Here is a 115343-nt window from a genome sequence, read left to right on the forward strand (position 1 = left end):
ACCTCGACGTCGAGGGCGTGGCTTGGCTTGCCCGGCACCTGAAGAGCCGCTGGCGGGCTAACCAGGGCGCCTTCCTGGTGGTGACCCACGACCGCTGGTTCCTCGATGAAGTGTGCACCAAGACGTGGGAAGTGCATGACGGTATCGTGGACCCCTTTGAGGGCGGCTACGCGGCCTACGTCCTTGCCCGCGCGGAGCGGGACCGGATGGCCGCCGTCGTGGAGAGCAAGCGCCAGCAGCTGGTCAAGAAGGAGCTGGCCTGGCTCCGGCGCGGTGCGCCGGCCCGGACGTCCAAGCCGAAATTCCGGATCGAAGCGGCAAACACCCTGATCGAGGACGTCCCGGAGCCGCGGGACTCCACGGCGCTGAACAAGATGGCCACGGCGCGGCTGGGCAAGGATGTGCTGGACCTTGAGCACGTCTCCCTCAACTTCCGCGGCGGCGACGACGGCCGGAAGCTTTTCGACAACATCACCCTGCGCCTGGCACCGGGTGAGCGCCTGGGACTGGTGGGCGTCAACGGCGCCGGCAAGACCACCCTCCTCAAGCTGCTCAACGGCGAGATCACGCCCGACGCCGGCAAGCTGAAGCGGGGCAAAACCGTGGTCACGGCCGTGCTCACGCAGGAAGTCAAGGAACTCGACGACGTCTCCGATCTCCGCGTCATCGAGGTTATCGAGCGGGAAAAGCGGTCCTTCAACGTGGGCGGCCGGGAATTCACGGCCGGCCAGCTCGTGGAGCAGCTGGGCTTCACCAACCAGAAGCAGTGGACCCCGGTGAAGGACCTGTCCGGTGGCGAACGCCGGCGCCTGCAGCTCCTGCGGCTCCTGGTGGGGGAGCCCAACGTCCTGATGCTCGACGAGCCCACCAACGACCTGGACACCGACACCCTCGCCGCCGTTGAGGACGTGCTGGACGGCTGGCCCGGCACCCTGGTGGTGGTCAGCCACGACCGCTACCTCCTGGAACGCGTCACCGACCACCAGATGGCCCTGCTCGGCGACGGCAAGCTCCGTGGCCTGCCCGGCGGCGTGGACCAGTACCTCGAGCTCCGTGAGGCCGCCCTGGCCGGTTCCACAGTGACCGGCGGCGGCAACCCGGTCACGAGCGCCGGCGGTGCCGTCCCGGCCGCCGCCCAGTCCGGCCCCTCCGAGGCCGAAAAGCGCGAGGCCCGCAAGGCCCTCAACCGGATCGAGCGGCAGCTCAAGAAGCTGGACCAGCAGGAGAAGAAGCTCCACGACGACATGGTCAAGAGCACGGAGAAGTCCGACTTCGACGCCCTCGCCGAATTGAACAAACAGCTCAAGGACCTCACGGACGAAAAGGACGCCCTCGAACTCGAGTGGCTGGAGTCCTCCGAACTCCTCGGCGACTAGGTCACTTTGGTGCCGGAGGCGGCCCTTCGCCGTCGCTTAGACACGACGCATAGGGGCACCTGCGGTCGCTGAGCGACCTCCGGCACCCGATGCGCCGCGATGCGCTCCTTTCCGAAGGACCGCCTCCGGCGTTGGCGACGCGGGCACACGGGAGCGGGGCGGCTGTCCGGCAGCGTGCGTCAAAGCGACGAAGGAGCAGCACGCAGAGGACAGGTGCCCCGCTCACGAAGGTGACAACTCACACCTCAGACTGCAGCTCCGGATCCTTCTTGAGTCCGGTGAGCCCGTTCCAGGCCAGGTTGACCAGGTGTGCCGCGACGGTGTGCTTGTCGGGCTGGCGGCTGTCCTGCCACCACTGGCCGGTCATCGCCACCATGCCCACGAGCATCTGGGCGTACATGGCGCCGTCTTCGCCGCTGAAGCCGCGGCGGGAAAACTCGTCGGAGAGGATGTGCTCCACCCGGGCGGTAACGTGCGAGAGCAGGGTGGAGAAGGCGCCTTCCGGCTGGGAGGGCGGGGCGTCGCGCATCAGGATCCGGAAGCCCTCCGTGCGGTCTTCGATATAGGTCAGCAGCGCCAGCGCGGCGCGTTCCACGAGGACCCGCGGCTTTGCCTCCTCGGCCAGGGCGGCGCTGATGGCATCCAGGAGGATGTGAAACTCGCAGTCCACCACTTCGGTGTAGAGCCCCTCTTTCGAACCGAAGTGTTCATAGATGACCGGCTTGGACACGCCTGCGCAGGCGGCGATCTCCTCGATGGTGGTCCCGTCCAGGCCGCGGGCGGCAAAGAGGCCGCGTCCGACGCCGATCAGCTGGCTCCGGCGCTGGAGTGCGGTCATTCGCGTCCGCGGGGGGTTGTTGCTCACATTTCCATCATGCCCTACGGCCCTGGCCCGGCTTTCCGGGGCTCCGGGGCGGGCACGGCGGGCCCGTGTCGCGCGGCGCCCCGAACCCGTGGCAAAATAGGGACTTGTGCCCGGGCCTTGCGCCTGGGGCATGGTCCGCTCTGGTGTAACGGCAGCACCCCGGCCTTTGGAGCCGTGGAGTATAGGTTCGAATCCTATGGGCGGAACTGCTGTGCGAGGAGTTCAGTAGCATGACACCCGGTTCCGTGCCGACAGGCCGCCCGGACACCGCAAACGCCAGCGTAACCCAGGCAAGGAGAGCCCGTACGTGATCCCCGAGAAAACCGGCCCGGCCGCCGTCATCGTTCTGGCAGCAGGCGCCGGTACGCGGATGAAGTCACGTACCCCCAAAATCCTCCACGAAATCGGTGGCCGGTCCATGGTGGGGCATGCGCTGCTGGCGGCCCGCAGCATCAACCCGCAGCAGCTCGCCATCGTGGTTCGCCACGAACGTGACCTGGTGGCGGAGCACGTCGCCCAGCTGGATCCTTCGGCCCTGATCGTCGACCAGGACGACATCCCCGGCACGGGCCGCGCCGTCGAAGTGGCACTCCAGGCCCTTGACGCGGAGCAGCAGCTCACTGGCACCGTGGTGGTGACTTACGGCGACGTCCCGCTGCTGTCCGGCGGGCTCCTGGCCGAACTCGTTGCCACCCATGAGAGTGAAGCCAACGCCGTGACCGTCCTGACCGCGGTGTTGGACGACGCCACCGGCTACGGGCGGATCCTGCGCGGTGAGGACGGCACGGTCATCGGGATCAGGGAGCACAAGGACTCCAGCGAGGCTGAGCAGCTCATCCGCGAGGTCAACTCGGGCATCTACGCCTTTGACGCCGCGGTGCTGCGGAAAGCCCTGGGCAAGGTCACCACCGAGAACGCGCAGGGGGAGAAGTACCTCACCGACGTCCTCGCACTGGCGCGGGAGGCAGGGGGCCGCGTGGCCGCCGTCGTCACCGCGGACCGCTGGCAGGTGGAAGGCGCCAATGACCGCGTCCAGCTCGCGGCGCTCGGTGCGGAACTGAACCGGCGCACCGTGGAAGCCTGGATGCGTGCCGGCGTCACCGTCGTTGACCCCTCCACCACCTGGATCGACGCATCCGTCACGCTCGACGAGGACGTCCGGCTCCTGCCGAACATCCAGCTGCATGGAGCCACCACCGTGGCCCGGGACGCCGTCGTCGGCCCGGACACCACGCTGACGGACGTTACCGTCGGCGAAGGCGCCAAGGTGGTCCGCACCCATGGTTCCGGCGCCGTGATCGGTGCGGGCGCCGCCGTCGGGCCCTTCACGTACCTCCGCCCGGGCACGGTCCTGGGCGAAAGCGGCAAGATCGGCGCGTTCTACGAAACCAAGAACGTAACCATTGGCCGCGGCTCCAAGCTGTCCCACCTCGGCTACGCCGGCGACGCCGAAATCGGCGAGGACACCAACATCGGCTGCGGGAACATCACCGCCAATTACGACGGCGAAAAGAAGCACCGGACGGTCATCGGCTCCGGTGTGCGGACAGGTTCCAATACAGTCTTTGTTGCCCCGGTCACCGTGGGGGACGGTGCCTACAGCGGCGCCGGTGCGGTGATTCGCAAAGACGTACCCGCAGGTGCCCTTGCCTTGAGCATCGCTGCCCAGCGCAACACCGAAGGCTGGGTTCCGGCACACAGGCCCGGAACCCGTTCGGCCGAACTGGCCCAGGCGGCCACCAAAGACTCCTCAAGTACCCCGGCATCTACAGAAGAGGGCAAGTAACAATGAGCGAAATTACGGCGCACGGCGAGAAGAAGCTGGTGCTCGCCACCGGGCGGGCACACCCGGAGCTTGCCCGGGAAATCGCCAAGGAGCTTGGAACCGACCTCCTCCCGGTGGACGCCTACGATTTCGCCAACGGTGAGATCTACGTCCGCGCGGGCGAAAGCGTCCGCGGCACTGACGCCTTCGTCATCCAGGCGCACCCGGCCCCGCTGAACAACCACCTGATGGAACAGCTGATCATGATCGATTCGCTGAAGCGTGCCTCCGCCAAGCGGATCACGGTGGTGTCGCCCTTCTATCCGTACTCCCGGCAGGACAAGAAGGGCCGCGGCCGCGAGCCCATCTCCGCCCGCCTGGTGGCCGACATGTACAAGACCGCCGGCGCCGACCGCATCATGAGCGTTGACCTGCACACCGCCCAGATCCAAGGCTTCTTCGACGGTCCGGTGGACCACCTGATGGCCATCCCGCTGCTCGCCGACTACATCCGCACCCGGGTGGACGCTGACAACATCACGGTCGTTTCGCCGGACACCGGACGCGTCCGGGTGGCGGAGCAGTGGGCCGAGCGCCTGGGCGGCGCGCCCCTCGCGTTCGTGCACAAGAGCCGCGACCTGACCGTTCCCAACCAGGCCGTGTCCAAGACCGTTGTGGGCCAGATCGAAGGACGCACCTGCGTCCTTATCGACGACATGATCGACACCGGCGGAACCATCTCCGGCGCCGTCCAGGTGCTGAAGAACGCCGGCGCCAAGGACGTTATCATCGCCGCCACGCACGCTGTCTTCTCCGAGCCGGCCGCCCAGCGGCTTTCCGATTCCGGCGCCCGCGAAGTGGTGGTCACCAATACGCTTCCGCTCTCGGCGTCCCAGCGGTTCCCGCAGTTGACCGTGCTGTCCATCGCACCGCTGATTGCGCGCGCAGTCCGCGAAGTGTTCGACGACGGTTCCGTCACCAGCCTGTTCGACGGCAACGCCTAAAGCCCTTTGCCGCGGCGGTCCCGGTTTAAGGAAACCGGCCCGCCGCTGGTAGGCTTATCCCCGATACCTTGGCGAGGGAGAGCAGCCGGTTGGGTGTATGCCTGACAACGGCCTGCAGTCTCCGTTATCGACTGGGTCTGATCTGCCCTTCCAATGAAGGGCGCCTTCTTGAAGGGCCGGCTTCCGGCCGCCCGGCGTTGAAGGTCGCACCAGACCTCCGCCCTTGCTGAACACCGTTTAGTCTTCAAGGAGATATCCATGTCTGAGCAGAAGCTCGCAGCAGAACTGCGCACCGAATTCGGCAAGGGCTACGCCCGCCGCGCCCGGATGGCCAACCTGATCCCCGCCGTCATCTACGGCCACGGCGCAGAGCCCCTCCACATCACCCTGCCCGCCAAGGCCACCACCCTGGCCGTCCGCACCCCGAACGCCCTGCTGTCCCTGGACGTCAACGGCGAAGGCCACCTGGCCCTGGTCAAGGACATCCAGCGCGACCCGATCAAGCAGATCATCGAGCACATCGACCTCCTGACCGTCCGCCAGGGCGAGAAGGTCACCGTGGACGTTCCGGTCCACGTCACCGGCGAAACCGCCCCGGGCACGGTCCACAACCTCGAACTGACCGTGGTGTCCCTCGAGGCCGAGGCGACCCACCTGCCCGACGCCGTCGAGGTCTCCATCGAAGGCCGCGGCGCTGGCGAGCACATCCACGCTTCCGATCTGGTCCTGCCCAAGGGTTCCGCCCTGCTGACTGACGCCGAGGCGCTCGTCGTGAACATCTCTGAGGCCGTGGCAACCGAGGAAGAGACCGCCACCGAAGGCGGCGAGGCTGTTTCCGGCGAAGCTTCCGAAGCCGCCGAAGCAGCAGCCGAGTAATCACCCGGCATGCCCTTGCCAGTGGCCGGATCCCTGTGGGGTCCGGCCACTGCCATGTCCACCGCCGCTGGCCTGCGGCTTGTCCCAATTAGCCCACCCTAGGATTGACCCATGACTGACACCTGGCTGATCGTCGGCCTCGGAAACCCCGGAGTCCAGTACCAAGGCAACAGGCACAACGTCGGCCAGATGGTGCTCGATGAACTGGCAGGCCGGATCGGTGCCGGGTTCAAGACGCACAAGGCGCGAGCCCAGGTGCTGGAGGGGCGGCTGGGGATTGGCGGACCCCGGGTTGTCCTGGCAAAACCGCTGACCTACATGAATGTTTCCGGCGGCCCGGTGTCGGCGCTGGCCAATTTCTACGGCGTCACGCCTGACCACGTGGTGGCCGTCCACGACGAAATCGACATCCCTTTTAATACGGTAAAGCTCAAGATCGGCGGCGGCGAAGGCGGACACAACGGGCTGCGCGACATCTCGAAAGCGCTGGCCACGAAGGATTACCTGAGGGTCCGCGTGGGAGTGGGGCGGCCTCCCGGCAGGATGGACACCGCCGACTACGTGTTGCGGGACTTCGGCTCCGCCGAACTCAAGGAACTGCCGTTCCTGCTCGATGAAGCGGCGGATGCCGTGGAGGCGTTGCTGCGCGAGGGGCTTACGGCAGCGCAGCAGAAGTTCCATCCCGCGAAGACCGGGCAGTAGCAACTTAGAAACTTAAACCCGTTTCAACCTGTTTCCCTGTGGGTGCCACAGGGTACTCTTCTTGCTATGCGGGGGAGCAATGGGGCTACAACCCGCTATCGGGGATGTAGGGGATAAGTTCATGTCAATCGAGCCACTCAGCTGGGGACGTGGGTCAACACCTCACGACGCAGTGCACACCCATGCCCCAGTAACGCCGGAACAGCAATGGTCCGCGCCTGCCCGGAGCGCCAATCTCGAAACCATCCACACGGCTCTGACCAGCGAAAACTCCCTGGGAGCCGTCATCACCGGCAGTCGGGGTGTGGGTAAGTCCTCCCTCGCCCGCGCGGCAGTGGCCGACCTTGGCCCGGACGTCTGGTCATTGCAGCTCCGCAATGGCCCCGCCGGATCCGCCACCCCCTACGGGTGTCTGTCCTTCCTGCTGGCGCGGCTCCCGCAGGCCTACATGGGGTCGCCCACAGCCATCCTCCGCGGCATCACGTCACTGATCCGCAGCGACGCCGCAGGCAGGCCCTGCATCATCACGCTCGACACCGCCGGCAGCATCGACGATATGAGCGCCGGAGTGCTGTTGAACGTGCTCCTGACCGGTACCGCCAAAATCATCGCTGTGGCACCCGGCATCAGCGACCTTCCGGCCGACTTCCACTGGCTGCTCACGGACCACCGGCTGACGGAGGTGCGGCTCAGCAACCTCAACGAGCTGCAAACCCGCCAGGTCCTGCTGTCCCTGCTGGGCCACCGGGTGTCTGCCTCCCTGGTCAACACCTACCACCGTATGGTGGGCGGCAACCCGCTCCTGCTCAAGGCCCTGGTCACGGAGCAGCAGCTGTCCGGAAACCTGGTCCTGTCCGATTCCGTCTGGACCCTGCGCGACAAGGTGGTGCTCGACGGCGCCGCCAGCCTCGATGACATCGTAAGGTCCCGCTGGTCACGGGAAACCCCGGAAACCCGGGAAGTCATTGAGATGCTCTCTTGCGCACGGCGGGTGGAACTGTCCCGCCTGACCTCCATCTACAGTGCCGACGTGGTGGCCGACATGGAAGACGGCGGCCTACTCGAGATTGACGACTCCGACCACCGCTGGGTGTCGCTGCGCGAAAAGTACATTGGCGACGTCGTGCGGACCTGGTTGAGCATCGCCCGGCGCCGGGAACTGCGCAGCGTCCTGATTGGCGGCGAGGAACCCGATCCCGCAGGCATGACGGTCGATGAGCTGATGGCCTTCGCGGCCTGGACGCACGAGTGCGAGGCTGAGCTGAGTCCAGCCTTCGCCCTCGCGGCCGCGGAAGCAGCGGTCCAGCTGTTCGATCCCAAGTTTGCCCTCACGTACGCTGACATGCTGAAGCGGACGGACCCCCAGTGGGTAGCGGCCCAGCGGCAGAAAGCTGCCGCATACCTCCAGCTGGATATGCCGGTACAGGCCTTGTCAGCGCTGGACGAGATGACCCGGCCGGAAATCGATGCACTGGACGACGTCGAGGAATACGCCCATCTGGTGGCGGCCAAGGCCCAGGTGATGATGCGGCTTCCGGACCAGGCAGGAAAGGTGCCCACCCTCCTCGCGGAGGCACGGGAACGGCTGGCGCCTGCCGGAAACGGTGCATTCTGGCCTGAACCGGGCGCGGCGGCGCTAAACCGCGTTGCCCTGACGGAGTTCGAATACCGGGCGTTCGTGGGCGACTACGCGGCGTTGATTCCCGAACTTGAGTCCGCCGCGGACCAGGCAACGAATCCCGACGCCGAATACCGCATGAATGCCGCCATCATCCTGATGACGGCCCTGGCTTTGACCGGGCGGGAGATGGATGCCCTGAGCCTGATGCGGCAGCTCGGCGGGCAGATCAGCGATGCCTCCCATGTTGTGGGCCTGCGCGAGCGGTATAACCGGGAGGCCTACCTGGTGCTGCTGATGGCAGGGCAGTGGCGGCGGTGCATCGATCTTCTGGGCACGCAAAACGCCGAGGAACCATCCCGGCTGCCGTACGGCAGCGCCGCAGCCGAACTGGCCGCCGGAATCGCCTACGTCTATTCCGGCCGTGGCGCGGCCGCCCTCGATCCCCTGATGTCCGCGGCCGCGCAGCTGGAACTGCAGCCTGTGCAGACTGCGCTCCGGTTCGCATACTCGGCCACAGCCCTGGCCCATGCGCAGATCGGCAACGTGGTCCAGGCCAGGAAGTACCTCGCCAAGCTGCAACGGGTCTCGGGCGTATCCGGTTTCGCCACCGACAGCCTTATCGATTTCTGTGCCCTGGTGACGGGGCGCTGGCTGAACGACCCCGACGCCGTCAGCAAGCTCAAGCAATCGGCCCGCCGGAACATGGATGCAGGGCGGTACACGGTTGCAGGGGTGGAGCTCCTTGCGGCTACCGTGAACGGGAGCGACGCCGACTTCCGGCTTCTGGAGGAGATCGCAGACCACCGGCAGGGACCGCTGGCAGAGGTGTCGCGGCTGATAGCGCTGGGCAGTCGCACCAAGGACGCCAAGGTACTCCTCGCCGGCGGAGAGCTCGCCGCCACCTTGGAACTGGACGCCGTCGAGGCCCGGTGCATGGCCCTCGCCGTGGACTTCGCACGGCAGGACGGCGACTCGATGTCCGCCCGGACCGCCCAGGCCCGCCTGGACATCCTGGCCGCCACAGTGACCAACCTGCCGATCGTGCCCAGCAGCGGCAGCCCGCTGCTCACCAGCAGGGAGCGCCAGATCGCGCGACTGGCCGGCCGGGGTGCGTCGAACCGCGACATCGCCCTGGAGATGGGCGTGTCAGTCCGGACTGTTGAGGGGCACCTCTACCAGGTGTTCACGAAGCTCGGCGTAACTTCCAGGGGTGATCTGACTGGACTCGTCTAATGGACATAAGCCCGGCGCGGCGCAGCGGGCACTTACCGGCCGCCGCGAGCCGCTGGACAGGATCTGCAACATTGTCCGGAACCGCACCAGCCAGGCCGTCTTCGTCATGGCCGGTCCAGGCATCGGCAAGTCCTCGCTCACAGAGACGGTCGCAGAGCGGTTCAGGGGGGAGCTGAACATCCTGCAGATCCATGGCAGCTCGGCGCTGGCAGCGGTGCCATTTGGTGTGCTGACCCCCTATACGACTGACCTGACCGCAGAGGAGTCGGTTTCGCCCGTATCGGTCCTGCGGTCCATGTGGACGTATTTCGAGAAGCTGCAAGCCGGAAACGGCAATGCTGTCCTGCTGCTGGTGGACGATGCCCACCAGCTGGATGAGGCCTCTGCGGGCGTGCTGGCGGACCTGATTTCTGCCGGCTGGGCGACAGTGGTGGCAGCGGCCAGGCCGCGGCCCGGACTCCCGCAGCCGCTGGACCAGTTATGGTACGACGGCCTTGCGGAGCGCGTGGACCTGCGGCCCCTGAACCGGGAACAGATCGAGGAGGTCCTGGAGCACCTCCTCGCGGGAACAGTTCCTGCGGCCACCATTGACGCGGCCTGGAAAGCATCCGGCGGCAATCCCCGCCTCCTGGATGCACTGCTGCACGATGCCGCCGAAGCAGGGATCCTCTCCAAGCGGAACGGCATCTGGGTCCTGCTGGGCGCCCTGCCCTCTGATGGTGCCCGGCTGACGGCGGTGGTGGCCAAGGACCACCTCCGGCGGCGGCCCGAAGAACAGGAAGCACTCAAACTTATCGCCCTCGCCGGACCCGTTGGCAGGAAGGTCATTGAGGATATCTGCGGGGCACCGGTGGTCCGTGCCCTGCTGGACCAGCAGATGGTGGTGGAATCGTCCGGTGTCCCGGCTGAACTTTCCCTGTGGAACAGCCTTTTCGCCGAGGCCATCAGGAACACCATCTCCGTGTCGCGCAGCCTGCAGCTGCAGGAAAAAATCCGAGCCCACCAGGACGGCACCGTACTCCGTGGCGAAGGCCGGCTGCGGTCTGTGGAATGGGCTTTGGAATGCGGACTGCGCGTGCCTGACGCCGACATGCTCGAATCCGCCATCGAGGCGTTGTCCCGGTACCGCAACCCCAGCGCGCGATCCATCGCGGCCAGGGTGCATGCCCCGGACCTCGTGCCGCTGGCGCAGGCGGTCCAGGCCCGAGCCCTGTACAACGAGGGGTCCTACGCTGATGCGGCCGCCCTGCTCGACCAATGCTGGCTCCAGCTCACCGACCATCCCCAGGGCCCGGCGGTCCTGCTGCTGCGGATATCGGCACACCAGGCGGCGGGGCACCAGCTGACCGCCGTCGCGGAGGACGTGCGGGAACAAACGGGCTCACCGGGGGAGGGGACCGGGACCTGGCAGGAGGATCTTCTCCGGTTGCTGAAGGCAGGGTCGGAGGTGGATTATCGTGCGCTGGCAGCGGCCGTGGAAACCGTCAGGGACCGTCCGTTGGGTGGCGGCCACCAGCCCGTGGCGGCCGTTGGTGAAGCGCTGCTGGCACATGCGCTTACGGCCGCCGGCCGCCCTGCCGAGGGCCTGGATGCCGCACTCCTGGCCGCATCCGAACTGCCGCCCCTGGACGGCAGCCTGTTTTTCTTTCCCGAATTCGTGCTGGGCCGCCTGGTGGTCAACTACTTGACCATGGGCGAATGGGAATCAGCGGAACGCGAGCTGAACAGCTACGCCGCCCACCACGACGCCGGTGCGGCAACCTTCGACGGCAGCCTGCAGTTGCTCAGGGGCTACTCGCTGCTGCGTCAGGGCCGGATGGAGCGTGCGTACCAGTTGCTGCTGCCGGCCGTGGAGGCACTGAGGCTCAATGACCCGCTCCACCTGTTCCGCTTTGGGTCTTCCCTTGGTTTCTACGTCGCGGCGCGGCTGGGGGATGCGGCCCAGGCCAAGCGCCTGGAACAGGACTATAAGGATGCTGTTACGGGTGGGCCGCAGCATGACCTCCTGGCCGGCGCATATGCCGCCGCGGCCGGCGAATACCTGGCCCACGACGGCAAGGGCCTCGCCTCGCTGCATACCATGATGACTGCCGCGGAAGCAGCCGGGCGGACGGGCCACCTGCTGGAGCTTCTGGCCGTGTGCTGGGATTTGGGGGATCCTTCGGTAATCCCCATGGTGAAGGACACTGCAGGTGCCGTGCAGGGACGCTGGGCTGCTGCCATGCTGACCCTGGCCACCGGCTGGGAAGCTGCCGACGGCGATGCCCTGATGGCAACCGCCACATCGCTGGAGGAGTCCGGCTTCGTCAACCTTGCCCGCGAGGCGTACGCCCGTGCCAGCACAGTACTGGAGCAGGCCGGGGAACGCCGCCGGTCCCGGCAGGCGGTGGCCCAGCGGGAGAAGTGCGACCACGAACTGGGAGAACGGTTCCGCGAAGGACGCTTTATCGCCGCAGCCCCCGCGGTGCACCTGACCCGCCGGGAACAGGACATCGTGGAGCTTGCGGTCCAGGGCCTCACCGACCGTGAGATAGCCCAGCGCCTCATGGTTTCGGTCCGGACCGTGGAAGGACACCTGTACCGTACCTACGTCAAGCTGGGTGTGCGGAGCAGGGACGAACTGGAGTCCGCGCTGCCCAAGTAGGCATTGCTACCTGCTTTTCTCCGTGCAGCCTGTACCGCGACGCCGTCACTCGGGACACCCTCTGCCGTCCGGCAGGTGCTCCCACAAGTTCCTCCGATGCAGGACACGAAGCCCTCCCGGGGGCTTGCTGGCCGGCACGGCTGCCCAAGTAGTTCCTTGCCGCGGAAAACGAGTACACCCTACTCGTGTGCAGAGGGCTACTGCACGATTTACTTAAGGAGGCAAAGGAGCGGCGGGAGGGAAGCCGCAGAGATTGCCTGCAGGACATCAAAGCCTCTATCGACTTCCGGCTCCCAGGGGCCGGGCCGAGACGGGGCCGGCGGCGTCAGAGTCTTCTGAGACCGAGACTCTCCCCCCAGCCGTCGCCGGCCCTCCGCTCCGCGGGCGAAGCCCGGAGCGGCTGTGGCGGCTGCCCCCGTGGGCGGCCGCCACAGCCGTGCTGTGGGACAATTGAGTGTCATCCGTTGGCATCTCAAGGAGATCGTTTTGGCCGTAGTAGCAACGCCAGCCACGCTGGAGCAGGCCCTGCCGGTGATGGATAACGCCGAAGTGATGCGCATCCGGAACGACTTTCCGGTCCTCCACCAGCTCGTCAACGGACGCCCCCTGGTCTACCTGGATTCGGGAGCCACCTCGCAGAACCCCGTGAGCGTCATGGAAGCCGAGCAGGAGTTCTATGAGCAGCGGAACGCCGCGGTCCACCGGGGCGCCCACCATCTTGCTGTGGAGGCCACAGAGGCCTTTGAAGACGCCCGGCAGACCGTGGCCGACTTTGTTGGTGCCGACTACTCCGAGACCATTTGGACGTCCAACGCCACCGAGGGCCTCAACCTCATCTCCTACGCGCTGTCCAACGCCGGGCTCTGGGCTTCGCAGGGCCGGGGCGATGCCGGACTGAAGGATCTCGCGCTGGTTCCCGGGGACGAGATCGTGGTCACCGAGATGGAGCACCACGCAAACCTCATACCGTGGCAGGAACTGGCTTTCCGTACCGGCGCCACGCTCCGCTACATCCCCATCGATGATGCCGGCAGCCTCAGGATGGACCAGGCTGCGGAGATCATCGGCAGCCGGACCACGGTGCTTGCCTTCACCCACGCCTCCAACGTCCTGGGGACCATCAACCCGGTCCGCGAACTCGTGGCACTTGCCCGGGCAGCCGGCGCACTGGTGGTCCTGGACGCGTGCCAGTCGGCACCCCACCTTCCGTTGAAGGTCAAGGACCTGGACGTGGACTTCGCCGTCTTCTCCGGGCACAAGATGCTGGCCCCCACGGGCATCGGCGTCCTCTACGGCAAGCAGGAACTGCTGGACATCCTGCCGCCCTTCCTCACTGGCGGTTCGATGATCACCACCGTGACCATGGAGCGGGCAGAGTACCTGCCTGCGCCCCAGCGTTTTGAGGCCGGTACGCAGCGGATCTCCCAGGCGGTGGCCCTGGCCGCCGCCGCCAACTACCTCACAGAAACCGGGCTGGACCGGATCCACCGCTGGGAGGCCGAACTCGGTGCACGGATGGTGGCAGGCCTGGAATCGCTCCCCGGGATCAGGGTCCTGGGGCCCGAAGCCGGGAAGGAGCGGATCGGACTGGCCGCGTTCGACGTCGAGGGCGTTCACGCTCACGATGTAGGGCAGTTCCTGGATTCGCGCGGAATCGCGGTGCGCGTTGGCCACCACTGTGCCCAGCCGTTGCACCGCAGGCTGGGCCTGACGGCCACCACCCGGGCAAGCACCTACCTGTACAACACCACGGACGACGTGGACCAGTTCCTGGATGCCGTGTCCGGCGTGCGGGCCTACTTCGGCGCCTAGCCCGAGGATAGAAGGTAAACCCATGAGTCTTGACCAGCTGTACCAGCAGATCATCCTCGACCACTCCAAGGCGCGGCACGGCAGCGGCCTGGCCGCGACCGAGGCCCCGGCGGGGGCATCCACCGGCCAATCCCACCAGCTCAACCCGGTCTGCGGGGATGAAGTGACGCTGCGCCTGGCCGTGGAGGATGGACGGATCGCCCAGGTTTCCTGGGACGGCGCCGGCTGCTCAATTTCGATGGCTTCGGCGTCGGTGCTCACTGAACTGGCCGAGGGCATGACCGTGGCGGAACTGCATGAAGTCATCGACAGCTTCCGGGAGGTTTTGCGCTCTCGTGGGAAGGTCCATGCGGATCCGGAACTGTTGGGGGACGCCGCCGCGTTCGAGGGTGTGGCCCGCTATGCAGCCCGCGTGAAATGCGCGATGATCTCCTGGGTGGCCGCCGAGGATGCCCTCAACCAGGCAGCCTGACCTACCGTAAACGCGAAAAGGCTCTCCTCCCGCCGGGAGGAGAGCCTTTTGGTATGCAGGGTCAGCCGAACAGTGCCATGATGCCGATGAGTGCCGTTGCGGCACCGAGCACCATGGAGACGCTCACCAGCACCACGTGGACGGTGAGGAACTTGGTGGCCTTGCCGGCCGCGTCCCGTGCCCGGGGATCCTTCATGACCCGCCGCAGGAACTGCGGCCAGACCACCAGGGACCAGACGCCGGCCACAATCAGGACCAGGGCCGCGAAAACGGGCAGTTCCACCGGGTTAGTGGCTTTCCAGCCAGGCCTGCGCCTGCTGTGCCTGCAGGTTCAGTGCCTTGGCCACCATGGGCTCGGCAGCGTCGGCGATCTTGCCGCCCAGGAAAGGCACGGAGGACTTGACCTCGCCCTCGAGCTCAACGCGGGTTCCGCTGGCCTCGGCCACCAGGCGCTGGACGGCGGTGACGTCCACGGGTGCGCCGGCGATCTTGACGGTGATGTTGCTCTGGCGGGAGCCGTCTTCCGCCGGGGCGTTCCAGCTTTCCACCTGGGTCACTTTCAGGTGCTCACCCACGAACTTGCGGGCAAATTCGGGCAGGCGGGTGGTGGGAAGGGTGCGCACCGAGGTGGCGTTGAACGCGCCGGCTACGTCACCGTCCACGGTGAAAGATTCCAGGTTTCCGCCCACCAGCTGGCTGACGTGGCGCTGGAAGTCCTCGTTCACCAGGACAGCTGCGACGCTGTCGACGGAGTGCGGAAGGGAAGTGGTTGCGCTCAGGGCCATGGGTCCTCCTGGGACATTGGGGAACGGATTTAACTCAAGACATCCTACGGGGTCCCGGCCGGCCGCTCCGCATCGATGAGCTTTTGTGCCGCCCCGGTGATGTTCCGGGCCATCGCCGGGAAGATCAGGCCGTGGAACGGCAGGACAGCCAGCCAGTAGAGCCGGCCGCTGAGTCCCTTGGGGAAGAAGATGGCCCGCTGCCGGTACAGGCTGCCGGCGCCGTCGGGTTCCACGGACAGTTCCAGCCATGCCCGGCCGGGCGCCCGCATCTCGGCCCGCAGCCGGAGCAGCCTGCCGCGGTCGATCCGTTCCACGCGCCACCAGTCCACCACCTCCCCGGCGGCCAGCATCTTGGGGTGCCGGCGCCCGCGCAGGAGCCCGGCCCCGCCGGTCAGCTTGTCCAGCCAGCCGCGCACCTGCCATGCAAGCGGGAGCGAGTACCAGCCGTTCCGGCCGCCGATTCCCTCGATAATCGTCCACAGGTGTTCCGGGTCCACGTCCCCGTGGAAGGTGCGTTCGTCGATGTAGACCGTGTGGCCGGACCAGTCGGGATCGCTCGGCAGGGGATCGGACGCCACTCCGGCATTTGCCCAGGTGGTTTCCACCTGGCCGTCCCGTTCCTTGCCCAGAGCCAGCGCGACGGCGGTGCGGTACGGCGTCAACCCGCCGTCGGGCTGGGGGATGTACCTGTCGATGCCATGCTCGCCGGATATGGCGTCGTGCTGCAGGGACTGGACCAGGGGGAAAGCCATGGACAGCGGGATGGGCGTGGTGAGCGCCACCCACATCCCGGCGAGCTTGGGGGCCGGGACCGGCAGGGCCAGCACAACCCGGTAGGGCAGGCCGGCTTCGGCGGCGTACTCCTTCATCATTGCCGCATACGTGAGCACCTGGCGGCAGCCGATATCGAAGGTCCGGTTGATGGGCCCGTCCAGGGATGCCGCGGCCACCAGGTAGTACAGAACATCCCGGACGGCGATCGCTTCGATCCGGTTCCGGACCCAGCTGGGCGCCGGCATCAGGGGCAGCGTCTCGGACAGGTGCCGGATCATCTCGAAGGACGCCGAGCCGGAGCCGATCACCACGCCCGCCTGGAAGACAATGGCGTCCACCTGGCCGTCCAGGAACACCTGGCCCACTGCCTCCCTGGACCGCATGTGGGTGGATAATTCCACGCCCTGCGGATGCAGGCCGCCGAGGTACACGATCCTGCCCACCCCCGCATCAGCCGCCGCCTGGGCCGCGATGCCGGCCATCGCCTTCTCCTTGGCTTCGAAACCCGCCCCGGCAGCCATGGAGTGCACCAGGTAGTAGAAGACGTCGACGCCGTCCAGCGCCTTCCGCAGCGCGTCGCCGTCGTCCAGGCTGCTTTCCACCACCTCCACCTTGCCCCGCCACGGCACCCCGGCAATCTTGTCCGGGGACCGGACCAGCGCCTTGACGGTGTGGCCTGCCTCAAGGAGCCGGGGCACCAGCCGGCCGCCGATGTAGCCGGTGGCTCCCGTCACCAGGACTGTCTTGGGAATGTGGGGTGCATTGGTTCCGGTCATGCTCGCTCCTGTTCGTCCTCAGCAGTTCGGAGCGGCGGCCTGTCCGGACGGCCGCCCCGGTAAATGAGTGGGCCCTGCCAGCCTAAGCGCAGGATCCGCTGCCGTGACTGCCGGGGCCCGGAATGTCGCCGGTGCGCGGTAGGCTGGAGGTTACCCGGGATTCGCAGCGAATTTCGGGTTTTCGCGTTGCCTGCGATCCCCTTGAACACCACAGGAGCTTCTGCCATGAGCCTTCCCGGCCCGTCCGCCGCCGGCCAATCAACTGCAGGCCCGTCGCTGGATGGCCTGCGGCGCGTCCTCGCCGAGGACCAGACGTTCGCGCGCGTCCGGGCGGAAGCCGCCAGGGGATTCAGCGTCCGGGGCCAGGATTACCAGATCAGCGCGCCCGCCGGGCTGCGTCCCGTGCTGCTCGCCGAGATGTCCGACGGCCTCAGGGCCTCCGGGCCAGAAGAGTCCGACGGCGGCGGGCCGGGCGTGGTCCTCGCCGTCACCGCCACCGGCCGGGAGGCGGAGGACCTGGCGGCGGCACTTCGCGCCTACCTGCCCGCGGGTGCCGTGGCCGAGTTCCCCAGCTGGGAAACGCTGCCGCACGAGCGCCTCTCGCCGCGTTCGGACACGGTGGGACGGCGGCTGGCCGTCCTGCGCCGGCTGGCCCATCCGGAGAGTTCGGCGGCGGGCCGGCTCCGGGTGGTGGTGGCGCCCGTCCGGGCCGTGGTCCAGCCCGTGGTGGCCGGACTCGGTGACCTGGTGCCGGTCACGTTGAAGGTGGGCCAGGACATCCCGTTCACGGACGTGGTGCGGAGCCTCGCCGATGCCGCCTACGCCCGGGTGGACATGGTGACGCACCGGGGCGAGTTCGCCGTCCGCGGCGGCATCATCGACGTGTTCCCGCCCACCGAGGACCACCCCATCCGCGTGGAGTTCTTTGGCGATGAGGTGGACCAGATGCGCTGGTTCGCCGTGGCCGACCAGCGCTCGCTGTCAGCCCCCGGGATCCACCACCCCACCGAACTGCATGCGCCGCCCTGCCGGGAAATCCTCATCACCCCGTCCGTGATGTCCCGCGCCGCGACGCTCAAGTCCCAGCTCCCGGCCGCCGCCGACATGCTGGAGAAGATCGCCGGCGGCATCGCCGTGGAGGGCATGGAATCGCTGGCGCCGGTGCTGGTGGACGCCATGGTCCCGTTCGTGGACCAGCTTCCTGCCGACTCCATTGCCGTTGTCATCGAGCCCGAGAAGGTCCGCACCCGCGCCCACGACCTCGCCGCCACCAACGAGGAATTCCTGGAGGCGGCCTGGTCCACGGCGTCCGACGGCGGGACGGCGCCTTTGGACCTCAGCTCGCAGGCGTCGGCGGCCCTGCACTCGGCGAGCTTCCGCTCGCTGGGCGAGACCCGTACGTCCGCGCTGGAGCACGGCGTCTCCTGGTGGTCCATCACCTCGCTGGCCCAGGACGCGGAACTGCTCCCGGAGATCGACGTCCTGAACCTGCACGCACGGGAGCCCCGCGGCTACCAGGGCGACGTGGCGGAAATGATGGACTTCATCGGTTCGCACGTGCGCGACCAGTGGCGGATCGTCGTGGCCACTGAAGGTCCCGGTCCCGCCCAGCGCCTGGCGGAACTGTTCCACGACGCCGATATCCCCTGCGCCCGGGTGGACAGCCTGGACCACGAGCCCCAGCCGGGGATCATCGAGGTGACCACCGCCGCCGTCGGACGCGGTTTTGTCCTCGACGGCCTGAAGCTGGGACTGCTCACGGAAGCCGACCTGCTGGGCCGGACCTCCGCAGCCTCCACCAAGGACATGCGGCGGATGCCGTCCAAGCGGCGCAACGCCGTCGACCCCCTGCAGCTGGTGGCGGGGGACCATGTGGTCCACGAACAGCACGGTATCGGCCGGTTCGTCGAGCTGATCCAGCGCAAGGTGGCGGGCGGAGCCGACGGCGTACGCGAGTACCTGGTGCTGGAGTACGCGCCGTCCAAGCGGGGCGCACCGGGGGACCGGCTGTTCGTGCCCACTGACCAGCTGGACCAGGTGACCCGCTACGTGGGCGGGGACACCCCGGTCCTGAGCAAGATGGGCGGCGCGGACTGGGCGAGCACCAAGTCCAAGGCCCGCAAGGCCGTCAAGGAGATCGCCGGGGAGCTGATCCGGCTGTACTCGGCGCGGATGGCCTCGCGCGGGCACGCCTTCGGCCCGGATACCCCGTGGCAGCGGGAACTGGAGGAAGCCTTCCCGTACGTGGAGACGCCGGACCAGTTGACCACCATCAACGAGGTCAAGGCGGACATGGAGCGGGAGATCCCGATGGACCGCCTGGTGTCCGGGGACGTGGGCTACGGCAAGACCGAGATCGCGGTGAGGGCGGCCTTCAAGGCGGTCCAGGACGGCAAGCAGGTGGCCGTGCTGGTGCCCACCACCCTCCTGGCCCAGCAGCACTACGAAACCTTTACCGAACGGTTCTCCGGCTTCCCGCTGCGCGTCAAGCCGCTGTCCCGGTTCCAGGGTTCCAAGGAAGCGAAGGAGACGGCGGAAGGCGTCAAGAACGGCTCGGTGGACGTTGTGATCGGCACGCACCGGCTGCTGTCCAAGGACTTCGAGTTCAAGGACCTCGGACTGGTAATCGTGGACGAGGAGCAGCGGTTCGGCGTCGAGCATAAAGAGGCGCTGAAGAAGATGCGCACCAATGTGGACGTGCTTGCCATGAGCGCCACCCCGATTCCCCGGACACTGGAGATGTCGCTCACCGGCATCCGGGAGACCTCCACCCTGGCCACGCCGCCGGAGGAACGCCACCCCGTGCTGACCTATGTGGGCCCCTACACGGACAAGCAGACCTCCGCCGCGATCCGCAGGGAGCTGATGCGCGAAGGCCAGGTGTTCCTGGTCCACAACCGGGTGTCCACCATTGAACGGACGGCGGCGAAGATCCGCGAGCTGGTTCCGGAAGCCCGGGTGGAGGTGGCGCACGGCAAGATGTCCGAGAGCCGCCTGGAACAGATCATCGTGGACTTCTGGGAGCGGCGCTTCGACGTCCTGGTGTGTACCACCATCATCGAGACGGGCCTGGATATCTCGAACGCGAACACCCTGATCGTGGACGGTGCGGACAAGTACGGCCTATCCCAGCTCCACCAGCTCCGCGGGCGCGTGGGCCGTGGCCGCGAGCGTGCCTACGCCTATTTCCTGTACCCGTCCGAGAAGCCGCTGGGGGAGGTGGCACTGGAACGCCTCAAGGCAGTGGCAACGCACAACGAGCTCGGCGCGGGCATGCAGCTGGCCATGAAGGACCTGGAAATCCGCGGTGCCGGCAACCTGCTGGGTGGCGAACAGTCCGGCCACATCCAGGGTGTCGGCTTCGACCTCTACATCCGGCTGGTGGGCGAGGCCGTGGCGGACTTCCGCGGCGAGGCCGAGGAGAAGGCTGCCGAGATGAAGATCGAGCTGCCGGTCAATGCCCACCTTCCGCACGACTACGTTCCGGGCGAACGGCTGCGCCTTGAGGCCTACCGCAAGCTGGCGGCAGCGCAGACCAACGAGGCGATCGACGAGGTCTTCGCCGAACTGGTGGACCGCTACGGTGAGCTTCCGCTGCCGGCCCAGAACCTGGTGGCCGTGGCCCGGTTCCGGGTGGCTGCCCGCGAGGCAGGGTTGTCCGACGTGGCGCTGCAGGGCAACTTCATCAGGTTCTCGCCCGCGCAGTTGCCGGAGTCCAAGGTCATGCGCCTGAACCGGATGTACCCGGGATCGCAGTCCAAGCCCGCACTGGACGCGGTGCTGATCCCCAAACCAAAGACCGCTCGCATCGGCGGCCGGGACCTGCAGGACGCGGAAATCCTGGGATGGGCCGACGGCGTCATCCGCAACATCTTCTCCGACCAGCCCGTTCCCGTCGCTCAGACAGGGGCCTGACGGATGATGGGAGGACACCACGCCGCGTCGGGAGCCGCGGCGTGGGTAGCTGTTGCCTCCACGGGCCCCTACACGCTGGGCTGGTACCCGTTGGATCCAACCGGCATCCTGATTGGCGGCCTGGCCACTGCAGGAACGGCACTGGTCTGCGACTGGGACCACCGCTCCAGCACGGTGGCCCAGTCCCTGCCGCCGCTCTCCAACGCGATTGCCCGCGGGATTGAGAACGCCAGCGGCGGGCACCGGCAGGGAACGCATTCCATCCTGGGCGCGGGGGTCTTCGTCCTGCTGGCCGCGCTGGCGTCCCGGTTCCAGCTGGAGACCCCCTGGGGGCTCCTGTCCGTCGGTGCCGGCCTGCTGTGCATGTGCCTGATCAACATCGCGGCGAAGGCCCTGAAGCTTTTTCCCAAGAGCGGGTTCCTGACCAACTGGGCTTTCGCACTGGCGATGGCCGGACTGGTCACGGTGTATGCCCCGGAACAGTGGACCTGGCTGCCCGTGTCCATGCTCATCGGTGTGGTGGTGCACATCGTGGGCGACCTCATCACCACCGGGGGAGTCCCGCTCCTGTGGCCGCTGGTGGTCCGGCCCCCGAAGGCGCTGCGCAGGGTCCCGCTGCTGCGGTACGTGTGGCGGCCCAACGGGGCACTGTCCTTGCCGCTGCTGGGACGGGCCGGCTCCAAGCGCGAGTGGCTGGTGCTGATCCCGGTGAGCGCGTACGCCATGGTGGGCATGACGGTGGCCGGCTGGTCCATTGCGCACAGCCAGTGGACGCGGATGGCCGATGCCGCCGTGGCCTGGACCAGGCTCTGGTTCTAGCGCACGAAAAGGACCCCCGGACGGGCGTCCGGGGGTCCTTTTCGTACAAGAAGCTTCTTAGTGTTCGCCCGCTGAGTCCGAGCGGCCCCAAATGGTCTGCGGGATCCAGAACGCCAGGGCGAACAGCACCAGGCAGACGGCCATCGGCCAGGGGTTGCCGAGCGTGAGGAAGGACAGCGAGTAGATCGCCCCGAAGAACAGCGCCATGATGATCACGAACAGCACAATGCTGCCGGAGAGCTTGTTCTCGTTCTGCGGGGTCCGGACCGTGCGCTGGTCCGATGTGTCCTGGCCGGACGCGTTAATCTTGCTGGACAATTTCGTTCCTCCTCGGCCCCGCAGGGCTCAATCTGTGGCGGCGTCCGGCCTGCCGTCAGTAGGCGGCTGAACCCTGTTCACCCTTGACGATGGCAATACCGGAGCTGGCACCAATACGTGTTGCACCAGCAGCAATCATAGCCTGAGCGTCGGCCAGGGAGCGCACGCCGCCGGAGGCCTTGACGCCCAGGTCCGGGCCCACGGTCCTGCGCATGAGGGCGATATCCTCGGCCGTTGCACCTCCACCGTTGAACCCTGTGGAAGTCTTGACGAAGTCCGCGCCGGCTTCCACGGCTGCCTGGCAGGCGAGGACCTTCTGGTCCTCCGTGAGAAGGGCGGTCTCAATGATCACCTTCAGGATGGCGCCGCTGGCATGCACCGCCTCCGCCACAGCGCTGATGTCCTCGATGAGTGCACCCTTGTCGCCGGCACGGGCGGCGGCAATGTTGATAACCATGTCCACCTCGTCGGCGCCGTCAAGCACGGCGCCGCGGGCTTCGAAGGCCTTGACGTCGGTGGGTGTGGCCCCCAGCGGGAAACCGACCACGGAGCAGGTGAGGACGCCGGAGCCTTTCAGGGCATTCTTGACGGTCTTGACCCAGATGGGGTTCACGCACACGGACTTGAAGCCGTATTCGGCAGCCTCGGCGCACACTTTCAGGACGTCGGCCTCGGAGGCTTCGGGCTTCAACAGCGTGTGGTCGATGTAGGAGGCGATGCTCCCGGCATCAGCGGGGGCTGGCTGAACGGAAGGGGTGGCTTCGTTGCTCATGATGGTCCTTTCCGGGGGCCTTATGGGCCCCGGCACGTCCTGGAACTCGGTTCGGCACCATCTTGTCACAGCCGGGCAACAGCAAGATGCGGCCGGTCAGGCGGCTGCCTGCAGGTCCGGCCCGGTTGAGGCCGCGGCCAGAAGCTGCGTGGCGCAGGCTCCCGCGGCGGAAGCTGCCGCCACGAGCAGGCCCAGCCGGACGCCGTCGTACGCTGCGGCGTCCCCGATGGCCCAAATGCCGGGGACGGACGTCCGGAAGTCCTGGCTGATGACAATTCCTCCGCTCGCCGCGGTCCGCAGTCCCGCGCTGGCAGCGAGGCCGTCCCGTGCCACCCGCTCTTCAGCCAGGACCACCAGGTCGCCGCTCATGCTGCTGCCGTCCTCGAAGACCACCGCGGAGGCAGTCAGCCCGGACACGGACTGCCCGGGGACGACGGCGGCCGGGCGGGCGGTGGTGCGGATGGGCCGCACGCCGCGGGCACGCAGGACGGCCTCAGCCTGGCCTGCGGCGGCCCCGTTACCCACCAGGATCCCCAGCGGCCGTCTGCCAAGCTCCCGGGTCACCTGTCCCACGGCCTCGGCAATGCGTGCGGCGTCGTCGATGGTGGAGTAGCTCAGGCACTGCGCCGCTCCCTCCACGGGGTTGGCGCCGGGGGATGATCCGGTAGCTATCACCAGGTTGTCGTAGGAGAATTCCAGGCCGTCGGCCGTTGCCACGGTCCGGTTCACGGCGTCGATGTGGCTGGCCGGCTGGCCGAACCGCACCGACACCTGGGGGAGCAGTGCCAGCTCCAGCAGTTCCTCCGGCGTGTCGTCCCGGCTGCTGAGGACCGTGATGGTGCCGGCGAAGCTTGCCCGGTCCAGCTGCCTGACCAAGGCCTGTGCGGCCGGGCCGGCTCCGGCGATGACGATGCGGGTGGGCGCGGAGGTGGACGGGGTGGGTGCCGGAGCGGACATGTGCTGGCCCTTTCGCTGGCGGCCTGGACGGCCGGAAGTTCGTGATGGAACCCAGCGTAGGGGGACGCTTTTACCGTTGTGTTTCCCCTCGGTTGCCGTTGTAAGGGGGCCCGTTCGCCAGTTTTTACCGGCCGGTAACAGAACCGGTGACGCGGCTCTCATTCGGCCGCCACCGGACACACGGGCCCCTCGAACGGGAGCAGCGGGATGCTAGACGCGGATCCGGTACCCCCGTTTGACCACGGTTTCCACCAGGCGTCCGTCCGGCAGCGAGGACCGCAGCCGGCTCACGGTCATGTCCAGGGCGTGGACGGATCCCCGCAGTTCCAGCAGTTCGGAGAGCGACTCGCGGGAGAGGACCGCGCCGCCGGCGCCCAGCAGCGCCCGGAGCAGCAGCAGCGGGGCAGGCGCCAGTTCCACCGGCTGGCCGTCGATGCGCAGGCTCCGCCCCCGCAGTTCGATGTTGCCGGACCTTGTTTCCAGGCGGCGGACGTGGTTCAGCGCCAGGTGCTCGCAGACCAGCCGGATGAGCGCCCCCATGCGGAAGCGTTCCGGGACCAAGGGTGCCACCCCGGCATCTATCAGCGGCTGGGCGGTCACGGGGCCCACCACCGCGGTGGTGACGTTGGTCTTCAGGCTGTCGATCAGCTGCTTGTAGACGCCCATCTCGTGCGCCGTGCTCCACATGGCATCGACGGCGGGGGCGCTGGTGAAGGTGAGGACGTCCAGGTTCCCGCTGCAGGCGGCCTCGATGAGGCGCGGAAGCTTGTCTTCGCCGTCGGGCTTCACCCAGCGGTAGGGGGTGACGGTCAGGACGGTGGCGCCGGACATGCGCAGGCGCTCCAGCTGGCGGACATCCGTGTAGCCGTGCAGCTGCACGGCTACCGTCTTGCCGCGGACGCCTTCGGTCAGCAGCATGTCCACCAGCGTGGCGGTGGTCTCGTCGCTGCTGATTCCGACGTCGGCGAGTCCGGCCGCGCGCACGGCGCCGCGGGCCTTCGGTCCCCGCACGAACATCCGGCACGCGCCCAGGGTCTCCAGGAGTTCATCGCCGATGCCGAAGGAATCCGCGGCCTCGCACCAGCGCCGCATGCCGTAGGCGGTGGTGGCGATGCACAGGTCCGGCTTGGCCGCGATGATGGCCCGGGTGTCCTCGATGAGGCGCATGTCCTCCTGGACGGGGGCGATTTTCAGGGCAGGGGCGTGCAGCACCTCAGCGCCGCGGCGTTCAAGGGCCTCAATGAGGTCCCGGGAACGCCGGTGGGAGGTCACGCCGATCCGGAAACCCTCCAGCGGGGCTTCTGCGGCATCGGGTGTTTCTTCGACCTGCGGTGTTTCGGCCGGTGCGAGTGCATTCATGGGGGTCAATCCTTTCACGAGCCCAGCAGCGAGGCCGCCAGCCTGTCCAGGTCGGCGGCGGCCTCAGCATGCCCGCGGTTGGCTTCCGCCACCCGAACCACCTCGCCGATGACCAGCACGGCCGGGTTGCTGCACCCGGCAGCGGCGGAGGCAATGGTGCCCAGGTCCGCGATGGTGGTCCGCTGGCCCGGGCGGTACCCCCGCTCGACGACGGCCATCGGCATGTCGGGGCGCATGCCTGCCCGCCGGAGTCCGGCGGCCAGTTGGTGCAGGGTGCCGATGCCCATCAGCACCACGATGGTGCCGCCGAGGCCGGCCAGGTGCTGGTGCTCCTTCTCGGTCAGCGGTGCGTGGCCGGAAACCACGGTGAACATGTGGCTGACTTCGCGGTGCGTGACCGGGATGCCGGCAGCTGCCGGGACGGAGATGGCGCTGGTGACGCCGGACACCACGTGGACCTTGACGCCGGCGGCCACACAGGCGGCAACTTCCTCGCCGCCGCGGCCGAAGACGTACGGGTCGCCGCCCTTGAGGCGGACCACGTTGTTGCCGGCGAGGGCGCTTTCCACCATGAGCTTTTCGATGTCCGCCTGGCTGACCTTGTGGTGGCCCGGCTTCTTGCCCACATCCACCAGTTCGGCGGAGGTGAGGGACGGCAGCTCCTGGTACGGGGCCAGGCGGTCGTAGAACACCACGTCCGCGTCCCGCAGGGCCTTGACCGCGGCGACGGTCAGGAGTTCGGTGGTGCCGGGTCCGCCGCCCACCAGGGTGACGTGGCCGGCGGCGCCGGCAGCGGGTTCGCCGGCCACGGGGATCCCGGTTTGCCGGCAGCGGTCCAGGAGGGCGTCCCAGCCGGGCTGGCCGTCGTCGACTGCCGCCACCAGGAACGGGCGCTCGGGCAGCGGCCCGTCATGGCCCGCGCCCTGCGGGGTGCTCAGGCGGTAGACGACGGCGCCCGCGGCTTCGTAGCGGCGGACCGCCTGCCGCGCGGCAGTGTCGGAGCCCGTGACCAGGACGTCGCGTCCGGTGAGGTCGATGCTGAGCTGCATGGCTATGCCTCGTTCTCGTTGCCGGCACGTACCGGGATGGAGGCCCCGATCAGGACCTTGCCCTTCTCTTCCGGCGTGGCGGGGCGCATCTGGCCGCGCTCGTCCGGGACGAAGGTGATGGAGTCGTCCTTCTGGTCCGGGGCGTTGACGAAGGAACGGAACCGGCGCAGGCGCTCGGGGTCCTTGAGGGTGTCGGCCCACTCGTCGATGTAGGTGTCCACGTGCTTGGCCATGGCCGCTTCGAGGTCCTCGGCGATGCCCAGGGTGTCCTTGACCACCACGTCCTCAACGTGCTTGATGCCGCCGTCGAGCTCTTCCTGCCAGCGGGCCGTGCGCTGCAGGCGGTCCGCGGTGCGGATGTAATACATGAAGTAGCGGTCGATGTACTTGATCAGCGTTTCGTCGTCGAGGTCCTTGGCGAGCAGCTGCGCGTGCGCAGGGGTTGCACCGCCGTTGCCGCCCACGTACAGGTTCCAGCCGTCTGCCGTGGCGATCACGCCCACGTCCTTGCCGCGGGCCTCGGCGCACTCGCGGGCACAGCCGGAGACGCCCATCTTGAGCTTGTGCGGGCTCCGCAGGCCGCGGTAGCGCAGCTCCAGCTTGATGGCCATGGCCACCGAATCCTGGACACCGAACCGGCACCAGGTGGAACCGACGCAGGACTTCACCGTGCGCAGGCTCTTGCCGTAGGCCTGGCCGGATTCGAAGCCGGCGTCCACCAGTTCCTTCCAGATCTCGGGGAGCTGTTCCAGCCGGGCGCCGAACATGTCGATCCGCTGGCCGCCGGTGATCTTGGTGTACAGGTTGTACTTCTCGGCCACTGCGGCGATGACGCCGAGCTTCTTGGGCGTGATCTCGCCGCCGGCGATGCGCGGGACCACCGAGTAGGTGCCGTCCTTCTGCATGTTGGCCAGGGCGCGGTCGTTGGTGTCCTGGAGGGTGCCGCGGCCGGCGTCCAGCACGTAGGCGCTGTTCTGGCTGGCCAGGATGTTGGCGATGGTTGGCTTGCAGATGTCGCAGCCTGCGCCCTTGCCGTACTTGGCCATGATCTCTTCGAAGGAGGTCAGTTCCAGGACGCGGATGGCGTCGAAGAGTTCCTGGCGGGACAGTTCGATGTGCTCGCAGAGGGCCTTGGAGACCTCAACGCCGGACTTGGTGAGTTCGGTTTCCAGCAGCTTCTTGAGCATCGGAACGCAGGAGCCGCACTGGGTGCCGGCACGGGTGCAGCCCTTGAGCTCGCCGAGTTCCTGGACGGGTGCGTTGCCCTCGCAGGCGCCGCAGCCGTTGATGGCGTCGCGGATGCTTCCCGCGGTGACGTTGTTGCAGGAACACAGGGTTGCGTCGTCCGGCAGCTCTGTTTCGGGGGCGTCGCCGCCGCCGGCGGCACTGAGGAACGCTCCGGGTTCGGCGGGAAGTTCGCGGCCGAGGAGCGGGCGGAGGCTCATGTACGGTGAGGCGTCGCCGACGAAGATGCCGCCCAGCAGGGTCTTGGCATCGTCGGTGGTGACGATCTTCTGGTAGACGCCGCGGGCGGGGTCGGCGTAGACAATCTCGAGGGCGTGCTCGGTCTTGGCAAAGGCGTCACCGAAGCTTGCCACGTCCACACCGGAGAGCTTCAGCTTGGTGGCGGTGTCGAATCCGGGGAACGTGGCGTCACCGCCATGGAGGCGGTCGGCCACGATCTCGGCCATGGTGTTGGCGGGAGCCACCAGGCCCAGGCACATGCCGCCGTAGTTGGCCACCTCGCCAATGGCCCAGATGCCGGGTACTTCGGTTTCGCAGTAGTCGTTGATCACCACGCCGCCGCGGGGACCAAGGCTGAAGACCTGTTCCTCGCCTTCGGCGGCGCGGAAGAGTTCGTCGCGGGGCCGGACGCCGATGGCCACAATGACCATGTCCGCTTCGATGATGCGGCCGTCCGCCATGAGGACGCCGGTGACCTGGCCGTCGTCGTCGGAGAGCACCTCGGACGGGAAGACGCCGCCGTGGACTTCGAAGCCCTTGGCCTTGATGAGCCGGCCCATTGCCTGCCCTGCGCCCTCGTCCAGCTGGGTGGCCATCAGCCACTGCGAGCCGTCAATGACGATGGGGTTTGCGCCCAGCTGTTCCGTGCCGGCGGCCGATTCGAGGCCGAGCAGGCCGCCACCGATGGTGACTGCATTGACCTTCCGGCCGAGCTTCTCAGTGAGTTCGGCAATTTTTTGGTTGATGGTCCAGACGTCTTCGAGCGTGCGGTAGACGTGGGTGAGCTCGTTGCCGGGGATGGGCAGGCGGGCGGCGTTTGAGCCGGTGGCCACCACCAGTTCGTCATAGGGGTAGGTGTTGCCGGTGGACGTCTCCACGGTCTTCGCGCCGGCGTTGATCTTCACAACGCGCTCGCCGGTCTTCAGCTCCAGCGAAGGGTGGTCCCACATGGAAGCGGATCCCAGGGTCAGGTCCACGCCGGTATCGGTGAGGGCCTTGGACAGCGCGACGCGGTCGTAGGGGAGGTGGGCTTCCTCGGTGAGGACCGTGACATGCCAGCCATCGAGGCCACGGGCATGCATTGCGTCCGCAAAACGGTGGGCCGCGGGGCCGCCGCCGGCGACGACAATGCGGCGCGTTGTCTCGGTGTTTGAAGTCTGTTCGGTCACTGTGGGCCTTTCGCATGGGCCGCAGCGGTGCTCCGGCCTTCTCTGACGAGTGTCCATCCAGACTAGGGAGAGGCAGTTTCGCCTCAGTTTCCCCTTTGTTTCGCGAACTTAACTTCTGCATCACGAACGCATTTCGGGCCGGGTTAGGTGTCTTTTACGCGCCGGACACATTTGCTGCATCCCCACGAAACACCCCGCGCCTAGCGTGGAACCCGGCCGCACAGGCAGCCACAACCCACGGACAACAAGCACAGGGAAAGGAGCCGGACATGACGGCAACACTGGAACTTGGGGCGCTCGACACCGCAACCGCCGAAGCCGGAGCGGCCGCCGCAGGGTGGCACCGCGTCTGCCACCTGAACGACCTGGAACCCTCCTGGGGTGAAGCGGCCCTGGTTGCCGGGCGCCAGATCGCCCTCTTCCGCACCGGGCCCGGTGAAGTCTTTGCGGTGGCCCACGAGGATCCGGCCACAGGCGCGCATGTCATGGCGCGCGGAATCCTTGGCTCCAAGGGGGCCCGGCCCACCATCGCCTCGCCCCTGCACAAAGAGGTCTACGACCTCGAAACCGGGGAGTGCTTCAGCGCTCCCGGCCTAAAGCTTGCCGCCTTCAGCAGCCGGATCGTCGACGGTTTCGTCGAAGTGGAGCTGTAAACAACAGCACATCAATCCCGCACCACCCAGGAAAAGGGGCGCCCCGGCAGGCGCCCCTTTCACGGCTTAAAGTCCCAGCGCCTCGCTGACGTCGCGGAGCACAGCATCCAGCGATGCCCGGGCTGCCTGCCGGGCGGCGGGCAGTTCCGCGGCGGAGGCAGCCTGGTGGATCACTTCCACGTAGCACTTGAGCTTGGGCTCCGTGCCGCTGGGCCGGATGATCACGCGCGTCAGGTCCCGGGTCACGTACAGCAGGCCGTCGGTGGGCGGCAGCTGGTCCGTGCCCTGGGCAAGGTCCGTGAAGACTTCCACCGTGGACGATCCGAAGGATTCCGGCGGTGACACCCGGAGCCGGTTCATCATCGCGTCAAGGAGCCCCAGGTCGGCGACCCTGATGCTGAGCTGGTCGCTGGCGTGCAGGCCGTGCTTCAGGTACAGCTCATCGAGGGTGTCGAAGATGGTTTTCCCCTCGGCCTTGGCTGTCGCCGCAAGCTCGGCGATGAGGACCGCGGCGGAGATGCCGTCCTTGTCCTTCACCACGTCCGGTGCCACGCAGTAGCCGAGGGCTTCCTCGTAACCGTAAACCAGCCCGGGTACCCGGGAAATCCATTTGAATCCGGTGAGCGTTTCCTCGTGGGCGTAGCCGGCGGCCGTGGCGATCCTGGCCAGCAGCCGCGAGGACACGATGGAATTGGCGAAAACGCCGCTCACGCCCTGGGCCTCACCGCCGGGGGCAGTGGCAGCCAGCCGGGCCACCACGTGGGCGCCCAGCAGTGCCCCCACTTCATCTCCCCGCAGCATCCGCCAGGCCCCCGTGTCCGGGTCCTTTGCGGCCACCGCGGCCCGGTCCGCATCGGGGTCGTTGGCGATCACGATGTCGGCATCCAGCCGCGCTGCAGTTTCCACGGCGAGGTCCAGTGCCCCGGGTTCCTCCGGGTTGGGGAAACTGACGGTGGGAAAGCCGGGGTCCGGCTCTGCCTGTTCGGCCACCAGGGTGACATCGCTGAAGCCCGCGGCCTGAAGCACGGCCCGTGCTGTTCCGCCGCCCACGCCGTGCAGGGGAGTGAGGACGACGCGCAGGTCCCGGGAGGGAAAGTGGTCCCGCAGGGCGAGGGAGGCCGTGGCGCGCTGGTACTCCGCGGCGATGGAGCCGTCCAGGACGGTCCAACCCTCCGGTGCCAGCAGGATCGACTCCAGCGGCCCCACCGCGCTGATCCGGGCCGCGATCTCTATGTCATAGGGGGTGACGATCTGGGCGCCATTTCCGCTGTCAGGTACGGCGTGGCGGCCCAGGTACACCTTGTAGCCGTTGTCCTGCGGGGGGTTGTGGCTGGCGGTGACCATCACGCCGCCGTCGCAGCCCAACGCCCGCACGGCGTAGGCCAGCACGGGGGTTGGCAGGGCCGAGGGCATCAGGAAGGTTTCGATACCGGCAGCAGTGAAGATGGCCGCGGTTTCCGCCGCGAAAATGTCCGAGTTGTAGCGGGCGTCGTACCCGACGACGGCGCGAGGCCGGGTTCCCCGGGAGGCCCGGCCCACTGCGTCCGCCAGGAACGCTGCCAGGCCCGCCGCGGCACGCCGGACCACCACGCGGTTCATGCGGTTGGGCCCGGGGCCGAGCGCGGCCCGCAGGCCGGCCGTGCCGAACTGGAGGGTGCCGCGGAAGCTGTCTTCGAGTTCCTGCCGGGCGGCAGGATCACCCTCTTCCACCAGCCTGACCAAGTCAAGGAGGGACGCCGACGTTGCGGGATCCGGGTCTTGGGAGGCCCAGGTGCGGGCTTCGTCGAGCAGGCGGAAATCGGCATCGGAAGACGTCATGGGCATAACGCTATCGTCATTGTCCGCTTACTCCGCGCAACGCGGAGCCCGTTTGGGCGCCGCCGCTTTCAGAGCTTGGCGATGATATCGGCGAGGAGCCTGGAGATCCGCGGGCCTGCTGCCTCTCCCGATTCGATGACCTCCTGGTGGCTGAGCGGCTGCGGGCTGATGCCGGCGGCAAGGTTGGTGACCAGCGAAATCCCGAACACCTCCATGCCGGCATGCCGGCCTGCGATGGCCTCCAGCGCCGTCGACATGCCTACCAGGTCGGCGCCAATCCGCTTGGCATACTGCACTTCCGCCGGCGTTTCGTAATGGGGCCCGCTGAACTGGGCGTAGACCCCCTCGTCGAGGGTGGGGTCCACCTCCCGGGCAAGGTTGCGGACCCGGGAGGAGTAGAGATCTGTCAGATCCACGAAGGTGGCCCCCTCCAGCGGGGACGCCGCGGTGAGGTTAATGTGATCTTTGATGAGTACCGGCGTGCCAGGAGCCCAGTCCTCGTTGAGTCCGCCGCAGCCGTTGGTGAGGACCAGCGTGCGGCAGCCTGCGGCGGCTGCGGTGCGGATGCCGTGCACAACGGCGCGTACCCCTTTGCCTTCGTAGTAATGCGTCCTGGCGCCAAGGACCAGGGCGCGCTTGCCGTCCCTGGCCAGCACCGAGCGGATGGTGCCAACATGCCCTTCCACGGCGGGGGCGTGGAAACCGGGGACTTCTTCGGCGGAAAGGGTGGCGGTGGTTTCACCGATCAGGTCGGCTGCGGCGCCCCAGCCGGAGCCAAGCACCAGCGCCACGTCGTGGCGGTCCACTCCTGTTTCTTCGGCGATGTAATCGGCAGCGGCCCGGGCCGAGGCGAAGGGATCCGTGTTCAGGAAGTCTGTTGTACTCACCAGTACAAGTTATCCTGCCGCTCCTGTTGCGCCCACCACAGGCGGCCGCGGCGGAGCGTGGAATTCTTGGTGCTGCGGCGGTGATGGGCGAGAATGATTGATTGTGACTACGCATCCAGATTTCAGTTCACCCCGGATCGCAATCCTGGGAGGTGGTCCGGGCGGATACGAGGCCGCCATGGTGGCCGCCTCGCTGGGAGCGCAGGTCACCATCATCGAGCGCGCAGGCCTGGGCGGATCCGCCGTCCTGACGGACGTTGTGCCGTCCAAGACGCTGATCGCCACCGCGGACCTGATGACGCGCGTTGCCGAGGCAGGCGAGCTGGGCGTGAAGTTCGACGTCGACGGCGGCGACTTCGTCCCGGTGATGCGCGCGGACCTGAAGCACATCAATGACCGCCTGCTGAACCTGGCCCGCAGCCAGTCAATGGACATCCACGACGGACTCGAGGGCCAGGGCGTGCGCATCCTGACCGGTTCCGGCCGGCTGCTGGATAACCACACCATCGAGGTCATCACCCTGGACGGCACCGAGATCGTGGAGGCAGACACCATCCTGCTGGCCGTCGGCGCGCATCCGCGTGAGCTGCCCACCGCCCGGCCGGACGGTGAACGCATCCTCAACTGGACCCAGATCTATAACCTGGACGAGCTGCCCGAGGACCTGATCGTGGTGGGCTCCGGTGTCACCGGCGCGGAATTCGCCTCGGCCTACAACGGCCTTGGCTCAAAGGTCACGCTGGTTTCCAGCCGCGACCGCGTGCTGCCCGGGTCCGATGTGGATGCCGCTGTGGTGCTGGAGGAAGTGTTCGAACGCCGCGGCGTCCGCGTCATGTCGCGTTCACGCGCGGAATCCGTGGAACGCACGGAGGACGGCGTGGTGGTCACCCTCAGCGACGGCTCCAAGGTGGCCGGCAGCCACTGCCTGCTCTGCCTGGGCTCCATCCCCAACACAGCCGGCATCGGACTGGAAGAGGCGGGCGTGGCGTTGAGCGAGAGCGGCCATATCAAGGTCGACGGCGTCTCCCGGACCAGTGCGCCGAACATCTACGCCGCCGGGGACTGCACCGGCGTCCTGCCGCTGGCCTCCGTGGCAGCCATGCAGGGCCGGATCGCCGTCGCCCACTTCATGGGTGACGTCGTTACTCCGCTGAAGCTGCACCAGGTGGCTTCCAACATCTTCACTTCCCCCGAGATCGCCAACGTGGGGGTCTCCGAAGCGGAGATCGATTCGGGCAAGTACCAGGGCGATGTGGTGAAGCTTTCGCTGCGCAGCAACGCCCGGGCCAAGATGCGCAACGCCCGGGACGGGTTCGTGAAGATCTTCGCCCGCAAGGGATCCGGCACGGTGATCGGCGGCGTCGTGGTGGGGCCCAACGCCTCGGAGCTGATCTTCCCCATTTCCATCGCCGTGAAGCAGAAGCTGCATGTGGACGATGTGGCCAGCACCTTCACCGTCTACCCGTCGCTGACCGGGTCCATTTCCGAGGCGGCGCGGCGCCTGCACGTGCACCTGTAACAGCGGGGTACCGGCAGGGGGCGGGAAAGTCTGGACCCTGCTGCGGCCGCCTGCATAGACTCCTTCAAGGACCGGCCGGGAATTCCGATTACGAATTTCCGGCCGTCCCTGCATCAGCCGACGACGCGAGGAGAATCCCATGGAACTGCAGGACGTCAAGTGGAACGAGCAGGCACGCGAGAAAATCCTGCTGGACGCCGACAGGGCGCTGCAGGAAGCGGTCCGTGAAGCAGCATCGTCACTGTCGGACGCCGGCAAGGACGAGGTGTACAAGTTCCTGTACGAGAAGCTGAAGCCGCAGTTCGTCGACTTCCAGCCGGGGCCGGACCTCACCGAGTTCGCGGAAGCAGTGGCCGGCGGAGAACTCTCCGCCGCTGCCGAGGCCGGGGCTGAAGGGTAGGCGGGATCATGGCAATGGCTCTTGAACGGCCCCGCCGCGGCAAGATGATCGGCGGCGTCTGCGCAGCGCTCTCGGCCCGGTTCGGCCTTCCAAAGTTCCTGGTGCGGTTGGGTTTCGTGATCTTCGGCCTGGTGGGGATCGGCGAACTGGTTTACATCGCGCTGTGGATCATCATCCCGAAGGCGCCGGCGTAGCAAACAAAGCAATGGGTTGGCCCCGGAAGTTCCGGGGCCAACCCATCTGCGGGCCGGGCGATTCACTCAGGAGACGGCTGGGGAGAAATGTTTTTCGATCAGCCCCTTGATGTCCTCATGGCAGCCGCCGCAGCCGGTTCCGGCGCGGGTCGCCTTGGAGACCTCAGCCACGGTGGAGCAGCCCTCCGAGACGGCGTCCTGGATGGCAGAGCCGCTGACGCCCGCGCAGCGGCACACGGTGCCCGCAGGATCGGCGGTACCGGCTCCGGGCAGCTGGTCCGGCCCGTCCAGCCGCAGCAGCAGCGACCGGTCCGCCGGCAGCTCGGCCGAACGCTCAAACAACCCCACCAGTTCGGCGGCGGTCCGTGGCATGCCCACGGCCACCAGCCCTTCCAGGACGCCACCCCGGGTGGTCATCTTCACGTAGCGGCCGTGTTCCGGATCCGCCCACTGGGCCACCTGGAGCCGGGGACGCCCGTTCGCAGCGCCGGCGTTCAGGGCTTCCTCGTCCCAGGGATCTGCGCTGTTGTTGCCGGCCACAGCCATGCTCAGGCCGCGCGCCTTCAGGACAATAACGCCGGGCTGCTCCGCCGGCAGTTCCGCCAGGACTTCGGCGTCATCGACCGCGCCGGTGGCGAGCAGGGCCAGGTACGCCGCCAGCCATTCGGCCTGGCGCCAGCCGGGACCCACCAGGCCGGACGGACCCTTGGCGTTGCGGCAGGCAGCACAGTCCGGGTCCGGGCAGCGCACCTCCGCGCAATCGCCGATGGCAAAGATGTGCGGTTCATGGTGGGCGCGGAGCCGGTGGTCCACCAGGATGCCGGCTGCGGTGGAGAGCCCGCAGCCTTCGGCCAGTTCGGTGCGGGGACGGACGCCGCACGAGATGACCAGGAGGTCCCCGTCAATCGCCGAACCGTCGTCGAGCAGCAGCGCCGAGAAACCGCCGTCGGGAGCGTTGTGCTCAACCCCGGTGGAGCGCGCGTTTCCAGCCATCCGCACGCCGCAGTGGCGCAGACCCGCGGCCAGGACGGCGCCGCCGCTGCGGTCGATGTTGCGTCCCAGCGGGTGCGGGCCATTGTGGACCACCGTCACGGTGGCGCCTTCCTCGGCCGCGGCAAGGGCTGTTTCCAAGCCCAAAACGCCGCCGCCCAGGACCACCACACGCTTGCCGCCGTCCACCGCCCGGCGGAGCACGTCAGCGTCGCGAAGGTCGCGCAGGGCAGTCACACCGGCCGGCAGGACGGGTGAGGCGGGGTCCGGGTTGATGCCCGTCAGGTTGGGGATGACCGGCCGTGAACCGGTGGCGAACACCAGCCGGTCGTAGTGGATGGAGTCCCCACCGGAAAGGAGGACCTGCTGCCGGGCGCGGTCCACGCGCCGGACACGGACACCCAGGCGGACGTCAACGCCTTCGGCCACCAATGCGGCGGCGTCGGAGAGGGCGAGGGCATCGGCTGTGGTGCGGCCAACGCCCAGGTCCGCCACCAGGACGCGGTTGTAGGCGGCTTCAGCTTCCTCGCCCACCACGGTCAGCCCCACGTGCCCCGCACGTACGGCGGGGAGGAGTTCGTCAACCAGCCGGGCAGCCACCGGGCCGAATCCAACAATGACAACCTGCTCGCTCATGAGGCCTCCGTCGTTTGAAGCATCTTGCTGGAAAGGGGTGCAGCCACGGCCCGCACCCAAACCTTGTTGAACTTGAACTCAGGCATCCCGGACGTGGGGTCCGTGGCCGCCTCGGTCAGGCGGTTTGCGCTGCCCAGTCCGGGGAAGTGGAACGGCAGGAAGACCGTGTCCGGCCGGATGTCGTTGCTGAGCTCGGCCCTGCACACCACCTCGCCGCGCTCGTTGGCCACGGACACGAGGGAATCGGCCGTGATGCCCATGGCCTCGGCGGCAGCGGGGTGGACCTGGACCTTCGCCTCGGGCCGGGATGCCAGCAGCTCGGTGACACGCCGTGTCTGCGCACCGGACTGGTAGTGCTCCAGCAGCCGGCCCGTGATGAGGGTCATGGTTCTCGCTGCGGGGTCAGGGTTGGGGGCAGGCGTACGACGGCGGCGGGGCACCACGGGGGTCATCACGGCTTTGCCGTCGGGGTGGGCGAAGCGGTCCCGGAACAACCGGGGCGTGCCGGTGCTGCCGGCAGGGTAGGGCCAGTAGGCAGCTTCCCCGCGGTCCAGCATCGCGTAATCGATGCCTGAGTAGTCGGCCAGGCCACCGGCGGAGGCGAGCCGCAGTTCCTCGAAGACGGTTTCGGGGTCCTCGCTGTAGGTGGACGGGGCGTCCAGCCGCTCCGCCAGACGTGCCATGATCCACAGTTCGCTGCGGGCGCCGGCGGGCGGGGCCAGGGCGCGGCGGCGGCGGAGGACCCGTCCCTCGAGGTTGGTGAGGGTGCCTTCCTCCTCCGCCCACTGGAGCACCGGGAGGATGAGATCGGCCTCCGCGGCGGTCTCCGACATGAAGAAGTCACAGACCACCAGGAAGTCCAGGCTCCGCAGGCCGGCGGTCACGGCGTTCGCGTCGGGGGAGGCAACCACCACGTTGGAGGCGTGGATGAAAAGGCACCGGACGCCGTCGGGCTGTCCCAGCGACTTCAGGAGCTGGACCGCAGGCAGGCCGGGACCGGGAATGGTTTCCTCCGGAACGCCCCAGACGCGGGCCATATGGGCGCGGGCGGCGGGGTCGGTGATCTTGCGGTAGCCGGGCAGCTGGTCGGCCTTCTGGCCGTGCTCGCGGCCGCCCTGGCCGTTCCCCTGGCCGGTCAGCGTGCCGTAGCCGCTGCGTGCGGAACCGGGCAGGCCCAGCAGGAGGCTGAGGTTGATGGCGGCGGTGGCGGTGTCGGTGCCGTCGGTGTGCTGTTCCACGCCGCGGCCGGTAAGGATGTAGCTGCCGCCCTGGCGGGCGCCGGCGGCAAGCCTGCGGGCGGTCTCCCGGACCAGGTCGGCGGGGACGCCCGTAAGGGACTGGACGCGTTCGGGCCAGAAGGAGTTGACGCTGCGGACCACGGCGCTGTAGCCCGAGGTGCGTTCCTCGATGAAGGCGGTGTCCACCAGGCCTTCGTGGATGACCACGTGGGAGATGCCCAGCAGGAGGGTGAGGTCGGTGCCCGGCAGGGGCTGGAGGTGGAGGCCGCCGCCGTCGGCCGTGAACGCGGCTGTGGCGGAGCGCCGCGGATCCACCACAATCAGCCCGCCGGCGTCGCGCGCTCCCTTAAGGTGCTGGACGAAGGGCGGCATGGTTTCGGCCACGTTGGAGCCAAGCATGAGGATGGTGCTGGCCGTGTCCAGGGCTTCCAGCGGGAAGGGCAGGCCGCGGTCCACCCCGAAGGCGCGCATTCCCGCGGCCGCCGCGGAGGACATGCAAAATCGGCCGTTGTAGTCGATGCGCGAGGTGCGCAGGGCCAGCCGGGCGAATTTGCCCAGCATGTACGCCTTTTCGTTGGTGAGGCCGCCGCCGCCGAACACGCCGACGGCGTCGGCACCGTAGCGTGCGCGTGCGTCCCTGACGGCGGACGCGGCGAGGTCCAGGGCATGGTCCCAGCTGATGGGCCGGTGCACGCCGTCGGCACCTTTGAGGAGGGGCTCGGTGATCCGGCCCGGGTGGTTCAGGAGCGTTGCGGAGGTCCAGCCCTTGCGGCACAGGCCGCCCCGGTTCGTGGGGAAATCGCGTCCGCTGACCTCAAGGGCAGCCGTTGCCGCAGCTGCCGGGGCGGAGGACTGCAGGGTGGGCAGGAGCGGCACGGGGACTGGCCCCGGCTGGGGAGCCGGGGCCAGTTCCGCTGGAGACGTGAGCGTCATGGCGCACTGCAGGGCACAGTAAGGGCAGTGCGTGTCGGCGCTGTTGGTCATGTTAGACGTGTCCCATCGCATTTCGGTTGGCGTTGCGGATGTAGCAGAACCAGCAGACGGCGAGCATCAGGGCGTAGGCCGCGACGAAGCCGTAGAAGGCCGGGGTGTAGGAGCCGCTGGCCGCATTCGATGCGTTCAGCACCTGCGGGATGACGAAGCCTCCGTAGGCGCCGATCGCGGAGATCAGGCCCAGTGCCGAGGATGCCAGTCGCTGGGTGGCCACCGAGCTTGCCCCGGATTTGGCTGCCCGGCTGGAGGTGGCGAAGATGACCGGGATCATGCGGTAGGTGGCCCCGTTTCCGAAGCCGCTGGCGGTGAAGAGCATCAGGAACAGGGCCAGGAAGAGCCAGAAGTTCTTCAGCGGCAGGGTCCAGATCATGGTCAGCGTGATGACGCCCATCGCGGCGAAGGCCGTAACGGTCATCCGCGCCCCACCCATGCGGTCGGCCATGCGTCCGCCGTAGGGGCGTGCTAAGGAGCCCACCAGGGGCCCGAGGAATGCGAGCGACAGGGCGACGGTACCGACGGCGATCGAGGAGAACTCCGGGAAGTAGTCCTTGATCAGCTTGGGGAACACGCCGGCGAAGCCGATGAAGGAGCCGAAGGTGCCGATGTACAGCAGCGCCATGATCCACAGGTGCGGTTCCTTGAGCGCCGCGACGGAGCCGGCCACGTCACCCTTGGCGCTGGTGAGGTTGTCCATGTACTTCCAGGCGCCGAAGGCGGCGAGCAGGATGAGCGGAACCCACATCAAGCCTGCTATGGGCAGGTTGACGGTGCCGGCGGCCAGGAGCGTGATTGCGATCGGGACGGCGAGCTGCGCGACGGCGGCACCCATGTTGCCGCCGGCTGCGTTCAGTCCCAACGCCCAGCCCTTTTCACGGGCCGGGTAGAAGAAGGTGATGTTCGCCATGGAGCTGGCGAAGTTACCCCCGCCGAAACCGGCCAGGGCGGCGATCAGCAGCATGACACCGAACGGCGTTTCCGGGTTGGAGACGCACAGGGCCAGGCCGATGGAGGGGATCAGGAGCAGCAGGGCGGAGACGATGGTCCAGTTGCGGCCGCCGAAGCGGGGGACCATGAAGGTGTAGGGGATGCGGAGCGTGGCGCCCACCAGGCTGGGCATGGAGATGAGCCAGAAGATTTCCGACGTGGAGAAGGCGAATCCGGCGGAGGGGAGCTGGACCACCACGATGGACCACAGCTGCCACACGACGAAGCCGAGGAACTCGGCGAAGATGGACCAGTTCAGGTTGCGGCGGGCGATGGAGCGGCCTGCCGTTTCCCACTGCTCCTTGTTTTCGGCATCCCAGTTGGCGATCCAGCGGCCGGGACGGAATTCAAGGGCGGGAGCGTCGGTGGTGCGGGTAGTGCCGGGCTGTGCGCTGGCGGATGCGGCTGCTGGCCCTTGTGCATCGTCAAGGTCCAGGGAATTGCCAGTGCCGGCATCTGCGGTGCGGTCGACAGTCACGGGTTACCTCCTTCGGGGGGATGTTGTCCTTCCAAGGTAGGGACGGCGCGTTTCACAGACCGACGCCGGATGTTAACGCGTTGTGACATTTGCCTATCGGCCCGCTGGGGCCATCGTTAGGATGTCCCGCGGCTCCACACAATGAGACGGACGACACGCGTCCGCATCCTGGACCTTTCGTCCATTGACTGGACCACGGGAACTAAGATCGAACTCTAACTATTTCGAGCCGGGGGCTATCCCTGCGTCCGGCGGGTTCTCACGAAAGCGTTCGCATATGTCATCCACCGCAGCCTCAACGGTGCCCGGTTCCAAGAAGCCGGTGAACTCCAAAGGCAAAGTCATCTTCGCCAGCCTTATCGGCACCACCATCGAGTTCTACGACTTCTACATCTACGCAACGGCGTCCGTGCTGGTCTTTCCGCGGCTCTTCTTTCCGCAGGCCACGGACATCAATGCCCTGCTGAGTTCCTTCGCCATCTTCGGTGTCGCCTTTATCGCGCGCCCGGTCGGCTCGGTTCTCTTCGGCCACTTCGGTGACAAGTTCGGCCGCAAAGGCACGCTGGTAGCCTCGCTGCTGACGATGGGTATCGCCACCTTCCTGATCGGGCTGCTGCCCACGGCCTCGGTGCCCGGCTGGGCAATTCTGGCTCCGCTCATGCTGGTGGTCCTCCGCTTTGCACAGGGCCTGGCGTTGGGCGGCGAATGGTCCGGCGCCGCCCTGCTGGCCACCGAGAATGCCCCGGAAGGCAAGCGGGCTGTCTACGGAACGTTCCCGCAGCTCGGTGCCCCCATCGGCTTCATCCTCGCCAACCTCCTTTTCATCTGGCTCAACTTCGCGCTCTCCGCCGAGGACTTCCTGGCCTGGGGCTGGCGCGTACCGTTCCTGTTGAGCGCCGTGCTGGTCATTGTGGGGCTCTACGTCCGGCTGAAGCTCGTGGAGAGCCTCTCCTTCCAGAAGGTCCTGACCGAGGAGAAGGTGGCCAAGCTTCCGTTCGCAGCCACCTTCAAGAACCACTGGCGTCCGGTGCTGGCCGGAACGTTCATCATGCTGGCCACCTACGTGCTGTTCTACGTGATGACCTCCTTCACCCTGACCTACGGCACCAAGCCGGCTTCGGTAGAGGCCGCCCAGGCCGCAGCAGAGAAGGCAGGCAAGCCGATGTCCGCAGCAGAGGTTGCCAACTTCGTCCCCGGCCTGGGCATCGCCCGCGGTGACTTCCTCTGGATGCTGATCCTCGGCGTCGTGTTCTTCGGGATCTTCACCCTTGTATCAGGCCCGCTGGCCGAAAAGTGGGGACGCCGGAAGTTCCTGCTCGGCGTGACCGCAGGCATTTTTGTCTTCGGGCTGCTGTGGTTCACGATGTTCGGCCCGGGTGCCGCTGCCGCCATCATCGGACTGATCGTGGGCTTCACCCTGATGGGCCTGACCTTCGGACCCATGGCAGCGATCCTGCCGGAACTGTTCCCTGCGAACGTCCGGTACACCGGCTCGGCAATCGCCTACAACCTGTCCAGCGTGATCGGGGCAGCTCCGGCGTCGTTCATTGCCATTGCCCTCTGGCAGGCCGCCGGCGGAAGCACCTGGCTGGTGGGTGTTTACATGGCCGCCGCCGCGGTGCTGACCTTCATCGCCTTGTGGATCACCCGCGAGACCAAGGACACCGACTACGAGAACAACGTGGCCTGACATCCGGTCCCGTGCGTTCCGGCCCGGTTAGTGGCTGAAGTGCCCGGCGCATTCCCCGTCAACAGGGGAGTGCGCCGGGCACTTCGTTGTCCGGGGCGCAGTAACCGGGCGGGAAGGCACGACGGCGGGAAGGCACGGCGGATAGTGCAGGTCACCGGGCGTAGCGGGCCACGAAGTTCCGCAGGATCTTCATGGGTTCCGTCACGGTGTACTGCCGGGCCTTGTCCATCAGCTCCTCAGCCGATTCAGGCGGAAAGTAGCCCGCATACCGGTAGATGTCGATCCGGGTGATGAGGCCCTCCACATCCAGCTCAGGGTGGAACTGGGTGGCATACAGGTTTTTCCGGATGCGGAACATGTGGACCGGGCAGGCCGCGGACCGCGCCAGCAGCACGGCGTGCGGCGGCAGGACAGTGCAGGCCTCCTTGTGCCCAGTGAACGCCGGAAAGCTTCGCGGCATCCCCTCGAGCAGCGGGTCCGCCAGGCCGGCGTCGGTAAGTTCAATCTCGACGCCGCCCAGCGGTTCGCCGTAGGTCCGGTCGATCACGGCGCCCTGATGCCTGCCGAGGGTCCCCACGCCGTAGCAGGCCCCGAGGAAGGGGAAGTCCCGTGCCACCAGCTCATCCAGCAGCCCGGAAAGCTCACGCTCCACCCGGTGCTGCACAGCAGTCTTCTCCGCCGGCGGGTCACTGGACGTGAACGGGCTGCCGCCCACAATCACGCCGGAGTAACGCGAGAGGTCAAGGCCGGGCATCGGCGCCGCCTCCAGCCGGATCCGGTGGAGTTCCTGCGGCTCCAGGCGGCCGTACCGGAGATACGCGTCGTACTCGTCCTCCGCCGCGGCATCTTCGGCCCTGGACGCGAGCAGCAGGAATGGCAGCATCTGCTAAGTGTGCCCTGCTGCGCGGCCGCCTGTCAGCTGTTGGCCGGCTGGCTCAGGGAACGGCGTGACTGCGGCCTGGCAGCCGGATCGGCATGCCGGTGCACCAGCTTCCAGTAGCCTTCCTCGCGGCGGAACACGCTGGTAACCCGGAGCGCAAACTCCTCGGCGACGCCGGCACCGTCAAGGCGGGCACGGAAGTGTTCGGTTTCCACCAGGAACGCCGTGTTGCTGGCCTTGTAGGACGTGATGGTGTCGAAACCGAGCATCTCGCCGTCCTGGAACTGCCGCGCGGCCTGGTCAAGCCGGGCCTCCACCTGGGCCCAGCCCCGGGCGACGCCGCCGAAGGGGTTGGCCAGGGTGACGTCGTCGAGCCGCGAGTACAGCTCTTTGATGGGTTCCGGGTTGCCCCGGGTGATCTCGGGAACCGCAGCGTGGTAGCGGTCCACTTCTTCCTGAAAGCTGGGTGCGAGCATGATTGCCTCCGGCGGCTAGTCTTCGATGATGGCGATGACGGCGCCGGCACTGACCGTTTCGCCGGCTGCTGCGGTGAGGCCCGTGATGGTGCCGGAGCGGTGCGCGGTCAGGGGCTGTTCCATCTTCATGGCCTCCAGGACCACCACCAGGTCACCCTCGGCCACGATGTCGCCGTCGGCCACCGCCACCTTCACAATGGTGCCCTGCATGGGAGAGGTGAGGGCGTTGCCGGTCGCGGCGGCCGGGCCGCCGGAGCGGGACCGCTTCTTGGACTTGGCGGGCTTGGCCGCCACCGCCGATCCCGTGCCTGCCGAAGCCAGCGACGCGGGCAGCACTACTTCGAGGCGCTTGCCGCCCACCTCGACCACCACGCGCTGGCGGTCCTCGGCAGCTTCGCTTTCGGCGATGCCGTCAGGGGTCCAAGCCGGCAGGTTGTTGGTGAATTCCGTCTCGATCCAGCGGGTGTGGACCTTGAACGGGCCCTCTGCCGGGGCGAACGCGGGATCGGAAACCACTGCCAGATCGAACGGGATGACGGTGGGGATACCCTCCACCACCATTTCCTCCAGGGCGCGGCGGGCGCGCTGCAGGGCCTGCGGCCGGCTGGCACCGGTGACAATCAGCTTGGACAGCATGGAGTCGAAGTTGCCACTGATCACGTCACCCTGCTCAATGCCGGAATCGATGCGGACGCCGGGGCCGGTGGGGTTCTTCAAAACCCGGATTGTTCCCGGGGCGGGCATGAAGTTCCGGCCCGGGTCTTCCCCGGTGATGCGGAACTCGAACGAGTGGCCGCGGACCTCGGGGTCGCCGTAGCCGAGCTTCTCGCCGCGGGCCAGCCGGAACTGCTCGCGGACCAGGTCGATGCCGGTGACTTCTTCGGAGACGCAGTGCTCCACCTGGAGCCGGGTGTTCACTTCGAGGAAGGAGATGGTGCCGTCCTGGCCGACCAGGAACTCGCAGGTGCCGGCGCCGAGGTAGCCGGCTTCCTTGAGGATCGCCTTGGAGGATTCGTAGAGCCGCCGGTTCTGCTCCTCCGTCAGGAACGGGGCAGGCGCTTCCTCCACGAGTTTCTGGTTGCGGCGCTGCAGCGAGCAGTCACGCGTGGAAACCACCACCACGTTGCCGTAGGCGTCGGCAAGGCACTGCGTTTCAACGTGGCGGGGTGCGTCCAGGAAGCGCTCAATGAAGCACTCGCCGCGGCCGAAGGACGCAGTGGCTTCACGGACGGCGGAATCGTAGAGCTCGGGGATCTCCTCGCGGGTCCGTGCCACCTTGATGCCGCGGCCGCCACCGCCGAAGGCCGCCTTGATGGCCACCGGAAGGCCGTGCTGGTCCACGAAAGCCAGGATCTCTTCGGCGGATTCCACGGGATCCGCCGTGCCGGGAACCAGGGGAGCGCCCACCTTTTCGGCGATGTGCCGGGCCTGGACTTTGTCGCCGAGGGCGGAGATGGCCTCCGGGGACGGCCCGATCCAGGTGATGCCCGCCTCGATCACGCGCGCGGCGAACTGGGCGTTTTCGGCCAGGAAGCCGTAGCCGGGGTGGATCGCGTCCGCGCCGGACTGCCGGGCAGCGTCAATGATCTTGTCCATCAGCAGGTAGGACTCGGCTGCGGTGTTGCCACCCAAGGCGTAAGCCTCGTCAGCGAGGCGGACGTGCAGGGCGTCGCGGTCCGGGTCGGCGTAGACGGCCACGGATGCGATGCCTTCATCGCGGGCGGCGCGGATGATACGCACGGCGATTTCACCGCGGTTTGCGATCAGCACCTTTGTGAGGGTCGACTGCGTGGTTCCTGCGGACTGCTCCAAAATTGCTGACAAGGCGTCTCCTTCTTTCCTTGAGGGAGCCTAGCGCGCTTTTGGAGGTTTCGCCGATATTACTTGCGGAATCCGCGTGTAAACCGGGAAGGCTTTGTAGGGAAGCTACAAGATGCCTCGAAATGGTGATGATTTACGGCGCGGGCCAGAGGTCGGTGATGCGGACATTAGCGGAGGCGAGCAGGCCCCGGAGGGTGGAGACGGAAAGGCCGACGACGGCGTGCGGGTCCCCGTCCACCTTCCGGATGAACGCCCCGCCGAGGCCATCTATCGTGAAGGAGCCGGCGCAGTGCAGGGGCTCGCCGGTGGCGATGTACGCGTCGATCTCCTCAGGTTCCATTTCCATGAACGCCACCTCGGCGGAGGCGACCGCTCCAAGCGTGGCGCCCGAGCCGGGCTCCCCGCCGTCGTCGTCCCCGTCCGTGTCCCGGCAGTCCACCAGCCAATGCCCGGTGTGCAGGACTCCCGCGTTGCCGCTCATCCGGAGCATCCGCTCGCGCGCAATGTCCGTGGTGTACGGCTTGCCGTGTGCCTCGCCGTCAAACTCGAAAACCGAATCGCAACCAAGAACCAGCGCGCCGTCGGCTTCGGGCAGTGCCGCCACGGCTTCGGCCTTGGCCCGGGCAAGGAGCAGCGCGGTGTCGTGCGGGTCGGTGACGCCGTAGTGTGCCTGGACGGCGGCCTCGTCCACGTCCGAGACCAGGACCGAATGTTGGATGCCGGCCTCGGCCAAGAGCTTGGTGCGGGCGGGGGACTGGGAGGCAAGTATCAGGCGGACCACGCCTCCAGCCTAGTCCGTCCCGCCCGCGCGCACCGGAGCCGGAGTCAGTGGACCAGCTCGCCCGATGCCTCCGCAGCCTCCGGCCGGCGAAGCCGGGCCCCCTCCACGTCCACGTCGGGCAGGATCCGGTCCAGCCAGCGGGGCAGCCACCAGGACTTTTCGCCCAGCAGGTACATGACCGCCGGGACGATGGTCATGCGGACCACGAAGGCGTCGAGGAGGACACCGAAGGCCATCGCAAAGCCGAGCGGCCGCACCATGGTGAGGTGGCTGAAGATGAAGCCGGCGAACACGCTCACCATGATGATCGCGGCGGCTGTGACCACCGCTGCGGCGTGCCGGAAGCCCACCCGTACTGCTTCCTTGGCGGACGAGCCGTGCATGTAGGCCTCGCGCATGCCGGAGGCGATGAACACCTGGTAGTCCATGGCCAGCCCGAACAGGACTCCGATCAGGATGATGGGCAGGAAGCTCAGGACGGCCCCGGGGTTGGCGACGTCGAACACGCCTCCCAGCCACCCCCACTGGTAGACGGCCACCACGGCGCCGAAGGCCGCGGCGAGGGAGAGCAGGAAACCGCCGGTGGCGAGCAGCGGAACCACGATGGAGCGGAACACGAGCAGCAGCAGGATCAGGGAAAGGCCGACGACGATCGCCAGGTAGGGCGGCAGGGCCTCGCCGAGCTTGGTGGAGACGTCGATGTTGCCGGCGGTCTGGCCGGTGAGGCCCATGGACACGTTGTGTTCTGCCTGGATCTCATCGTTCAGGCCGCGCAGTTCGGAGACCACCTGGACGGTGCTTGCGCTGGCCGGGCCTTCCTTAGGGATGACCTGGAAGACGGCCGTCCGGCGGTCCTCGCTGAGCGCGACGGGCACGGCGGCTACCACGTTATCGACAGAGCGCAGTTTGTCCGCGACGTCGTACTGGAGGGCCTGCGCCTGGGCCTCGTCAAGGTTGGCGGGGAACTCGCCCACAGCCACGACGGGGCCGGTGACGCCTTCGCCGAAGCTCCGGGCCGTCAGGTCGTAGGCCTGGTAGGCCTCGGATTCCACGGGTTCCGAACCGCCGTCAGGCAGGGCGAGCTGCAGCTGGGCGGCGGGCAGGGCAAGGGCCCCCAGCAGGGCCACTCCGGCGAGCAGTGCCAGCACCGGATGCCGGGTGACCAGGCCGCCCCAGCCACGCGTGCTGCCTTCACGGTCGGCCGCCTCGTCCGCTGCCTCGTGCCCGGGCTCGGCATTGTGCGCCTCCGCCTTGGCCCAGGCCCGCCGGGAAATGATCCGGCGGCCAATCAGCGACAGCATGGCCGGGGTGAGGGTGATGGCCACGAGGACCGCCACGGCAACGGTGCCGGCGGCCGCGAGGCCCATGACCGCGAGGAACGGCAGCCCGGGAACCACCAGGGCTGCGAGGGCGATGATGACCGTAAGGCCGGCAAACACCACGGCATTGCCGGACGTGCCGGTGGCGCGCGCAACGGACTCCTCAGGGTCCATCCCGGCCAGGAGCTGGGTGCGGTGCCGGTTCACGATGAACAGCGAGTAGTCGATGCCCACGGCCAGGCCAAGCATGAGGGCCAGCATGGGCGAGATGGAGCTCATGTCGAAGAGGCCGGACAGCGCGAAGGTGGTCCCGACGCCCACGCCTACGCCCACCACCGCCATGAGCAGGGGCAGGCCGGCCGCCACCAGCGTTCCGAGCATGATGATCAGCACCAGGGCCGCCACGGCGATGCCGATGATCTCGGCGGCGCCGAAGAGTTCGGAGATGTCCTCGGTGATTTCCTTGCTGGCCAGTGCGGTGACGCCAGCGGAGGAGGTTCCGTGCGCGATGTCCTGCACCTGCTGCCGGGTTTCGGGGCTCAGCCCGTTGATGGAGGCGTTGAACTGCACCTGCGCGACGGCGGCCCGGCCGTCCTCGGACACGAACCGGATGGCGGACGATGCTTCTGCCTGGCGCTTGCCCAGTTCCAGCTTCGCCTTGTTTGCCTCGAGCTCCTGCTGGCCGGCCTGGAGCCTGGCCTGGCCTGCCGCCAGCTCCGCTTTCTGCTGTCCCAGCTGGGCTTCCACCAGGGCAGCCGGGGCGCCGGCCGCGGCCAGCTGCTGTTCGGCCGCCTCCAGCTGAGCCTTGCCGGCCTCAAGTGCGGCGCGGGAGGCGTCAAGCTGTGCCTGGCCGGCCGCAAGCTGTTGCAGGCCCTCGGTGACCGCCTGTCCTGCCTGGTCCACCTGCGCCTGGGTGGCGAAGGGGTCCACGGTTCCGCGCACGTCCGGCAGGGTCTCGAGCTCCTGCAGCGCGCCGGTGACGGCGGCCCGGCCCTCGTCCGTGAAGCCGCCCTCCGGGGCTTCGAAAACAATGGTGGCGGTGCCGCCGGAGGCCGAGGGCAGGTCCTCTTTCAGCTTGTCCGCGATCCGCTGGGTTTCGGTGCCCGGGATCTGGAAGTTGTTGGAAAGGGTGCCGTGGAAGGCCGCGGCGGAACCGCCGACAGCCACCAGGGCGGCCAGCCACAGTGCGATGACCAGCCAGCGCCGGCGGTAGGAGAACTTGCCAAGGCGGTAAAGGAACAGTGCCATGAGGGAACCGATCTGATCAGGAGGAACGGGAGTCTGACGGGGAAGCGTTGAAGCCGGCGCCCAGCAGGGCCATGGCGTCGATGAGCAGCTGGCGCAGTTCTGCGAGGGAGGCAGGGGAGAGGTCCCGGCCGCGGCGGCCGAACCAAACTTCCAGGGCCGCCTTGCCGCCGGAGATGACGGAGCCCGCAAGGGCGTGGATGTACAGTTCGTCCTGCCCGCCGCGCCGGCCCGCCACCCGCTCGCGGGCGATGGCGAAAACCTGTGCCCTGCAGTGGTCCCAGGCTTCAAGCTCGGTATGCGACATGAGCGGGGTCTGTTGGGTCAGCGTGAACAGCTCGGCAAGGGGTGCGATGGCTTCCGGATCCGCGAGGGCCATCAGCGCGGCCTGGGCTGAATCCAGGACAGCTTCGTCCGCGGGCCGGAGCCTCAGTTGCTGGATGGCGTTGTCCAGGAAAGCATGCGTGATGGAGGCCAGGGCGGCGTCCGTGCTGCTGAAGTAGTTGAAGAACGTGCGCCGCGAGATTCCGGCGGCCTCGGCAATGTCTTCGGCCGTGAAGTTGCCGGGACCGTTGGTCCGCAGAAGGCCAAGCGCGGCGTCGGTGATCGCCTTGCGGGTGGCGGCCTTGTTGAGCTCGCGCCGGGAGGGAGGCGCGGCCGGGTCAGGGGGGACAGGAGAGGCAGTGGTCACGTTCTTACACTATGTGCAACTTTGCACTCCGGGCAACTTATTTTCACAGCAGGAATAAAGGTTGCTGACAGCATGCACAGAACCTGGATCGGCGGCGGCAGGCACTGCCCGGAAACCCGGCACGCAGAAACAGGGCTTAACAAAAGGAAGTCCCCGGGATGTTCTTCCCGGGGACTTCCTCCGATCACACTCGGCCCGGCTTAGGCCTTCGCATCCTGCAGTTCGCGGGGTGCGGTGTCCGTGCTGGTTCCGTCAGACGGAGTGCCGGCGGACTGTGCGGCAGCGGCGTCACTGTCATCAACGAACGGGGTGCCGTTGCGCGGCGCGTTGTACAGCGACTCGTCCAGGATGCCCTGGCGCTTGGCCACGATGGTGGGGACCAGCGCCTGGCCTGCCACGTTCACCGCGGTGCGGCCCATGTCCAGGATGGGGTCGATGGCCAGCAGGAGGCCGACGCCGGCCAGCGGCAGTCCCAGCGTGGAAAGGGTCAGCGTCAGCATCACCACCGCACCGGTGGTTCCGGCGGTGGCGGCCGAGCCCAGGACGGAAACCAGGGCGATCAGCAGGTACTGGCTGAAATCGAGCTGGATGCCGAAGAACTGTGCCACGAAGATGGCGGCGATGGCCGGGTAGATGGCTGCGCAGCCGTCCATCTTGGTGGTGGCGCCCAGCGGCACGGCGAAGGAGGCGTAGCCGCGGGGAACGCCTAGGCTGCGTTCGGTGACCCGCTGCGTGAGCGGCAGGGTGCCCACCGAGGAGCGGGACACGAAGGCGAGCTGGACTGCCGGCCAGACGCCCGAGAAGTACTGCTTGATGGAGAGCCCGTGGGTGCGGACCAGGACGGGGTACACCACGAAGAGCACCAGGGCCAGGCCCAGGTAGATGGCCGCCGTGAACTTGCCCAGCGAGCCGATGGTGTCCCAGCCGTAAACGGCCACCGCGTTGCCGATGAGCCCGACGGTGCCCAGGGGAGCGATGCGGATGATCCACCACAGCACCTTCTGGATGACGGCCAGGGCCGAGGCGTTCAGGTTCAGGAAAGGTTCTGCCGCCTTGCCCACCTTCAGCGCGGCCACGCCGACGGCGATGGCGATCACCAGGATCTGCAGGACGTTGAAGCTTACGGACGTGGTGACGGCGCCGGATTCAGCCACCGTGGAGGTGGCACCCAGGCCCAGGAAGTTCTTGGGGAACAGCCCGATGAGGAAGGACCACCAGTCACCTGACTTGCCGGAGTACTTCGCCTCCTCGGTGATCCCGGTGTTGGCGCCGGGCTGCAGGAGCACGCCCAGGCCGATGCCGATCAGCACGGCAATCAACGAGGTGATGGCGAACCAGAGCAGGGTGTTCCAGGCGAGCTTCGCAGCGTTGGACAGCTGGCGCAGGTTGGAGATGGAGCTGACAACTGCGGTGAAGATCAGGGGAACGACGGCGGTCTGCAGCAGGGAGACGTAGCTCGAGCCGATGGTCTGCAGCGTGGCGCCGAGGCCGTTGGGAGCAGCCTTGGTGCTGCCGGTGTACTTGGCCAGCAGGCCGAGTCCGAGACCGACGACGAGGGCGGCGATGATCTGGAAGCCGAATGAACCAGCCCACTTGGGGAGCTGGAAGCCGGTCTTTCCTGCGGTATCTGAGGGACGGGTCGATGTGCTCACCCGATTACGCTAGGACCACTCCGCATATCACGCCGAAAGCATGTTGAGAAATATTACGCGCCTTCTTTTGCTCTTCCGTGTCAGGTTCCGCGGAAAACCGGGGAATTCGCCACCCATTGTTACTTATTCCCGGCCGGGGTGTGCTTAATGTCTCCCGAGCAGAGCTCGCCGCAGGGTGTCCAGCCCGACGGAACCTACGTTGAGGGCGCGGGTGTGGAAGTCCTTGAGGTTGAATCCGGGCCGGGCCTCGAGTTCGGCACGGATCTGTTCCCAAAGCCGCTGCCCCACCTTGTAGGAGGGGGCCTGGCCCGGCCAGCCGAGGTACCGTGCGAACTCGAAGTCGAGCTGTCCCTCGCTGATGGCCAGGTTCTGCTTCAGGAATGCGTACCCCTTTTCCGGTGTCCAGGTCCCCGAGCCCCAGCGCGGGGGCACGGCCAGTTCCAGGTGGACGCCGATGTCGAACACCACGCGCGCCGCGCGCATCCGCTGCATGTCCAGCATGCCCATGTGGTCGCCGGGGTCGTTGAGGTAGCCCAGTTCCTGCATCAGCCGTTCCGCATACAGGGCCCATCCTTCGCCATGGCCCGAGGTCCAGCAGATGTTGCGGCGCCATTTGTTCAGCAGTTCACGCCGGTAGGTGGCAGTGGCCACCTGGAGGTGGTGGCCCGGGACGCCTTCGTGGTAGACGGTGGTGGTTTCCGCCCAGGTGGTGAAGGAGTCCTCGCCGGCCGGCACGGACCACCACATCCGGCCGGGCCTGCTGAAGTCATCGGAAGGGCCCGTGTAGTAGATGCCACCCTCGTCCGTGGGTGCGATCAGGCACTCCAGCTTCTTCATGACGTCCGGAATGTCAAAGTGCACGCCGGCGAGTTCGGCCACGGCCTTGTCCGAAAGTTCCTGCATCCATTCCCGCAGCGCCTCGGTGCCTTTGAGCCGGCGGGCAGGGTCGCTGTTGAGGATCTCCTTCGCCTCGGCAATGCCCGCACCCGGCTTGATGGCGGCGGCCACTTCCTCCTGCTCGGCGATGATGCGGTCCAGCTCCTGAACGCCCCAGGCATACGTTTCGTCCAGGTCCACGACGGCGCCGAGGAAAGCCCGGGAGGCGAGGGCGTAGCGTGCCCGGCCCACGGCGTCTTTTGCCGGGGCGGCAGGAAGCAGTTCGTCGCGGAGGAATTCGGCGAGCCGGGTGTAGGCACCGCGGGCGGCGACCGAACCGGCGTCGAGCTTTTGCTGCACGTCCGCCCCCAGCGGCCCTTCGACCGTGGCAGCACCGGCGGCAAGCTTGGCGAAGAAGCCGTCAGCAGCCGCGTACCTGGTGGCCTGGTCAATGACGATCTTCACCTGGCGGGCGGCGGCGACCCGGCCTGCGTCGCGGGCGGACCGCAGGGATTCGATGTAGCCGGCGATGGCGCCGGGCACGTTGTGCGCGCGGCCGGCGATGTTCGCCCAGTCCTGTTCGGTGGCGGTGGGCATCAGGTCGAAAATCGACCGGATGTCCTGTGCGGGCGAGGCGATGTTGTTGAGGTCGGCGTAGTCCCAGCCGGAGGCGTGGATCAGCAGCTGCAGGCCGAGCCGCTCCTGCATGGCATCCAGCGTGACGGTGTCCACCTCGTCCCGGGGCTCCAGGCCTTCCAGGTCGGACAGGGCCTTCCGCGCGGCCTCGGCGAACCCCGCGATGCCTGCGGGGGAGAAGTCCTGGAATTCGGTCTCGTGTCCCGGCACGCCCAGTGTTGTGGCCAGCGACGGGTTCAGGCTGACGAGCGTGTCGGTGTACGCGTCCGCCACGGCGTCAATGCGGGTGTGAGGGCGGGCGGCAGGAGCGGTCTCGGTAGTCACCTCCCGAGACTAACGGGGGTCCGGAGGTAAGCAAAGCACCCGGGTGGCTTTGCGGTGGGCCGGTCAGCCCCGGCTGCGCTTCCAGGCGCCAGGTCCCGGTGTGGGGGCGAGCCGCAGCTGCTGCCGCCGCACCCAGTGGCGGACGGTGGGCGTGCGCGCCGGAGCACGTGCCGAACCGCCCAGGGAGAGTACGACGGCGGTCAGCGCCGCCAGTTCCTCGGCGTCCGGCTGCCCCTTGACCACCGAGAACAGGGGCGCCGCAGTTTCAGGGGTTTCCCTCCCCAGCCGCTCCCTAACCTCGCGGGCTCGGTCAGGGAACCCGGCGGCGGTGGGCCCAGGCTCAGCCAACGGCTGCTCTTCGATGCTCACAGCGGGATGTTCCCATGCTTCTTGGCGGGGAGGCTGGCGCGTTTGTCACGCAGCGCGCGGAGCCCCTTGATAATTTGCACCCGCGTATCGGAGGGTGCGATGACGGCGTCGACGTAGCCGAGCTCGGCCGCCTGGTAGGGATTGAGGAGTTCCTCCTCGTACTGCCGGATGACCTCGGCGCGCCGCGCCTCCACGTCTCCGCCGGCCTCCGCAACCGCGGTGAGGTCGCGGCGGTAAAGGATATTGACGGCGCCCTGCGCGCCCATGACACCAATCTGGGCGGTAGGCCAGGCAAGGTTCAGGTCGGCGCCGAGCTTCTTGGAGCCCATCACGATGTAGGCGCCGCCGTAGGCCTTGCGGGTGATGATGGTGAGCTTGGGAACGGTGGCCTCGGCATAGGCGTACAGCAGTTTGGCGCCGCGCCGGATGATGCCCTGGAACTCCTGGTCCTTGCCGGGGAGGAAGCCCGGCACGTCCACGAGGGTGATGATGGGGATGTTGAAGGCGTCGCAGTGGCGGACGAAGCGGGCCGCCTTCTCCGAGGCAGCGATGTCCAGGGTTCCGGCGAACTGCAGCGGCTGGTTGGCTACGATGCCCACCGTGTGGCCTTCCACGCGGCCGTAGCCGATCATGACGTTGGGTGCGTAGAGGGCCTGCATTTCCAGGAAGTGGCCGTCATCCACGATCTGCTCGACCACCACGCGCATGTCGTAGGGCTGGTTGGCCGAATCCGGGACCAGCGTGTCCAGGGCGAGGTCGTCGTCGTCGATCTCCAGTTCCTGCTGGTGGTCCACCACCGGGGCCTCGGAGAGGTTGTTGGAGGGGAGGAAGTCCAGGAGTTCACGGACGAACTCGATTGCATCGCCTTCGTCCGGGGCCAGGTAGGTGGAGGTACCGGTGGTGGCGTTGTGCTGGCGGGCGCCGCCCAGGGTCTCCATGTCCACGTCCTCGCCCGTGACGGTCTTGATGACGTCGGGGCCGGTAATGAACATGTGCGAGGTCTTGTCCACCATCACCACGTAGTCGGTGAGGGCGGGGGAGTAGGCCGCTCCGCCGGCGGACGGGCCCATGATCATGGAAATCTGCGGGACAACACCCGAGGCGTGGACGTTGTTGCGGAAGATGTCCGCGAACATGGCCAGCGAAGCGACGCCTTCCTGGATGCGGGCGCCGCCGCCGTCCAGGATGCCCACCACGGGGCAGCCGTTCCGCAGGGCGAACTCCTGCACCTTGACGATCTTTTCGCCGTTGACCTGGCTCAGGGAACCGCCGTAGACGGAGAAATCCTGGCTGTATACGGCCACGAGGCGGCCGTCCACCGTCCCGTAGCCGGACACCAGGCCGTCGCCCAGGGGCTTTTTCTTCTCCATGCCGAATGCTGTGGAGCGGTGCACTGCCAGTGCGTCGAACTCCACGAACGAGTCCTCGTCCAGCAGCAGGCCAATGCGTTCGCGGGCCGTGTTCTTGCCGCGTGCGTGCTGCTTTTCGATGGCTTCGGGGCCGGAGGGCTGCTCGGCACGGGCCTGCCGGTCGCGGAAATCGGCAATCTTTCCCGCTGTCGTGGTCAGATCGTGGCTCATCAGGTATCTCCGGCTCTGTTGCAGATTGTGTTTCGTGGCGCTCTGGTTGCTGGCGGGTTACGCCGGGGCGGAGCTTAAGTAGCATCCACACAAAGGTCGAACCCTGCAGGCAAGTCTAGTAACGCTTTGGGCGCCCGCAGCTGTAGGGAACCTACAATTTTCTGCCGTGCCTCCAGCCGCACCACTATGTTACTCGCCGGTAACTTTACTGGGTTACAGTAGGCAGATGACTTCGAGCAATGACGCTGCGCAGACCACCGGAAGCCCCTACCGCGCTTCGGGTTCGCTTTCCGGACAGACCCTCCTCATCTCCGGCGGAAGCCGCGGCATCGGCCTGGCCATCGCCCTCCGCGCCGCCAGGGACGGCGCCAATATCGTCCTGATGGCAAAGACGGGGGAGCCGCACCCCAAGCTCGCCGGCACGGTCCACACAGCGGCCGGGGAATTGGAGGAAGCCGGCGGCCAGGCCCTGCCCCTCGTGGGCGACGTGCGCCGCGACGAGGACGTCGCGCGCGCGGTTGAAGCCGCGGTTGAGCGGTTTGGTGGTATCGACGTCGTTATTAACAACGCCTCGGCCATCGACCTTTCGCGGACCGGTGACGTGGACATGAAGAAGTACGATCTCATGCAGGACATCAATGTCCGCGGCACGTTCCTGCTCTCCAAGCTCGCGCTGCCCGCGCTGCGCGCGTCCGGGCAGGGCCAGATCCTCACCCTTTCGCCGCCCCTGAACCTCGACCCCTTCTGGGCGGGCAAACACCTGGCCTACACCATGGCCAAGTACGGCATGAGCCTCACCACCCTGGGGCTTGCGGAAGAGCTGAAGGCCGACGGGATCAGGGTGAACTCGCTCTGGCCCTGCACGCTCATAGACACAGCCGCCATCCGGAACATGCCCCACGGCGACGTGATGGTCCGGGCCGCCCGGGGACCGGCCATCATGGCCGACGCCGCCCATGCTGTCCTTACCGGCAGCAACCTGGGCGCGGGCGGCATGACGAGCGGCAACTTTTACACGGATGAAGAGGTCCTGGCGGCCGCGGGGGTCGGTGATTTCAGTGCGTACAGCCTCGGGGCGCCCGAAGACCAGCTGGTTCCGGACATCTTCCTCTAACAGCCGCATTGTCTACCGGACGTGGCACGCGCCGCGTCCGGTTTGGGCGGCCGCTCCTCCCGGGCGCGTTTGGCTCGCTAGGATTTAGGCATGGATGACGCGCATAACCCGGGCACCCCCCTCAACCGCTGGGACCTGGATGACCAGCGCTTCCTGTCCGCCGCCGGGATTCCCCGGATGGAGGTGGTTGACTCCACGGGATCCACCAACGCGGATCTCCTCCGCGCAGTCACTGTCGAACCCCAGGCGTGGCCGGATATGTCCGTCCTGACCGCGGAATACCAGACAGCAGCCAGGGGGCGCCTTGACCGGCACTGGGAAGCGCCGCCGCTGAGTTCCATCTCCGTGTCGGTGGTCCTGCGGCCCGTCAACGCCGACGGCAGGCCGCTGCCCACCCACAGCTATTCCTGGCTCTCGCTGATCGCCGCGCTGGCCCTGCGGGAGACCCTCCTGGAAACCGCCGGCCTTCCCGCAGAACTCAAGTGGCCCAACGACGTCCTGGTCCGCGGCCGGAAGATTGCCGGCATCCTGGCCCAGCTTGGCCCCATGGGGGACGGGACCGTGCCGCCGGTCATCCTCGGGACGGGCCTGAACGTCACCCTGCGTGAGGGCGAGCTGCCCGTTCCAACTGCCACTTCCGTTGCCCTGGAAGGTGCCCGCACCACCGACAGGACGCTGCTCCTGAAAAGCTACCTGTCGCATTTCGCCGTTCTTTACCGCAGTTTCTGCAACGCCGACGGCGATCCCGCGGCGGGGATGGCCGGCGGGCCGTCCCTGCACAAGCGCGTGGAAGCCGTGATGGCCACCCTGGGCAAGCAGGTCAGGGCGCAACTGCCCGGTGACCACGAGATCATTGGGCATGCCTCGCGGCTGGACGACTATGGCTCGTTGCTGGTGGTGGATAAGGATTCCCGGGAGCACGTGGTGACCGCCGGGGACGTGGTGCACCTGCGCCCCTGGACGTCCCCTGACGACGCCGGCCAAGGCGGCTATGCGTAAAGACCTCGCGCCGGGCGAACAGGTGATTGTCACTACACGCCCGCAGCCGAGGAAGCTGGCAGGAGCCGCCCTCGCCTTTGTGGTGTCACCCGCGCTTGCCGCCTTCGCCTCCGCCTGGATCGTCCGGGGCGAGGCCCGCCGTTATGTGCCCTTCCTCACTCCCCAGTGGACCCCCTGGCTGGTGGCTGCCTGCGCCGGTGCCGTGGCCTGGGTGTGGCTGGGCTATTGCCTGCCCCGCCTGCTGCGTTGGCACAGCACGCGCTACACCCTGACCAGCCGCAGGATGGTGGCAAGGTACGGCCGGCTCAAACGGCGGGACCAGCAGGTGGACCTGGCCTGGATCCGCAACCTGACTGTCCACGAAACGGTGCTGCAACGCCTCCTGCGCTCAGGGAATATATCCTTGGAAACCGGGTACCAGGGCGTGGTCATATTTCAGGACGTGCCGGAGGTGGCCCGGTTCAGGGAATTCATCCTCGATGCCATCGGGGAATTGCCGGACGAAGGTGATGCCCAGCCGGGCGGCGCAACGCACTACCCCGCCGAAGCTTTGCCGTGGGACATGAGAGAAGGTGGACGGGATGACCGATGAGGACCAGCAGGAACGCGTCGACCCCGTAGCGCCGCCGCCCGCCACGGACCCTAACCCGGCCACCGGCACCATGTCCGCGGAGCGGCTGGCCATGAAGGCTCTGGAAGCCCGGCTCCTGGGCGGGGAACGCAAGCTCCGCCGTCGTGAAGTGGCTGCCGGGGCCGGACTGTCCCTGCTGTCCGCACGCAAGCTTTGGCGCGCCCTCGGCTTCCCGAACTTCGGCGACGAGGACGTCGCCTTCACCGAACGGGACCAGGCCGCCCTGTCCACCGTGGTGGACCTGGTCCGCACCGGAAAGCTCACCGAGGAAGCCGCCATTTCCGTCACCCGGGCCATCGGCCAGATGACGGACCGGATGGTGGTGTGGCAGATCGAGGCCCTCGTGGAGGACATGGTCCACGAACAGGGCGTCACCGACGCCGTGGCACGTAAACGCCTGGTTAACGAACTTCCCACCCTGGTGGACGCGCTTGAGGAAGTGCTGGTCTACTCCTGGCGGCGCCAGCTCAACGCCGGCGTGCAGCGGCTCGCCGTGCGCGCCGAGGCCGGCCTGCAGGCCAGCGAAGAGGGCCGGGAGGGTGACGAGGATGACGCGCCGCTGCCGCTGGCCCGCGCCGTGGGCTTCGCCGACCTGGTGTCCTATACCAGCCTGTCCCGCCGCATGAACGAGAAAACGCTGGCGCGGTTGGTCCAGCGGTTTGAAAACAAGTGCGCCGAGATCATCTCCGTGGGCGGCGGCCGGCTGGTGAAGACCGTGGGGGACGAAGTCCTCTACATCGCGGAAACCCCTGCTGCCGGCGCCGAGATTTCGCTGGCCCTCGCCCAGGCCTTCACGGAAGACGAAATCCTTCCCGAGGCCCGGGTTGCGATGGTCTGGGGACGGATCCTGTCCCGGCTTGGGGACATCTATGGGCCCACCGTCAACCTCGCCGCGCGCCTGACCACGCTGGCCGATCCGGGCACGGTGCTGGTGGACTCCATGACCGCCTCTGCGCTGGAGCATGACGAGCGTTTCGTGATGGTTCCCCAGCCGCCGGAGAACGTTCGCGGCTTCGGCGAAATCCGGCCGGTGCGCCTCACCCGCGGGCTGGGCAAGGGGCTGGTGCTCGACTGACTGCCGGGTTCACCGGGAGTTTATCCATTTGTTGGCCTTAGGGGCTATATTGGTGGTGCCCTGCTGCCGCATAGCCGGAAGCCGACGGGCGCTGGACTCAACCTGGGGGAAGTCTTTCCATGAAATTCCGCGGACACGCGCGCGCCAAAACTGCGCCCTCCGCCGTGCCCTTCAGCAGCCGCCTGATCCGTTCCCGCCTCGTTACCGGCACCGTCTTCAGCCTCGTCCTCACCCTCCTGGTCGTAGGGGCTGTCCTCTATCCGGGGTTTAAGACCACTGAGGTGGAGTTGAATGACGGTGGTGTGTGGGTGGTGTCGAAGTCGAAGAACGCGGTGGGGCGGTTGAATTATCCGTCGCGGGTTTTGGATGGTGCGGTGACGCCGGCGTCGACGACGTTTGACATTCTTCAGGATGCGGGGGATGTGTTTGTTGATGATGAGTCTGGTTCGACGTTGAACCAGGTTTCGCCGGCGAACATGCGCCTGGGTGGGGATAAGCAGTTGCCGGGGGCTGCGGATGTGAGTTTTGGTTCCGAGGTTATTTCGGTGACGGATGCGGCGTCGGGCAAGGTGTGGGCGGTGTCGCCGTCCACGATTAATGGTTTTGATGAGGAAGCGTCCGAGCCGGTTTTGGTGGGTTCGGAGGGCACGGTGTCCGCGGTGGGTGCCGATGACCGGATTTATTCGGCGGACCCGGAGGCCGGGACGGTGACGGTGACCGGGGTGGACGCGAACGGGGTTGTGACGTCTTCGGAGTCCGAGACGTGGGGTGCGTTGAAGGGTGCGGGGGATCTGCAGATCACGGTGGTGGGGGACCGGCCGGTGGTGTTGGATGCGGCGGCGGGGAGCCTGTTTTTGCCGGGTGGTAAGCGGTTGCAGTTGGAGAACGCGCGGGATGCGAAGTTGCAGCAGGCGGGTCCGGGCAGTGATTTTGTTGCTGTTGCCACGCCGAAGGCGTTGTTGAAGCAGCCGTTGGATGGCGGGACCGCGAAGACGGTGGGGTTCGGTGGTGAGGGTGTTCCGGCTGCCCCGGTGCAGTTGGGCGGGTGCGTGCATGCGGCGTGGTCGGGGGCGAACAAGTATGTCCGTGACTGTGTCAATGATGGTGATGACAAGAATGTGGATGTGCCCAGGGCGAGTGCGTCGCCGTCGTATGTGTTCCGGGTGAACCGGGACCTGGTGGTCCTCAATGACGTGAACTCCGGCAATGTGTGGCTGGTCAACCAGAACATGCAGCTGGTCAACAACTGGGACGACGTCATCCCGCCCAAGGAAACGTCTGACGACGCCGACAAGGACTCAGCCGACGAGGTCCAGCAAACCGTCCTTCCCGACCGCACCAAACCCAACAGCCCGCCCACGGCCAAGCCTGACTCCTTCGGTGTCAGGGCCGGCAAAACAACCATCCTGCCGGTCCTGGACAACGATTCGGACCCCGACGGCGACATCCTCACCCTCCGCCCGCCGGCCGAGGTGAAATCGGGAACCCTGTCCGGCATCTATGGCGATACCGGATTCCAGATCTCCGTACCCGCCGACAAGACGGGCGCCGACTCCTTCCAGTACACCGTGGACGACGGCCGCGGGCTGTCCGCCACTGCCGACGTGCAGCTGCGCGTGGTGCCCGCGGGCGAAAATTCGGCACCTCAGCAGAAACCGAACCGCGAGACCACCCTGGTGCTCCAGCAGGGCAGGACCCTTACCCAAAACATCCTGACCAACTGGATCGACCCCGACGGCGACGACCTCTTCGCGGAAGCCGTGTCCAGCCCCGACCCGCTGGACCAGGTACGGATTAGGCCGGACGGCCAGCTCACCTTCCAGGACTCCGGCACGGCGCCCGGCCGCAAGACCCTTACCGTCCGGATCTCCGACGGCACGGCCACCGCCGAGGGACGGATCATCGTTGACGTCCGCCCACCCGGAGCCCTGCCGCCCGTAGCCAACGCCGACCACGTCGTCGCCGTTGCCGGTACTGACACAGTGATCGCTCCCCTGAAGAACGACACCGACCCCCAGGGCGGGTCCCTGCGCCTTGCCCAGGCCGGCACCGATGAGCAGTCAACCGCCACGCTCGGGGCGGACCAGCAAACCTTCACCTTCAACTCCGCGGTCCTGGGCGCACACTACGTCTCTTACCTGGTGACCAACGGCCCCGCCAGCGCCCAGCAGCTGGTTCGCGTCGACGTCGTTCCCGGCAACAATGAGGGCGCGCCCGTAGCTGTGCGCGATATCGCCCTGCTGCCCACCGGCGGGAGCGTGCTGGTGGACGTGCTGGGCAACGATTCCGATCCTTCCGGCGGCGTCCTGGTGGTCCAGTCCGTCACGGCGGATTCGGGCCTTCCCGTTAGCGTTTCGGTCCTGGACCATTCGGTGATCCGCGTGACGGACATCCGTGCCGAGGGCCAGCTCACCCTGAAGTACACCATCTCCAACGGGCGCTCTTCGGCCAGTGGCGAGATCGCCGTCCTGCTGGTCCCTGCGCCGGCCAAACTCCAACCCCCGCAGGCCAAGCCGGACGAAGCCACAGTGCGGGCCGGCGACGTGGTGACCATTCCCGTCCTGGACAACGACACAGACCCCAACGGGGGAGAACTGGCCCTGGTGCCGGAACTGGCCCAGGAACCCGAGGCCGCGGATGGACGGATGTTCGTTTCCGGAGACGCGCTCCGCTTTATCGCGGGTGAAGCGCCCAAGACGGTCTACGCCATCTATAAGGTCCGCAACGATACGGGGCAGGTGGACTCCCAGCAGGTCACCATCCGGATCCAGGCCCGGGACGACGAACACAACTCGCGCCCGGAGCCGAAGAACCTGACGGCCCGCGTCGTGTCCGGGATGTCCGTGAAGATCCCGGTACCGCTGGATGGCATTGATGCCAATGGCGATTCCGTCCAGCTGACCGGCATTGACAAGGCCGCGGCCTTGGGCACTGCCACCGTTAGGGATGGTTACCTTGAGTTCACCGCCGCGGGTGACGCCAAAGGCACCGATACCTTCACGTACCGGGTACGGGACCGGATCGGCGCCGAAAACACGGGAACCGTCATCGTGGGCATCGCGCCCCCGGAGGCGAACAACCAGAACCCCATCGCGGTGGAGGATTTCATCGACGTCAGGCCGGGGCGCAAGGTCGCAGTGGATGTCCTCGCCAACGATTCGGACCCCGACGGCGACCCGATCGCCCTGCGCTCCAACGCGTTCGAGGCACTGCCCGGGCTGCAGGTGGAAGCCACCGAGGACTCCAAGGTGCTTTTCACGGCCCCGCCGGAGGCAGGCAACGCCAGCATCGGCTACGGCATCCAGGACGACAAGAAGGCCGAGGCGGGCGCCGCCGTCCGGATCCGCGTCAGTCCCGACGCCGAGCTGAAGCGGCCCGCAGCGAAGGACGACAGGGTCACCCCGGCCGAAACCCTGGGCAAGACCGCCGTGGATGTGCCGGTGCTGAAGAACGATTCCGATGCCGACGGCGTGGCAGCAGACCTCAAGATCAGCCTTCCCGACGGCAACCCCAATGCCCGGGACGGCGGGTCTGGAAACGTCGTGGTGGCCCTGTCTCCGCAGGACCAGCTCATTCCCTACACTGTCACCGACGTGGACGGCCTCAGTTCAACAGCAATCATGTGGATCCCCGGGCAGGGAGCCCAGTACCCCAGCCTGGCCAAGACTGAGACCGTGGAAGTGATGGCGGGGAAGGAGGTCACCCTCCAGCTCAACGAGTACGTCCGGGTACGGGAAGGAAAGCGGCCCCGCATCACGGTGGCGGATTCCGTGCAGGTCCAGGGGGCTTCACCTGAGAACATCATCGCCGGGGACGGAACTGCGCTCCGCTATGCGGCGAAGCCGGACTACGTTGGTCCTGGCTCGCTGACCTTCGAAGTCACCGACGGCAACGGCCCTGACGATCCCGACGGGCTGAAATCCACCCTGGTGGTCATGACGAAGGTAATCCCGGATCCCAACGCCAACCACGCGCCCACCTTCAGTGGAGCAACCCTGGACGTGCCCAAGGCAGAAACGGCACGGCTGGACCTTGGCCCGCTGGCAACGGACGTTGATGAGCAGGATAAGGGCAACCTGAAATTCGAGCTCGACGGCGGGCTCCCGGCTGGCTTCTCGGCCACAGTTAATGGCTCGGTCCTGGAAGTCCGGGCCGAAACCTCGGTGGCTGCCGGGTTCACCGGCAACATTCCCGTCCGGGTCAGCGATGGCAGGTCCCCGGCCGCCAGAGCGAACATTGCGGCGCGCCACGTCGCCTCCACCCGGCCGATGCCCGTCGCGAACGATGACGCGGTGGAGAAGGCCAATGCCGGCAAGGCTGAAACGGTCAATGTCCTCGGCAACGACGGAAATCCCTTCCCTGACGCGCCACTGAAAATCGTGGCCGCGGGCGTGGAAACCGGGTCCGCCGCGGGCCAGGCAACGTTCGACGGCGACAACGTCACCGTGACGCCGGCCCAGGGCTTCAAGGGCGTGCTGGTGGTCCGCTACACGGTGGTGGACAAGACCGGTGACGTGTCCAGGCAGGCCACCGGCCGCCTCCGCCTCACCGTCCGCGACGTGCCCGACGCGCCGTCGGCGCCCACCGCCACCGACGTCCGCAGCCGGACGGCCGTGCTCAAGTGGGCCCCGCCGTCGGACAATGGCGCCGCCATCACCGGCTACCGGGTTGAATCAAACAGCGGCTTTACACAGTCCTGCCCCACCACCACCTGCACGCTGTCCGGCCTGACAAACGACGTCAAGTACGTCTTCACGGTCATCGCCGAAAATGAGGTGGGCAAGTCCCAGCCGTCCGCAGCCTCGAACGAGATCCGGCCGGATGAGAAGCCCTCGCCCCCGGAAGCGCCCTCCGTGAAGGCCGGCGACGAGGACATGGTCATCACCTGGCCCGCCGCCAGGACCGAAGGCTCCGCGGTCAAGCACTACAACCTGGAGATCTCTCCGCCCCCGGCCAACGGCGTGGCAGTCAGGAACGAAGTGGCAGGCCTGAACTACACCTGGACCGGCCTGACCAACGGCGTGAAGTACCGGGTCCGGGCCCAGGCGGTCAATGAACTCGGTGCCTCTGACTGGGGCATCTACTCTGTGGAGGACAATCCCGCCGGACTTCCCGCTGCACCCGCTGCCCCCACCACGGCAGTGGCCTCCGCAGTGGGCAGCGAAAACCAGATCCGGGTGGACTGGGCTGAACCTGACACCAACGGGGATCCCATCCGGAACTACTACGTCACCATGAGCGGGGGCGGTGCTGCCCCCCAGACCCAGGTGGTGGCAGGAACAACGCGCACCGCCGTATTCCGTGCGCAAAACTCGGAGACGGGCTACACCTTCACGGTCCAGGCGGAAAACAAAGCCGGCAAGGGCGCCGACAGCCCGCCCTCCGCGCCCCGACGGGCCACCGGGAAGCTCGCCCAGGTGACCGGCGTCAGCGCCACGCCCGCGAACACGGAAGGGGCGGGCCGGCACATCACTATCCAGTTCAACCGGCTCACCGACGCCCAGCGCAATGGTTCCCGGGCCGAGGAAGTCAGCTACCGGTACTCCGCCGGCGGACAAAGCGGGCCCATCAGCCCCGGCCAGACCGTGGGCGGCTTCACCAACGGGCAGGCCCTGTCCGTCACCGTCACGGCGGTCTCCACGGTTGCCCCCAGTTCCGACGCCAGTGCGCCCGCCCGGGTGACGCCTTATGGTTCACCCGGCACACCGTCAGCCAGCGGCACCAATGGACGGTTGAACGACCAGACCGTCACGCTCAGCTGGTCCTCACCCTCAACGTCCACCAACGACGTCGCCGAAACCAGGATCCAGATCAGCGGAGGCGGCTGGGAAACGGTAGCGCCATCCGGCAGCCGCACGATCAACACCGGCGGTTGGGAGCAGTCCCGCACCATCACCGTGCAGACCTTCAACTCCCTCGGCACCGGAAGCCCGCAGGTCAGTGCGACCGCCACGTCGGGCAAGAGGGGTGAGTGGACCACCCGGCTCAGCTCGGCGGATCCGAAGTTCGTGAGGGATTGCACCTACACCCTGGGCGGCGCCAACTACCGGCCCGCGCCGTACTACGACTGTGACGGCATCAACGCGCACCAGCCGCCCTGGCTTTATGTCGCCGACCAGCACACCCTGGTGGTCCGCTGCTACATCATCCAAAGCGACCACTGGACCCCCAACCCGATCCGCACCTGGTATCGGATTGAGGCAGGCTCGGCCAGCAACGTGGGGCGCTATGTCAAGGCAGGTTCCACCACCCTCGGCGAACCCGGGAACGTAGGGGTGCCGCCATGCTGACACGCCAAGCTCTTGGAGCGGCAGGCCAGGCGGTGGGGGAGGCCTCCCCATCGCGTCCCGCCAGGCCCTTGGGTAGGCTTTCCCGGGAAACGGGGAGCCCAATACCAGGCTTTCCGCTGTGCAGGCCTGGGGGCCACCGCAACAATCTGAGGAACATAACGCTGTGACAAGTCTGCTGGGGAAACTTGGGCTCAAACGGCGCCACAAGAGAATCGTCAACGGTACCGCTTTTGGTGCCGCCGTGGCTGTCGTGGTGACCGGCGCCGTGCTCTATCCGGGGTTTAAGACCACTGAGGTGGAGTTGAATGACGGTGGTGTGTGGGTGGTGTCGAAGTCGAAGAACGCGGTGGGGCGGTTGAATTATCCGTCGCGGGTTTTGGATGGTGCGGTGACGCCGGCGTCGACGACGTTTGACATTCTTCAGGATGCGGGGGATGTGTTTGTTGATGATGAGTCTGGTTCGACGTTGAACCAGGTTTCGCCGGCGAACATGCGCCTGGGTGGGGATAAGCAGTTGCCGGGGGCTGCGGATGTGAGTTTTGGTTCCGAGGTTATTTCGGTGACGGATGCGGCGTCGGGCAAGGTGTGGGCGGTGTCGCCGTCCACGATTAATGGTTTTGATGAGGAAGCGTCCGAGCCGGTTTTGGTGGGTTCGGAGGGCACGGTGTCCGCGGTGGGTGCCGATGACCGGATTTATTCGGCGGACCCGGAGGCCGGGACGGTGACGGTGACCGGGGTGGACGCGAACGGGGTTGTGACGTCTTCGGAGTCCGAGACGTGGGGTGCGTTGAAGGGTGCGGGGGATCTGCAGATCACGGTGGTGGGGGACCGGCCGGTGGTGTTGGATGCGGCGGCGGGGAGCCTGTTTTTGCCGGGTGGTAAGCGGTTGCAGTTGGAGAACGCGCGGGATGCGAAGTTGCAGCAGGCGGGTCCGGGCAGTGATTTTGTTGCTGTTGCCACGCCGAAGGCGTTGTTGAAGCAGCCGTTGGATGGCGGGACCGCGAAGACGGTGGGGTTCGGTGGTGAGGGTGTTCCGGCTGCCCCGGTGCAGTTGGGCGGGTGCGTGCATGCGGCGTGGTCGGGGGCGAACAAGTATGTCCGTGACTGTGTCAATGATGGTGATGACAAGAATGTGGATGTGCCCAGGGCGAGTGCGTCGCCGTCGTATGTGTTCCGGGTGAACCGGGACCTGGTGGTCCTCAATGACGTGAACTCCGGCAATGTGTGGCTGGTCAACCAGAACATGCAGCTGGTCAACAACTGGGACGACGTCATCCCGCCCAAGAACGAATCCGACGAACAGGACCAGGAGTCCGCGGACAACAACACCATCAACGTCCTGCCGGACCGCACCAAACCGAACCGTCCGCCGGAAACCAAACCAGACGCCGTCGGCGTGCGCCCCGGGCGCACCACCATCCTCAGCGTCCTGGACAACGATTCGGACCCCGACGGCGACGTGCTCACCGCGGCCCTGGCTGACTCAGGCCCGCAGGCGGGCACCCTCGAAAACATCTACGGCGGCACCGCGTTCCAGATATCGGTGCCTGCTGACGCCAAGCCGGGTACTGAGACGTTCAACTACAACGCCTCCGATGGACGCGGCCTCTCCGCCGGCGGCCAGGTCACGCTGAACGTGGTAGGCGCGGACGAGAACAAGCCTCCGCAGTTCAAACGCGGGGACGACACCACCATGCTGGTTGAACAGGGCAAGACCGTCAGCCAGAACATCCTCACGGACTGGCTCGACCCCGACGGCGACGACCTGGTCCTCCTGGACGCCAGGGCGGACAATGACCAGGACCAGGTCAAAGTCCGCCGCGACGGCCTGCTCACGTTCCAGGACTCGGGTGCCACAGCCGGCAAGAAGACGGTGGAGGTCACCATCTGGGACGGCCGTGCGACGGTGACCGGCAAAGTCATCATCAACGTGCAGCCGCCGGGCGCCCTGGCCCCGGTGGTCAACGCAGACTACGTCACGGCAGTAGTCGGACAGGACCTGGTGGTTTCCCCGCTGAAGAACGACGTCGACCCCAACGGCGGCGCCCTCCGGCTCGCCCAGGTTGAGGCAAACGGCCCGGCGGACCTGGGACCCGTCACCGACGGCGGCACCTTCACTTTCCGCAGCACCACACCCGGGCCCGTCTACCTGACCTACATCGCCAGCAACGGGCCGCAGAGCAGCCAGGGGCTGATCCGCGTGGACGTGGAATCCGGGGACGAGGCCGGCAACCCGGTTGCAGTCCACGACGTCGCCCTGATGCCCACCGGCGGCAGCGTGCTGCTGGACCCGCTCGCCAACGACTCCGATCCCTCCGGCGGCGTCCTGGTGCTGCAGTCGGTGAAGCTGCCCGAAAACTCCACAGCGTCGGTCAGCGTGATCAACCACAGCGTCCTGCGCATCACGGACATCCTGGGGACCAAGGACCCGATTCTCTTCGAATACACCATGTCCAACGGCAAGAAGTCCGCCACAGGCAGTGTGTCCGTGGTCCCCGTCCCGGCCCCGGCCGTCGTGGAGGCTCCGCAGCCCAAGCCGGACGAAGTTAACGTCCGGGTCAACGACGTCGTCACCATCCCGGTGCTCGAAAATGACACCCACCCGCAAGGCCAGGAACTCACTGTAGACCCGGTCCTGCCGCAGGGCGTGGATCCCCTCGACGGTAAGAGCTTCGTCTCGGAAAACACCCTCCGCTTCATCGCCGGCAGCCAGCCCAAGACAGTCCGTGCCATCTACAACGCCGTGGACCCGCAGGGCCAGAAGAGCGCCGCCGCGGTCACCGTCCACATCCTTCCGCTGGAAGGTGCTGAAAACACCCGGCCCCAGCCGCGCAACCTCACCGCCCGCGTGGTGGCATCCGGTACCGTGCGCATCCCCGTCCCCTTGGACGGCATCGATCCCGACGGCGACTCCGTCCAGCTCACGGGCATCGACAGCACGCCTGCCATGGGCACCGCCACGGTGGGCAGCAACTTCATTGATTTCACGGCAGCCGGTGACGGCGCCGGAACCGACACCTTCCGGTACAAGGTGGTGGACCGCCAAGGAGCCGTCAACACCGGCACAGTCACGGTTGGCATCGCCCCCCGTGGCGAGGTCAACCAGAAACCCACCCCCGTGGACGACGAGGTGCGCGTCCGCCCCGGCCGGCAGATCGCCGTCGACGCCACCGGCAACGACACCGACCCCGACGGCGACCTGATCCGCATCCTCATTGACGGCATCGGGGCGGACCCGGCCCTGCAGGCCAGCGTCAGCAAGGCCAGCGGCCGGATCCTGCTCATGGCCCCGGGCGAGGCCGGAACGGTTAACGTCCGCTACACCATCGCCGACGACAGGGACGCCTCCGCCCAGGCCACCATCCGCGTGGTGGTGGATCCCGAAGTGCCGCTCAAGGCCCCCATCGCCCGCGACGACCGCGTAACCTCCGCCCAGACCATGGGGAAGACCGCCGTCGACGTTCCCGTCCTGAAGAACGACGAAGACCCTGACGGCGTCGGTGAAAACCTCAAAGTCAGCACCGAAGCCACCACCGCCCGGCCGGGCGCTGACGGCAACATGGTTGTGGACCTGACGGAACAGCCGCAGCTCATCCCCTACACGGTTGAGGACGTGGACGGCCAGCAGTCCACAGCCGTCATCTGGGTCCCCGGCCTCGGCCAGCAGGTGCCTACCCTGGCCAAGGACGAAGTCCTGGAGGTCATCGCCGGCCAGTCCGTGGACGTCGACCTGGACGAATGGGTGAAGGTCCGGGAGGGCCGCTCACCCCGCCTGACCCAGGCCGACAGGATCAAGCTGATCGGCTCCGACGGCAGCAACCCCATGATCGGCGACGGCGACGGGCTGAAGTACACGGCCGGAACCGACTACATTGGCCCGGGTTCCCTGACCTTCGAAGTAACCGACGGGTCAGGGCCGGACGATCCTGCGGGCTTGAAGTCCACCCTCAGCATCCGCACCAAGGTGCTGCCCGACCCCAACCGCAACAACCCGCCCGAGCTTCTCGGCGCTTCCCTGGACGTTCCCAAGGGTGACTCCGCCAGCGCCGACCTGGGCAAGCTGACCTCGGATCCCGACCGGGACGACGTCGAGAAGATGAAGTATGAGCTGGTGGGCGGAGCTCCCGCGGGCTTCAGTGCCAGCATCGAGGGCCGGACATTGAAGGTGTCCGCAGCCGATTCCAGCGGCACCGGCACCAGCGGCGCCCTGCAGGTCAAGGCAAGGGACCCCCGCGGCCTGGAAGCAACGGCCACGTACCAGCTCGCGGTCACGGCCTCCAACCGGCCCAAGCCGGTGGCCAACGACGACCTGGAGCCGAACGCGGCAGCAGGGAAGCCGGTCAAGGTCAACGTGCTCGCGAACGATGCCAATCCGTTCCCGGAAACGCCGCTGAAGATCATCGCCGCCGGCACGGAAACCGGCAGCGGCAACGTGGACGTCGACGGCGACTCCGTGGTGGTGACCCCCGCCCCGGGCTTCACCGGAACCATGGTGGTCTCCTACACGGTCGCGGACAAGACGGGGGACACGTCCCGGCAGGCAACTGCCCGGGTCAGGCTCACGGTGAAGGACAAACCGCAGGCCCCCTCCACGCCGCAGGCACAAAGCGTGGGGGACCAGACCGCTCTCCTGACCTGGACGGCGCCTGCAGACCGCGGTTCGGCTATCACCAGGTACACGGTCTACGGCGAGGGCGGCTTCCAGCAGGACTGCCCCGCCAACACCTGCACGCTCAACGGACTGACCAACAACACGAAGTACCACTTCCAGGTCACGGCCACGAACGAGTTCGGCGAGTCGGACCGCTCTCCGGCCTCCGCGGAAGTACGCCCGGACGTCAAGCCCGATACTCCGCTCGCGCCGCAGCTGAAGTTTGGCGACAGGGAACTGGCCATCAACTGGACGGTGCCCGCCAGCAAAGGCTCCCCGGTCAAGTCCTATGACCTGGAGATATCACCGCCGCCCGCCGGCCAGAACGCCCAGGTCCAGAACCTGACCGCCGTGAGCTACGTGTGGAAGGGCCTGCAGAACGGCGTTTCCTACAAGGTCCGGGTCCTGGCCCGCAACGACGCCAAGGAACCATCAGAATGGAGCCCCTATTCGGCAGCAGAGGTGCCGGCGGGAGTGCCGGCCACGCCGGCGGCACCCACCGCCGTGCAGGTTCAGCCGGTGGGCAGCCAAAGCCAAATGAGGGTTTCCTGGACGGCACCCAACAACAATGGTGACGCGGTCAGCGCGTACACGCTGACCACCCTCCGCGGCGGTGCCGTGGTAGCCACCCAGCAGGTGGCGGACACCACCCAGAACGTCACGGTGGACAACTCGGAGACCAACTACACCTTCACGGTCTCCGCCACCAACAAAGCCGGGACCAGCGGAACCAGCGCGCCGTCCGCGGCTGTCCGGGCTGCGGGTAAACCCGGCCAGGTTAACGGCGGAACCGTGAAGGCCACGGGTACCAGCGGACAGCTGGAGGTATCCTTCACTCCTCTGACGGATGCCCAGCGCAACGGTTCCACCGCAGCTGAAATCACGTACTCCTACAACGCCGACGGCCGGAGCGGACCGATCAATGCCGGGGGAGGAACCATCGGCAGCCTGACCAACGGCAGGGACATCACGGTCACCATCATCGCCACGTCCACCAAGAACAGTATGTCCGGTGACGCGAAGGCCATTGGTACCGGCAACCCCTACGGACCGGCGAACGCCCCCAACATCGACGGCGGCACGTCGGCCAAGGGCGACGGCGACGTCCACTGGACCTGGAACAACCCCAATACCAACGGCCGGCCGCTGAGCCACTACGAGGTCAGCTACGAGGGCGGCGGCTGGATCAACGTGGGCAAGGTGAACCGCTACGACCGTTCAGCCGGCGGCTGGGACCAGGCCCGCCAGCTCCGCGTGCGCGCGGTGACCATTGTGAACGGTGCCATTGGCGGACCGGTGACATCCAGGTCCGGCGCCGACCCCACCCCTCCGCCGCCCACGTCGTGGAACATCACGGCGACACCAGTCCGCAGCTGCACCGAACCGCGCAAGGGAACCGACAGCTACGTGGCCGGAAACCCGTCCCAGTGCAACGGCGAAGGCAAATGGCTGGACGCCGGCGCCGCCGTGCAGACTGACCGCTACCAGGTCTGGTACAAGACCTCGAACAATCCCAGTGGCATCTGGTACCACCTGACCTCCGGGATGGCGGCCGGCAACTGGATCCGCTGCGATACCTCCAGCCTTGGCTGCAACCCGCCGGCCGGGATGCCCAACCGCTAGGCGCGCGCCACCACCACAGCAGCGGAGCCGGTCCGGCCCCGCAAAGACCTTGATCCAGGAAGAGGAAGAGCTACCCATGACCATGACCACCGAGCAGGCCGCCTGGTTTGCCGACACGTTTGAAAAACTCGTTGCCAATGTGGGCCAGGCCGTCCTCGGCAAGGAGCACGTCATCAGGCTGACCTTCACGGCGATGCTCGCCGAGGGGCACGTCCTGTTCGAGGACGCCCCCGGCACGGGCAAGACCTCCCTGGCCCGCGCCCTCGCCGCCACTGTGCAGGGCTCAAACAACCGCATCCAGTTCACCCCCGACCTGCTGCCCTCCGACGTCACCGGCGTGACCATCTACGACCAGAAGACGCAGAAGTTCGAGTTCCACAAGGGCCCGATCTTCAACAACATCGTCCTGGCCGACGAAATCAACCGGGCTTCGCCCAAGACCCAGTCCGCGCTGCTTGAAGTCATGGAGGAATCCCGGGTCACCGTGGACGGCGTCACCTACTCGGCCGGACGGCCGTTCATGGTGATGGCGACGCAGAACCCCATCGAGCAGGCAGGAACCTACCGCCTGCCCGAGGCCCAGCTGGACCGCTTCCTGATCAAGACCTCCATCGGCTACCCGGACCACGCCTCCACCGTGCGCCTGCTGGCCGGATCCAATGTCAAGGACCGGTCCAAGGAACTGCCGGCCGTGATCACCACCCAGGCTGTCGCCGACATGGCAGACCTCGCCGCCACCGCGCACGTGGACACGGCCGTGCTGGAATACATCTCACGACTCTGCGAGGAGACCCGCAGCGCGCCTGAAACCCGGCTGGGTGTCTCAGTGCGCGGTGCGCTCGCCATGGTGCGGGCCGCCAAGGTCTGGGCCGCATCCCAGGGCCGGAACTTCGTGCTTCCGGATGACATCAAGGAACTGGCCCCGGTGGTCTGGACCCACCGTTTCGTCATGGACCCCGAGGCGGAATTCTCCGGCGCGACGGCCGAAGCAGTCCTCACGCGGATCCTCGCAGACGTCGCCGCTCCGCAGCAGCGCACCAACGCCTGACGGCCGCCGCACACCCTGCAGCACCCTTGAACCAGCGCAACATAACGAAGGCACACATATGTCCAGCGGCACCCCGTTGATCCGGCTCGCGGAGCGTCTGAAGCAACCCCTCGCCAGGAACGCCCGCCTCCACCCGTCCGCTGTCTGGGCGGAGGCCAGCAGCACTGCCGCAATGGCCCTTGCCCCGGCCTGGCGGACGGCACGCGGCACCTGGCTGAAATACGCCTGGCCGGTCCTCTCGGTGGTCAGCATCCTGGGCTGGTCGGTTCTGTCCGCCGCTGTCCTGCTGTGGGTGACCGGGCAGGCCTTCGGCTGGCAGGAGGCCAAGGCGGCGGCCATCGCGGCGTTCGTCATGTTCCTGGTTGCCGTGGGCTTCATCCTTGGCCGCTCTTCCTACGGAGTGGTACTGGACCTTGCCCGTACCCGCGTGGCGGTAGGGGACAGCGCCGTGGGCAGCATCGCCGTGTCCAACACCTCCACCCGCCCCCTGCTGCCGGCTGCCCTGGAACTGCCCGTGGGCAATGCCACTGCGGTGTTCCACCTGCCCCGGATGAAGCCCGGACAGGTCCATGAGGACCTGTTCACCATTCCCACGGCCCGCCGCGCCGTGATCGTCGTCGGGCCCGTGCGGTCGGTCCGGGCAGACCCCCTGCACCTGTTGCGCCGGCAGGTCCTGTGGACGGAACCCGAGGACCTCTTTGTCCATCCCCGCACGGTGGCGCTGGCCGGTTCGGCAGCGGGCTTCATCCGCGACCTGGAGGGCATGCCCACCACTGACCTGTCCAGCGCGGACGTGTCCTTCCATGCCCTGCGCGACTACGTGCCCGGGGATGACCGGCGGCATATCCACTGGAAGACCACGGCCCGCACCAACAAGCTCATGGTGCGCCAGTTCGAGGAGACCCGGAGGGCCCACCTCGCCATTTCGCTGTCCATCAACACGGACGAATACGCTTCCGAAGCCGAGTTCGAAATGGCGATTTCCGCGGCCGCCTCCATCGGCCGCCAGGCCATCCGCGAACAGCGGGAGCTGGACATCATCACCCAAAAAGGCCCGCTCCGCTGCGAAACGGGCCGCAACATGCTGGACGACATGACCAGGATCGTGGGCGCACCCATGCGCCGCACCGCCGTTGACCTGGCCAGGACCCTCGCCGACACCGTGCCCAACGCTTCCGTGACGTTCTTCGTGGTGGGCAGCAACGTGACCGCCACGCAGCTCCGCTCCGCGGCCGTATCGGTTCCGCCGGGCGTGCGCAGCCTCGCTGTCCGGGTGGATGCAGGCGCCGCTCCCACCAGGGCCAACATCGCGGACCTGACCGTGCTGACGCTTGGCGACCTGGCCGACCTTGCCATCGTGCTGAGAAAGGCGGCAGCATGAGCTCCGCACCGGGCAGAACCGCACCGAACAAGCCCTCATCGGTCCCCGGGCCCCGCAGGACATCCCGCCGCGCGGCGACGCCGAACCGGCAGGAGTCCGCCTTCGCCGGCGGCCAGCCCCGCTGGCATTTCGTGCTCGACGCCGGTGCCCTCACCGTCCTGCTGGGGCTGGGCCTGCTCGGTTTCGGGCTCAGCTTCGGCGGCGACCCCTACTACCTGCTGTCGGGATTTGGCGGCATCGTCCTGGGCCTCGCCATCGGCGCCGCCAACGCACACCTGCGGCTCGGGCTGCTGATCACCACGGCCCTCGCACTCGGCGCATACCTCTTGTTCGGTACGCTGCTGGCTGTTCCCGATTCCGCCATTGCCGGGTTCGTCCCCACCCTGGATTCGCTGCGGATCCTGCTGCTCGGCATCGTCTTCGCCTGGAAGGACATGCTCACGGTCGGCGTTCCGGTGGGAACTGCCGGCGGGGTGCTCATCGTCCCCTTCCTCAGCTCGCTGATCACCGCCCTGGTGGCCGGGGTCCTGACCTGGCGCGTGCGGAGCCCCTACTTCCCGCTCCTGCCCGTCCTGGTCCTCTTCGTCACCGGCATCGCGTTCAGCACCAACGCCGCCTTCCTCACCCTCGAGCGCGGCATCGGCCTCACGGTCCTAGGCATCGCGTGGGCAACCTTCCGGCGGGACGCCCTCCGGAGGAACAGCACCCGCAGGGTTGCGGTCAACAACCCGCAGGCCGATTCCTCCGCCACGCGGCGCGCCAGGATCCGCCGGCTGGGCATGGCCGCGGGCGTCATCGCGGTCAGCGTCGCCGTCACCGCGCTGTCCGCGCCGCTGGTATCCGCCGGTAATGAACGGAAAGTGCTCCGGAACGTTGTGGTGCCGCCGTTCGACCCCAAGGACTACATCACGCCGCTGGCGAGCTTCCGGACCTACGTCAAGGACAAGAAGGACGACACGCTCTTCGTGGTCAAGGGCCTGCCGCGTGACGGCAGGGTACGGCTGGGGGCGCTGGATGCCTTCAACGGCACCAACTACACCATGGATCCGAACGGCTCCGGCAACTTCAGCAAGGTAGGCGACACCGAGTCCATCAACACCCTCGCGGACACCTCCGGCACCGTTCCCACCAGGGACTATGCCATTGACATCACCATCGAGGACTACCAGGGCTTCTTTGTCCCCGGCGGCCGGAAAACCACCGGTTTGAGCTTCGATGAGGGTGCTTCGGCGGCCGCGTCCGGACTGTACTTCAACTCCGGCACGGACACCGCCGTCACCACGAACGGCCTGACCCGCGGCGATTCCTACAGTGTCCAGGTGTCCGATCCCGTCAAGCTGGAACACGGACAGCTGACGCAGTACGACTTCGCCAAGATGTCCCTGCCCGACGCCCTCGAAGTCCCCCCGGTGGTTGCATCCCAGGCCAACGACCTGTCCGCGGACGCGCCCACGGCCATCGACCGGGTCCGCCAGATTGAAGCGCACTTCCAGAAGACCGGCGCCTTCAGCAACGGCCTGGTCAGCGAAGGGCAGCTGCCCAGCGTATCGGGCCACGGTTCCGCCCGGATCCGGAACCTGCTGACCGCCAAGCAGATGCTCGGCGACGACGAGCAGTACGCCGTTGCCATGTCCCTGATGCTCCGCCACCTGGGCATCCCGTCCCGCGTGGTGATGGGCTTCTACCCGGACCCCACCAGCCCGGAAAACGGCGCCGGCGAAGTCAAGATCACCGGCAAGAACGTCCATGCCTGGGTGGAAGTGGCCTTTGAAAGAGTGGGCTGGGTCAGCTTCGATCCCACCCCGCCGAAGGACAACGTTCCCATCCCGCCGGATCCGGAAAACAAGTCCAAGCCCAAGCCGCAGGTGCTGCAGCCGCCGCCCCCGCCGCAGGAGCCGGCCGACCTGCCGCCGGACTCCTCGCCCGATGCGCTGGACGCCGACCAAAAGAAGAACAACCCGTGGCTGTTCTGGGGCGCCCTCCTGGGCGCGCTGGGCGTTGCCCTGATTCCGCTGTCCATCCTGGCGCTGCCGCTGCTGCTGATCGCCCTGCTGAAATCACGACGGCGGAAGGCCCGTTTCCGCGACGGCCATCCCGCCCAGCGGGTGGGCGGAGGATGGAGCGAGGTGGTGAGCCTTGCCACGGACATGGGCGCCGCCGTCGATACCCGTTCCACGCGCCGCGAAAGCGCAGCGGTCCTGGCCGAGGCGTTCCCGGCCAGCAAGGGGACCACCGCCATGCTCGCAAGGCGCGCGGACGCCTCGATTTTCGGGGCGGGCCAGCCCACGGAGGAAGAAGTCCGGGAATACTGGACCATCGTGGACGGCTCGCTGAAGGAAATGACAGCCACCGCTGGATTCTGGCGCCGGCAGCAGGCACGGTTCTCGCCGCGGTCGCTCCTCGCCGACGCCCGGACTGTCCTGAACCTGCGGGGCACACGGCTGGCACTGCCCGCCCTGAAGGTGCCGGGACGCCGGCGGTCCGCCGCAGGCAACGGTCCGGAACATCCGGCAGCACCCCCAACGGGTTCATCCCCGGCAGATATCCCTCCGACGCAAGGACCCCAGCAGCAGTGACCTCGGACCCCGGGCGCTGCCCGCGCTGCCAGCAACTTGTCCGCACCGGGGCGGCGTTCTGCACCGCCTGCGGCGCGCCCCTGCCCAACCGCGCGGCCCACAGCCTCCATAACCAGGACCACGCAGTGCCCTCCGGCACCAGCGGGGCCATCGACCCCAGGACCGGGCCGCCCGCCGCGCACGTGCCGGCGATTCCCGGTACTATCCCGGTAGTACAAACGCCCCCGGCACATCGGGCCGCGGGCATCGTGAACGCGGGCACGGGGCTGGGGAGCGCCGAGGGTTCCACCGGGAAGGTGGGGGCCGCTCCAGGGGGAGGAACGGGAATGGCAACAAACCTTCAGCTTGTTCCGGCCACGGCGGGCAAGCGGCTCGGCGCCGCCGTGATCGACTGGCTGCCCCCGCTGGTTGTCCTGGTGGTGACGTTCGCCGTCGGTTTCGCGGGCATCACGCGCACCCGCGGCGGCGGATTCATCACCTACGACACGGCGTCGCTGGTGCTGTTCGGCAGCATCGGGCTGGGGCTCACACTCGCCTACCTGTTGGTGGTCATGGGCCTGGAGGCCCGGACCGGGAAAACGCCGGGAAACCTGCTGATGGGTATCCGGAGCGCAGACAACGACGGCTACGCTCCCGGTGCGGGTGCAGTCTTCCTGCGCGGCCTCATCACGGGGGCCGGCATCCTCCTGGCGGCACTCGCGGCCATTCTTGTAGTGGTCTTCCAGTGGTTCGGCATTGCCCTCTTCATCCTCGGGCCGCTGCTGCTTGCGGGCTCCGGCTGGGCCGTGGCCGTGGTGGTTTCGAACAGCTGGGACAGGAACGGCAGGCTGCGGGGCTGGCATGACGCCGTGGCCAAGACACTTGCCTTTGACGTGAAGGCCGGCCGCGACCCCATCACTACCGGCGGCATCCAGGGCCCCTACAGTTTCGCGCCGCTGGACCTGCCGCCCGTGCAGCAGGTGCTCTCCCCGGTTGCGGCTGCCGCAACCCCCAAGATCATCAATGCGCAGTTGCCGCCGCAGGACCAGCCGAATCCCGGTCAGGGATTGACTCCGCAGCCCCTGCCGTCCCAGGCTCCGCCTTCGCAAACACCGCCTTCGCAAACCCCGCCTTTCCAGACGCTGCCCTCGCAGACCATGCCGTACACGGCCCCGGCGTCCTTCGCACCCCCCGCCGTGAGCCAGGCGCCGCCGTCCCTGGACGACGACGTCGAACGCACCCAGGTGCGCCCCGCCTCCGGTCCCGCGCCCGTGGCGGTCCTTCGGATCCGGCTCGACGACGGCCGCGACTTCCAGCTGGACCGCAGCGTCCTGGTGGGCCGCAACCCCGTGGGACAGGCGGGGGAACAGCAAGCCCAGCTGCTCGCCGTCGACGATCCCGGCCGCTCCATTTCCAAGACGCACCTGCACCTGCTCACCGACGGAGCAGGGATCTGGGTGACGGACCGGAATTCAACCAACGGCAGCGCCGTGACCACCCCCGACGGACACCGCACGGCACTGGTGCCGGGCGTGCCCAGCTTTGTAACCCCCGGCTCCAGCGTTCACTTTGGAGACCGAACCTTTTACCTAGGACAGGCATGAACCAACAGCCCGCCAGCGATTCCTCAACCATGCAGCCGGGACGGGGCCTTACCTTAACCGTTGGTTACGGGACGGACCGGGGACTCCGCAGGGAGCTGAACGAGGATTCCTACATCGCCTCCGATCCCGTTTTCGCCGTGGCGGACGGAATGGGCGGCCATGAAGCCGGGGAGATTGCCAGCGGCATCTGCGTGCGGTCCCTTGCCGCCATGCCCCAGCTGACTACCGGCGAGCGGACGGCCACTGCCGCGGTGCTCCAGCAATACCTGGTCCACGCCGACCTCTCCATCCGCGAAGCCACCGGTGCCCGTGCCGGCACCACCCTGGCTGGTGCCGTCATCGTGGAGCAGATGGGCGTGCCGTACTGGCTGGTGATGAACATCGGGGACTCACGGACGTACCGGCTCAGCCAGGGCCGGTTCGAACAGATCAGCGTTGACCACTCCGAGGTCCAGGAATTGGTGGACGCGGGGGAGATCACCCCCCAGCAGGCCACCGTCCACCCGCGCCGCCACGTGGTCACCCGCGCCCTGGGCACCGGAGACGAGACGGAGGCCGACTACTGGCTGCTTCCCGTCGAGGAGGGGGACAGGGTCCTCGTCTGCTCCGACGGGCTCACTTCCGAGCTGACCGACGAAGATATCTTCCGGATCCTCAGCACGGTGGGCGAGCCACAGGATGCTGTTGATGCGCTTATCCAGGCAGCCCTGCGCAGCGGTGGACGGGACAACGTCACGGTGATCGTGGTGGATGCCCGGAACGTCCTGAACGACGCCGGCGCCGCCACCACCGCGCCCCGGCGTGACACGGCGGCAGAGGACGAAGTGACACTCCCGCGTGGCCAGGCGGCACAAGCGGGTACCGGGCCGGCCCCGGGTACGGGTGAAGGCCAGGATTCGTTTGACGGAGGGGAAGGCCACGATGGCCGGCACTAGCTATATCCCGGGTACCTGGTTCGGCGTTGTCCGTTCCGGTACCGCTGTCCTCCTCGGCCCGGACACCCCGCCTGCCCTCGCCGGTGCCCTCTGGAACCTGCTGGCGGATGGTCCCGAGGTCCACGAAGTACTTCACGCCGTCACCAGCAGCTCGGGCGGGTCGCTGGCCAGCATCCCCTTGTTCGGGATCCTTGACTTCAACAGTTCCCTGCGGGTCTTCCTGCGCGGCGGACTGGACCTCACCGTCACTCAGCCGCAGGGGCCGGTGGACCTGGACGGGCGCGATGTCACTACCTGGAACGAGCGCCGCTTCGCCCTGCCGGGACCCTGCACCCTCACCATTCCCGGCGCTGGGACCGCCGGGCTGCCTGAGCTCCCGCTCGGCGAAGGCGTCATCCTGCTGCAGTCGCTGACCCTGGGGCTGGGGGCGAACCAGCAGGCGCTGGTCACCGGGACTTCCGCCGCGTCCGTTGTGGTGGACCCCGACGGCGGCGCGGACGTGCGGCAGGAGATCGCTGATGCTCCCGTGCCCGCCGCCGTCGACCCTGCCCGCGCCGATCCTGGGCCCTTCGACCACGAACCCGTTGACCTTGAGCCCGTTGACCTTGAGCCCATTGACCCTGATGTGACAATCCTCCCGGACCAGGGAGTGTCCTCGGAGACGGTCCTCGGTCTGATCGACGACGAGTCCGACCCCCTGGAAGAGCCGGAACTTGACCAGGAAACGGCCGGAACGCCCGCTTCCGCGCCTGCCACCGAACACACCAGCTCCTATGACCACCTGTGGGAGCGCACGGTGATTCGGAACATCGAGGATGCCGCCGTGCGCGAGGACCCGGAGGAGGAACAGGCGGGGAACGGACCGGCTCCTGCCCCCGCTCTGGAGCCAACTTCCGTCCGTCCCGCCCTGGAAGCCGCTGACGAAATCGACCTCGCGGAGCCTGCCATTCAGCCAGCAGACTCCGCACTGGAACAGCCCGCGCCGGCCCACCCTGCACGGGCCCAGCCTGCACCGGTTCAATCAGCCCCCGTCCCTCCAGGCCAGGGCGCGGTCCTGATCGACTCCGTGCCCTGGCGGACCCCGGAAGCCGGCTCCGCTCCGCCGCCTGCGCCGGCGCCAGTATTCGGGACAATCCCGCCATCGCCCGCACCCGGCCCGGCCGGAGAGGCCCCGGAAGCCGCGGGGGCCGGCTTCGACGGCGACCACGACGGCCAAACAGTCATGAAGAGCAGCCTCGCCGGCACGGCGTCCCGGCCTGCGGCGCCCCGGCCTCCGGAAGACGGCGGCAGACCAATGGTGCTGGCCCGGGTGTGCGACCAGGGCCACGCGAATCCACCCACCCGTGCGCAGTGCTCAGCATGCGGGGCGGCGCTGCTGCCGGACGCCGTGCAGGTGGCACGTCCCCGGCTGGGCCGGGTCCGGATGTCCACGGGCGAACTGCTGGACCTGGACCAGTCCCTGGTGGTCGGCCGCCAGCCGTCGGTATCCCGGGTGCAGGGCGGCGTCATGCCCCGACTGGTGCAGGTGGCAAGCCCCGGCGGCGACATCTCCCGTTCCCATGTGGAGGTCCGGCTGGAAGGCTGGCATGTCATGCTCTGCGACCTGAAGGCAACCAACGGCACCGTCCTGGTCCGGGAGGGCCAGCCGCCGCGGCGCCTTGCCCAGAACGAGATGGCCATCCTGCTGGACGGCGACATCGCCGAGCTCGGTGACAACATCTCGCTGCGTTTTGAGGAGATTCCTTGAGTTCCAAACGGCCCGTAGCGCCGCCGCCCCGCATCCCGGGGTTCACTTACATCAGCCTGCTCGGCTCCGGCGGGTTCTCCGACGTCTACCTCTATGAGCAGGACCGGCCCCGCCGGAAGGTCGCCGTTAAGGTGCTCCTCTCGGACCTGAAGACCGAAGGCGCCCGCCGCCGCTTCGAGTCCGAGGCCAACCTGATGGCCCAACTGTCCTCCCACCCCTACATCGTCACCATCTTCGAGGCGGAAGTGACCGACGACGGGCACTCGTACCTGGCCATGGAGTACTGCTCCCGGCCCAGCCTGGACGTCCGTTACCGGCGGCAGCGCTTCAGCGTGGACGAGGTCCTCGCCGTCGGCATCCAGGTGGCTTCCGCCGTCGAGACAGCCCACCGGGCCGGCATCGCGCACCGCGACATCAAGCCTGCCAACATCCTGGTAACGGACTACAACCGCCCCGCGCTCACTGACTTCGGCATCTCGGGCACCCTAGCCGGCGACTCCGACGACGACTCGGGCATGTCCATCCCGTGGTCCCCGCCCGAACAGTTCCGGGACGGAAGCGTGGACGGGGTAATGGTGGACGTCTGGGCCCTCGGCGCCACGCTCTACACGCTCCTGGCCGGCCGGTCGCCCTTCGTGCTGCCCGGTGCGGACAATTCCCAGCGGGAGCTGATCAACAGGATCAGCAATACACCCCTGCCCCGCCTTGGCCGGGCCGATGTTCCCGAATCGCTGGAGCTTGCCCTCGCCACGGCCATGGCAAAATCGCCGCAGTCCCGCTACTCTTCCGCGCACGCGTTCGCGCTGGCCCTGCAGCGCATCCAGGCCGAGCTGAACCTGTCCGTGACACCCTTCGAGGTACTGGAGGAGCCGCACCAGGAGGACAGCCACCCGGACGAAGGCGTCGAGGAGACGCGGGTCCGGAGCATCGCCGCCATCGACCCGGAACGGACGGGCAGCGCGCCCACCTTCCCGGCACGCACCCGGCCCCGGCCCACGCCCGCCGGTCCGGCACCGGACTTCGCCACCACCGCGGCCCGGCAGCAGTTCTCCACCGGCGCCGGCATTGGCTCCGGTGCCGGCAGTGGCACCGGCGCAACGTCCGACGGCGGCCCGCGGGAATGGGCGCAGGCCACGGTCCTGCGCGGCAACCAGGGCAACACCGGCCCGGGAGCGTCGTCCGCCTATGCTGCCGAGTCCGGCTACACAGGTGCGGCCGACGCCACCATCCAGCGGGCGGCTACGCCGCCGCCCTCCGTGGAGGAGGCTTCGGCAGCGCAGGCCCCTGACCACGGCAAACGCAACCTCTGGTTGGCCATCTCCGGCGGCACCCTGCTTGCCCTTGCCGCCGTCGTGGGCCTGGTGGTGGCCAACGCCGCCCCGGAAACGCCCCGGGTGGCGGAGACGCAGCAGGCCAGCAAGCCGCCGGCGGACGCCCTGGACAACGGCACGGTGCCGGACGTCGCGGCCCTGAAGGGAATGGTGGACGCCGAGGGGAAGGCGACGTTCACCTGGGAGAACCCGCAGCCCAAGGACGGCGACACGTACAAATGGCGTGTATACGCCGTGGGGGAGAGCAGCGAGTACCAGGCCACCACGGGGACCAGCGTCCAGGTGGCGCTCAACCCCTCCGTGCCCACTTGCCTTCAGGTCATGATCGTCCGCAGCGACGGAGCCTTCTCCCCGCTGGAGGACGACTCCATCGCCTGCATCAACAAATGACCCGGCACAGCGGACCGGCGATCCTGTTCACGCGGGGACTGCCCGGAAGGAGACACAGAACATGGGGGACCTAGCAATCGATTTCTGTGGGGAATGGTACGAACCGTCGGACGAGGATGTCTTCAACATCGGCCGTGAAGGCGATCTGGAAGTCGACGACAACCCGTACCTGCACCGGCAGTTCCTGCAGGTGGCCCGCTACGACGGCATCTGGTGGCTGAGCAACGTGGGCAGCATGCTGTCGGCCACCGTGGCTGATGCCTCCGGCGGCATGCAGGCGTGGCTTTCGCCCGGCGCCCGGATCCCGTTGGTGTTCAGCCACACCAACATCATCTTCACGGCCGGACCCACCACCTACGAGTTCGCCGTGCACCTGAAGACCCCGTCCTTCCGCCAGGAGGCGCGCGAGGGCGGCGTCAGCGGCGACACTACCATCGGGCCCGTGGTGTTCACCGATTCCCAGAAGGCCCTTATTGTGGCGCTCGCCGAACCCATGCTCCGACGGGAAGGCACCGGCTTCAGCGCCATCCCGTCGTCGGCCGCCGCCGCCAAGACCCTTGGCTGGGCGCTGACCCGTTTCAACCGGAAGCTGGACAACGTGTGCGACAAGCTTGACCGCGTGGGCGTGGCGGGACTGCGTGGCGGCGGCGGCAAGCTCGCCACCAACCGCCGGGCGCGGCTGGTGGAGCATGCCGTGACCTCGCACCTGGTGACGCCTGACGACCTCTACCTCCTGGAGAAGATGAGGGGCGTGGACGAAGGATGAGGATCCGGCTGACACTCCGCCGCGAGCCGGCCGAGGCCAAGGACCTTGCCGTCACGGTGGACGGCCTTGCCACGGTGGCCGATATCGCCGCCGTTCTGTGGGCCGCCGACCCGGAGCGCAAGGGCACCCCCGCACCGGACAACCTGTCCCTGCGCATTGATGAGGCATTCGTGGGCGCCGGCATCAGCGGCAATGTCCTGACCCGCACGGACAACCTCCTCGAATCCGGCCTGCGCCCCGGTTCGGTCGTTTCGCTGGCCCAGGTCAGCGAACAGTTCCACGAACCCGGAACCAGCCGCGGCCCGGCCGCCGCCACCCTGCGCGTGCTGTCCGGGCCCGACGTCGGACGGGAATTTTCGCTGCCCACCGGCACCAGCTACATCGGCCGGGACCGGGACGTGGACATCCGGCTCACGGACCCCCTGACCTCCAAGCGCCACGCCCGCATCACCGTGGGCGAGGGAGTGGAGATCGTCGACACCAACTCCGCCAACGGGCTCCTGATGGACGGGCTCCCCGTCACCCGCGCAACCCTGAACTCCTCGGACACCGTCACCCTTGGCGACACCACCGTGACGGTGGTTCCGCTGGGGCACAACCATGCGGCAGCGCCGACGTCGCCCATGGTGGACTTCAACCGCTCACCCCGGGTGGTGCCCCGGTTCGAGGAACCCAAGCGGGTGGTGCCGGCAGGGCCGAAACGCCCCGAGGACCAGCCCTTCCCGTACATCATGCTGATCGCCCCGCTGATGATGGGTGCCGTGATCTTCGCCGTCACCCGCAACGCGCTGTCCATGGTTTTCATGCTGATGATGCCGCTGTTCATCGTGGGCCATTTCGTTGACCAGAAGATGCGCAACCGGCGCCTGCGGAAGGACGGCCTGAAGCACTTCCGGGCTTCCATGGCGGCGTTCCGCGAGGATGTCACCGAGCTGCAGAAGGTGGAGCGTGCCGTCCGGCTGCAGGAGGCGCCCTCGGTCAGCGACACCGTGGACGCCATCTACAAACTGGGCCCGCTGCTGTGGACCCACCGCCCGGAACACTCATCGTTCCTGGGGCTCAGGTTCGGCATGGGTACGGCGCCGTCACGCCTGCAGTTGGAGGAACCGTCCAACAACGACACCGAGGTCGAGTACACACGGGAGATCCAGGACTGCCTGAAGCAGTTCCGGGACATTGAGGGTGTTCCGGTGGTTTCCCAGCTGCGTACCTCCGGGTCCTTGGGCATCGCCGGTGCCCGCGGCCTGGTGGACGATGTTGCCCGCGGCATGGTGCTCCAGCTGGTTGGACTCCATTCGCCGGCCGAAGTGGTCCTGACCGCCATCACGTCCGCCCAGTCCCGGGAACGGTGGAACTGGCTGCAGTGGCTGCCGCACGTCGGCTCCGGCCACAGCCCGCTCTCCGGAGACCACCTGGCTGCCGGGTCCGCGGGCGGGTCCTCGCTCCTGGCCCGTCTCGAGGACCTGCTCGACGCGCGGGAGGCCGCCGCCAGGCGCTCCGGCCCGGACCTGCGGCCGGACGTGGATCCGGCCAAGCACGAGCTGGAGGCGCCTGTCCTGCCGTCCGTGCTGGTGGTCGTGGAGGACGACGCGCCAGTGGACCGGGGCCGGCTCACCCGGCTCGCCGAGCGCGGACCGGACGCCGGCGTCCACGTGCTCTGGGTGGCCACCGACATCCAGGCCCTGCCGGCGGCCTGCCGCGACTTCATGGTGGTGGACGGCGACCACGGCACCACCACCGGCCAGGTCAGGCTGGGCCGGCACACCTACCCCGTCAGCTGCGAAAGCGTGGACGCCGAACTCGCCGGCCAACTGGCCAGGATGCTCGCCCCCGTGGTGGATGTGGGCAAGCCCGTGAACGACGATTCCGACCTCCCGAGGTCGGTCTCCTACGCCACCCTGATCGGCAAGGACTTCCTGGACAACCCCCAGGCCGTCGCCGAACGCTGGACCGAAAACAACTCCGTCCGTGCCACCGCCGTGGCCAACCGCAAGGACAACGGCACGCTCCGCGCCCTGGTTGGCTCCAAGGGCGTCGAGCCGCTCTACCTGGACCTGAAGAACGAGGGCCCGCACGCCCTGGTGGGCGGCACCACCGGCGCCGGCAAGTCCGAGTTCCTGCAGTCCTGGGTCATGGGCATGGCGGCCGCCTACAGCCCGGACCGCGTCAGCTTCCTGTTCGTGGACTACAAGGGCGGCGCCGCCTTCGCGGACTGCATCAACCTTCCGCACACGGTGGGGCTGGTCACCGACCTCTCGCCGCACCTGGTGCGCCGTGCCCTGACGTCCCTCCGCGCCGAACTCCACTACCGGGAACAGCTCCTCAACCGGAAAAAGGCGAAGGACCTGCTGGCGCTGCAGCGCGAGGCCGATCCCGACGCCCCGCCGTACCTCGTCATCATCGTTGACGAATTCGCGGCCCTCGCCAACGACGTGCCCGAGTTCGTTGACGGCGTGGTGGACGTTGCCGCCCGCGGACGGTCCCTCGGCCTGCACCTCATCCTGGCCACCCAGCGGCCCGCCGGCGTGATCAAGGACAGCCTGCGGGCCAACACCAACCTCCGCGTGGCCCTGCGCATGGCCGACGAGGAGGACGCCACCGACATCCTCGGCGTCCCCGACGCCGCCTACTTCGACCCCGGCATCCCCGGCCGCGGTGCCGCAAAGACCGGACCGGGCCGGATCCAGGGCTTCCAGACCGGCTACGCCGGCGGGTGGACCACCGACAAACCGCAGCGACCCCAGATCGACATCGTGGAGATGGCCTTCGGGTCCGGGCCCAGCTGGGAACCGCCCACACCCGAAAAGCCCGTGGTGGCCGAACCCGCGGGGCCGAACGACATCGCCCGGATGACCGCGAACATCGTCCGGGCCGCCGGCACGCTGGGCATCCGGCCGCCGCGGAAGCCGTGGCTGGACGAACTGGCCAAGACCTACGACTTCTCCAGGCTGCCCAACCCGCGCACTGATGAACGCCTGCTGCTCGGCGTGGCCGACGACCCCGCCCGGCAGGACCAGCCCACGGTCTTCTACGAGCCGGACAAGGACGGCAACATGGCCATCTACGGGACGGGCGGTTCCGGAAAGTCGGCCGCCCTCCGCGGGATCGCCATTGCCGCCGCGGTGACACCCCGCGGCGGGCCCGTCCATGTGTACGGCATCGACTGCGGCTCGTCCGGACTGAGCATGCTGGAAGAGCTTCCCCACGTGGGCGAAGTGATTGACGGCGACGACGTGGAACGCGTGGGCAGGCTGCTGCGCCTCTTGCGCGACATCGCAGAGCAGCGCTCTGCCCGTTTCGCCGAAGTCCGGGCCTCCACCATCGTGGAGTACCGGAGGCTGGCCCACCGGACCGACGAGAAGCGGATCTTCGTCCTGGTGGATGGGATGTCCGCCTTCCGCGAGGCCTACGAACACAGCAAGCTGTCCGGGCTGTGGGACATTTTCCTGCAGCTGGCCACCGACGGCCGCACCCTGGGCATCCACCTGGTGGTCACCGGCGACCGGCCCAACGCCGTGCCCGCATCCCTGCTCGCCTCCATCCAGCGCCGCCTGGTGCTGCGCCTGTCCTCCGAGGACGACTACATCTCCATGGACGTGCCGCGTGATGTCCTCAACGCCGGTTCGCCCCCGGGCCGCGGCCTGCTGGACGGGCTGGAGGTCCAGCTGGCCGTGCTCGGCGGGAACTCCAACCTCGCCCTGCAGGCCCGCGAGGTGCACAAGCTCAGCGAAGCGATGCTGCGCCAGGGCCTGGACACCGCTCCCGGCATCGAGCGGCTCCCCGAACAGGTGGACCTGGACGTCCTGCCGGCCGGCAGTCCCGACATGCCGGTCATCGGCGTCGACGACGAAACCCTGGAGCCTGCGGCGCTTATGGCCCGGGGACCGCTGCTGCTGGCAGGTCCTCCCGGCGCCGGCCGCACCGTGGCATTGGTCACCCTCGCCTACGCCCTCCGCCGGTCCAACCCGGACACCGAGCTGATCTACCTCGGGTCGCGGCGCTCCGCCGTCGCGTCGCTGCCCCTGTGGAACCGGTCGGTGGTGGGGCCCGACGACCTGGCCGAGATGATGGAGGAGCTGGTGGAGCATTCCTCCGGCAACCCGGGCAGGCTGGGCATCTTCATTGAGGGGTTGACCGAATTCACGGACACTCTCGCCGAATCCGGCGTTGCGCGGCTGGTCACAGCCTCCATCAAGGCGGACCAGTGGGTGGTGGGTGAGTCCGAAACCTCCACCTGGTCCTCAGCCTGGCAGCTCGCGCAGCCATTCAAATCCGGCCGGCGGGGCCTGCTCCTCAACCCGGGCGATATTGAGGGCGACAGCCTGCTGAACACCTCCTTGGGCCGGGTCAGCCCGGAATTCATCCCGGGCAGGGGCTATGTGGTGGGACGCGGAAAAGCCCGCAAAATCCAGGTGGCGCTCCCGCCGGAAAGCCGCGACTAGCAGGCTATACGCCGGAGGGCCGTACATTCGATGGATTTGCGGCCCTCCGGCGTGTTGTAGAAGACTGCTTGGAGACCAGAAAGCCGCAGACGGGGGACTGCGCGCACCGAAAGGTATCCATGACCCCGTCCAGTCCGCTACTCCGCGCCGCCTCGGCAACAGCCGCCGCAGCCGTGCTGGCGCTCTCGATAACACTGCCCGCAGGGGGCGCCGCATGGGCCGATTCCCCTGAACCGACGGGCTCGCAGACCTCCACCTCGACCCCGGGCTGTGGACAGGAATGTGCGCAGGAACCCACTGAAACCTGGACCCCGGAAGCACGCCCCACCAAGACGGCCAAGCCCGACGACGATCCCACGGAAACTGACGGGCCCGATCCCTCGGTGCCCGCGGCACCCCGGCCCGCCGCCCCGTCCACGCCGGCCGCAAATCCGGCGGCCCCCACTGCCTCCGTGGAACTGATGCCAGCCGAGCCGGCCGAGCCGGCCGAGCCGGCTGCCGGGCCAACGGAAACTGAGGCTGCAGCCACTCCGTCCGCAACGGCCCCCTCAACCGGCACGCCGTCGTCGTCCTCAAACTGGAACACGCCCGTCACCAGGTCAGCGAAGGCCACCCAGGCAGCCGCTGTCTCCCGGCAGGGGGCGGGGTCCGACGGCGCCAACCTGCCGGCCGTCGCCGCCGGTGTCCTCCTGGTGGGCGCCGGCGGGGGAGCCTTTGCCTGGTGGGGCAGGAACCGCATCCGCGCGCACTGACACCTGCCGGGCAGCAGGCGGGCGGTCGCCCCGGCTACAGCCCCGGGCACACTGAGCGGATTTGCGGCCCCGGCCCTGGCTGTAGAAGACTGCCGGGGACACCAGAAAAGCCGCGGTGGGGGGACTGCGCGCATCGAAAGGTAGCAATGACCCCGACTTCACCGGCCCTCCGTGTGGCGGCGGCCACCGCGGCAGCAGCGGTCCTGGCCATTGCCCTCCTCTTCCTGGCAGGGCCTGCAGTTGCCCATTCGCCGGAGCCATCACCTGCCACGCCGGAAGCGGACGCTCCGACCGAAGATTGCGGCCTTGTGTGCCTGCCCCTCCTTGGCGGCGGCAAGCCGGAACCCACGGACGTCGAACGCCGCACGCAGGCCCCGGCCGAAACCCCGGCGCAGCCAGGGAACCTGGCTGCAGAAGCACCCGTTCGTGCCCAACAACAGGCGGCATCCCCGGCCGCCACTGCGCCGGCAAACGGTCCCTCCGTGCAGGGCGCAGCCGAAGAGGAAGCATCGGAAAGGCCCGGCGAAGAAACCGCCACCGCTGGCACCGCCGTCGCCACATCGGCCGGACCCGCTTCGGCCGGGGCCTCCGGTGCGCCGGACTGGAATACGCCCATCAGCCGGTCCGCCAAGGCAACTCAGCTGGCAGGCATAACCCCGGCCGCCGGTCCGGGCGCCGGGGGTCCCGAACTGCTTCCCATCGCAGCCGGCACGCTTCTGGTGGGCGCAGGCGGTGCAGCCTTCATCTGGTGGGGCAGGACCCGCCTCCGGGCACACTAATCGGCGTCCTGTCACACCCGTAAGGCAAGATAGGTCTGTGAGCACAGGACCAGGCCCCGCAGAAAAGACAATCTCCGGGAACAGCAGCCCCGACAGCCCGGACGCCATCCCCTCCGACTCTCTCCGCGAGGAATACGAGAACCTGGCGGACCTCGTCCGGAAGTACCGGTTCGCCTACTACCAGGAGGACGCGCCCCTGGTATCGGACGCCGAGTTCGATACTCTCTTCCGCCGCCTCGAGGAGATCGAGGCGCTCCACCCGGAACTGGTCTCCAACGATTCACCCACCCAGGAGGTGGGCGGCGAGGTGTCCGCCGCTTTCGCGGCCGTAGAACACCTGCAGCGCATGTACAGCCTGGAAGACGTCTTTTCCATCGATGAGCTGGAGGCCTGGCTGAACAGGGCGGAAGCCAGTATCGAAAAGCTTGGCGACGGCGCGGCCAAGGCTTCCTGGCTCACCGAGCTCAAGATCGACGGCCTGGCCGTCAACCTGCTGTACCGGGACGGGAAACTGGTCCGCGCCGCCACCCGCGGCGACGGAACAACCGGTGAAGACATCACGCACAACGTGCTCACCATCAAGGAGATCCCGCAGCAGCTTGAGGGCGGAGGCTTCCCGGCAGAGATGGAAGTCCGCGGCGAGGTGTTCATCCCGTCGAAGGAGTTCGCGGAATTCAACGAGGCACTGATCGAAGCGGGCAAGGCGCCGCTGGCCAATCCGCGCAACGCCGCCGCCGGTTCGCTCCGCCAGAAAGACCCGGCCGAAACCGCCAAGCGTCCCCTGAAGATGTTCGTCCACGGCATCGGCGCACGCGAGGGGCTTGAAGCACGCAGCCAGTCCGAAACCTATGACCTGCTCAAGGGCTGGGGCCTGCCCGTCAGTCCTTACTTCGAGGTACTGGAAAGCCGCGGGGACGTCCTGGCGTTCATCGAAAAGTACGGGGCCCAGCGCCACAAACTGCTCCACGAGATCGACGGCATCGTCATCAAGGTGGACCACTTCGCCACCCAGCGTGCCCTTGGCTACACCACCCGCGTGCCGCGCTGGGCCGTGGCCTACAAGTACCCGCCGGAAGAAGTGCACACCAAGCTCCTGGATATCCAGGTCAACGTCGGCCGCACCGGCCGGGTGACCCCCTTCGGCATGATGGAGCCGGTCAAGGTTGCCGGCTCCACCGTGGAGATGGCCACCCTGCACAACCAGGATGTGGTCAAGGCCAAGGGCGTGAAGATCGGCGACATCGTCATCCTCCGCAAGGCCGGAGACGTCATCCCGGAAATCGTGGGCCCGGTCCTGGCCCTGCGCGACCAGCAGGATCCACCAGTGCGGGACTTCGTGATGCCCACCGAATGCCCCTCCTGCGGCACGCCCCTGGCCCCGGCCAAGGAGGGCGACGTGGACATCCGCTGCCCCAACGCGAAATCCTGCCCCTCGCAGCTCCGTGAGCGGGTGTTCCACCTTGCCGGCCGCGGGGCGTTCGATATCGAGGCGCTTGGCTGGGAGGCCGCCATCGCGCTGACGCAGCCGGCCGAGCCGGAGGTTCCACCGCTGACCTCCGAGGCAGCCCTGTTCGACCTCGCCCCCGAGGACCTCGCCCCAGTGAAGATCCGCCGTGAGAAGCGCTCCAAGGGCGTGGGCACCGGCGAATACGAACTGGTGCCCTACTTCTACAGCAAGGGCACGGCCAAGTCGCCGTCCAAGCCTACGGCCACCACGGAAAAGCTGTTCAAGGAACTGGAAAAGGCCAAGGCCCAGCCGCTGTGGCGCGTCCTGGTGGCGCTGTCCATCCGTCACGTCGGGCCGCGGGCTTCACGGGCACTCGCGCAGGCTTTCGGCACCATGGATGCCATCCGGGCAGCCTCCGAGGAGGACCTTGCCCACGTGGACGGCGTGGGGCCCACTATCGCCGCCGCGCTCAAGGAATGGTTCGCAGAGGACTGGCACCGGCAGATCGTGGACCGCTGGGCCGCGGCAGGCGTCCGAATGGCAGACGAACGGGACGAATCCGCCCCGCGCACCCTCGAGGGCCTCACGGTGGTGGTCACCGGGTCCCTGCCCAATTTCAGCCGGGACGAGGCCAAGGAAGCCATCCTGGTCCGGGGCGGCAAGGCCGCAGGCTCGGTTTCGAAGAACACCAGCTACCTGGTGGCCGGCGAAAGCGCGGGCACCAAGCTGGACAAGGCCGAACAGCTCGGAATTCCGGTGCTTGACGAGGACGGCTTCCGGCAGCTGCTGGAAGGCGGCCCTGACGCATTGCCCGGTGACGGCGCCGGGGCGCCGGCAGGGATGGAAACCGATGAGGACACCGCGGAGGCAACTGCATGACCACCCCTGACGAACTTCTGGTTGTGGCAAAGGCCGCCGCCGCGGCCGGAGCCAAGGTGCTTGCCGCCAGGAACGGGGACACCCTGGCTCCCAGCAACAAGGGCGCGGCAGGTGACTGGGTTACCGCGTTCGACGTCGCGGCCGAGAACGCCGTCCGCGGGGTGATCGCAGCGGCCCGCCCGAACGACAGCATCACCGGCGAGGAACACGGCACTACCCGGCCCGAGGCACCCAGCGGCTACCGCTGGTCCATCGATCCGCTGGACGGCACCACCAACTTCATCCGCAACATCGTTTACTACGCCACTTCCGTGGCGGTCGCCGATGCCGACGGCGCCTGGCTGGCCGGCGTGGTCAACGCGCCTGCGCTCGGCCGCACCTACTATGCCTCCCGCGGCCAGGGCGCCTGGCTGGAGGAAGGCGGCCGGGTCACCCGGCTGGAGGGTCCGGTCCCCGGCCGGAAGGGGCAGATCCTGGCCACCGGCTTCAGCTACGATCCTGCCGTCCGCGCCGACCAGGCCACCGCGCTGGCGGGCCTCATGGACGGGTTCGCTGATGTGCGGCGGCTGGGTTCGGCCGCCCTGGACCTGTGCATGGTGGCCGACGGCACCCATGACGCCTACGGCGAGCGCGGGCTCAACGAGCACGATTTCTCCGCCGGTGCGCTCATCGCGGAGGAAGCCGGCTGCTGGGTGCGGCGGCCGCGGCTGGCCAGTCCGCTCGACGGCGGGCCCTCCGATACCGACAGGCTGGACGCGTGGACCTGCGCCGCCGGCCTGGAGCTGTCCGGCAAGTTCCCGCTCTAGTCATCCAGGGTCCGGCAACGCGGCAGTACCGCTGCCGCCGGTAGTGATAGTTCAGTCACGGAAAGCGCCCTTTCGGGCCGGGGGAGCGGCAGCCGCCACTACCATTGACGGGTGCCACCGCAGATCACCATCCGTGCCGCCGTCGAGGCCGATTACGACGCCGTTGCCCGCATCACGCGCGATTCCTACCTCGCCGCGGGCTACTTCGACGATGCCGAACACCCGTACATGCGCAAGATCCAGGATGTTGCGCTGCGCGCCGGCCAGGCCACCATCTGGGTGGCCGAGCGGGACGGCACCGTGGTGGGATCGGTGACGCTGGCCACCGCCGGGGAACCGTACGCGGACATCGCACTGCCGGATGAGCTCGAGTTCCGCATGCTGGTGGTGGACCCCACCGTGCAGCGCAGCGGAGCCGGAAAGGCCATGGTGGACGCCCTCATTGACCATGCCCGGTCGCTGCCCGGCATCACCGGCATCGCCCTCACCACGGGGGAGACGTGGGAGAGCGCGCAGGGCCTCTACCGCAAGGCCCGGTTCCGCCGCGTGCCGGATCGCGACTGGTTCGTCCCCGGAACCGACACAAAACTGCTGGTTTACCGGCTGGACCTGTAGCAGCCCTACAGTGGTGCCGACCCACTTCCGGCATTGAAAGGCCCCACCATGCGCAAAACCTTCGGCACCGGTTCCGTCTGGGAACAGACGCTCGGCTACTCCCGCGCCGTCCAGGTGGACAACACCCTGTACATTTCGGCCACCGCGGCAAGCGGCGAGGACGGCATCGTGGGCGATGACTTCTACACGCAGACCCAGTTCATCCTGCAGAAGCTCGGCAAGGTCCTGGCGGACGCCGGTTTCAGCTTCGAGGACGTCGTCCAGTCCAAGCTCTACCTGACGGACATCAGCAAGTGGGAAGAAGCAGGCCGCGCCCACGGCGAAGTATTCGGCGACATCCGCCCCACCCTGTCCCTGGTGCATGTGCTGCCGTTCCTGGACCCGAAGATGCTTGTCGAGATCGAGCTCGTGGCCCAGAAGAGCGCCAGCTAGAAAAATCTACGGCGCGGCGGGCAGGCCATAGCGGTGCTCCGGCCTGCCCGTGCTCCCGTACCGCAGCTGGATGTCGACGGCGCCGTCGTCGGCGAGCGATGACAGGTAGCGTTGGGCGGTTGCCCGGGACACGCCCACCCGGCCGGCCACTTCCGCGGCCGAATACTGTTCGCCGGGAACCAGCGACTCCAGCACCGCGGCTTCCGTGGCGGAGCGTGGCTTCGCCGACGGCGTGACATCCCCCGGGATCAGTGACCGCTTGGCGCGCTCCACGGCGTCCTGGTCCAGCGCCCCGGGGTTGGAGAGGAGCCGCCGGTACCGGGCGTAGGACCGCAGCTGCTGCGACAGGGCGTCAGCAGTGAACGGCTTCAGCAGGTATCCCAGCGCACCGCGGCGGAAGGCCGTCCGGACGGACAGGGCATCCGAGGCCGCGCTGAGCATGACGGTATCGACGTCCAGCTGCTGCAGCAGGTCCAGGCCGGAGGCGTCCGGCAGGTAGACATCCAGCAGCACCAGGTCGGGACGGAGGCTGTGGATGGCCTGCAGCGCCAGGGAGGCCGTGCCCACCGGCGCCAAGGCCAGGAAGCCAGCCACCGAGTCCACGTAAGCAGCGTGGAGCTTGGCCACATGGAAGTCGTCGTCCACGATCAGGACCCGGAAATCCTCAGCCATCGTTGTGGTCTCCCTTCATGTCCGCGCTTCGCGGAGCTGAATCGCCTTCTGGTGTCCCGGAGCGTGCCGCCGACCCCGTACTTCCCGCCGTGGTTCCCGGCAGTGTGGCCATGAAGACGGCGCCGGGTCCGCCCGGCCTTCCCCGGTCCAACACCGTGACGTCCCCGCCGCGGCGCCGGGCCAGCTGCCGGGCAAGAGCCAGCCCAAAGCCCTGGCCGCCGGCACGGCCGTTCCTAGACAACGGGCCGGTCGCGGTGGTGAAGCCTTCGGTGAAGACCTGTTCGGCATCCGTTCCCTCCGCCAGCCCGTCGCCCGAGTCCGCGACCACCACGTGGAGGGTGCCGCCGTCGTCGCCCGGCTCGTCCAGCACCTCCACCTCCACCCAGCGTTCCGCCGCCACTCCCGCCACCGCTGCATTGACCGCGTTGTCGATCAGGTTGCCCAGCACCGTGGTGACGTCCTGCGCCTCCGTGACCTGCCCGCGGACCAGGGTTTCGGGGCCGATCCGCAGGGCGACACCCCGCTCCTCGGCCTCCACGCCCTTGGCACCCACGAACGCCTGGAGGTAGGGGTCCTGCAGAAGTTCGGCCTGCTCCACCGGGAACGTGAGGGGGCCGGTGGCGGCAAGCTGGGCCAGGTACTCGCGCGCCTGCCGGTGTTGGCCGATGCTCATGAAGCCGGCCAGCGTGTGCAGCTGGTTCGCGAACTCGTGGCGCTGCGCGCGCAGTGCCGTCGACATGGTGCCCACGGCATCCAGCTGGCGGGTGAGTTCCTGCAGTTCCGTACGGTCTCGCAGCATCACCACCCAGCCGAGGTCTTCCCGCCGGTGCAGGGCCTTGCGGGCATTGGCCACCAGCACCCGTCCTCCCGCCACGACTTCCAGGGCGTCACTGCCGGTGGTGCCGCGCCTGGTCAGGGACTTCACCTGGTCCGGGACCGGGGCATCCTCCCAGCGCCCGCCGGTCAGGTCCGGTTGGCTGAGCAGGCGCTGTGCGGCGGCGTTGAACACACTGATCCGGCCGTCGGCACTCACGCCGATGACGCCGTCGTCCACGCCCTGCAGCACCGCCACCTGGTCGTGGACCAGCGTGCTGATCTCCTCCGGTTCCAGGCCCAGCGTCAGCCGCTGCAGCCGGCGGCGCAGCAGGAAGGAACCCAGCACGCCGGCCAGCAGGGCCCCCGCCGCTGTCCCGGCCACGGGGCCGATGTCGCGGGCCACGCTCTGGCCCACCGTCTCCATGGAATAGCCCACGCTGACCTCGCCCACCACGGTGGAGCTGCCGGGGGCGTACACCGGCACCTTGGCTCCGGCAGACGGGCCCAGCGTCCCGGTGTTCCGGGTGGTGACCTCGCGTCCGGCCAGGGCTTCGGTGGGGTCGGTGCTGACCTTCTCGCCAAGCCGCTCCGGCTCCGGATGCGCCAGCCGGAGGCCCGTCTCATCGGTGATCACCACAAACAAGGCCCCGGTCCTGGTCCGCGCGGCCTCGGCCGCCTGCATCAGGGGCCCGGCCGCGAGTTCGGCCGGCGGGGGAGTGCCCTCGCGCGCGCTGATGGCCTGCACGTCGGCCCGGACGGAGGGATTGGAGGCGACGGTCCGGGCGAGTGTCAGCGCCTGGTTTTCGGCCTCGCTGCCAACCCTGTCATAGGTCAGCCACGCATGGACGGCGGCGCTGAGCAGGACCACCAGCAGTACCACGGCCACCTGCAGCAGCAGCGTCTGGGTGGAGAACCGCAGCGGCGGTCGGGGCGCGGAACGCTGCATGATCCTCCTTGATACGGGTCGGCTGTGCCCACCTGGCCCCGCGGCAACCAGCCGCGGCAGCACGTGAGCAGAATGAGCAAAATGCTCCCAATAAGCAGTATGCCAATCAATTGAGCCAAAGGCACTGCCGTGACGGCGGCCACCCTACAGTCTGTAGCACGCATCACAACGCTGTGGTGCCGTTCACAAGAAGGAGCCGGCTGTGCTGGTAATACTTGGATTCGCCATGATCGCGGTATTCATGGTGCTGATCATGACGAAAAAGTTGACGCCAGTGCTGGCGCTGATCATCGTCCCCACCGTCTTCGGACTTTTCGCCGGTGCCGGCCTGGGCATCGGGGACATGGTCCTGGATTCCATGAAGTCCATGACCTCCACCGCGGCGCTGCTGATGTTCGCCATCATCTACTTCGGGCTGATGATCGACGTCGGGCTGTTTGACCCGCTGGTGAAGTTCATCCTTCGCAAGCTCGGCAACGATCCCGCCAAGGTTGTGCTCGGCACCGCCCTGCTGGCAGCCGCCGTGTCCCTGGACGGCGACGGCTCCACGACGTTCATCCTCACCACCGCAGCCATGCTGCCCATCTACCTGCGGCTCAAGATGAGCCCCGTGGTCCTCACCTGCGTGGCCGGCCTCGCCAACGGCACCATGAACATCGTCCCCTGGGGCGGCCCCACCGCCCGCGCCGCCACCGCACTGGAAATCGACGTCAATGACGTCTTCGTCCCCATGCTTCCCTCACTGGTCGCCGGCATTGCCGTGGTCCTCGCCTTCGCCTGGCTCCTCGGCCTGCAGGAGCGCAACCGGCTCCGTGCCACCCAGCCGGAAATCTGGGGCGTCCCGGATACTGCCGAGAAGTTCGACGGCGGCGCTTTCGCAGGCTCTGCGGGCGGCGGTTCCGGAACCGGCCGCGGACGCACGGGTGGCAACCCTGGCGGAGCAGCCCCCGCCGGCGGCCTCTCTCCGGAAGGCTCGTCCGTGGCAGTGCTGGACCGTCCCGAAGACCTGGTGGACGACAGCGACACGGCCATGGCGGACACCGCCCTGGACCCCAACCGCAGCACCCTGCGCCCCAAGCTGTTCTGGTTCAACCTGGCCCTCACGGTGGCCGTCATGGGCATGCTCATCGCCGACCTCATCCCGCTGCCCTATGTCTTCATGGTGGGCTCCGCCATCGCCTTGCTGGTGAACTTCCCCAAGGTCAAGGACCAAGCCACCCAGCTGGTGGCCCACGCCCCGTCCATCGTCGCGGTGGTCAGCATGGTCATGGCCGCTTCCGTCCTCACCGGCGTGCTGACCGGCACCGGCATGGTGGAAGCCATGTCCGCCTGGCTCGTGCAGATCATCCCGTCCAGCATGGGCCCGTTCATGGCCGTCATCACCGGCGTCCTCAGCATCCCCATGACGTTCTTCATGAGCAATGACGCCTTCTACTTCGGCGTGCTGCCGGTCCTCAGCGAAACCGCCGCGCACTACGGCATCAGCGCCGCGGAAATGGCCCGCGCCTCCATCACCGGCCAGCCGTTCCACATGCAGAGCCCGCTGGTTCCGGCCATCCTGCTGCTGGTGTCCCTGGCCAAGGTGGACCTCGGCGACCACCACAAGAAGGTGCTGTGGCGCAGCGCCGTGGTGTCCCTGGTCATGCTGGGAATCGGCATGCTGACCGGAGCCATCGGTATCGGTTAGTCTGTAGCTGCCGCGGCGCTGTTCCTTGTGGACGAACCCCGGCATGAAGGTGCCCGTCTGACGCCCGCTGGGGGTCGTCAGACGGGCATCATCGTTTCCCCACTAGAATGGATCGGAAACCAATCCGAACTTTGCAGGGGAGATCCATGGCTGCGATCAACCGTGACGACGTTGCGCATCTCGCGCAGCTCGCTCACATCGAGATGAGTGCTCATGAGCTGGACAGGATGGCCGGAGAACTCGCCGTCATCGTTGATGCGATCAAGTCGGTCAGTGAAGCCGCCGGAGACGACGTGCCGGCCACGTCCCACCCCATCCCGCTGAGCAATGTCTTCCGGGAAGACGTCGTGGGCCACACCTTCACGGCGGAACAGGCACTCTCCGGTGCCCCGGATTCCGACGACAACCGTTTCAAGGTTCCGGCAATCCTGGATGAGGACTAAACAATGACTGAACAGAACACCAGCGCCGCCGCCCTGATCCGGCTCTCAGCCGCACAGCTGGCCGACAAGCTGCGCGCCCGCGAAGTTACCGCCGTCGAGGTGGTCCAGGCGCACCTGGACCGGATCGCCGACGTGGACGGCGGCGAACGCGGCATCAACGCGTACCTGCACATCAACGCCGAGGAAGCGCTCGCCGTCGCGGCCGAAGTGGATGCCATCCGTGCCGCCGGCGGACCCGAGGCCGGGGCCCTCCACTACCTGGCCGGCGTGCCCATCGCGGTCAAGGACCTCATCGTCACCATCGGCCAGCCCACCACGGCAGGCTCGAAGATCCTCGAGGGCTGGCACAGCCCCTACGACGCCACCGTTGTGGAGCGCCTCCGCGCCGCGAAGATGCCCATCCTGGGCAAGACCAACCTGGACGAATTCGCCATGGGCTCCTCCACGGAGCACTCGGCCTACGGCCCCACCCGCAACCCGTGGGACCTGGACCGCATCCCTGGCGGCTCCGGCGGTGGCTCGGCTGCCGCCGTCGCCGCCTTCGAGGCGCCCCTGGCCCTCGGCACGGACACCGGCGGGTCCATCCGCCAGCCCGGCGCCGTCACCGGCACGGTGGGCGTCAAGCCCACCTACGGCAGCGTCTCCCGCTACGGCGCCATCGCCATGGCCTCCTCGCTGGACCAGATCGGCCCGGTCTCCCGGACCGTCCTGGACTCGGCACTCCTGCACCAGGTCATCGGCGGGCACGACTCCCGCGATTCCACCTCGCTGCCTGACCCGCTGGCCGACCTCGTGGCCGCCGCGAAGACCGGCAACGTCGAAGGCCTGCGGATCGGCATCATCAAGGAACTGCACGGCGAGGGCTACCAGGCCGGCGTCGAAAACCGCTTCAACGATTCGCTCGAGCTGCTGCGTGAGGCGGGAGCGGAAATCGTCGAGGTTTCCTGCCCCAACTTCCAGTACGCCCTGGGTGCCTACTACCTCATCATGCCGTCCGAGGCGTCCTCCAACCTCGCGAAGTTCGACGGCGTCCGCTACGGCCTGCGCGTCCTGCCCGAGGACGGTCCCATGACCATCGAACGCGTCATGGGTGCCACCCGTGCTGCGGGCTTCGGCGACGAGGTCAAGCGACGGATTATCCTGGGCACCTACGCCCTGAGCGCCGGCTACTACGACGCCTACTACGGCTCGGCACAGAAGGTCCGCACCCTGGTGCAGCGGGACTTCGACGCCGCGTTCACCGTGGCGGACGTCCTGATTTCCCCCACGGCGCCCACCACGGCCTTCCGCCTCGGCGAGAAGCTGGACGACCCCCTGGCCATGTACCTGAACGACGTCGCCACCATCCCGGCCAACCTGGCCGGCGTTCCCGGGCTGTCCCTGCCCGGCGGACTGGCGGACGAGGACGGCCTGCCCGTGGGCATCCAGCTGCTCGCACCCGCCCGGGAGGACGCCCGCCTGTACCGCGTGGGCGCCGTCCTGGAGTCCCTGCTCGAGGCCAAGTGGGGCGGACCGCTGCTTGCCCAGGCTCCCGACCTTGCCGGTACCGCGGCCCTCGAAACCCAGGAGGCAAAATAATGACCACCGACGCGATCCTCAGCTTCGAAGAGGCGATGGAGAAGTACGATCCCGTCCTGGGGTTCGAGGTCCACGTGGAGCTCAACACCAAGACCAAGATGTTCTCCTCCGCGCCCAACGTCTTCGGTGACGAGCCCAACACCAATGTCAACGAGGTGGACCTCGGCATGCCGGGCGTCCTGCCGGTAGTGAACAAGACGGCGGTGGAGTCCTCCATCAAGATCGGCCTGGCCCTCAACTGCAAGATTGCCGAGAGCTGCCGCTTCGCCCGGAAGAACTACTTCTACCCGGATACCCCCAAGAACTTCCAGACCTCGCAGTACGACGAGCCCATCGCATACGACGGCTACCTGGACGTCGAACTTGAGGACGGCACCGTGTTCCGCGTGGAAATCGAACGCGCGCACATGGAGGAGGACGCCGGCAAGCTGACCCACATGGGCGGGGCCACGGGCCGCATCCACGGCGCCGACTTCTCCCTGGTGGACTACAACCGGGCCGGCGTTCCGCTGGTGGAAATCGTCACCAAGCCGATCCAGGGTGCCGGTTCCCGCGCCCCCGAACTGGCCAAGGCCTACGTTGCGGCGGTCCGCGAGATCGTGAAGAACCTCGGAGTTTCCGACGCACGCATGGAACGCGGCAACGTGCGCTGTGACGCGAACGTCTCGCTCCGCCCGCACGGCCGCGAACGCTTCGGCATCCGCTCCGAGACGAAGAACGTGAACTCGCTGCGCGCCGTCGAACACGCCGTCCGCTACGAGATCCAGCGCCACGCCGCCGTCCTGGACTCCGGCGAGCCGGTCGTCCAGGAAACCCGGCACTGGCATGAGGACACCCGCACCACCACGTCCGGCCGGGCCAAGTCCGACGCCGACGACTACCGCTACTTCCCGGAGCCGGACCTGGTTCCCGTGGTGGCCTCCCGTGAATGGGTGGAGGAGCTGCGCGCCACCCTGCCCGAGCCGCCGGCCGAGCGCCGCAAGCGGCTCAAGGCCAGCTGGGGCTACTCGGACCTCGAATTCCGCGACGTGGTGAACGCCGGCGTCCTGGACGAGATCGAGGAAACCATTGCCGCCGGCGCCAGCGCCTCCGTGGCGCGCAAGTGGTGGATGGGCGAAATCGTGGGCCGCGCCAAGGCAGCCGACGTGGACCCCGGCCAGCTGGGCGTCCAGCCCGCTACCATCGTGGAGCTCGCCCGCATGGTTGAGGACGGCAAGATCAACAACAAGATGGCGTCGCAGGTGCTGGACGGCGTTCTCGCCGGTGAAGGCACCCCGGCGGAGATCGTCGAGAAGCGCGGCCTCGCCGTCGTGTCCGACGACGGGCCCCTGCTGGAAGCCATCGACGCCGCCCTCGCCGCGCAGCCCGACGTCGCCGACAAGATCCGCGGCGGCAAGGTCCAGGCCATCGGCGCCATCGTGGGCGGGGTCATGAAGGCCACCCGCGGGCAGGCCGACGCCGGACGCGTCCGCGAGCTGATCCTCGAGAAGCTGGGCGTCACCGTCTAGCTGCCGCGCACCCCGAACCGGGTAGCGCCCCTGCCGTTGCGGAACCGCAGCGGCCGGGGTCGCTGCCCGGTTTTGCCTTAAGTACTCAGGTAGTGGTCGGCGGAAAGTACGCGTTCACACCCGGTGACGCCGGTCCTACACTGGAGCGCACGGAGGCCGCCCTATGCAGGCCCCGGACAGCGACGCGAAAGGGACCGCGATGCCACTGCAGGACAAGCCAAGGATCCGCAAGGCCTTCGTTGCGGGGGCCATTGCCCTTGCCTTGAGTGGTACGGGGGCCGCCATCGCGTGGTCCGCCGACTCGCCGTTCCCGTCGCCGCCGCAGTCCGCGCCCGGGCAGGAGAAAAAGCACGACAAGCCGGGCAAACCGGACATGTCCGCCAAGCCTGGGAAGCCCGGCAAGCCGGACAAGGCCCAGCGGCCGCAACTCCAGCACAGCGAAAGCGTGGTCAAGAACGCTGACGGCACCTTCCAGACCGTCCTCGAGCAGCGCGGCACGGTTGAGGCTGTTGGCGATACGTCCATCACCGTCAAAAGCGAAGACGGCTTCAGCCGGACCTACACCGTCAACGCCGAAACGCGTATCACCAAGGCGCCGGGAACGGGCGACGACGGCGAGCGGCTCCGGCCCGGCGACGGAAGCATCGCGGACATCACCACGGGCGAGGTGGTCCGGGTAGCAGGCGCAAAGAACGGGGACCAGGCCACGGCAGAGCGGATTGCCGAAGGCGCCGGGGACGTGCCCGGGCTCGGGCTGGGCAGGGGGAACGGCATGGGCCACGGGCAGGCCAAAGGGCAATCGCAGTAGCCGGGACCCTGTTCGCTCAGCCCTGCTCCACCAGCCCCGCCATGATTTCCTGCAGCGCCTCGCACACCATCATCACGGACCGGCGCTTCAGGTTCTCCGGCCGTGCCAGCAGGTCGATCCGCCGCCGGGTGCTGATGCCCGCGAGCGGACGCAGGACGATATCCGGATTCAGGACGGGGCGGGCGGTGTACCGGGGCAGCAGTCCCACCACGCCGCCGGCGGCCACCAGGGCCGCCACCGTGGAGTAGTCATTGATGCGGTGGACGATGTTCAGTTCACGGCTGGACACCGCGGCGACGGCGGACAGCACGTCGGCGGGGGAGTAGCCGGCGTGGCTGGTCACCCAGGCCTCACCGGCGACGTCGTCCGCGGTCACAGCCCGCTTCCGTGCCAGCGGGTGTCCGGCCGGAAGCGCGACGTCCAGGGGCTCGTGCGCGAGCGGGATCACGGTAACCCGTTCGTCCGGCCAGCGGGGACTGTGGTCCATCCGGTGGGCCAGCACCAGGTCGTAGCGGGCGGTCAGGGCGGGGAAGTCCTGTTGGGCCACGTCCTCGTCGGACAGTTCCACCCGCGGCCCGCCTGGGGTGTCCAGCATCCTGGCGAGGGGTGCGAAGACCGCCTGGCCGGCGCTGTGGAAGCCGCTCAGGGTAACCCGTCCTGCCGGGGAGCCGTGGTAGCTGCCGATGGCGCTTTTGGCCTCGGCCATCGCGCTGACGACGGCGGCTCCCGCGTCTGCGAGGACCTGGCCCGCCTCGGTGAGCACCAGGTTCCGGCCCTCCTTCCGGGTCAGCGGAACATCCACCGTGCGCTGGAGCAGGGCCAGTTGCTGGGAGACGGCGGACGGGGTGACCATCAGGGTGTCGGCCACGGCCTTGACGCTGCCCAGGGCGCCGAGCTCGCGGAGGATTTCAAGTTGGTGGATCTCCATGGACCAAGTCTAAGCATTAGCAAAAGCTACATCGTCGATTGAGTAAAAGCTGATTGTGCTAAACGGTTTCCGGGGCTGTAATGGGGAGGGCAGCACCTGCCAATGATGTGACAACCAAGAGTGAGGAAGCCGATGAAGGCTCTCTACAAGGCCGGCCCGGAGGCCGGATTCGAACTGGTGGACCGTCCGGAGCCCACGGTGGGTCCGGACGACGTGAAGATTCGAGTCATGACCACCGGGATCTGCGGCACAGACCTCCATATCCAGTCCTGGGACTCCTGGGCCCAGGGGATCATCGAAGCTCCCCTGATTCCGGGCCACGAATTCTACGGCGAGGTAGTGGAGACCGGCGGGGACGTTCGGGACGTGAAGGTTGGCGACCGGGTATCCGGTGAAGGCCACGTTGTCTGCGGCATCTGCCGGAACTGCCGCGCCGGCCGCCGGCAGATGTGCATCCACACGGTCAGCGTGGGCGTGCAGCGGGACGGGGCATTCGCCGAGTATGTGGTCATCCCGGAAACCAACGTCTGGGTCCACCATGATCCCTCGGTCACGCCCGAGCTCGGCGCCATTTTCGATCCCTTCGGCAACGCGGTGCACACCGCCTTGAGTTTCCCGCTGGTGGGCGAGGACGTGCTCATCACCGGTGCCGGACCCATCGGGCTGATGGCCATCGCCGTCGCCCGCCACGCCGGTGCCCGAAAGATCGCCATCACGGACGTCTCGCAGCCCCGGCTGGACCTGGCCCGCAGGCTCGGCGCAGACCTTGCCATCGACGTCTCCACCACCCGCGTCCGCGACGCCCAACGTGAACTGGGCATGCGTGAAGGCTTCGACATCGGCATGGAGATGTCCGGCCACCCCACCGCCCTGCCGGAAATGATCGACAATATGAACCACGGCGGCCGGATTGCCATGCTGGGCCTGCCCAGCCAGGACATCACCATCGACTGGGGCAAGGTGGTCACCCACATGCTCACCCTCAAAGGCATCTACGGCCGGGAAATGTACGAAACCTGGTACGCCATGAGCGCCATGCTCTCCTCCAACCCGGTCCTCCACGCGGGGATCTCCGCCGTGGTCACGGACACGCTCCCCGCTGCAGACTGGGAGAAGGGCTTCGACCTGGCCCGCAGCGGCAGCGGCGGCAAAGTTGTCCTCGACTGGACCCGACTCTAAAGGATCACCACCATGTACACCTCCATCAAGGACCAGCTGAGCAGCGAGCTGGAGGACATCCGCACCGCCGGGCTCTACAAGACTGAGCGCAGCATCACCTCGCCCCAGTCCAGCCACATCACCGCCGGCCGACTCGGCTCATCCGGAGCGGACGTCCTGAACTTCTGCGCCAACAACTACCTGGGCCTCGCAGACCACCCGGACATCATCAGCGCAGCCAAGGGGGCGATGGATGAACGAGGCTTCGGCATGGCCAGCGTGCGGTTTATCTGCGGCACCCAGGACCTGCACCTGGAACTCGAAGGCCGCGTCTCCCGCTTCCTCCGTACCGAGGACACCATCCTGTTCTCGAGTTGCTTCGACGCCAACGGCGGGGTGTTTGAATCCCTGTTCGGTCCCGAGGACGCCGTCATTTCCGATGCGCTCAACCACGCCTCCATCATTGACGGCATCCGGCTGTGCAAGGCCCAGCGGTACCGGTATGCCAACCAGGACATGGCGGACCTTGAAGTGAAGCTCGTGGAGGCGAAGGACGCCCGCCGGAAGATCATCGTCACCGACGGCGTGTTCTCCATGGACGGTTACCTCGCCCCGCTGGAAGCCATTTGCGACCTCGCCGAACAGTACGGCGCGCTGGTGATGGTGGACGATTCGCACGCCGTCGGCTTCATGGGCTCCACCGGCGCGGGCACGCCGGAACATGCCGGCGTCTCGCACCGGGTGGACATCTACACCGGAACCTTCGGCAAGGCCCTGGGCGGGGCCTCCGGTGGCTACGTTTCCGGGCGCGCCGAGATCGTGGCCATGCTCCGGCAGAAGGCCCGGCCCTACCTCTTTTCCAATTCGCTGGCTCCGGCCATCGTCGCCGCCACCATCAAGGCACTGGACCTGGTGGAGAACTCGGCCAGCCTGCGGCGGCAGCTCTTCGACAACGCCGCCCTTTTCCGCCGCCGGATGACGGAGGAAGGCTTCGACCTGCTGCCCGGCGAGCACGCGATTGTCCCGGTCATGTTCGGCGACGCCGTCCTTGCCGCCAAGGTGGCTGACCGGATGCTGCAGCACGGTGTCTTCGTCACCGCGTTCAGCTTCCCGGTGGTGCCGCGCGGTGCCGCCCGCATCCGGGTGCAGCTTTCGGCCGCGCACTCAGCCGACGACGTCGAAGCGTGCGTTCAGGCCTTCGTTGCCAGCCGCGCGGAAGTGGCTGCCTGACCCGGGCACCGATCACTGGCAGCCGTTTCTGGAGCAACTCTGCAAGGATGGAACGCATGGCAGCACATTACGATGTCCTGATCGTGGGCGGCGGCATTGCCGGACTGTCCCTGGCGTCCGCGCTGGCGGGGAAATGCAGCGTGGCGCTGGTGGAGGCCGAGCAGGAGCTGGCCTACCACACGTCCTCCCGGTCGGCCCGGCAGCTCATCCCCAGTTACGGCCCGCCCGTGGTTCAGGAGCTCACCGCCAGGACACTCGAGCTGATCGCCGCCCGCGACGCCGAGCTGCCGGAGCCGGTCCTCACTTCGCGGAGCTTCATGCTGATCGGCAGCGAGGCCGGCGTAGCGGCGGAAGCCAGCGGCTCCATGAAGCCCATCACCCATGCCGAAGCGCTGGAGCTCTGTCCGGCGCTGGTTCCGGAGTCGTTTGCCGCTGCAGGCCTGGACACCGGATCGTTCGGTTCCAATGCACCGCTGCTGCTGGAGGACCACCGGCAGCGGGCAGTGGCCGCCGGGGCCGATATCTATACCGGCGCCGGGGTCCATTCCGCGCAGCGGCTCGGGTCCGGCTGGGAAGTGGGTGCCGGCACGGAAGCCTTCCAGGCGGGGGTGCTGGTCAACGCGGCCGGAGCCTGGGCCGACGAGCTGGCCGTCATCAGCGGGGTGGAGAAGCTGGGCCTGCAGCCGTACCGGCGCACCGCGGCGATTGCCGCCGTCGAACGTCCCCTGCCTGAGGGGAGCCCCATGGTGGCAGCCGCGAACAACACGTTCTACTTCCGGCGGGAGGGGAACGATGTCCTGATCTCGCCGTCGGAGGCGGTGCCCAGCGGCCCCGAGGATGCCCGGCCCAGGCCGGGCGACGTCGAACGCCTGGTGGATCTGCTGAACACCGTGACAACCCTCGGCATCACGGGGGTGCGCAGGGCCTGGACCGGGCTCCGCACGGAAGCGGCCGACGGGGTTCCGGTGGCGGGCTTCGACGCCGAGGCGCCGGGCTTCTACTGGCTCGCCGGACAGGGCGGCTACGGGTTCCAAACCTCCTCGGCCATGGCCGAACTGGCGGCGGAGCAGATCCTTGCCGGCCAGGACGGGACCGATGGGACAGTTCCGGTATCCCGGACAGCGCAGGCGCTGGCAGCCACGCGGTGGTCCATCCGGCGCTGAACAATGGTTGCATGAGCACCCTGATCACCAACATTGCCGAACTGATGACCCAGGACCTGGAACACCGGGTCCTGAAAGACGCGGCGGTAGTGATCGAGGGGGAGCGCATCGCCTGGATCGGGGCGGCCGCCGACGCGCCTGCAGCCGACGACGCCGTTGACGCCGGCGGTCGGGCCGTCCTTCCCGGCTGGGTGGATTCGCACACCCACCTGCTGTTTGCCGGTGACCGGACGGCTGAGTTCGAGGCGCGCATGGCCGGGGAGCAGTACGCTGCCGGCGGCATCGCCGTCACCATGAACGCCACCCGCGCCACGTCGGACTTCGACCTCACCCGCCTGGCAATGGGCAGGGTGGCGGAAGCGGTCTCCCAAGGGACCACCTACCTCGAGACGAAGACGGGCTACGGGCTGGACGTGGAGCATGAGGCCCGCAGCGCACGGATTGCCTCCACGGCTGCGGACCAGGTGACTTACCTCGGCGCCCACCTGGTTCCCGCCGGCCAGGATCCGGAGGCCTACACGGACCTGGTGTGCGGCCCCATGCTGGCTGCCGTCCGCCCTTTTGTAGAGTGGGCGGACGTGTTCTGCGAGGAGGGAGCCTTCACGGCGGAACAGTCCCGCAGGGTTCTGCTGGCCTGCCGGGACGCCGGCCTGAAGCTGCGCGTGCACGGGAACCAGCTCGGTGAGGGCCCCGGGGTCCAGCTGGCCGTGGAGCTAAGGGCAGCCAGCGTGGACCATGTGAACTACCTTTCCGCCGGCGACGTCGAGGCCCTGGCCGGAACCTGGTCCGGCTGGGACGCAGCCCGTGGAACCGGGGAACGGGGCACGGTGGCCACCTGCCTGCCTGCCTGCGACCTTTCCACCCGCCAGCCGCTGGCCCCGGCGCGCGCACTGCTGGATGCAGGCGTCCAGGTGGCGCTCGCCTCCAACTGCAACCCGGGCACGTCCTACACAAGTTCCATGGCGTTCTGCGTTTCCACGGCTGTCCTGCAGATGCACCTCAGCGTGCACGAGGCGGTACGGGCGGCCACCTACGGCGGCGCGCTGGCGTTGCACAAGGAAGCCGGGAAGGACGCCGACGGCGAACGCGCGGTGGGCTCAATCGCCGTCGGCCACCGTGCGGACCTGCACGTGCTCAACGCGCCCTCGGCCACGCACCTCGCCTACCGTCCCGGCATGCCGTTGACGTACGCTGTCTGGCGGGCCGGAGTGCGGGAGCGGTAGGCCGCGAAGGGCTTAGTGACGTTAGATGATCATTTCGCGTCTGTTATGATCAGAAAACGTCACCCGAAGCGGTGGCTGTTGTATTGAGAGGCCCTGCATGACCCGCACCGACCGACTGACCGCCATTCTCGACCTGCTGGCCAAGACCGGGCAGGTGGAAGTCGACGAGATCGTCAGCACGCTCGGGGTATCGCCGGCAACGGCACGGCGGGACTTGGACAGCCTGGCCAAGCGCCGGCTCCTCACCCGTACCCGCGGCGGAGCTACCACCGGTGCCCTGGCCTACGACCTTCCAGGCCGCTACAACCGCGACGACCACGCCGAGGCCAAGGAACAGATCGCCCAAGCCGCCTCCGCCCTGATCCGGCCCGGTGCAGTGATTGGGCTGTGCGGCGGCACCACCAGCACAGCCCTCGCCCAGATCCTCGCGACCCGCGAGGACCTGAACGCACCGTCCAACCAGCCCACCCTGACAGTGGTTACCAACGCCATCAACATCGCAGGCCAGCTGGCCGTGCGGCCCAACATCAAGGTGATGGTCACCGGCGGCATCCTCAATCCGCGGTCCTACGAACTGGTGGGGCCGTACACGGACATCATCATGCAGAAGGTTGTGCTGGACATCGCCTTCATCGGCGTCAACGGCATCGATCCGGAGGTGGGTCCCACCAATACTGGTGAGGGCGAGGCCTCGGTCAACGCCCTGCTGGCCAGCAGGGCACGGGTGTCCTACGTCATCGCCGACTCCTCCAAGGTGGGGGTGCGTGCCTTTGCCACCATGGACGGCTACCACTTCACCCGGCTGATTACGGATGCGGGCATCTCCCCGAAGGACAAGGCTGCCTTTGAAGCCAACGGCACGGAAGTCATCGTGGCACCTGCCTAACCGCCCGGCCTGGGCGTGCCGGGCAGTGGCGATCGGGGTTTAGGCAATCAGCCACGATCCAGAAACTGCAGGCAAGATGGGTACATGCTGGTTCCCTCCCGCCGTCGTCTGAAGCTCGAAGTCTGGATTGTCCTGGGCCTCTCCCTTGGCCAGTCCGCCGTGTACTCCGTGGTGCAGCTGCTGGACAAGATGACCCGGGCTCCGCTGGCCGAGGGAACTTCCACACTCAACCGCTCCCAGAGCACCCGCGAGTATTTCGACCTGACGTACCAGCTGTTGGACATCATCTTCGCCCTGGTGCCGGTGCTGCTGGTGATCTACTTCCTGACGGACCAGCGGCAGGCGGCAACGGCCGACGGCGGCAATCCTGGCTCTGCGTTCCGGAAGTTGGGCTTCGATTTCGTCCGGCCTGGCAAGGACCTGCTGCAGGGGTTGGGGCTCGCGGCCCTGATAGGGATTCCCTCCCTGGGCCTTTACGCCGCGGGCAGGACGCTGGGCATCACTACTGCCATCATCCCCAGCGCGCTGGACGCCTACTGGTGGACCGTGCCGGTCCTGATCCTGTCCGCCCTCCGGCATGCGGTGGTGGAGGAGGTCATCGTGGTGGGGTACCTGATGAACCGTTTCGGCAAGTTCGGCTGGAGCATCCCGCTGTCCATCGCGGCGAGTTCGTTTCTCCGCGGCACCTATCACCTGTACCAGGGATTCGGTCCCTTTATTGGCAATGTGGTGATGGGCATCGTCTTTGCCTGGCTGTACACCCGGACCAAGCGGGTCATGCCCCTTGTCATTGCCCACGCGCTTCTGGACATCGTGGCATTTGTCGGATTCAGCCTCTTCGGCAGGGCCGTGGGGCTGGGGTAACAGCTACGTGTGGAGCAGGGCCGGGTTGCTCTGTGCCCAATAGCTCAGGGCCGGGTCGCTGAGGGCCTGGTCGCCGAGGGCCAAATCGCTGACGGACAGGTCCTTTTGTGGGTCGGGTGGCAGAACGACGGGCATGGCGTAGAAGTCGTCCCACATGGGGTCGTAAGGCGCGATGTCGTCAGCGTCGATGAGGTTGTCGTCCACGGGTTCTTCACATGGTGGTTCGGCGCAGGCTTGTTCGCTCCAGGGCGGTGCTGATTCCAGCCATTCCGGCGGGAGCCATCCATCGGCAGTGGAGAGGTCCGCTCCAGTTTGTTCCTGGAGGTGCGGCACGGTATTCAGTTCCTGAACCAGTCCGTTGTCTGGCCAGATGGTTGGTTCCCGGTCGGGTTGTTCGGCAAGGTATGTGCGGCCGGTGGGTGAGGTCCAGCCGGGTGGTTCGTTTTGCGTTGCTTCCGTAGGCTTCCAGCCGCTGTTGTGTTTGAGCCGGTGGTGTTTTGGGCAGAGTTGAGCCAGGTTGCTGAGCCCGGTGGTGCCACCGTGCTCCCACGCTTGGAGGTGGTCTGCTTCGTTGTCGAGCGAATGGTTGTTACAGCCGGGGAAGGTGCATTTGCCGTCGCGGAGGCGGAGGGCCTGCCGCATGGCTCTGGTGAGCCGGTAGCTGGTGCGGCCGATTTCCAAGGGTGTTCCGTCGGCGGGGTCGACGAGGACACGGTAGAACGAGTCGGCTCCGTCGGCGACGAGTTTCCGGGCCATCGACGCCGGGATCGGGCCGTACCCGTCCAAGGTGGCCGGTTCATCTGTCACGCCGAAGAGCGCCAACGCCGGGACAGTGACAAGCACATTCGCCCGCGGTGTCGGAACCTTTCCGACGGCCGGATTGAGGTCAAACGTGCTGGTGCTGGTGACTTCGTCATCGGCATCGGGCATCAGATAGTCCCCGGAGTGTACGGCAGCGTCGTCCGGAATACCGAGGTCGGCGGCGGGCTCGTCGGACCCGAGAAGTGTGGCAAGCCCAATGAGATTGTTCGGGATCAACTCACCGGTCGCACCAGGCTCAGAGGGACTTGCTCCTTCCCCGCCGCCGGCCGGGATGGTCCTGCCGCGCCCGCTGCCGGCGACGGCGTCTGTGGTGGTAGTGATGGCTTGGGCAGGGGCGAGGAGGCGGCGGGCGAACTCGTCAGCCTTGATTTGGGGAAGGGTCCGGGTTTCGTTGGGTCCTTGCAGGCCGCGGGCGGTGGCGGTGTTTTTGTTCCAGATTGCAGTGGCGGAGTCGGCGGGGAGGTAGGCGGAGATCCAGGCCATGCCGTCACGGTCCCGGTGGAACTCGACCCGCCGGTCGGCCACGGATTTGGCGTGGCGTTTTTCGATGGAGTCGGGGTGGTGGCGTTCGCGCCAGGCGCGGACCCTGGCCCGGAGCCGGGACGGTACGAGGGCGGTGGCGGGGCAGCCCCGGGCCGGGTTCGGTGCGTCCGGGTCCAGGAAGTGGTCCGCGAGTGCCACGGCGGCGGTATGGTGCAGGGCCTCTGTTTCGTCAGCGATGATCTTGGCGCCCTGCCAGGACAACGCCCCCGAAGACAGATTCCCGTAGACGGAGGGGAGGGAGCAGACCCGCCGGGCCTGGGTGATGAACGCCCCTGCGGCCCCGGCGCTGATGGTCAGGATCCCGGCGATTTCTTCCACTGCCGATATTTCCGCGTAGGTGCGGTCGTGGGTGGAGGCGTCGGGCGGGGTCATGGCCTGCTGCAGATCAATGCACTCGGCGGCGTCCCTGGCCTTGAGCGCGGCGACCTGAGCCTCGAGTCGCGATTCCAGGGCGAGCCGGTCCAGCCGGATCCGGTACAGCCGGTCCAAAGGATCAACCCCAGCGCCTCCGTCAGACTCCGAAGCAGCCGCAAGGGCTTCTTCTTCAAGGAACAGCGCGTTGATGGCAGCCGTGGTGGCATAAACACTCTCCATCGGTGCTGCTACGACCGCGCCATTTCCCATACAAGAATCATCACCGGAGGCACTGACATTTTGAGCGACTGCGGCCCAGAGCCTTGAGCCCCGGGGAAAAACCCGCGGTTAAAGCAACTTCGGCCGCCATCGGGAGGTGACGCCGTTGTCACATCCTGATGGCGGCCGAAGTCCGCTAGGGCCGTAACGCCCGGTCAAAGGAAGGTCAGATGGTGACCGCTCCGTTTTGGGTTTCGAAGGTGACCGAGAGGATGCCGGGCGTACCATGCGGGGCAACCCATTCAACTGCAACATCCTCCAGCGGCTTTTCCACCGGTTCGCCCAGCCATTCGGTGACCCGGGAGGCCGAGCCTGCGATGGTCAGGCAGCTCATCTTGATGTTGCTCTCGTAGGCGTTGGACGGGTGGAGCGACGGATCGCCCTCCCACTTCAGCATGTAGGGCACCTGGGGATCGGCGATGAGGCCCAGGATTCCAATCTGCTTCCACACCAGCTCGCGGCCGTCGGGAAATTTGCGGTTGCCGTTGACGGCAGCCCGTCCCAGGCGTGCCTCGAACGGAGCAAGGTCGTCAACTTCGACGCACCAGCCCATCCAGCCCCCGCCGGCCGCGGAGCGGGCCCGGACGGCCTGTCCGAAGGGAGCCTTGTCCGACGCAGGGTGGTCCAGGACCTCCACGACCTCAAGGTATTTGTGTCCCGCGAGCGGGATGATCATATTCCGGGTACCGAACCGCGGGTGTACCCCGCCCTTCACTGCCTCAACGCCGAGGGCAGAAGAAATACGTTCGGTAGTGGCCGCGAGGCCATCGTGTTCACAGGCGTAAGAGACGTGATCCATGCGCATGCCATCATCTTGGCACTTTGTGATCGGGCTCTCAGCTAAGGATACCCTTACTGGGATTTTCCGATTTCAGCACCCTCGAAACCTGCTCCATGGCAGGAACACGGGACCATGTTCGTCACAATGCTGTTCGCCGGGCCGGCCACATTCCTACACTGGGCTCAGGTCATGAGTGCCAGCAACCGCCCCGGCTCGCTGGCCGGCAACCCTCCATCCGCGGCGGGGTGCCCCGGGTGAGGACCTGGCCGTCCGGCAAGAAGGCCGGGTGGCAAGCGCGGCCCGTGGTGCTTCCAGCATGCCGGGCCCAATCAAAGGAGCCTTGAATGTCCAACGGATGGTCCTTCGAAACCCGCCAGATCCACGCCGGCCAGGAACCGGATGCTGCCACCGGCGCCCGCGCCCTGCCCATTTACCAGACCACCTCCTTCGTCTTTCCCAGCGCCGAGAGCGCTGCCAACCGCTTCGCCCTCGCCGAGCTTGCCCCGATCTACACGCGCATCGGCAACCCCACCCAGGATGCCGTTGAGCAGAGGATTGCGAGCCTTGAAGGAGGCCTGGCCGCGCTCCTCCTCAGCTCGGGGCAGGCGGCAGAGACATTCGCGGTCCTAAACATCGCCGAGGCCGGCGACCACATCGTGGCCAGCCCCAGCCTCTACGGCGGCACTTACAACCTGTTCGCCCACACTTTGAAGAAGTTCGGCATCTCGGTGACCTTCGTGGCGGACCCGGACAACCTGGACCACTGGCGCGAGGCGGTCCAGCCCAACACCAAGCTCTTCTTTGCCGAAGTGGTGTCCAACCCGCGGCAGGACGTGCTGGACATCGAGGGCGTCTCCCGCACCGCCCACGAGGCCGGCGTGCCCCTGATCGTGGACAACACGCTGTCCACGCCATACCTGATCCGGCCGCTGGAATGGGGCGCGGACATCGTGGTCCACTCGGCCACCAAGTACCTGGGCGGCCACGGCGCCGCGATCGCCGGCGTCATCGTTGATTCGGGCAAGTTCGACTTCAGCAAGGACCCCGGACGCTTCCCCGGCTTCAACACCCCGGACCCCACCTACAACGGCCTGGTGTACGGCCGCGACCTGGGCGAGGGCGGGGCGCTGGGGGCCAACCTGTCCTACATCCTCAAGGCCCGGGTCCAGCTCCTGCGCGACCTCGGTTCCGCCGTTTCGCCTTTCAACGCCTTCCTGATCTCGCAGGGCCTGGAGACCCTGAGCCTGCGCGTGGAGCGCCATGTGGCCAACGCCGGGGAGGTGGCGCGGTGGCTGGAAGCAAGGGACGACGTCGAATCCGTCGCCTACGCCGGGCTGCCCTCCAGCCCCTGGTACGAGCGCGGCCGCAAGTACGGACCCAGGGGTACCGGCGCCATTGTCGCCTTCAACCTGGCCGGCGGTGCCGAGGCGGGCAAGCGGTTCGTGGACGCCCTGGAGCTGCACTCGCACGTGGCCAACATTGGGGACGTCCGCTCGCTGGTCATCCACCCGGCGTCGACGACCCACAGCCAGCTGTCACCGGAGCAGCAGGCGGCGGCCGGCGTCGCTCCGGGACTGGTCCGCCTCTCCGTCGGCCTGGAGCACATCGACGATATCCTCGCCGACCTTGAAGCCGGGTTCCGTGCCGCCAAGGAGGCGCAGGGCGCCTGAGCGGACGGTCCGGGGACCAGGGCCCGACGGCGGGTGGCCGGCCTGCGTGCGCAAAGCCGGGGAAGTCACAACCAGTCACACTCTTGGCCCGGGCCGGGTGGTGTTTCGTACACTCGAACCAGGTCATGAGTGCCAGTGACAGCCCCGGCTTGCTGGCCGGCAACCCTCCTTCCGCGGTGGGGTGCCCCGGGTGAAGACCTGGCCTGCCGGTCATTCCGCCGGTGGGCAAGCGCGTAGAAGAGGTCTTGCCATGACGGTTACCGTCACCCCTACCACCGTTCCCGAGCACGGAATTGTCCGCTACGCCTCCATCGGGGGCCTGGAACTGGAAGCCGGCGGCTACCTGCCGGACGTCACGCTCGCCTACGAAACGTGGGGCACGCTCAACGCGGACGGCAGCAATGCCATCCTCATCGAGCACGCCCTGACCGGCAGCACCCATGTCACCCGCGGCGACAGCGACGAACCCGGCTGGTGGGAACAGCTCGCCGGCCCCGGTGCCCCCGTGGACACGGACCGGTTCTTCGTGGTGTCCATCAACATTGTGGGCGGCTGCTACGGGTCCACCGGGCCGTCGTCGCCCGCCCCGGACGGGACACCCTGGGGTTCCCGCTTCCCCCTGGTGACATTGCGGGACAGCACCGTGGCCGAAGCCCGGCTGGCAGACCAGCTCGGCATCGGCAGTTGGTACGCAGTCCTAGGGGGTTCCCTGGGCGGTGCCCGCGCCTTGGAATGGGCCATCACCTACCCGGAGCGGGTGCAGCGCTGCGCCGTGATTTCCGTGGGCGCCGCCAGCACGGCAGAGCAAATCGCGTTTGCCCAGGCACAGACCCTTGCCATTCGCCAGGACCCCAACTTCAACGGCGGCGACTACTACGGCGGCCCGTTCCCCGAGGAAGGCCTGGCCTTGGCGCGGCGCATCGCGCACATCACCTACCGCTCCGCCGCCGAGCTGGAGGGCAGGTTCGGCCGGGAGCCCCAGGCCCCGGAATCACCGCTGCAGGCTGACTGCCTGTCGGGCCGCGGCCGCTACCAGGTGGAGAGCTACCTGGACCACCAGGGCAACAAGCTGGTCCAGCGCTTCGACGCCAACAGCTACATCGCCATCACCGAGGCGCTGATGAGCCACGATGTCTGCAGGGAACGCGGAACGCTGGCCGAAGCGCTGGCCCGTTCCGAAGCCCGGTTCTTCATTGCTGCAGTCGATTCGGACCGGCTCTACTTCCCGTCCCAGTCGCGGGAGCTGGCGCGCGCACTGCCCGGGGACGTGGACGTGCATCTGATCCAAGCGCCGATCGGCCACGACGGCTTCCTGACGGAAATCGGGCAGCTCGGGGACCAGCTCCGCGAGCACCTCCTGCCTTGAACCCCTGCCGAGCCCGCGGTTCCCACCGGGCCGCAGTGCTGGATGTGCATTTTTGCAGATGCTTCCTGCAGTATTCGGCGTTGAGCTCAGCGCGTCACCAGACAATACTCGTGTGAACCTGCAGTTTTGTGGTGCTCACCACAAAACCGCTGTCCGATCCCCATTGTGGTGTCGACGGAGACGCCAAAGGAGTTCACTCATGAGTACGGAACACTCCGCCACACGGCGGCTCGAGGAAACCGATGTTAAGGCCTCAGGGCTGAAGAAAGTCGTCACGGCCTCGATGGCCGGCACGGTGGTCGAATGGTACGAGTTCTTCCTCTACGCATCTGCCGCCACACTGGTGTTCGGCAAAACGTTCTTCCCCAACTCAGGCACGGAACTGGACGGCATCATTGCCGCATTCGTCACCTACGCCGTAGGCTTCGTGGCCCGCCCCATCGGCGGCATCGTCTTTGGCCATTTCGGTGACAAGTTCGGCCGCAAGCAGCTCCTGCAGCTGAGCATCATCCTGGTGGGTGTGGCCACCTTCCTCATGGGCTGCCTGCCCACCTTCGCCCAGATCGGCTACTGGGCTCCCGCCCTCCTGGTGTTCCTGCGCTTCGTGCAGGGCTTCGCTGTCGGCGGTGAGTGGGGCGGCGCCGTGCTGCTGGTGGCAGAGCACAGCCCCAACCAGTCCCGCGGGTTCTGGTCCAGCTGGCCGCAGTCTGCTGTTCCAATGGGCAACCTGCTGGCCACGGGCGTACTGTTCACCCTGTCCTCGACACTGTCCCAGGAAGCCTTCCTCGGCTGGGGCTGGCGCGTGGCGTTCTGGCTGTCCGCCGTCATCGTCATCATCGGCTACTACATCCGCACCAAGGTCCAGGACGCTCCGATCTTCATCGAAGCCCGGAAGGAAGTCACCGCGGAAAAGAAGGGCTACGGTGTTGCCGAAGTCTTCCGCCGCTACCCCCGCGGCGTCTTCACCGCCATGGGGCTCCGGTTCGCCGAAAACATCCTCTACTACCTGGTGGTCACGTTCTCCATCACGTACCTGAAGGTGGTTGTCCAGACGGACACTTCACGGATCCTGCTCCTGCTGCTGGTGGCGCACTTCATCCACTTCTGCGCCGTCCCGCTGGTCGGCAAGCTCTCCGACGCCTTCGGGCGGCGGCCCGTCTACATGGCGGGCGCCATCCTCGGCGGAACCTGGGGCTTCTTCGCCTTCCCCATGATGGACACAGCCAATGACATGGTCATCCTGGCCGCCATCACCATCGGGCTGCTCTTCCACGCGTTGATGTACGCGGGCCAGCCGTCCATCATGGCCGAGATGTTCCCCACCCGGATGCGCTACTCCGGCGTGTCCCTGGGCTACCAAGTGACCTCGATCGTTGCCGGCTCGCTGGCGCCGATCATCGCCACCGCCCTGCTGGGCAACTTCAATTCATCCCTTCCGGTGGCCCTCTACCTCCTGGCCGCCTGCATCGTGACGGCGGTGTCCGTGCTCTTCCTCAAGGAGACCAGGGGCATCTCACTGCATGACGTCGACGCCGCGGATGCCAAGGGCACCGCAGACCTCCTCGCTGCCAGCAAGAAGTAGCACGCAGCCAGGCACCACAGGTAAGGCAGCTGCCCGGGCCCGGATTCCGGGTCCGGGCAGCCGCATGACCACCACCCCCAACCACAC

At 67.5% G+C, this 115343-nt stretch carries 81 protein-coding genes, 1 tRNA gene and 2 riboswitches (1 of these 84 cut by a window edge); of the genes, 52 read left to right on the forward strand and 30 right to left on the reverse strand.

Annotated elements, in window-relative coordinates; all coding sequences use genetic code 11:
* Positions 1 to 1376, forward strand: partial view of an ABC-F family ATP-binding cassette domain-containing protein gene (locus AC5RU7_RS05535; RefSeq protein ID WP_494051451.1) — the 3' portion only. The gene continues 454 nt to the left of window position 1, outside the view; the window shows 1376 of its 1830 coding nt (coding positions 455-1830); its start codon lies beyond the left edge, outside the window; it ends in the stop codon at positions 1374 to 1376.
* A gap of 238 nt (positions 1377 to 1614) precedes the next feature.
* Here AC5RU7_RS05535 and AC5RU7_RS05540 read toward each other — a convergent pair whose 3' ends face one another.
* A complete protein-coding gene (locus AC5RU7_RS05540; RefSeq protein WP_494010589.1) occupies positions 1615 to 2241 on the reverse strand; it encodes a TetR/AcrR family transcriptional regulator in 627 nt (208 codons plus the stop codon).
* A 134-nt stretch (positions 2242 to 2375) separates the two neighbouring features.
* Here AC5RU7_RS05540 and AC5RU7_RS05545 point away from each other — a divergent pair.
* From AC5RU7_RS05545 to sufU, 9 genes are all read left to right on the forward strand, one after another.
* Positions 2376 to 2447 (forward strand) — tRNA-Gln (locus AC5RU7_RS05545).
* Between the two features lie 101 nt (positions 2448 to 2548).
* Positions 2549 to 4027, forward strand: a complete 1479-nt coding sequence (gene glmU / locus AC5RU7_RS05550; protein ID WP_494051452.1) for a bifunctional UDP-N-acetylglucosamine diphosphorylase/glucosamine-1-phosphate N-acetyltransferase GlmU — start codon at positions 2549 to 2551, stop codon at positions 4025 to 4027.
* Positions 4028 to 4029: 2 nt separating this feature from the next.
* Positions 4030 to 5010 carry a ribose-phosphate diphosphokinase gene (locus AC5RU7_RS05555; protein ID WP_009356261.1) on the forward strand — a complete coding sequence of 327 codons (981 nt, stop codon included), beginning with the start codon at positions 4030 to 4032 and terminating at the stop codon, positions 5008 to 5010.
* A gap of 258 nt (positions 5011 to 5268) precedes the next feature.
* Entirely contained in the window at positions 5269 to 5886 is a 618-nt protein-coding gene (locus AC5RU7_RS05560) for a 50S ribosomal protein L25/general stress protein Ctc (RefSeq protein WP_494051453.1), read from the forward strand.
* A 111-nt stretch (positions 5887 to 5997) separates the two neighbouring features.
* Complete coding sequence (pth, locus tag AC5RU7_RS05565) at positions 5998 to 6588, forward strand: aminoacyl-tRNA hydrolase (protein WP_494010586.1); 591 nt, start codon at positions 5998 to 6000, stop codon at positions 6586 to 6588.
* Between the two features lie 121 nt (positions 6589 to 6709).
* Positions 6710 to 9442: a helix-turn-helix transcriptional regulator gene (locus AC5RU7_RS05570; RefSeq protein ID WP_494051454.1), complete on the forward strand. Its 2733-nt coding sequence runs from the start codon at positions 6710 to 6712 to the stop codon at positions 9440 to 9442.
* Between the two features lie 106 nt (positions 9443 to 9548).
* Positions 9549 to 12086 carry a LuxR C-terminal-related transcriptional regulator gene (locus AC5RU7_RS05575; RefSeq protein ID WP_494051455.1) on the forward strand — a complete coding sequence of 846 codons (2538 nt, stop codon included), beginning with the start codon at positions 9549 to 9551 and terminating at the stop codon, positions 12084 to 12086.
* Positions 12087 to 12572: 486 nt separating this feature from the next.
* A complete protein-coding gene (locus AC5RU7_RS05580) occupies positions 12573 to 13898 on the forward strand; it encodes a SufS family cysteine desulfurase (RefSeq protein WP_494051456.1) in 1326 nt (441 codons plus the stop codon).
* Positions 13899 to 13920: 22 nt separating this feature from the next.
* Positions 13921 to 14370: a Fe-S cluster assembly sulfur transfer protein SufU gene (gene sufU, locus AC5RU7_RS05585; RefSeq protein ID WP_494051457.1), complete on the forward strand. Its 450-nt coding sequence runs from the start codon at positions 13921 to 13923 to the stop codon at positions 14368 to 14370.
* Positions 14371 to 14431: 61 nt separating this feature from the next.
* Here the strand turns inward: sufU and AC5RU7_RS05590 are convergent, their stop codons facing one another.
* The 3 genes from AC5RU7_RS05590 to AC5RU7_RS05600 are packed head-to-tail and all read right to left on the reverse strand — an operon-like array spanning position 14432 to position 16705.
* Positions 14432 to 14653, reverse strand: a complete 222-nt coding sequence (locus AC5RU7_RS05590) for an SCO4848 family membrane protein (RefSeq protein WP_494051458.1) — start codon at positions 14651 to 14653, stop codon at positions 14432 to 14434.
* A gap of 4 nt (positions 14654 to 14657) precedes the next feature.
* The gene (locus tag AC5RU7_RS05595; RefSeq protein ID WP_494010580.1) at positions 14658 to 15155 is read right to left on the reverse strand and encodes a DUF2505 domain-containing protein; all 498 of its coding nucleotides are present in this window, start codon (positions 15153 to 15155) and stop codon (positions 14658 to 14660) included.
* Positions 15156 to 15199: 44 nt separating this feature from the next.
* On the reverse strand, positions 15200 to 16705 hold the full coding sequence (locus AC5RU7_RS05600; RefSeq protein WP_494051459.1) for an SDR family oxidoreductase: 1506 nt from the start codon (positions 16703 to 16705) through the stop codon (positions 15200 to 15202).
* Positions 16706 to 16930: 225 nt separating this feature from the next.
* Between AC5RU7_RS05600 and mfd the strand changes: the two genes are divergently transcribed.
* Together mfd and AC5RU7_RS05610 are read left to right on the forward strand one after the other, a co-directional pair.
* Complete coding sequence (mfd, locus tag AC5RU7_RS05605; protein ID WP_494051460.1) at positions 16931 to 20620, forward strand: transcription-repair coupling factor; 3690 nt, start codon at positions 16931 to 16933, stop codon at positions 20618 to 20620.
* A gap of 6 nt (positions 20621 to 20626) precedes the next feature.
* Positions 20627 to 21439, forward strand: a complete 813-nt coding sequence (locus AC5RU7_RS05610; RefSeq protein ID WP_494051614.1) for a metal-dependent hydrolase — start codon at positions 20627 to 20629, stop codon at positions 21437 to 21439.
* Positions 21440 to 21496: 57 nt separating this feature from the next.
* Here AC5RU7_RS05610 and AC5RU7_RS05615 read toward each other — a convergent pair whose 3' ends face one another.
* The 6 genes from AC5RU7_RS05615 to nirB all read right to left on the reverse strand — a co-directional run bounded on the left by AC5RU7_RS05615 (position 21497) and on the right by nirB (position 28527).
* The gene (locus AC5RU7_RS05615) at positions 21497 to 21757 is read right to left on the reverse strand and encodes a hypothetical protein (protein WP_494010577.1); all 261 of its coding nucleotides are present in this window, start codon (positions 21755 to 21757) and stop codon (positions 21497 to 21499) included.
* Between the two features lie 55 nt (positions 21758 to 21812).
* On the reverse strand, positions 21813 to 22529 hold the full coding sequence (deoC, locus tag AC5RU7_RS05620) for a deoxyribose-phosphate aldolase (protein WP_494051461.1): 717 nt from the start codon (positions 22527 to 22529) through the stop codon (positions 21813 to 21815).
* Positions 22530 to 22625: 96 nt separating this feature from the next.
* Positions 22626 to 23486 (reverse strand): FAD-dependent oxidoreductase, encoded by an 861-nt coding sequence (locus AC5RU7_RS05625; protein ID WP_494051462.1) that lies wholly within the window; start codon positions 23484 to 23486, stop codon positions 22626 to 22628.
* Between the two features lie 210 nt (positions 23487 to 23696).
* A complete protein-coding gene (locus AC5RU7_RS05630; protein WP_494051463.1) occupies positions 23697 to 24845 on the reverse strand; it encodes a uroporphyrinogen-III synthase in 1149 nt (382 codons plus the stop codon).
* A 14-nt stretch (positions 24846 to 24859) separates the two neighbouring features.
* Positions 24860 to 25894, reverse strand: coding sequence for a uroporphyrinogen-III C-methyltransferase (gene cobA / locus AC5RU7_RS05635; RefSeq protein ID WP_494051464.1), 1035 nt, complete (start codon positions 25892 to 25894; stop codon positions 24860 to 24862).
* 2 nt (positions 25895 to 25896) lie between these two features.
* Positions 25897 to 28527, reverse strand: a complete 2631-nt coding sequence (gene nirB / locus AC5RU7_RS05640) for a nitrite reductase large subunit NirB (protein ID WP_494051465.1) — start codon at positions 28525 to 28527, stop codon at positions 25897 to 25899.
* A gap of 269 nt (positions 28528 to 28796) precedes the next feature.
* Here nirB and nirD point away from each other — a divergent pair, with 269 nt between their 5' ends.
* The gene (gene nirD / locus AC5RU7_RS05645) at positions 28797 to 29180 is read left to right on the forward strand and encodes a nitrite reductase small subunit NirD (RefSeq protein WP_494051466.1); all 384 of its coding nucleotides are present in this window, start codon (positions 28797 to 28799) and stop codon (positions 29178 to 29180) included.
* Positions 29181 to 29246: 66 nt separating this feature from the next.
* Here the strand turns inward: nirD and AC5RU7_RS05650 are convergent, their stop codons facing one another.
* Both AC5RU7_RS05650 and AC5RU7_RS05655 read right to left on the reverse strand, forming a co-directional pair.
* Entirely contained in the window at positions 29247 to 30998 is a 1752-nt protein-coding gene (locus tag AC5RU7_RS05650) for a phospho-sugar mutase (RefSeq protein ID WP_494051467.1), read from the reverse strand.
* Positions 30999 to 31066: 68 nt separating this feature from the next.
* The gene (locus tag AC5RU7_RS05655) at positions 31067 to 31885 is read right to left on the reverse strand and encodes a purine-nucleoside phosphorylase (protein WP_494051468.1); all 819 of its coding nucleotides are present in this window, start codon (positions 31883 to 31885) and stop codon (positions 31067 to 31069) included.
* Positions 31886 to 31988: 103 nt separating this feature from the next.
* Here AC5RU7_RS05655 and AC5RU7_RS05660 point away from each other — a divergent pair, with 103 nt between their 5' ends.
* The 3 genes from AC5RU7_RS05660 (at position 31989) to AC5RU7_RS05670 (ending at position 33998) form a co-directional block, all read left to right on the forward strand.
* Positions 31989 to 33404 (forward strand): NAD(P)H-quinone dehydrogenase, encoded by a 1416-nt coding sequence (locus AC5RU7_RS05660; protein ID WP_494051469.1) that lies wholly within the window; start codon positions 31989 to 31991, stop codon positions 33402 to 33404.
* 139 nt (positions 33405 to 33543) lie between these two features.
* The gene (locus AC5RU7_RS05665) at positions 33544 to 33804 is read left to right on the forward strand and encodes a hypothetical protein (RefSeq protein WP_494051470.1); all 261 of its coding nucleotides are present in this window, start codon (positions 33544 to 33546) and stop codon (positions 33802 to 33804) included.
* Between the two features lie 8 nt (positions 33805 to 33812).
* A complete protein-coding gene (locus AC5RU7_RS05670; RefSeq protein WP_494010566.1) occupies positions 33813 to 33998 on the forward strand; it encodes a PspC domain-containing protein in 186 nt (61 codons plus the stop codon).
* A 66-nt stretch (positions 33999 to 34064) separates the two neighbouring features.
* Here AC5RU7_RS05670 and AC5RU7_RS05675 read toward each other — a convergent pair whose 3' ends face one another.
* From AC5RU7_RS05675 to AC5RU7_RS05685, 3 genes are read right to left on the reverse strand one after another with little or no spacing between them, the layout of a single operon-like run.
* Positions 34065 to 35624 (reverse strand): FAD-dependent oxidoreductase, encoded by a 1560-nt coding sequence (locus AC5RU7_RS05675; protein ID WP_494051471.1) that lies wholly within the window; start codon positions 35622 to 35624, stop codon positions 34065 to 34067.
* A complete protein-coding gene (locus AC5RU7_RS05680; RefSeq protein WP_494051472.1) occupies positions 35621 to 37846 on the reverse strand; it encodes a molybdopterin oxidoreductase family protein in 2226 nt (741 codons plus the stop codon). Before AC5RU7_RS05680 ends, AC5RU7_RS05675 begins: the two co-directional genes overlap by 4 nt.
* A 1-nt stretch (position 37847) precedes the next feature.
* Positions 37848 to 39317, reverse strand: coding sequence for an MFS transporter (locus tag AC5RU7_RS05685; protein WP_494051473.1), 1470 nt, complete (start codon positions 39315 to 39317; stop codon positions 37848 to 37850).
* Positions 39318 to 39594: 277 nt separating this feature from the next.
* Between AC5RU7_RS05685 and AC5RU7_RS05690 the strand changes: the two genes are divergently transcribed.
* A complete protein-coding gene (locus AC5RU7_RS05690) occupies positions 39595 to 41007 on the forward strand; it encodes an MFS transporter (protein WP_494051474.1) in 1413 nt (470 codons plus the stop codon).
* 151 nt (positions 41008 to 41158) lie between these two features.
* Here AC5RU7_RS05690 and AC5RU7_RS05695 read toward each other — a convergent pair whose 3' ends face one another.
* From AC5RU7_RS05695 to AC5RU7_RS05740, 10 genes are all read right to left on the reverse strand, one after another.
* The gene (locus tag AC5RU7_RS05695; protein WP_494051475.1) at positions 41159 to 41890 is read right to left on the reverse strand and encodes a glutamine amidotransferase; all 732 of its coding nucleotides are present in this window, start codon (positions 41888 to 41890) and stop codon (positions 41159 to 41161) included.
* Positions 41891 to 41922: 32 nt separating this feature from the next.
* Positions 41923 to 42363, reverse strand: a complete 441-nt coding sequence (locus AC5RU7_RS05700) for a YybH family protein (RefSeq protein WP_494010560.1) — start codon at positions 42361 to 42363, stop codon at positions 41923 to 41925.
* 15 nt (positions 42364 to 42378) lie between these two features.
* Complete coding sequence (locus AC5RU7_RS05705; RefSeq protein ID WP_494051476.1) at positions 42379 to 44187, reverse strand: acetyl/propionyl/methylcrotonyl-CoA carboxylase subunit alpha; 1809 nt, start codon at positions 44185 to 44187, stop codon at positions 42379 to 42381.
* 130 nt (positions 44188 to 44317) lie between these two features.
* Positions 44318 to 44965 (reverse strand): Maf family protein, encoded by a 648-nt coding sequence (locus tag AC5RU7_RS05710; RefSeq protein ID WP_494051477.1) that lies wholly within the window; start codon positions 44963 to 44965, stop codon positions 44318 to 44320.
* Positions 44966 to 45009: 44 nt separating this feature from the next.
* The gene (locus tag AC5RU7_RS05715; protein WP_494051478.1) at positions 45010 to 47532 is read right to left on the reverse strand and encodes an MMPL family transporter; all 2523 of its coding nucleotides are present in this window, start codon (positions 47530 to 47532) and stop codon (positions 45010 to 45012) included.
* Between the two features lie 16 nt (positions 47533 to 47548).
* On the reverse strand, positions 47549 to 48220 hold the full coding sequence (locus tag AC5RU7_RS05720; protein ID WP_494051479.1) for a TetR/AcrR family transcriptional regulator: 672 nt from the start codon (positions 48218 to 48220) through the stop codon (positions 47549 to 47551).
* 200 nt (positions 48221 to 48420) lie between these two features.
* On the reverse strand, positions 48421 to 49872 hold the full coding sequence (locus AC5RU7_RS05725) for a dicarboxylate/amino acid:cation symporter (RefSeq protein ID WP_494051480.1): 1452 nt from the start codon (positions 49870 to 49872) through the stop codon (positions 48421 to 48423).
* Between the two features lie 144 nt (positions 49873 to 50016).
* Positions 50017 to 51708: a DUF885 domain-containing protein gene (locus AC5RU7_RS05730; protein WP_494051481.1), complete on the reverse strand. Its 1692-nt coding sequence runs from the start codon at positions 51706 to 51708 to the stop codon at positions 50017 to 50019.
* Positions 51709 to 51771: 63 nt separating this feature from the next.
* Positions 51772 to 51993 carry an acyl-CoA carboxylase subunit epsilon gene (locus tag AC5RU7_RS05735; protein WP_494051615.1) on the reverse strand — a complete coding sequence of 74 codons (222 nt, stop codon included), beginning with the start codon at positions 51991 to 51993 and terminating at the stop codon, positions 51772 to 51774.
* An 80-nt stretch (positions 51994 to 52073) separates the two neighbouring features.
* Positions 52074 to 53657, reverse strand: coding sequence for an acyl-CoA carboxylase subunit beta (locus AC5RU7_RS05740; RefSeq protein ID WP_494051482.1), 1584 nt, complete (start codon positions 53655 to 53657; stop codon positions 52074 to 52076).
* Between the two features lie 226 nt (positions 53658 to 53883).
* Here AC5RU7_RS05740 and AC5RU7_RS05745 point away from each other — a divergent pair, with 226 nt between their 5' ends.
* From AC5RU7_RS05745 to AC5RU7_RS05845, 21 genes are all read left to right on the forward strand, one after another.
* Positions 53884 to 54771: an SDR family oxidoreductase gene (locus tag AC5RU7_RS05745; RefSeq protein ID WP_494051483.1), complete on the forward strand. Its 888-nt coding sequence runs from the start codon at positions 53884 to 53886 to the stop codon at positions 54769 to 54771.
* 90 nt (positions 54772 to 54861) lie between these two features.
* The gene (locus AC5RU7_RS05750) at positions 54862 to 55770 is read left to right on the forward strand and encodes a biotin--[acetyl-CoA-carboxylase] ligase (RefSeq protein WP_494051484.1); all 909 of its coding nucleotides are present in this window, start codon (positions 54862 to 54864) and stop codon (positions 55768 to 55770) included.
* Positions 55763 to 56362: a PH domain-containing protein gene (locus tag AC5RU7_RS05755; RefSeq protein WP_494051485.1), complete on the forward strand. Its 600-nt coding sequence runs from the start codon at positions 55763 to 55765 to the stop codon at positions 56360 to 56362. The genes AC5RU7_RS05750 and AC5RU7_RS05755 overlap by 8 nt, the downstream gene beginning before the upstream one ends.
* Positions 56352 to 57476, forward strand: coding sequence for an adenylate/guanylate cyclase domain-containing protein (locus tag AC5RU7_RS05760; protein ID WP_494010549.1), 1125 nt, complete (start codon positions 56352 to 56354; stop codon positions 57474 to 57476). The genes AC5RU7_RS05755 and AC5RU7_RS05760 overlap by 11 nt, the downstream gene beginning before the upstream one ends.
* Positions 57477 to 57595: 119 nt before the next feature.
* Positions 57596 to 63766, forward strand: a complete 6171-nt coding sequence (locus AC5RU7_RS05765) for an Ig-like domain-containing protein (protein ID WP_494051486.1) — start codon at positions 57596 to 57598, stop codon at positions 63764 to 63766.
* Between the two features lie 163 nt (positions 63767 to 63929).
* A complete protein-coding gene (locus AC5RU7_RS05770) occupies positions 63930 to 70040 on the forward strand; it encodes an Ig-like domain-containing protein (protein ID WP_494051487.1) in 6111 nt (2036 codons plus the stop codon).
* A 76-nt stretch (positions 70041 to 70116) separates the two neighbouring features.
* Complete coding sequence (locus tag AC5RU7_RS05775) at positions 70117 to 71088, forward strand: AAA family ATPase (protein WP_009356297.1); 972 nt, start codon at positions 70117 to 70119, stop codon at positions 71086 to 71088.
* A gap of 58 nt (positions 71089 to 71146) precedes the next feature.
* Positions 71147 to 72469: a DUF58 domain-containing protein gene (locus AC5RU7_RS05780; protein ID WP_494051488.1), complete on the forward strand. Its 1323-nt coding sequence runs from the start codon at positions 71147 to 71149 to the stop codon at positions 72467 to 72469.
* Entirely contained in the window at positions 72466 to 75045 is a 2580-nt protein-coding gene (locus AC5RU7_RS05785) for a transglutaminase TgpA family protein (protein WP_494051489.1), read from the forward strand. Before AC5RU7_RS05780 ends, AC5RU7_RS05785 begins: the two co-directional genes overlap by 4 nt.
* Positions 75042 to 76628: an RDD family protein gene (locus AC5RU7_RS05790; protein ID WP_494051490.1), complete on the forward strand. Its 1587-nt coding sequence runs from the start codon at positions 75042 to 75044 to the stop codon at positions 76626 to 76628. Before AC5RU7_RS05785 ends, AC5RU7_RS05790 begins: the two co-directional genes overlap by 4 nt.
* Entirely contained in the window at positions 76625 to 77563 is a 939-nt protein-coding gene (locus AC5RU7_RS05795) for a PP2C family protein-serine/threonine phosphatase (protein WP_494051491.1), read from the forward strand. The genes AC5RU7_RS05790 and AC5RU7_RS05795 overlap by 4 nt, the downstream gene beginning before the upstream one ends.
* Positions 77550 to 79310, forward strand: a complete 1761-nt coding sequence (locus AC5RU7_RS05800; protein ID WP_494051492.1) for an FHA domain-containing protein — start codon at positions 77550 to 77552, stop codon at positions 79308 to 79310. Before AC5RU7_RS05795 ends, AC5RU7_RS05800 begins: the two co-directional genes overlap by 14 nt.
* Positions 79307 to 81031 (forward strand): serine/threonine-protein kinase, encoded by a 1725-nt coding sequence (locus AC5RU7_RS05805; protein WP_494051493.1) that lies wholly within the window; start codon positions 79307 to 79309, stop codon positions 81029 to 81031. The genes AC5RU7_RS05800 and AC5RU7_RS05805 overlap by 4 nt, the downstream gene beginning before the upstream one ends.
* Before the next feature lie 61 nt (positions 81032 to 81092).
* The gene (locus tag AC5RU7_RS05810; protein WP_009359457.1) at positions 81093 to 81797 is read left to right on the forward strand and encodes a hypothetical protein; all 705 of its coding nucleotides are present in this window, start codon (positions 81093 to 81095) and stop codon (positions 81795 to 81797) included.
* A complete protein-coding gene (locus AC5RU7_RS05815) occupies positions 81794 to 86239 on the forward strand; it encodes a type VII secretion EssC family protein (protein WP_494051494.1) in 4446 nt (1481 codons plus the stop codon). The genes AC5RU7_RS05810 and AC5RU7_RS05815 overlap by 4 nt, the downstream gene beginning before the upstream one ends.
* A gap of 119 nt (positions 86240 to 86358) precedes the next feature.
* A complete protein-coding gene (locus AC5RU7_RS05820; RefSeq protein ID WP_494051495.1) occupies positions 86359 to 86991 on the forward strand; it encodes a hypothetical protein in 633 nt (210 codons plus the stop codon).
* Between the two features lie 146 nt (positions 86992 to 87137).
* Positions 87138 to 87770: a hypothetical protein gene (locus AC5RU7_RS05825; protein WP_494051496.1), complete on the forward strand. Its 633-nt coding sequence runs from the start codon at positions 87138 to 87140 to the stop codon at positions 87768 to 87770.
* A 37-nt stretch (positions 87771 to 87807) separates the two neighbouring features.
* Positions 87808 to 90096, forward strand: a complete 2289-nt coding sequence (ligA, locus tag AC5RU7_RS05830; RefSeq protein WP_494051497.1) for an NAD-dependent DNA ligase LigA — start codon at positions 87808 to 87810, stop codon at positions 90094 to 90096.
* On the forward strand, positions 90093 to 90902 hold the full coding sequence (locus AC5RU7_RS05835; protein WP_494051498.1) for an inositol monophosphatase family protein: 810 nt from the start codon (positions 90093 to 90095) through the stop codon (positions 90900 to 90902). The genes ligA and AC5RU7_RS05835 overlap by 4 nt, the downstream gene beginning before the upstream one ends.
* 111 nt (positions 90903 to 91013) lie before the next feature.
* Positions 91014 to 91517, forward strand: a complete 504-nt coding sequence (locus AC5RU7_RS05840) for a GNAT family N-acetyltransferase (RefSeq protein WP_494051499.1) — start codon at positions 91014 to 91016, stop codon at positions 91515 to 91517.
* 48 nt (positions 91518 to 91565) lie between these two features.
* A complete protein-coding gene (locus tag AC5RU7_RS05845; protein WP_494010534.1) occupies positions 91566 to 91949 on the forward strand; it encodes a RidA family protein in 384 nt (127 codons plus the stop codon).
* 6 nt (positions 91950 to 91955) lie between these two features.
* On the opposite strand, the gene AC5RU7_RS05850 is transcribed toward AC5RU7_RS05845, so the two are convergent.
* Together AC5RU7_RS05850 and AC5RU7_RS05855 are read right to left on the reverse strand one after the other, a co-directional pair.
* Positions 91956 to 92621: a response regulator gene (locus tag AC5RU7_RS05850; protein ID WP_494010533.1), complete on the reverse strand. Its 666-nt coding sequence runs from the start codon at positions 92619 to 92621 to the stop codon at positions 91956 to 91958.
* Positions 92614 to 94383 (reverse strand): sensor histidine kinase, encoded by a 1770-nt coding sequence (locus AC5RU7_RS05855; protein ID WP_494051500.1) that lies wholly within the window; start codon positions 94381 to 94383, stop codon positions 92614 to 92616. Before AC5RU7_RS05855 ends, AC5RU7_RS05850 begins: the two co-directional genes overlap by 8 nt.
* A 202-nt stretch (positions 94384 to 94585) precedes the next feature.
* Here AC5RU7_RS05855 and AC5RU7_RS05860 point away from each other — a divergent pair, with 202 nt between their 5' ends.
* From AC5RU7_RS05860 to AC5RU7_RS05880, 5 genes are all read left to right on the forward strand, one after another.
* The gene (locus AC5RU7_RS05860) at positions 94586 to 96070 is read left to right on the forward strand and encodes a CitMHS family transporter (protein ID WP_494051501.1); all 1485 of its coding nucleotides are present in this window, start codon (positions 94586 to 94588) and stop codon (positions 96068 to 96070) included.
* A gap of 146 nt (positions 96071 to 96216) precedes the next feature.
* Positions 96217 to 96513 (forward strand): Asp-tRNA(Asn)/Glu-tRNA(Gln) amidotransferase subunit GatC, encoded by a 297-nt coding sequence (gatC, locus tag AC5RU7_RS05865; protein ID WP_494010530.1) that lies wholly within the window; start codon positions 96217 to 96219, stop codon positions 96511 to 96513.
* Positions 96514 to 96516: 3 nt separating this feature from the next.
* Positions 96517 to 98091 (forward strand): Asp-tRNA(Asn)/Glu-tRNA(Gln) amidotransferase subunit GatA, encoded by a 1575-nt coding sequence (gatA, locus tag AC5RU7_RS05870; protein ID WP_494051502.1) that lies wholly within the window; start codon positions 96517 to 96519, stop codon positions 98089 to 98091.
* Entirely contained in the window at positions 98091 to 99599 is a 1509-nt protein-coding gene (gatB, locus tag AC5RU7_RS05875; protein ID WP_494010528.1) for an Asp-tRNA(Asn)/Glu-tRNA(Gln) amidotransferase subunit GatB, read from the forward strand. Before gatA ends, gatB begins: the two co-directional genes overlap by 1 nt.
* A gap of 199 nt (positions 99600 to 99798) precedes the next feature.
* Positions 99799 to 100407, forward strand: coding sequence for a hypothetical protein (locus AC5RU7_RS05880; protein ID WP_494051503.1), 609 nt, complete (start codon positions 99799 to 99801; stop codon positions 100405 to 100407).
* A 16-nt stretch (positions 100408 to 100423) separates the two neighbouring features.
* Here AC5RU7_RS05880 and AC5RU7_RS05885 read toward each other — a convergent pair whose 3' ends face one another.
* Positions 100424 to 101335: a LysR family transcriptional regulator gene (locus AC5RU7_RS05885; RefSeq protein WP_494051504.1), complete on the reverse strand. Its 912-nt coding sequence runs from the start codon at positions 101333 to 101335 to the stop codon at positions 100424 to 100426.
* Between the two features lie 132 nt (positions 101336 to 101467).
* On the opposite strand from AC5RU7_RS05885, the gene tdh reads away from it, so the two are divergent.
* From tdh to AC5RU7_RS05915, 6 genes are all read left to right on the forward strand, one after another.
* Positions 101468 to 102514, forward strand: coding sequence for an L-threonine 3-dehydrogenase (gene tdh / locus AC5RU7_RS05890; protein ID WP_494051505.1), 1047 nt, complete (start codon positions 101468 to 101470; stop codon positions 102512 to 102514).
* 12 nt (positions 102515 to 102526) lie between these two features.
* Positions 102527 to 103723 carry a glycine C-acetyltransferase gene (locus AC5RU7_RS05895; protein WP_494051506.1) on the forward strand — a complete coding sequence of 399 codons (1197 nt, stop codon included), beginning with the start codon at positions 102527 to 102529 and terminating at the stop codon, positions 103721 to 103723.
* Between the two features lie 56 nt (positions 103724 to 103779).
* Positions 103780 to 104886, forward strand: a complete 1107-nt coding sequence (locus tag AC5RU7_RS05900; protein WP_494051507.1) for an NAD(P)/FAD-dependent oxidoreductase — start codon at positions 103780 to 103782, stop codon at positions 104884 to 104886.
* A gap of 11 nt (positions 104887 to 104897) precedes the next feature.
* The gene (hutI, locus tag AC5RU7_RS05905) at positions 104898 to 106109 is read left to right on the forward strand and encodes an imidazolonepropionase (protein WP_494051508.1); all 1212 of its coding nucleotides are present in this window, start codon (positions 104898 to 104900) and stop codon (positions 106107 to 106109) included.
* 97 nt (positions 106110 to 106206) lie between these two features.
* Complete coding sequence (locus AC5RU7_RS05910; RefSeq protein ID WP_494051509.1) at positions 106207 to 106995, forward strand: DeoR/GlpR family DNA-binding transcription regulator; 789 nt, start codon at positions 106207 to 106209, stop codon at positions 106993 to 106995.
* Between the two features lie 84 nt (positions 106996 to 107079).
* Complete coding sequence (locus AC5RU7_RS05915) at positions 107080 to 107859, forward strand: CPBP family intramembrane glutamic endopeptidase (RefSeq protein ID WP_494051510.1); 780 nt, start codon at positions 107080 to 107082, stop codon at positions 107857 to 107859.
* Between the two features lie 3 nt (positions 107860 to 107862).
* On the opposite strand, the gene AC5RU7_RS05920 is transcribed toward AC5RU7_RS05915, so the two are convergent.
* Together AC5RU7_RS05920 and AC5RU7_RS05925 are read right to left on the reverse strand one after the other, a co-directional pair.
* Positions 107863 to 109848: an HNH endonuclease signature motif containing protein gene (locus AC5RU7_RS05920; RefSeq protein ID WP_494051511.1), complete on the reverse strand. Its 1986-nt coding sequence runs from the start codon at positions 109846 to 109848 to the stop codon at positions 107863 to 107865.
* 175 nt (positions 109849 to 110023) lie between these two features.
* Positions 110024 to 110662, reverse strand: a complete 639-nt coding sequence (locus AC5RU7_RS05925) for a VOC family protein (RefSeq protein ID WP_009359382.1) — start codon at positions 110660 to 110662, stop codon at positions 110024 to 110026.
* A gap of 161 nt (positions 110663 to 110823) precedes the next feature.
* Positions 110824 to 110940, forward strand: a riboswitch (SAM riboswitch).
* Between the two features lie 42 nt (positions 110941 to 110982).
* Between AC5RU7_RS05925 and AC5RU7_RS05930 the strand changes: the two genes are divergently transcribed.
* The 3 genes from AC5RU7_RS05930 to AC5RU7_RS05940 all read left to right on the forward strand — a co-directional run bounded on the left by AC5RU7_RS05930 (position 110983) and on the right by AC5RU7_RS05940 (position 115256).
* Positions 110983 to 112308 (forward strand): bifunctional o-acetylhomoserine/o-acetylserine sulfhydrylase, encoded by a 1326-nt coding sequence (locus AC5RU7_RS05930; RefSeq protein ID WP_494051512.1) that lies wholly within the window; start codon positions 110983 to 110985, stop codon positions 112306 to 112308.
* Between the two features lie 121 nt (positions 112309 to 112429).
* A riboswitch (SAM riboswitch) is annotated at positions 112430 to 112546 on the forward strand.
* A gap of 12 nt (positions 112547 to 112558) precedes the next feature.
* Complete coding sequence (gene metX / locus AC5RU7_RS05935) at positions 112559 to 113674, forward strand: homoserine O-acetyltransferase MetX (protein ID WP_494010517.1); 1116 nt, start codon at positions 112559 to 112561, stop codon at positions 113672 to 113674.
* 199 nt (positions 113675 to 113873) lie between these two features.
* Positions 113874 to 115256, forward strand: coding sequence for an MFS transporter (locus AC5RU7_RS05940; protein ID WP_494010516.1), 1383 nt, complete (start codon positions 113874 to 113876; stop codon positions 115254 to 115256).
* Positions 115257 to 115343 lie beyond the last annotated feature (87 nt).

This window comes from Arthrobacter sp. K410C, assembly GCF_059090105.1.

Excerpts from the sequence above, each read along its gene's own strand:
- AC5RU7_RS05555 (WP_009356261.1), top strand. The coding sequence starts at position 4,030 with ATGAGCGAAATTACGGCGCACGGCGAGAAGAAGCTGGTGCTCGCCACC.
- AC5RU7_RS05560 (WP_494051453.1), top strand. The coding sequence starts at position 5,269 with ATGTCTGAGCAGAAGCTCGCAGCAGAACTGCGCACCGAATTCGGCAAG.
- pth (WP_494010586.1), top strand. The coding sequence starts at position 5,998 with ATGACTGACACCTGGCTGATCGTCGGCCTCGGAAACCCCGGAGTCCAG.
- AC5RU7_RS05570 (WP_494051454.1), top strand. The coding sequence starts at position 6,710 with ATGTCAATCGAGCCACTCAGCTGGGGACGTGGGTCAACACCTCACGAC.
- AC5RU7_RS05575 (WP_494051455.1), top strand. The coding sequence starts at position 9,549 with ATGGCCGGTCCAGGCATCGGCAAGTCCTCGCTCACAGAGACGGTCGCA.
- sufU (WP_494051457.1), top strand. The coding sequence starts at position 13,921 with ATGAGTCTTGACCAGCTGTACCAGCAGATCATCCTCGACCACTCCAAG.
- AC5RU7_RS05595 (WP_494010580.1), bottom strand. The coding sequence starts at position 15,155 with ATGGCCCTGAGCGCAACCACTTCCCTTCCGCACTCCGTCGACAGCGTC.
- AC5RU7_RS05600 (WP_494051459.1), bottom strand. The coding sequence starts at position 16,705 with ATGACCGGAACCAATGCACCCCACATTCCCAAGACAGTCCTGGTGACG.
- mfd (WP_494051460.1), top strand. The coding sequence starts at position 16,931 with ATGAGCCTTCCCGGCCCGTCCGCCGCCGGCCAATCAACTGCAGGCCCG.
- AC5RU7_RS05610 (WP_494051614.1), top strand. The coding sequence starts at position 20,627 with ATGGGAGGACACCACGCCGCGTCGGGAGCCGCGGCGTGGGTAGCTGTT.
- deoC (WP_494051461.1), bottom strand. The coding sequence starts at position 22,529 with ATGAGCAACGAAGCCACCCCTTCCGTTCAGCCAGCCCCCGCTGATGCC.
- AC5RU7_RS05625 (WP_494051462.1), bottom strand. The coding sequence starts at position 23,486 with ATGTCCGCTCCGGCACCCACCCCGTCCACCTCCGCGCCCACCCGCATC.
- AC5RU7_RS05630 (WP_494051463.1), bottom strand. The coding sequence starts at position 24,845 with ATGAATGCACTCGCACCGGCCGAAACACCGCAGGTCGAAGAAACACCC.
- cobA (WP_494051464.1), bottom strand. The coding sequence starts at position 25,894 with ATGCAGCTCAGCATCGACCTCACCGGACGCGACGTCCTGGTCACGGGC.
- nirD (WP_494051466.1), top strand. The coding sequence starts at position 28,797 with ATGACGGCAACACTGGAACTTGGGGCGCTCGACACCGCAACCGCCGAA.
- AC5RU7_RS05650 (WP_494051467.1), bottom strand. The coding sequence starts at position 30,998 with ATGACGTCTTCCGATGCCGATTTCCGCCTGCTCGACGAAGCCCGCACC.
- AC5RU7_RS05665 (WP_494051470.1), top strand. The coding sequence starts at position 33,544 with ATGGAACTGCAGGACGTCAAGTGGAACGAGCAGGCACGCGAGAAAATC.
- AC5RU7_RS05670 (WP_494010566.1), top strand. The coding sequence starts at position 33,813 with ATGGCAATGGCTCTTGAACGGCCCCGCCGCGGCAAGATGATCGGCGGC.
- AC5RU7_RS05675 (WP_494051471.1), bottom strand. The coding sequence starts at position 35,624 with ATGAGCGAGCAGGTTGTCATTGTTGGATTCGGCCCGGTGGCTGCCCGG.
- AC5RU7_RS05680 (WP_494051472.1), bottom strand. The coding sequence starts at position 37,846 with ATGACCAACAGCGCCGACACGCACTGCCCTTACTGTGCCCTGCAGTGC.
- AC5RU7_RS05690 (WP_494051474.1), top strand. The coding sequence starts at position 39,595 with ATGTCATCCACCGCAGCCTCAACGGTGCCCGGTTCCAAGAAGCCGGTG.
- AC5RU7_RS05695 (WP_494051475.1), bottom strand. The coding sequence starts at position 41,890 with ATGCTGCCATTCCTGCTGCTCGCGTCCAGGGCCGAAGATGCCGCGGCG.
- AC5RU7_RS05700 (WP_494010560.1), bottom strand. The coding sequence starts at position 42,363 with ATGCTCGCACCCAGCTTTCAGGAAGAAGTGGACCGCTACCACGCTGCG.
- AC5RU7_RS05715 (WP_494051478.1), bottom strand. The coding sequence starts at position 47,532 with ATGGCACTGTTCCTTTACCGCCTTGGCAAGTTCTCCTACCGCCGGCGC.
- AC5RU7_RS05740 (WP_494051482.1), bottom strand. The coding sequence starts at position 53,657 with ATGAGCCACGATCTGACCACGACAGCGGGAAAGATTGCCGATTTCCGC.
- AC5RU7_RS05745 (WP_494051483.1), top strand. The coding sequence starts at position 53,884 with ATGACTTCGAGCAATGACGCTGCGCAGACCACCGGAAGCCCCTACCGC.
- AC5RU7_RS05750 (WP_494051484.1), top strand. The coding sequence starts at position 54,862 with ATGGATGACGCGCATAACCCGGGCACCCCCCTCAACCGCTGGGACCTG.
- AC5RU7_RS05755 (WP_494051485.1), top strand. The coding sequence starts at position 55,763 with ATGCGTAAAGACCTCGCGCCGGGCGAACAGGTGATTGTCACTACACGC.
- AC5RU7_RS05760 (WP_494010549.1), top strand. The coding sequence starts at position 56,352 with ATGACCGATGAGGACCAGCAGGAACGCGTCGACCCCGTAGCGCCGCCG.
- AC5RU7_RS05765 (WP_494051486.1), top strand. The coding sequence starts at position 57,596 with ATGAAATTCCGCGGACACGCGCGCGCCAAAACTGCGCCCTCCGCCGTG.
- AC5RU7_RS05775 (WP_009356297.1), top strand. The coding sequence starts at position 70,117 with ATGACCATGACCACCGAGCAGGCCGCCTGGTTTGCCGACACGTTTGAA.
- AC5RU7_RS05780 (WP_494051488.1), top strand. The coding sequence starts at position 71,147 with ATGTCCAGCGGCACCCCGTTGATCCGGCTCGCGGAGCGTCTGAAGCAA.
- AC5RU7_RS05785 (WP_494051489.1), top strand. The coding sequence starts at position 72,466 with ATGAGCTCCGCACCGGGCAGAACCGCACCGAACAAGCCCTCATCGGTC.
- AC5RU7_RS05795 (WP_494051491.1), top strand. The coding sequence starts at position 76,625 with ATGAACCAACAGCCCGCCAGCGATTCCTCAACCATGCAGCCGGGACGG.
- AC5RU7_RS05800 (WP_494051492.1), top strand. The coding sequence starts at position 77,550 with ATGGCCGGCACTAGCTATATCCCGGGTACCTGGTTCGGCGTTGTCCGT.
- AC5RU7_RS05810 (WP_009359457.1), top strand. The coding sequence starts at position 81,093 with ATGGGGGACCTAGCAATCGATTTCTGTGGGGAATGGTACGAACCGTCG.
- AC5RU7_RS05815 (WP_494051494.1), top strand. The coding sequence starts at position 81,794 with ATGAGGATCCGGCTGACACTCCGCCGCGAGCCGGCCGAGGCCAAGGAC.
- AC5RU7_RS05820 (WP_494051495.1), top strand. The coding sequence starts at position 86,359 with ATGACCCCGTCCAGTCCGCTACTCCGCGCCGCCTCGGCAACAGCCGCC.
- AC5RU7_RS05825 (WP_494051496.1), top strand. The coding sequence starts at position 87,138 with ATGACCCCGACTTCACCGGCCCTCCGTGTGGCGGCGGCCACCGCGGCA.
- AC5RU7_RS05835 (WP_494051498.1), top strand. The coding sequence starts at position 90,093 with ATGACCACCCCTGACGAACTTCTGGTTGTGGCAAAGGCCGCCGCCGCG.
- AC5RU7_RS05845 (WP_494010534.1), top strand. The coding sequence starts at position 91,566 with ATGCGCAAAACCTTCGGCACCGGTTCCGTCTGGGAACAGACGCTCGGC.
- AC5RU7_RS05850 (WP_494010533.1), bottom strand. The coding sequence starts at position 92,621 with ATGGCTGAGGATTTCCGGGTCCTGATCGTGGACGACGACTTCCATGTG.
- AC5RU7_RS05855 (WP_494051500.1), bottom strand. The coding sequence starts at position 94,383 with ATGCAGCGTTCCGCGCCCCGACCGCCGCTGCGGTTCTCCACCCAGACG.
- gatC (WP_494010530.1), top strand. The coding sequence starts at position 96,217 with ATGGCTGCGATCAACCGTGACGACGTTGCGCATCTCGCGCAGCTCGCT.
- gatA (WP_494051502.1), top strand. The coding sequence starts at position 96,517 with ATGACTGAACAGAACACCAGCGCCGCCGCCCTGATCCGGCTCTCAGCC.
- gatB (WP_494010528.1), top strand. The coding sequence starts at position 98,091 with ATGACCACCGACGCGATCCTCAGCTTCGAAGAGGCGATGGAGAAGTAC.
- AC5RU7_RS05880 (WP_494051503.1), top strand. The coding sequence starts at position 99,799 with ATGCCACTGCAGGACAAGCCAAGGATCCGCAAGGCCTTCGTTGCGGGG.
- AC5RU7_RS05885 (WP_494051504.1), bottom strand. The coding sequence starts at position 101,335 with ATGGAGATCCACCAACTTGAAATCCTCCGCGAGCTCGGCGCCCTGGGC.
- tdh (WP_494051505.1), top strand. The coding sequence starts at position 101,468 with ATGAAGGCTCTCTACAAGGCCGGCCCGGAGGCCGGATTCGAACTGGTG.
- AC5RU7_RS05895 (WP_494051506.1), top strand. The coding sequence starts at position 102,527 with ATGTACACCTCCATCAAGGACCAGCTGAGCAGCGAGCTGGAGGACATC.
- AC5RU7_RS05900 (WP_494051507.1), top strand. The coding sequence starts at position 103,780 with ATGGCAGCACATTACGATGTCCTGATCGTGGGCGGCGGCATTGCCGGA.
- hutI (WP_494051508.1), top strand. The coding sequence starts at position 104,898 with ATGAGCACCCTGATCACCAACATTGCCGAACTGATGACCCAGGACCTG.
- AC5RU7_RS05910 (WP_494051509.1), top strand. The coding sequence starts at position 106,207 with ATGACCCGCACCGACCGACTGACCGCCATTCTCGACCTGCTGGCCAAG.
- AC5RU7_RS05915 (WP_494051510.1), top strand. The coding sequence starts at position 107,080 with ATGCTGGTTCCCTCCCGCCGTCGTCTGAAGCTCGAAGTCTGGATTGTC.
- AC5RU7_RS05920 (WP_494051511.1), bottom strand. The coding sequence starts at position 109,848 with ATGGGAAATGGCGCGGTCGTAGCAGCACCGATGGAGAGTGTTTATGCC.
- AC5RU7_RS05925 (WP_009359382.1), bottom strand. The coding sequence starts at position 110,662 with ATGCGCATGGATCACGTCTCTTACGCCTGTGAACACGATGGCCTCGCG.
- AC5RU7_RS05930 (WP_494051512.1), top strand. The coding sequence starts at position 110,983 with ATGTCCAACGGATGGTCCTTCGAAACCCGCCAGATCCACGCCGGCCAG.
- metX (WP_494010517.1), top strand. The coding sequence starts at position 112,559 with ATGACGGTTACCGTCACCCCTACCACCGTTCCCGAGCACGGAATTGTC.
- AC5RU7_RS05940 (WP_494010516.1), top strand. The coding sequence starts at position 113,874 with ATGAGTACGGAACACTCCGCCACACGGCGGCTCGAGGAAACCGATGTT.